Source organism: Massilia sp. UYP34 (assembly GCF_056279385.1).
In genome coordinates, this window is the sequence record NZ_JBWBRF010000008.1 from 57672 (window position 1) to 171966 (window position 114295).

Sequence of the window (114295 nt, forward strand, 5' to 3'; positions counted from 1 at the left end):
GCATCGCTCCAGGCGTTGTCGATGAACAGCCCGAAACGGCGGCCATGCTGGTCCAGCCACGCGAGCGCTTCCTTGGTACTCTCTGGTGCAGGACCGTAATCCATGGTGTTCAGAATCTCTTTGATTGTTGGCATGACGAAGTCCGGTATTAAGGTTGCGCGTGGCGATGGGCGGCCGAGTAGTTTCCGGTCACGTAGTGCTCCAGCTGGCGCTCGATGTCGGTCAGCAGGCTGGAAGCGCCGATGCGGAACAGGTGCGGCTGCAGCCAGTCGTTGCCCAGTTCTTCCTTCATCACGGTCAGGTATTGCAGCGCCGACTTCGCGGTCGACACGCCGCCGGCCGGCTTGTAGCCCACCTGGAAGCCGGTCAACTCGTGGTAGTCGCGGATCGCGCGCACCATCACCAGGGACACCGGGATGGTGGCGTTGACGCCTTCCTTGCCGGTCGAGGTCTTGATGAAGTCGGCGCCGGCCATCATGCACACCATGGATGCCTTGGCCACGTTTTCCAGGGTCACCAGGTCGCCGGTGGCGAGGATCGCCTTGACGTGCGCTTCGCCGCACGCCTGGCGATACGCCACCATCTCGTCGTACAGCGCCTGCCAGTTACCGGTCAACACGTGCTGGCGGGTGATGACGATGTCGATCTCGGTCGCGCCGGCGGCCACCGACAATTCGATCTCGCGCACCTTGGTTTCCATGCTCGACAGGCCGGCCGGGAACGCGGTCGACACGGCGGCGATCGGCAGGCGGCCCTGGATCACCTTGACGGCGGGCTGGATCATCTCGTGGTACACGCAGACGGCGCCGGTCGACAGGGTCTCCAGGCCCAGGGCCTGCATCAGGTCGGCCCGTAGCGGGCGCATCGCCTTCATGCACAGGCGCTCGACGCGGCCCGGCGTATCGTCGCCGCTCAGGGTGGTCAGGTCCATGCACTCGATGGCGCGCACCAGCCAGGCGGCCTGGTATTCCTTCTTGACCGTGCGGCGATTCGCCAGGCTGGCGGCGCGGTGGTCGGCCGCATTGCGGTTGACCTTGAGGCTGCCCACCAGGCCCAGGTCCAGCGCCATGCCGGCATTACGTTTGAAATCCAGGGGCTGGGTCATAGCAGTGCGGTTCCGTTCGAAAGTGGTTTGACGCCGAGGTGGTGCGCCAGGGTGGCGCCGATGCTCGAGAAGGTGTCGGCGGTCGGCAGCTCCCGCGCCTTCACGTTCGGGCCGAAGAAGATCATCGGGATGTGTTCGCGGGTGTGGTCCGAGCCGGGCGCGGTCGGGTCGCAGCCGTGGTCGGCGGTGATCACGACCAGGTCGCCATCCTTCAGCCTGGCCATGAATTCCGGCAGGCGCGCGTCCAGCTCGTGCAGCGCGTTCGCGTAACCGGCAACGTCGCGGCGGTGGCCGAAGTGCATGTCGAAGTCGACGAAGTTCACAAACGTGAGCGACTTGTCGCCCGCTTCATCGGCCACTTCCAGCAGGCGGTCGAACAGCGCCATATTGTCCGGGCCCTTGACCAGGCGCGTCACGCCCTGGGCCGCGAAGATGTCGCTGATCTTGCCGAGGGCGATCACTTCGCCGCCCGCATCCTTCACATGGTCGAGCAGGGTCGGCGCGACCGGCGGCACGGCATAGTCGTGGCGGTTCGCGGTGCGCTTGTAGTCGCCGTTCGCGCCCACGAAAGGACGCGCGATCACGCGGCCGATGTTGTAGGGCTTGACCAGCTCGTAGGCGGCCTCGCACACCTGATACAGGCGCTCAAGGCCAAAGTGTTCCTCGTGCGCCGCGATCTGCAGCACCGAGTCAGCCGAGGTGTACAGGATCGGCTTGCCGGTGGCGACGTGCTCGTCGCCCAGCTCGTTGATGACGGTGGTGCCCGAGGCGTGGCAGTTGCCCAGCCAGCCCGGCACGCCGGTCAACGCCTGCAGCTTGTCGGTCAGCTCGGCCGGGAACGACGGCACCGTCTTGGGAAAGTAACCCCAGTCGAACAGCACCGGCACGCCGGCGATTTCCCAGTGGCCGCTCTGCGTGTCCTTGCCAGTCGACTGTTCGCGGGCGACGCCCCAGGCCCCGCTGAAGCCCTCGCGCAGGTCGAAGCCGGGCGCCCATGCGCCGCTGGCCTTGTGCGCGGCCGCCGCGAGTCCCAGCTTCTCGAGGTTCGGCAGCGACATCGGCTTGCCCTCTTTCGCGGCCCATGCGGCGATATGGCCGAAGGTGTCGGCGCCCGCGTCGCCGTACTTGTCGGCGTCCGGCAAGGCGCCGAGGCCGAAGGAATCCAGCAGGAGAATGAATGCGCGTGACATGTCTTCGCTCTTTTCGGTGTGGGTTAGCCTTCTGCGCGCGGGGTCGCGCCCGGGCGCTCGCTCATTTGCTCGATGAAGGCGTGGATCAGGGTCACCATGTCCTTGGCCGCGACCGCCGCGTACTTCAGGGTCTGCTCGTGCGACAGCGCGAACGGCGACAGGCCTTCGGCCAGGTTGGTGATGGCCGAGACGGCGGCGACCTTCAGGCCGCAGTGGCGCGCGGCGATCACTTCCGGGATCAGCGACATGCCGACCACGTCGGCGCCCAGCGTCCTGAAGGAGCGGATTTCGGCGACGGTCTCGAAGTGCGGGCCGGCCGCGGCCAGATACACGCCTTCGTGCAGGGTGATGCCCTTCTCGGCGGCGACGAGCTTGATCTGCTCGCGGGTTTGCGCATCGTAGGCGTTGGACATGCTGAAGAAGCGCGGGCCGAAGCGTTCGTCGTTCGGGCCGGCCATCGGGCTGCCCGGCAAGAAATTAATGTGGTCGGTGATCGCGACCAGGCTGCCGGCATCGGCTTCCACGCGCAGCGAGCCGGCGGCGTTGGTCACGAACAGCAGTTCGCTGCCGATTTCCTTGAGCGTACGGATGGCCGAGGTCATCACGCCCGGACCGTAGCCTTCATAAAAGTGCCCGCGGCCCTTCATGCAGGCGACCGGCACGCCTGCCAGGGTACCGAGCACCAGTTCGCCGGCGTGGCCGTGGACGGTGGAGATCGGGAAGCCCGGCAGGTCGGCATAGCTGATCGACACCGCGTCGACCAGTTGTTCGGCCAGCACGCCCAGTCCGGAACCGAGGATCAGCGCCACGCGCGGGGTGAAACCCGGCTTGCGGGCGCGGATGACGTCGGCGGCTTCGAATGGGGTATTGCTGGACATGATATTCCTTGTTGAAAACTGGGTGATGTGGGGGCGCGGACGAGAAAGGCAGGCGCCCAGCGCGTGCGTGCGGCGTGGACAACCAGATATTATAACTATGCATGAATGCCGATATGTATGGCAAATACACTTTTTCTTGCCGATTTATATCTTTTAAAGATAAATCAGGCACGCCGCCAGGAAGCTGCTTACACTGGAACAAAGACTCGTTGACAAGGTTTAAACAATTGTCTAGCATCTTCAAACAATTGTCCTGGCCGCCTGATGGCGCACCCGAGCGCGATGCCGAAAAAAGAACAGTTATACGAGCTGATCCGTTCCAACCCCTTCATCTCGCAACAAGACCTGGCCAGCCATCTCGGCCTGTCGCGCTCCGCGGTCGCCAACTACATCGCCACCCTGGTGCGTGAGCGCCGCATCCTCGGTCGCGCCTACGTGTTGCCCGATCACCGGCCGGTGCTGTGCATCGGCGCGGCCAACCTGGACCGCAAGCTGCGCACCACGGCCAGGCTGGCGCTCGGCACCTCGAACCCGGCGCGCCAGACCGAATCCTTCGGCGGCGTCGCCCGCAACATCGCCGAGAACCTGGCGCGCCTGGGCGCGCCCACGGCGCTGATCACGGCGGTCGGCGGCGATTCGTCCGGCCGCGCCCTGCTTTCCTATGCCGACGAAACCGGCATCGATACCCGCGGCGCGCTGCGCGTGGACGGCGCCGCCAGCGGCACCTATACCGCGGTGCTCGACCAGGACGGCGACATGTGCGTGGCGCTGGCCGACATGGAGATCAACGCGTCGCTCACGCCTGCGTTTCTCGCGACCCGCGAACAGCAGCGCGCCGGCGCCGCCCTGATCGTCGCCGACCTGAACCTGCCGCGCGAGGCGGTCGCCACCTTGCTCGAAGGCAGCCGGCGCGACGGCGTGCCGATGGTGATCGTCGCCGTCTCGGAACCGAAGATCGACCGCCTGCCGCGCGACCTGAGCGGCCTGCGCCTCCTGATCCTGAACCTGGGCGAGCTGGCGGCGCGCGCCGGCCGGGCGCTGGCGACCGACGCCGACATCGCCGCGGCCTGCGCCGAGCTGCGGCGCGACGGCGTGGAGGACGTGATCGTCACGCGCGGCGTGCGCGGCGCCATGTTCACGACCGCGGCCGGCATCGAGCTGCTGGAAGGCGGGGCTGTCGACGCGGCCGACGTGGTCGATGTCACCGGCGCCGGCGACGCCTTCGCCGCCGCCGTCTGCTGGACCCTGTACCATGGCCAGCCGGGCCTGGACCTGGCGCTGGCCTGCCGCCGCGGCCAGATGCTGGCCGCCATGACCATCGCCTGCGCGCAGACCGTCTGCCCGCAACTGGCCCCGGGGCTGTTCGACGCCCCGGCCCAGGACCTCGTGACCGATTGAATAAAGACCCGACCATGCAATCCTTCCTCCTGTTCGCGCCCGAAGTGGCGGCCGCCCGCGCCGCCGGCAAGCCGATCGTCGCCCTCGAATCGACCATCATCTCGCACGGCATGCCCTACCCGCAGAACGTGCACACCGCGCGCGAAGTCGAGCAGGTCATCCGCGACGCCGGCGCCGTGCCGGCCACCATCGCCATCATCAACGGCAAGATCTGCGTCGGCTTGTCGGGCGACCAGCTCGAAACGCTGGGCTCGTCGCCGGACGCCATCAAGGTCAGCCGCCGCGACCTGCCCTACGTGCTGGCGCAGGGCCGGCTGGGCGCGACCACCGTCGCCGCCACCATGATCTGCGCCGAACTGGCCGGCATCGAGGTCTTCGTCACCGGCGGCATCGGCGGCGTGCACCGCGGCGCCGAGACCAGCTTCGACATCTCGGCCGACTTGCAGGAACTCGCCCGCACCAGTGTGGCCGTGGTGTGCGCCGGCGTGAAGTCGATCCTCGACATCGGCCTGACGCTCGAATACCTCGAGACCCAAGGCGTGCCGGTGCTGGCCGTCGGCCAGCCCGGCTTTCCCGCCTTCTTCACGCGCGACAGCGGCTTCCAGGCCGACTTCCAGCTCGATTCGCCCGAGAGCCAGGCCGCCTTCATCCGCACCAAGTGGCAGCTCGGCCTGAAAGGCGGCGTGGTGGTGAGCAACCCGGTGCCGCCCGAGGCGGCGATGGCGCCCGACGAGATCGACGCCATCATCCGCCAGGCCCTGCGCGAAGCGCAGCAGCAGGCCGTGACCGGCAAGCGGGTCACGCCCTTCCTGCTGGCCCGCATCAAGGAGCTGACGGGCGGGCGCAGCCTGGCCACGAATATCGCGCTGGTCAAGCACAACGCCCTGGTCGGCGCGCGCCTGGCTGTGGCGCTGCACCACAAGAGCGCCTGACGACAACCAACCACCGGCCCCCATGTCGATCGACCTGAAACAGCTCAAGTACTTCCTGGCGGTGGCCGAAGAAAAAAGCTTCAGCCGCGCCGCCGAGCGCCTGCACATCTCGCAGCCGCCGCTGTCGCAGCAGATCATGAAGCTCGAGAGCGAGCTGGGGGTCAAGCTGTTCACCCGCACCACGCGCAGCTTCGAGCTGACGGTGGCCGGCCGCGCGCTGATGGTCGAGGCGGCCGAGCTGCTCGGCAAGATGCGCATGACCATCGACACGATCCGCCAGATCGACCGCGGCGAGGTCGGGCGGCTGCGGGTCGGCATCGTCGGCTCGGCGATGTGGGGCCCGATCCCCGGCCTGCTGGAGCAGTTCCAGAGCCAGTTTCCGCGCGTGAGCTGGACCATCCACGAGCTGGGCCCGAACGACCAGTGGGAAGCGCTGCGCAGCAAGCAGATCGACGTCGGCTTCTGGCGCGAGCCGCGCATCGAGCAGGACGTGCTCAAGCAGGCCAACCTGCGCCAGGAACTTTGCTTCAGGGAGCAGTTCTGCGTGGCCGTCAATGCCCGCCATCCGCTCGCCGGGCGCGCGTCGATCGCCCTGCCCGAGATCGCCGATGAACCCATGCTGACCCTGCACCTGGACCAGTCGGCCGAGCCGCGCTACCTGCTCCAGTGCTGCGTGAACGCCGGCTTCCAGCCCACCATCTTCCAGGAGGCGGCCGAGCCCCAGACCCTGCTGGCCATGGTCGGCGCCGGCCTGGGCGTGGCCCTGATGCCGGAGACCACCAGCCGCATCGGCTGGCCGGGCGTGCGCTTCCTGCCGATCCACGCCCACGCGCCATCGGCCAACCTGTACATCAGCTACCCGGCCCAGGACGATGCGCCGGTGGTGCGCGCCTTCCTCAAGATCCTGTTCCCCGAAGAGCCGCCGGCCTGACGGCCGGATGGGTTCCCCGCCGCGGTCGGCTTACCCAAGCAGGCTGAACCGTCTTTGCACCGCCTTCCCACGAGCAACAGCGTAAATTGCACATTTTTTGCGCAAGCAAACCCCGCACGATTGAGTTCAATTAACTAATTCTCAACTTTACCTCCGGTATGATAGTTACCAAGTTCATCAATTTCTACAGGATTCCGTATGACTACAGCGACGCGGCGGTACGATGGGATCGGCGTGGAAACCGGCGACGCCGCTGCCTTCGATGACATCGCATCGCTGCGCCGGGCGGTGGACGAACGGATTGACCAGCTATTGTCCGGCAGCCCTCACGACCAGCTCACCAGGGCCATGCGCTCGTCCGCGCTCAGCGCCGGCAAGCGCATGCGTCCCCTGCTCCTGATGCTGGTCGCGCGCGACCTGGGTTGCAATTCGCCCGCCCTGATCGACGTCGCCTGCGCGGTCGAACTGGTGCACGCGGCGTCGCTGATCCTCGACGACCTGCCGTGCATGGACGACGCCAGCCTGCGGCGCGGCAAGCCTGCGATCCACATCCAGTATGGCGAAGACGTCGCCATCCTCGCCTCGGTGGCCCTGCTCAGCCGCGCCTTCGGCGTGCTGTCGCAGGCCCAGGACATCGCCCCCGCCACCCGTGCGCGCCTGGTCGCGACCCTGGCGCAGACGGTCGGCGACCAGGGCCTGGTGCGCGGCCAGTTCGAAGACCTGCACGGCGGCGCGCGTTCGCCCGAAGCGATCGCCACCACCAATGAACTCAAGACCGGCCTGCTGCTTGGCGTGGCGGTCGACATGGCCTCCATCGTCTGCCATGCCGACGACGCTGTCGCGCAGCAGCTGCGCGCCTTCGCGCTGGCGGCCGGCCAGGCCTTCCAGATCAAGGACGACTTCCTCGACGGCGCCGGCAACGACAGCGCGGTCACGGGCAAGGACACCGGCAAGGACGTCGGCAAGGCCACCCTGATCAACACGCTGGGCCGCGACGAAGCCCAGCGCCGCCTGGCGGCCTGCCTGGTCGAAGCCGACCGCTGCCTCGGCGCCGCCATCGGCGCCCACGGCCGCACGCGCGGCTTCGTGTCCAGCCTGTTCGCGAAAGAAGGCGCGGGCAAGCGCTTCGCGCCCGAGCTGACCAAGGCGCGCGAGCCGCGTCCGGGCGCGCACCTGGCCGAGCTGCGCCTCAACTGAGCGGCCGGCGGTTCGCATGGCGCATTTCGCGGTCGTGGCCCCGGCCCTCTACAGCCACTTCAATACCTTGTCGAAGCTGGCGCTCGAACTCGTCGCGCGCGGGCACCGCGTCACCTTCGTGCATCGTCCGGACGCCATCGATTACGTCAAGGATGCGCGGATCGGCTTCCACGCGATCGGCAGCGACACGCACCCGGCGGGCTCGCTGCCGGCCATGCTGGCGCGGGTCGCCAATCCCGGCTCGCCGCTGGGCCTGCGCCGCGTGATCCTCGACATGGCGGCCAGCACCACGATGCTGTGCCGTGAACTGCCGGCAGCCCTGTGCGGTCTGCAGGTCGACTTTCTTATCGCCGACCAGATGGAAGCGGCCGGCGGCCTGGTGGCCGAAAGCCTCGGCATGCCGTTCGTGTCGGTCGCCTGCGCGCTGCCGGTCAACCGCGAACCCGGCATGCCGCTGCCCGTCATGCCGTTCATGCATGAAGACAGCGAGCGCGCCTTCAAGATCGTCGAAGGCAGCACCATGGTCTACGACTGGATGATGCGGCCGCACGAGCGCGCCATCTCCGCCGCGGCCCGCCAGCTGGGAGTGCGCCCGCGCGGAAAACTGCACGAATGCCTGTCGCCGCTGGCCCAGATCGGGCAGGTCGTGCCGGGCTTCGATTTTCCACGGCGCGCGCTGCCGCCGCATTTTCATCACGTTGGCCCGCTGCACGGGGCAGCCGCGGCGCCGGCCCACACGCCGGCCGAACTGGCCGCGCTGCTGCCGAGCGCATCGAGCACGCGCCCCTTCGTCTACACCTCGCTCGGCACCCTGGTCAGCCAGCGCTTCGGCCTGTTCAAGCGCATCGCGCAAGCCTGCGCACGCCAGGACGCGCAACTGCTGGTCGCCCACTGCGGCGGCCTGGACGAATCCCAGGCGCGCGCGCTCGAACGCATCGGCGACACCCGCGTGCACGCCTTCGTGCCCCAGTTGGCCGTGCTGGCGCGCGCCGACGCCGTCATCTCGCATGCCGGCGCCAACACCGTGATGGAAGCCATCGCCACCCGCACGCCGATCCTGGCGCTGCCGATCGCCTTCGACCATCCGGGCGCCGCCGCCCGCGTGGAATATGCCGGCGTCGGCCTGCGCGCCTCGCCGCGCTTCGCGACGAGCGCCGAGCTGTCGCGCAAGCTGCGCCGCCTGCTGGACGAGCCAGGCTTCCGGCAGCGCATGGAACCGCTGGCCGAGCAGATCCGCCAGGCCGGCGGCGCGCCGCGCGCGGCCGACCTCATCGAGGCCGCGCTCGGCCTCGCACCCGCGACCCAACGCCTGGCCAGCCATGGATGAGCGCAGCGGGGTCGACTACGACCTGATCCTGGCCGGCGGCGGCCTGGCCAACAGCCTGATCGCGTGGCGCCTGCGCACCGAGCGTCCCGCGCTGCGCATCCTGGTGCTCGAACAGGGCAAGCGCCTGGGCGGCAACCATACCTGGTCGTTCCACGACAGCGATCTGGATGCCGCGCAGCTGCGCTGGATCGCGCCGCTGGTCACGCACCGCTGGCCGCGCTACGACGTGGTGTTTCCCGACCTCGCCCGCACCCTCGAAGGAGGCTACGCCAGCATCGCCTCGCACGACCTGGCCCGCGTGGTCGCACCGGCCCTGGGCGCGGCGCTGCGCACCGGCGTCTGGATCGACGAGGTGACGCCGACCAGCGTGCGCCTGGCCGATGGCGAAACGGTGCGCGCGCACGCCGTCATCGACGGCCGCGGCATGCGCGCCAGCAGCCACCTCGCGCTCGGCTACCAGACCTTCCTGGGCCAGGAATTGCGGCTCGACGCCGCCCACGGCTTGAGCGCGCCGGTGATCATGGACGCCAGCGTGGCCCAGCAGGGCGGCTACCGCTTCGTCTATCTGCTGCCCTTCGGACCCGACCGCGTGCTGGTCGAAGACACGCACTACGTCGACAGCGCGGCCTGGGATCCGGAGCGGCTGCGCGCCAACATCGCCGCCTATGTGGACGCGCGCGGCTGGCGCGTGCGCGACGTGCTGCGCGAAGAACACGGCTCGCTGCCGATCGTGCTGGCCGGCGACTTCGACCGCTTCTGGGACGCGTTGCAGGGCCAGCCCAGCGTCGGCCTGCGCGCCGGCCTGTTCCACCCGACCACTGGCTATTCGCTGCCGCACGCGGTGCGGCTGGCCGAGCGCATCGCCGGCCTGCCCGACCTGTCGCCGCCCAGCCTGTTCGCCGCCATTCGCGAACAGGCGCGGCACGCCTGGGATGACCAGCGCTTCTTCCGCATGCTCAACCGCATGCTGTTCTTGGCCGGCAGCCCCGATCACCGCTGGCGCGTGATGCAGCGTTTCTATGGCCTGCCCGCGCCCTTGATCGCGCGCTTCTACGCCGGCCGTCCGACCCTGGCCGACAAGGCGCGCCTGTTGACCGGCAAGCCGCCGGTGCCGGTGCTGGCGGCTTTTTCCGCCGTCCGCAAGACACAACCACATCAAATCGGGATCGCAGAATGAACCAGATGAATTTCAAGCCGGGACGCGAACCGAAACGCGCCGTCGTGATCGGCGCCGGATTCGGCGGCCTGGCGCTCGCCATCCGGCTGCAGGCCGCGGGCATGCAAACGACCCTGCTCGAACGGCGCGACAAGCCGGGCGGCCGCGCCTACGTCTACGAGGACCAGGGCTTCGTGTTCGACGCCGGCCCCACCGTCATCACCGATCCGTCGGCGATCGAGGAATTGTTCACCCTGTGCGGCAAGAAGATGGGCGACTACGTCGAGATGCTGCCGGTTGCGCCCTTCTACCGCCTGTGCTGGGAAGACGGCAGCCACTTCGACTACGCCAACGACCAGGAGGCGCTGGACCGCCAGATCCATGCGCGCAACCCGGCGGACGTCGCCGGCTACCGGCGCTTTCTGGCGTATTCGAAGGCGGTGTTCGACGAGGGCTACCTGAAGCTGGGCGCGGTGCCGTTCCTGTCCTTTCGCGACATGATCCAGGCCGGCCCGCAACTGGCGCGGCTCGAAGCCTGGAAGAGCGTGTACGGCATGGTGTCGCGCTTCGTGAAGGACGAGCAGCTGCGCCAGGCCTTCTCCTTCCACTCGCTGCTGGTGGGCGGCAACCCGTTCGCCACGTCGTCGATCTACACCCTCATTCACGCACTGGAACGGCGCTGGGGCGTGTGGTTCCCGCGCGGCGGCACCGGCGCGCTCGTGAAAGGCCTGGTGCGGCTGTTCGAGGACATGGGCGGCAAGCTGGAACTGAATGCATCGGTGGCGCGCATCGAGACCGCCGGCAATCTCGCCAGCGGCGTGCGGCTCGAAGACGGCCGCTGGTTCATGGCCGACGCCGTCGCATCCAACGCCGACGTCGTGCATACCTATGCCGACCTGCTGAAAACCCACGGGCGCGGCAGCAGCCAGGGCGAGGCGCTCAAGAAGAAGCGCTTCAGCAATTCGCTGTTCGTGCTGTACTTCGGCCTCGACAAGCACCACGAGCAATTGCAGCACCATACGGTGTGCTTCGGGCCGCGCTACCGTGAGCTGATCAAGGACATCTTCAACGGCAAGACGCTGGCCGACGATTTCTCGCTGTACCTGCATGCTCCTTGCGTCACCGATCCGTCGCTGGCGCCGCCCGGCTGCGGCAGCCACTACGTGCTGGCGCCGGTTCCGCACCTGGGCAACGCGCCGATCGACTGGGAGACCGAAGGCCCGCGCTACCGCGACCGCATCTTCGACTACCTCGAACGGCGCTACATGCCGGGCCTGCGCAGCCAGCTGGTGACCAGCCGCATCTTCACGCCGCACGACTTCCGCGACGAGCTCAACGCCCACCTGGGTTCGGCGTTCTCGCTGGAGCCGATCCTCACGCAAAGCGCCTGGTTCCGCCCGCACAACCGCGACGCCGAGCTGCCCAACCTGTACCTGGTCGGCGCCGGCACCCATCCCGGCGCCGGCGTGCCGGGCGTGATCGGCTCGGCCAAGGCGACCGCCGGCCTGATGCTGGAAGGCCTGCATGCCGGGGTGCACCCATGAGTGCGTACGCCGGCACCAAGCTGATGGAACACGCGACCCAGACCATCGAGGTCGGGTCCAAGAGCTTCGCGGCGGCCGCCAGGCTGTTCCCGCCCGCCACCCGGCGCAGCGTGCTGATGCTGTACGCCTGGTGCCGCCATTGCGACGACGTGGTCGACGGCCAGGAACTGGGCTTTGCCGCCGCCACGCCGAGCGCCTACGGCGCCAGTTTCGAGCTCGACCGCCTGTACGACGACACCCGGCGCGCGTATTCGGGCGAGCCGATGCGCAACCCGGCGTTCGCCGCGTTCCAGGAAGTGGCGCTGGGCCACGCGATCGCGCCGCGCTATGCCTTCGACCACCTGGCCGGCTTCGCGATGGACGTGGGCGAAACGCGCTACCGCACCATCGATGACACCATGCGCTACTGCTACCACGTGGCCGGCGTGGTCGGCCTGATGATGGCCTCGATCATGGGCGCCCGCGACGAATTGGTGCTGGACCGCGCCTGCGACCTGGGCCTGGCCTTCCAGCTGACGAACATCGCGCGCGACATCATCGACGATGCCAGGATCGGGCGCTGCTACGTGCCGTCCGAATGGCTGATGGAGGCCGGCATCCCGCCCGACCACGTGGCCCTGCCGCGCCACCGCGCGGCGCTGGCGAGCGTCGCCGCGCGCCTGGTCGACCATGCCGAGCCGTATTACGCGTCGGCCACGCTGGGCATCGCCGCCCTGCCCCTGCGCTCGGCCTGGGCGATCGCCACCGCGCGCAACGTCTACCGCCAGATCGGGATCGAGGTCAAGCGGCGTGGACCCCATGCCTGGGACGAGCGGGTGGGCACCTCGAAGGCGGCCAAGCTGCGGCTGTTGGCGCTGGGCGGGGCCCAGGCGCTGGCGTCGCGCCTCAGCCCTGCTCGTGCAGCGAAGGCGCCGCGGCAGCGCGGTCTGTGGCTGCGTCCGGGCCGCGCGGGCGGCGCACCTGGCCCTGCTGCGCCTGCAGCTGACGCTTGAGGCGGGCGACCGGCGGTGCGTACAGGAAGCCGAAGGACACGGCGCCCTCTTTGCCTTCCACCGCATGGTGCATGCGGTGGGCCTGGTACAGGCGCTTGAGGTAGCCGCTTTTCGGAACATAGCGGAACGGCCAGCGCTGGTGCACCAGGCCGTCGTGGGCGATGAAGTACAGGGCGCCGTAGGCGGTCATGCCGGCGCCGATCCACTCGAGCGGGTGATGGCCGCGGGTGCCGAACCAGATCAGGGCGATGGCGACCCCGGCGAACACCACGGCGTACAGGTCGTTCTTTTCGAACCAGCCGGTGCGCGGCTCGTGGTGCGAGCGGTGCCAGCCCCACCCAAAGCCGTGCATCACGTACTTGTGCGCGACGATGGAAAACACTTCCATGAACGCGATGGTGGCAAGGACGATGAGCGCGTTGGAAAGCATAATGATGGCGGCCAGGGCATGATGACGGGATATCAACAGCCTACCATGGCGGCGCATGCGCACGGTTGCGCGGCGCTGCCGCCCGGCGGTCAAACACGATTCACACTTAACCTGATGGAGTCTTCATGCAATCGATCTTTCGTACCCTGGGTCTATCCCTCCTGCTGGCCTCGAGCATGGGCGCCGCCGGTCTTGCTTCGGCCGCGGCGATCGAGGTCAGGGTCCAGGGCATCACCAGCAACAAGGGCACGGTGCGGGTCGCGATCTGCGACAAGGCGACCTTCCTGAAGGACTGCCCATATGCCGCATCGGCCGCGGCGCGCATGGGCGAAACCGTGGTCACCGTCGACGACGTGCCGCCCGGCGCCTGGGCCGTGCTGTCGTTCCAGGACGAGAACGACAACGGAAAGCTCGATCGCAATGCGCTGGGCATCCCGAAGGAACGGTATGCCTTCAGCCGCGACGCGCGCGGCCGTTTCGGGCCGCCGAGTTTCGAGGATGCGGCGTTCGTGCTGCGTGACGAGAAGGCGGTCAGCCATATCAAATTGCGCTGATGCAATTTGCGGCAGCGGCCGCCGGATCGCTCGACAGGCGTCCCGGCGTCTGCCGTTGATACAATCCGCCTTCTTCCCCTGACGCCGCAACTGGATCGGCACGTTCGAGCGCAACGCCGCGATCCCGACGGCCACCTTTGCCTGCCTGAGCGCGCACCTGCCGGATCCGGCCGGCCACCGCTATACCTGGACCGCGGCACCGACGCGCTCGACGCGCTGTATGGCCCCAGCTTCGACTTCGGCGCTGACGTCATCCGCGAACGCGGTTAGACCGATGCGAATTACATGCAGCGGGTGTTCCCGGGCACCGATCACAGCGAGCGGGCGTGGTCGGCCAGGCTCGACATCCCGCTGCGCATCCCGCTGCGGTTCCTGCTGGCCCAGCCGCGTCCCTGAGGTTGTCCCTGACGGCGGGCGGGCGGCCGCATCAGCCCGGCGGCTCGCGCCGGATTCGCCGGCAGGTCACCTCCAGTTCGGCGCTGCCCGCGCCGGGAGGATGACCGGCGCAGGTCTGGCTGCGCACGTGCTTGCGCCGGCCGCTGGCGGCGCTGCTTCGCCCACAGTAACAGCCTTCCCTTCGCCTTCTTGACGGATTTACTTTCTGAAACGACATCATCTTTCGCTTGAGCTTCGGTGAACTTATTCTATTCACCGACTGCTCGACAATAGTGCCAGCGGGAAGGCCGTTCGCTTGTCGGATTTCTCGTACTCACGGTTGCGGCCAGCAGGCCGGCACGACGCTCAATGCGTGGCGCCGCCCACTTCACGGACATCGGCGTCGACGCTCACCGTCACCTCCACCGCCAGCTTGACGCCGGCGATGATGTCGTCCAGCGCCATCGACGGCGGCGCATCGGGCCGCGCCGCGGCCTGTTCCGGCAGGAAAGGCACGTGGATGAAGCCCGCCTTGATCGGCTGCGGCTGCGGCTGTCCAGCCACGTGGTGCATCAACCCATAGAACACGTGATTGCACACGAAGGTGCCGGCGGTCTGCGACACGCCGGCCACGAGCCCCTTCTCGCGCAGCGCGCGCACGATGGCCTTGATCGGCAAGGTCGAGAAATAGGCGGCGGGACCCTCGGCCGCAATCGGCGCATCCACCGGCTGCTGGCCGCCGTTGTCGAGGATCGCGGCATCGTCGACGTTGATCGCCACGCGCTCGACCGAGATGTCGGGCCGGCCGCCGGCCTGGCCGACCGCGATCGCCACATCGGGATGCAGCTCGTCGACCGCCGCCACCAGGTCTTCGATCGCCTGCCCGAACACACAGGGCAGCTGGCGCACCTCGACCCGGAAACGATGCTCGCCCACCACGCCCTCCCAGCCTTCGAGCGCGCGCACCGCTTCCCATGCCGGGTTGATGCTGGCGCCATTGAACGGCTCGAAACCGGTAAGCAGTACGGTCTTGATCATCGCGGCCTCACAAGTTCATCAAAAAATACAGCAGGAAGATATTCGCTATCAGGATCGGCAGCGCGCTCGGTATCTGGGCGCGGATCACCGCGTTCTTGTCGGGCAGCTCGAGCAGCGCCGCCGGCACGATATTGAAGTTCGCCGCCATCGGCGTCATCAGGGTGCCGCAATAGGCGCTGAACATGCCGATCGCCGCCATCACGGCCGGATTGGCGCCATACACGCCGATCAGCACCGGGATGCCGATGCCGCCCGCCATCACCGGGAAGGCGGCGAAGCCGTTGCCCATCACGATGGTAAACAGCGCCATGCCGATACAGTACACCGCCACCGCGACGAATGCCGAGTCCATGCCGATATAGGTGGTCGCCAGGTGCGCCACCGCCTTGCCGACGCCGGCTTCCGAGAACAGCAATCCGAGCACCGCCAGGATGTGCGGCAGCACCACCGCCCAGCTCATGGCGTCGACCAGGCGCCGCCCCTCGCGCACGCCCTGCAGCGGCGTGGCGCGCGTCAGCCAGCAGGCGGCGATCAGGGCCACGACCGCGCCGCAGCCCATGCTCACCAGGGTCAGGTGGGCCGGGTCGAGCATGGGCAAGCCGCCGATCTGGACGTCCTTGAGCACGGTGGCGCCGATCACGGTCACCAGTGGCAGCAGCAGCGCCGGGATGAAGATGCGGTTGCCGAGCCGCGCGGCGCTGGCGCGGCGCTCCTGCGGTCCCAGCGCCTTCGGCGCGCCGGCCTTGACGCCGCCAAAGCCGGCCAGCAAGGCCATGACGATCATCAGCGCGCCGACCGCCGCCGGCGGCATGCGCTCACCGGCCAGATACAGCATGGCGTACAGCCCCCAGAACAGCGCGGTGGTGACACGGCGCGGATTGCTGCGGTCCACCAGGTTCATGATGGCCACGCTCGAGAGCAGCAGACCCACCAGGATGTAGAAGTGGTCGATGGTGAGGGTCATGCGGCCTCCTGCGGCGCCGCACGCGCGCGCTCACGCTCGATCTCGCGCCCGATCTCGGCGTCGAGCCGGCGCAGGTTCCAGGCATGGATCACGAAGGCCGTGATCGCGGTCGGGATGCCCCACAGCGCGATGTGCAGCGGATCGACCTCGATGCCCTCGGCCTGCAGGATGGTGTGCATCAGGACGATGGCGCCGAAGGCGACGAAGATGTCTTCGCCGAAGAACAGGCCGATATTGTCGGTGGCAGCCGACATGGCGCGGATGCGGTGGCGCACGCGCTCGGGCAGCTTGCCGTGCTGCGTTTCCGCGGCCGCCTCGGCCATCGGCGCGACCAGCGGTCGTACCATCGTCGGATGGCCGCCCAGGCTGGTCAGGCCCATCGCGGCGGTGCTCTCGCGCGCAAACAGGTACACGATCAACAGGCGGCCGGCGGTGGCCGAGCGCACTTTCGCGATCACCGTTTGCGCCCGTTCGCGCAGGCCGAAGCGCTCCAAGAGCCCGATCGCGGCCAGCGGCAGCAGCAGGATCAGGGGCAGGTTGCGCGTCTTGACGAAGGCGGCGCCGAGCGACTCGAGCAGGGCCATGACGGGCATGGCGGCCGCGACGCCGGTCACGCCGCAGGCAGCGACGGCGACCAGCACCGGATTGGCGCGCAGCAGGAAGCCGGCGACGACGACGACCACGCCGAGCAGTGGCCACAGATTGACAGCAGATTGCATGGATTCCCCGGCAATGTTCTACAAGCCGGGAATCTTACTCCATGTCGTGTGTTGATCCGGCAAGAACTCAGGCAGGCTTGAGGGGATTGCCCGCCAGGTCGCCGACGACCGTATTCCACTGGCGCACGTGGAAGGCGCGCACCAGACCGTGCGTGACGTAGGGGTCTCGCGCCGCGAACAGCTGGACCGGTTCGGCGCTCGCGCAATCGAACACCAGCACCGCATGATCGGCCGGTTCGGCCAGCGCGCCGGCCAGGACCAGCTCGCCGCGCTCCTGCGCTTCCCAGGCCAGCTTCAGGTGTCGATCGCGGAATTCGCCGCGCCGTTCGAGGTAGTCGGGGGCGAGGTCATAGGTGAGCAGATAGTGCACGGCGTCTCCAGGGGGCATGGGATGAATGTGAATGCCCATCGTAACCGCAATTGCCGCAATCGCCTGATCGGCACGCCAGCGCGCCAGCGGAACCCCCGCACGACGGCAGCGCCCGATGTTGGCTTAAAACAACTTTCTGACCCATTTCGCATGGCCCGACCAACAGTGAGAGGTGTCAGACGAAACAAAACTCAGCGGCTGGCGTAGACTGTCAGTCATGGATATGTCGAAGAAAATGGCGGCAGGGATCACGGGCGTTGCCAGCATGCTGTGGCTGGGGCTGACGGCGGCGGTCGCCGCCAACCAGCGCCGTCTGGTCTTCAATCCCACGCTCGAGCGCGAGGTGAAAAGCCCGCGCAGCAGCGGCCACCGCACCCGTCCCGTGGTCTTGCGCGCCAACGACGGCACCCGCCTCTCGGGCTGGCTGATGACCCCGACCATTCCCGGTCCGCGCCCGGCGGTGCTGTATTTCGGCGGCCGTTCCGAAGAAGTGTCCTGGGTCGTGCGCGATGCCGGCAAGCTGTTCCCCAACATGACCGTACTGGCGTTGAACTACCGCGGCTATGGCGAGTCGCAGGGCGTGCCGGCCGAGATCCACATGATCGAAGACGGCTGCCTGCTGTACGACTGGCTCGCCACGCGCGGCCAGGTCGATCCGCACCGCATCGCCGTGGTCGGCCGCAGCCTGGGTTCGGGCGTCGCGGTGCAGGTCGCCAAGGAGCGCCCCGCCCATTCGGTGGTCCTGATCACGCCCTACGATTCGATCCTGGCGATCGCCAAGCGGCGCTTCCGCGTGATGCCGATCGAATACATGCTGCAGCACCGCTTCGAGTCGATCAAGTACGCGCCTTCGCTCAAGGCGCCCACCTATGTGCTGCGCGCGGCCAGCGACGACGTGGTGCCGCACACGCATACCGACCTGCTGGTGGCCAAGCTCGGCCAGCTGGTGGCCGACGACGTCGTGCCCGGCTCCGACCACATGAACATCCCTTACCTGGAAGCGACGCAGGACATGATCGCCGGCTTCCTCACGCGCCAGTTCAGCCTGCCGGTAACGCCGGCCGCCGCGGCGGCCGTCGCCGACGCAGTCGCCACCGCCGAACCACCCGCCGAGGCGGTCCCGACGCCCGCCGATTTCGCCCTTGCCACAAAATAATTGCTAAAGTTGGCAGCAGTTATATTTCCAACGAATAAATTGGCAAGTAAAATCGTATTTGTCATCAACTTGCAGGTTGATGCATATTTGACAGCTTGCGCTGGGATGGCGTGAGTTTGCGCATGTTTTTGCTCACATCAGCCAGATCGACTCTCCAGCCTGTTGTGGCCGTGCTACACGGTTGCCCTTCTGCTGAGAAAATGATCGCCAGATACAAACCGTAACCTCCTGCGGATCGCCGGACTGACACAATCGCACAGCGCGATGTGTCGCCCCCGCCATGCCGCTCGAGGTCGCAATTGCGCAGCCCTACCATCGGCCACAATGCCGCATGTACAATATCGCTATTCCAGGAGCCCATTGATGAAATTTAAGCAATTCAGCATGACCATCGCGGCGCTGTGCGTCGCAGGCAGTGCGGTCGCAGCGCCGGCAGCAGGCCCGATCGCGCAGCCCAAGCTCGGCATGGTCTACGATGCGGGCGGCAAATTCGACAAATCGTTCAACCAGTCGGCGTTCGAGGGCCTGCAGCGCTTCTCGAAAGAGACCGGCGTCAAGGTGTTCGAAGTCCAGGCCAATAGCGATACCCAGGCCGAGCAGGTCATGCGCGGCCTGGCTCGCAAGAAGGTCGACATGATCGCCGCCATCGGTTTCTCGCAAACCCAGGCCGTGCAAAAAGTCGCCCGTGAGTTCCCGAACGTGCGCTTCGTGCTGATCGACAGCGTGGCGCAAGGCCCGAACATCGAATCGGTGATGTTCAAGGAACAGGAAGGCTCCTACCTGGTCGGCGTCGCCGCCGCCATGGCCTCCAAGTCCAAGAAGCTCGGCTTCGTGGGCGGCATGGACATCCCGCTGATCCGCGCCTTCGCCTGCGGCTACGGCCAGGGCGCCAAGGCCCAGGCGCCGAAGGTCGAGGTCGTCCAGAACATGGTCGGCACCACCGCCGCCGCCTGGAACGACCCGGCCAAGGGCGGCGAGCTGGCGCGCGCGCAGTTCGCGCGCGGCGTCGACGTCGTGTTCGCGGTGGCCGGCGGCAGCGGCATGGGCACGCTGCAGGCGGCCAAGGAGCGCGGCAAGCTGGCGATCGGCGTCGATTCGAACCAGAACTACATGCATCCGGGCACCATGCTGACCTCGATGGTCAAGCGCGTCGACGTGGCGGTGTACGACTCCTTCATGGCCGTCAAGAACGGCACCTGGAAGTCCGGCGTGCACCACAAGGGCCTGAAGGAAGGCGGCGTGGACTGGGTGCTGGACAAGGACAACCGCAAGGTCGTCACGCCCGAGATCGAAAAGCGCGTCAACGCCGTGCGCAGCGACATCATCAACGGCAAGATCAAGGTCATCGATTACCGCGCAGGCAGCAGCTGCCCGGTCTGATCCTTTCATTTCCATTCAAAGCGCGCCGCGCCGGCTCCAACCGGCCCGGCGCGCTTTTGAATGATAAAGACACTTCATATTTACGACAGACCGCAATGCAGCCAGCCGTAGAATTTCGCAACATCAGCAAGGCCTTCGGGCCCGTGCAGGCGAACGCCGACGTCAGCTTCTCGATCGCCAAGGGCTCGATCCATGGCGTGATCGGCGAAAATGGCGCCGGCAAATCCACCCTGATGAGCATCCTGTACGGCTACTACCACGCCGACAGCGGGCAGCTCGTCATCGATGGCGTCGAACGGAAGATCCGCTCCAGCCAGGAAGCGATCGACCTGGGCATCGGCATGGTCCACCAGCACTTCATGCTGGTCGAGAACATGACCGTGCTCGATAACGTGATGCTCGGCGCCGAGGGCGGCTTCAAATTGTCGAAGAAGCGCCTTGAAATCGAGGCCAAGCTGCGCGAGATCTGCACCCGCTACCGCCTCGACGTCGATCCGCTGGCGGTCATCTCGACCCTGTCGGTCGGCGCCCAGCAGCGCGTCGAGATCCTCAAGCAGATCTACCGCAGCGCCGAGATCCTGATCCTGGACGAGCCGACCGCGGTGCTCACCGCGCAAGAGATCGCCTCGCTGTTCGACATCCTGCGGCTGTTCAAGGAACAGGGCAAGACCATCATCCTGATCACCCACAAGCTGGGCGAGATCATGGAGATCACCGACCAGGTGACCGTGATGCGCGCAGGCCGCGTGGCCGGCGCCGTCGCCACCCGCGACACCTCGAAAGAGCAGCTTGCGAACATGATGGTGGGCCGCCCGATCGAGGGCAACCTGCCGCGCAAACCGCACGCGCCCGGCGCGCCGGTGCTGCAGGTCGAGGGCCTGGAATTGAAGGACGCCAATGGCGTCCAGCTGCTGGCCGACGTCTTTCTCGACGTGCGCGCCGGCGAGATCGTCGCCATCGCCGGCGTCTCGGGCAACGGCCAGAGCGAGCTGATGGAAATCCTGGCGGGCATGCGCCTGCCGACCTCCGGCACCGTGACGATGGAAGGCGCGCCGCTGCCCTTCGCCGGCCGCGCGAACGCCGACGGCCTGCCCGCGACCTTCCGCGACCTCGGCATCGGCCACGTGCCGGAAGACCGCCTGCGCGACGGCGTGATCAAGGATTTCTCGGTCATGCAGAACACCTATTTCGGCTACCAGGACCGGGTCACCAAAGGCCTGGGCCTGTTCGACTTCGACGCCATCGCCAGGCGCTGCGCCCACTTGCTCGAGGCCTTCGACGTGCGTCCGAAAGATCCCGATGTGCGCATCGGCCTGCTCTCGGGCGGCAACCAGCAGAAGGTCGTGATCGCGCGCGAAGTCTCCGCCGCGCCCAAGCTGATGCTGGTCGGCCAGCCGACCCGCGGCGTCGACATCGGCACCATCGAGAGCATCCACACCCAGCTGCTGCGCCTGCGCGACGAAGGCGTGGCCATCCTCCTGGTGTCGACCGAGCTGGAAGAAGTGCGCGCGCTGGCCGACCGCATCGTCGTGATGTCGGGCGGCCGCGTCACCGGCGAACTCCATATTGACGAATTCGACACCACCCGCATCGGCCTCCTGATGGGCGGGATGCACAAATCATGAAAACGACTGAACTTCCCCGCTGGGCTTCGGGCTTCGTCCTGCCGGTCCTGAACCTGTTGTCCGCGCTGCTGGTCGCCGCGCTGGTCATCCACCTGCTGGGCGAGAGCCCGGTCGAATCGCTGCAGATCCTCGTGGGCAGCGCCATCATCAATCCGGAAGGCCTCTCCTACACGCTGTTCTATGCCTCGACCTTCGTCTTCACCGGCCTGGCCGTGTCGATCGCGATGAAGGCGGGCCTGTTCAACATCGGCGCCGAAGGCCAGATGTACCTGGGCGGGCTGGGCCTGACCCTGGCCATGCTGGCGTTCGATTCCACCCTCTCCGGCTGGCTCCTGATCCCGCTGGCGATCGTCGCCAGCGCCCTGTTCGGCGCGGCCTGGGCCTTCCTGCCGGGCTATCTGCAGGCCAAGCGCGGCAGCCACGTGGTGGTCACGACCATCATGTTCAACTTCATCGCCGCCGGCCTGATGAACTTTATCATCGTCAAGTACCTGATCCCCGAGGGCGACCAGAACCCGGCCAGCCGCGTGTTCTCGGACGCCGCGGCGATCCCGCAGCTGTCGACCTGGCTGCCGTTCTTCGGTGAGAACACCCCGCTCAACCTGGCCTTCATCCTCGCCCTGGTCGCGCTGGCGATCTACTGGGTGGCGGTGTCGCGTTCGAGCTGGGGCTACAAGCTGCAGGCGACCGGCCTGAACGCCCACGCCGCCCACTATGCCGGCGTGCGCATCAGCCGCACCATCATCGTCGCGATGCTGATCTCGGGCGCCCTGGCCGGCCTGGCGGCGGTGAACTCGATCCTCGGTTCGACCCACTACCTGAGCCTGAACTTCCCGGCCGGCGCCGGCTTCATCGGCATCGCGATCGCGCTGATGGGCCGCCAGCATCCGGTCGGCATCCTGCTGTCGTCGGTATTGTTCGGCGCGCTGATCCAGGGCGGCTTCGACCTGTCGCTGGAAAAGCCGAACATCCCGCAAGAGACCTTCATCTTCATCCAGGGCCTGATCATCCTGTTCTGCGGCGCCATGGAAAACATGTACGCGCCGGCGCTGCTGAAACTGATCAACGCAACGCGCGGCAACAGCGCACGCAAGGGATAAGCCATGGAAGACTTCCAGTTCGCCAGCATCGTCGTCTCCACCATCCGCAATGCGCCGGTGCTGATCTTCGCGGCCATGGCCGGCCTGTTCGCCGAACGCAGCGGCGTGGTCGACATCGGCCTCGAAGGCAAGATCCTGGCCTCGGCCTTCGTCTCGGCCGGCGTCGCCTATACCTACCAGGACCCGTGGATCGGCATCGCCGCCGGCATCCTCGCCTCAGTCGCGCTGGCCCTGGTCCAGGCCTTCGTCGCGATCACCCAGAAGGGCAACCAGCTGGTGGCGGGCATCGCCATCAATATCGCGATGAGCGGCCTGACCTTCGTCGTGGCCCAGTACTTCTTCCAGCAGGGCGGCCGCACGCCGGACCTGGGCGAGGCGCGCCTGTCGACCGTGGTGCTGCCGGGGTCGGAACTGGTGGCCGACATTCCCGGCCTGGGCTGGGTCTGGACGCGCCTGATCGGCGGCCACTCGCCGCTGGTGTACTTCGCCTTCGCCCTGCTGCCGATCGTGCACTGGGTGCTGTTCCACAGCCGCTTTGGCCTGCGCCTGCGCGCCTGCGGAGAGAACCCGCACGCGGCCGACGCCGCCGGCGTCCCGGTCCAGCGCACCCGCTACACGGCGATGATCATCGCCGGCGTGCTGTGCGCGTTCTCGGGCGCCTACCTGTCGATCGTCCAGAGCGGCTTCTTCTTGCGCGACATGTCGGCCGGCGCCGGCTACCTGGCGCTGACCGCCCTGGTGTTCGGCAACTGGCGTCCGCTGCACACGGTGCTGGGCTGCATGATGTTCGGCTTCTTCGCCGCGGTCCAGATCCAGATCGAAGGCGTCGACCTGCCGGTCGTGGGCCGCATCCCGGGTTCGCTGATCCAGATGATCCCGTACATCGTCACCGTGGTCGTGCTGGCCGGCCTGATGGCCAAGTCGGTGGCGCCCAAGGCGCTGGGCAAGCCCTTCGTCAAGTCGCGCTGAGCGACCGCCTCGCCTGCCCGCGCTCGCGGGCAGGCGGCCTTCTCCTCCTCCTCCTCCTCGATTCCCCTTCCCGCGCCGGCGCACCGCCTGCATCCAGCCGCCATGGACTGGGGTGACATCTGATCGTCACCTTGCCGCCACACTTCGTCGATATTTTGCATACAAAATGCAATGCTTCTCGGCATTTGTCCTAGAGTCTGAGAAAATACCTACTTTCCCCACGACAACTAAATGTTTGTCGTCGTTGCGGTTAGAATTTTTGCTATAGGAAAGTTATGACAATCGAGAATATCAAGTTGCGCAGCCTCCTGTTGGGCGGCTTCGCCACCCTGCTCGCGGCAATGGTGCTGCTGGTCGGCATCGGCCTGATCCAGACCAAGAAGGCGGAAAACCTGACCGACAAGCTCACCAACGAGAGCATGGAGCGTCTCGCCATGCTGCAGGAATGGCAGGCCATCATCGAAACCAACGCGGCGCGCACCATCGCCGCGATCAAGATGGTCGATCCCGGCGACGAGAAATTCTTCCTCGACGATATCGCCACCTCGTCCAAGCGCTCAGACGTGCTGCACAAGGGACTGGTCGAGAACCTGAAGGGCGACGCCGAAGCAATGGCCCTGTTCGCCAAGGTCGACGAACAGCGCGAAGGCTACCGCGCCGCGCGCAAGAGCGTGCTCGAAAAGAAGGCCGCCGGCGACGACGAAGCGGTGCGTCAGTTCCTCGCCACCGACATGCTGCCACGCGTGAAATCGTATATCGACAGCCTGCGCGCGATCGTCGCGTACCAGAAGAAAGTGGTTGAAGTGGACGCCGGCCTGATCCACGATGGCTTCGCGACCAGCCTGAACCTGCAGATGTCCCTGGCCGCGATCGCCCTGGTGGCCGGCGCCGCCTTCGCCTGGTGGATCGGCCGGCGCATCACCGCGCCGCTGGAAGAAGCCGTGGCCGTCGCCCAGACCGTCGCCCTTGGCGACCTGAGCAGCCGGATCGTCGCCCGGGGGCGGAACGAGACCGGCGCGCTGATGGGCGCCCTGAAGGACATGAACGACAACCTGGTGGGCATCGTCGGCCAGGTGCGCAGCGGCACCGAGACCATCGTCGAAGCCGCCGACCAGATCTCGGCCGGCAACCTCGAACTGTCGTCGCGCACCGAGCAGCAGGCCGGCGCGCTGGAAGAGACCGCGTCGTCGATGGAAGAACTGACCTCGACCGTGAAGCAGAACGCCGACAATGCGCGCGAAGCCAATACGCTGGCGCAGACCGCCTCGCAGGTGGCGGGCCGCGGCGGCGAGACCGTCGGCCGCGTGGTGCAGACCATGGACGCGATCAACGATTCGTCGAAGAAGATCGTCGACATCATCTCGGTCATCGACGGCATCGCGTTCCAGACCAATATCCTGGCCCTGAATGCCGCCGTGGAAGCGGCGCGCGCCGGCGAACAGGGCCGCGGCTTCGCGGTCGTGGCGAGCGAAGTGCGCAACCTGGCCCAGCGCTCGGCGGCGGCGGCCAAGGAAATCAAGACCCTGATCGGCGACTCGAGCGCCAAGGTCGAGGAAGGCAGCCGCCTGGTGTCGGACGCAGGCCACACCATGCAGGAAATCGTCGACAGCATCGGCCGCGTCACCGCGATCATGTCGGACATCGCCATGGCCAGCCAGGAGCAGTCGGCCGGCATCGAACAGGTGAACCAGGCGATCGCCCAGATGGACCAGGTGACGCAGCAGAACGCGGCGCTGGTGGAAGAAGCGGCGGCGGCCTCGACCTCGATGCGCGAACAGGCGCAATTGCTGGCGCAGCTGGTGTCGACCTTCCGCTTCGAGCCGCAAGCGGGCGGCCGTCCTGCACTCAAGCATGCCGGCCGTCCGGCGCTGGCGATGCGCCAGGCCGCCTGACGCCGACGATTCGTGTCTCCGTTTGACGCCGGGCTGGTCCCGGCGTTTTTTATGGCGTGACCGGATCGACCGGCTCGTAGCCCGCCGCGCGGCGGCTCGAGCGCGCCAGGGTCCAGGCAAAGCCGATGCCGGCCGAGGTGCCGGTGTTCTTCAGGTGCAGCGGACTGTCGCGGTTGGCGCTGCCGGCATACGATTCAAAACGCACGAAGCCGAACAGGCGCAGGTCGGGATTCAACTGGCGCGTGGCAAACAGCCCGACGCGGGTGAGCATCAGGCCGGCGTCGGCGTCATAAGCGGCGCGTGCGGCGTTGGCGTACTGCGGCTGCACCTCGTAGAAATAGCGGTTGATGCGCTTGTCGCCGAACACGACCGAGACATTGCCCTCGACGCTCCACAAGCGGCGCTCGCCGCGCGTCTCATACGCCAGCTTGGGCTCGAAGGTCCAGCCCTGGCGCCGCAGCCCTCCCCTTGCCTCGATCACGGCGCGCAGCGGCAGTTCCGCGCGCAGGCGGCTACGCATCTGGCTGCCCCCGTCGAAATCGGCCACCCGGATCTTCAGGCGCGGCCCGAACTCGAACAGGGCGCCCAGGTCGGGCATGCCGGCGCGGATGTCGACGTCGTCGGAGTCGGACGGCAAGGCGCCGGCCAGGCCCACGTCGAACTCGAGCCGGTCGGAACGGAACAGGCGCGCCCCGATGCCCGACTGGTCGGCGCGCAGGATTTCACCGCGGTACAGCAGGTAGGGCACGGGCAACACGCGGTTGTTGCGATCTTCGGCGCCGGGATAGGCAGGCGCGGTGAGGCCGAAGGCGCCGAGACCGAATTCCCACAGCGGCAAGTCGGCCGGCTCGGACGACTGCGCACCGGCGTGGAGGGAGGGAAGCAGGCATACAGCCGCAATGGCGGCCTTGAAGGTGGGATGCATGGGGCCTCGGGGTCTGGTCGGGTTCACCAGATTCTAGCCGAGGCCACCGCGCAGGCGCGCAATCATGCCGCGATGCGGTTGGCGGCCAGGTCCCAGCCACCGACCGTGCTGCCGCCACCGCCGCCGGCGATTTTCTGCTGTGTATAGCGCCATTTGATCTTGGAATATTTCAGGCTGACGTGCTCATCCAGGATGGCGCCCGGTTCGATGCTGGGCTCGACGGCGCCGATCAGCACGTTCTCGAGTTCGATTTCGAAGTAGCGGATCGGATTGCCGCTGCCATCGGCCCGCATGAATTCCAGCTTTGCTCTGGGAATTGTTTTCCCCATCGCGCAATATTGCATGAGGATGGGACTCGACAGATCGGCCAGCTTACTGAGCGCGATCTCGCGCAGTTCGGCGCGTTCGGCCGTGTGCCCGCCGCTGGTCGACGCGGTGGCGCTGCGGGGCTGGCGGATCCCCCAGTTCACCGAAACGCACTCGATCCAGTCCTTGTGCTTGTCGTCTTGCGACTCGCCTTTGATGCCGTCGATTTGCAGATACACGTCGATTGCCATGTCAACCTTCTGATGAGAGCGCTCATTATTCAGCGGCCCCGGCGCCGATCGGTTGAGTGCACTCAACCGACCTCGGACGGCCAGCCGGTAAATTGAAGATCCGCGGATTGGCGGAGAGCGATCATGGGGAACGGAAACACACGACAAGGCACGGCAGGCGTCAACGACCATCTCGGCATGAGCACTGAAGCGCGTGCCCGCATGCGCAAGCGAGAAGTGGACGTCTATCACTACTATGACGACGGCGGGCGACCGGGGGTAGGCCATTGCACCTGGGGTCCGGGCATTCTTGCACACCGGGGGCCATGCACCAAAGAAGAACTGGGACGCCCCGTCAGCCAGGCCGAGATGGATGCCGAATTCGCGCGCCGGGTCGCGCGGGCCGAACGCGAAGTGCGCAACGGCGTACGCAGGCAGCCGCTCACCCAGGCGCAGTTCGATGCCCTGGTCAGCCTGGCCTACAACGCCGGCGCGCGCGGCAGCAGGGGCACGTGGAAGCTCGTCGAAAAGGGCGATATGGCGGGGGCCGCCATCAATATCAAGAAACTGACCAAGACCACGATCGATGGCAGGCTGGTGGTCGCACGCGGCCTGGTCTCGCGCCGTGCCGAAGAAGCGGCGCCGTTCCTGGCGCCATCCCGATCGAACCAGGATCCCGCATGAGCTTACGCACCCTCGCCTGCCTGCGGCCTGCCGCAATCCTCGCACTTGCTGCAAGCGTGCTCCTGCCTGCACTCGCCGCCGGGCCGATCAGGCCGAACGATGACATCCTGGGACAATGGCGCATCACCCGGATGCTGGATGCTTCGAACGTCACGGCGCTCGACGACCGGCAGGCCGCGCGCCTGGTCGGCAAGCTCTTCGTGGTCGAACCGGGCATGGTGTCGATGGATGGCGAAGTGTGCGACGAGCCCGAGTTCACGCGCCACTATGAAGACGCGGTGCGCTACCTGCGCGAAGACGCGCATGCCTCATCGTGGAAACTGGGCCTGCCCCTGACCGTGACGGTCATCGACCTGTCCTGCACGGAAGCGCTGGTCAAGGGTCACGACCACATCGTGGTCCTCTGGAAGGGCGTGTTCTTCGACGCGGTGAAGCGATCGCCTGGCCTGCCCGGCCAGGCGAAGTAGGCGTTTCATCGCCCATGCGCGCATGTAGCTGTTACGGCCAGATCGCCTGCAGCATCGCCGCCAGGTTGTAGCCGCCCTTGATCAGCTGGGTCTTGGCGATCTCGGAGCTCGGCACCGGATAGTGCTGCGGCACCTCCAGCGCGAAGGTGTAGTAGGTCTCGCCCTTCTTGCCGGTCTGCGGGGTCAGGCTGCCCGGCACCACGTCCTTGTAGGCCAGCTTGGCCGACACCAGGCCGTCCTCGACCCACTGCACCGGCCAGGTCGAGACGTCGCCCTGCGCCCGCTTGAGCTGGGGCTGGCTGGCGACCGCCACGTCGGCGAACTGCTCCGGCGTGCGCGTCTTGATGCGGCGGAACGCATAGTCGACCGTGGTGCTGTCCCAGTAGGAGTGGAACGGCTTGGTCAGCGCCGCCGGCACGCCTTCCTTGACGACCACCGGCTCCCCTGGAGGAATCACGCCGTCCGACAGGGCGGACAGGCGTGCGTTATCCAGCAGCAGGTTGTTGCCGCCGCGCGAGTCGAAGACCAGGGTCTCGTCGATCTCGGCGCGGTTTTTCGGCACCACGAACTTGCCGTCCCTGGAAACAAACGCCGACCCCACGTGCAGCGGCTGGTGGATGTCGCCGGCGAAGTGGGCCAGCAGGATCAGGGCCTGGCGCTTGGTGAACTTGTGCGGATTCAGGGCGGGGTCAACCTTGCCCTGCAGGACGGCGATGCACTGCTCCAGCGTCTGCACGATGTCGACCTCGCTCGTGCCCACGCCATGCTCATGGTAGTGGTCCAGCTGGAACGGGACATTGGTGTAGTGGTATTCGCCGTGGCGCGGATTGCCGGCCACATACTCGACCATCTCGGGCGTCTGCGGGCCGCAGAACGTGCCCTTGACGCAGTCGGCCCAGTTGGCGACCGAGGCCAGCGATTCGCCCGGCTGCAACAGCTGCGCGATTTCCTTGTGCGCGTTGCTGCCCTTGAGCAGGCGGTCGGCGATGGCGCCGATGGCGCGGTGGCCGTCGCGGCCCCAGGCGGCGGCGTCGGGCGCGGCCACCGATGCGAAGACGCCGGTCAGCGCCAGCGCGCATGCGAGTTTTTTCATGGTGATTCCTTGTCGTTTCAGTTGACCTTGCGGATGCGTGGCGCCGGGTTGGCAACCCCGGGGGCGATGGCGGCGCCCTGCCCCTCGATCTTCTTCAGCCAGGCGATGAAGCCGTCCAGGTCGCGCATGCCGGTGTCGACGCGCGCCGTCCCGTGGCGGAACTCCGGATAACCGTCGCTGCCTTCGGCCAGGAAGTTGTTGGTGGCGATGCGATAGGTGGCGCCGTCCTGGATCTCCTTGCCGTTCAACCTGAGGCTGCCCGGCACCAGGCGGCTGCCTGCCGGACGCTTCGGGTCCCAGGCATAGGTGAAGCCCTCGGAAATCTGCAGCACCGACGAATTCGAATCGACGCCGTCGGCCCACTGGCGTTCGAGCAGGGAGCGGATCTGTGCGCCGCTCAGGTCCATCACGACCGTCGTGTTGCCGAACGGGAGCACCACCTGGGCCTGGCCGAAGGCCACCATGCCGTCGGGCCCGGCCTCGAGGTCGCGGCGGATGCCGCCATTGTTCATGAAGGCCAGTTGCGCGCCCAGGTGACGGGCCGAATCGAGCGCCGCATCGGCGATCATATTGCCCAGCACCGACTCGCCGGCATCATTGGTCTTGCGCAGCACGGGGGCGCCGGCCACCCGGGCGATCGGGCGATTCAGGGCTTCCTTGCTGCGCTCCTTCACCTGCGCCACGAAGGCCGTCATCTTCGGGTCGGCCGGGTACGCGCCCGGTTTCATCACCACGTTCTTCACCTCGAGGTTGCTGATCGCCCCCGTCGCCGGCTCGACCTGCATCGACACGCGGGTGAGCAGGTGGCCGGCGGTGTCGGCCTGGGTCACGGTGCGGCCGTCGACCTCGCACAGGTAGCCCTGGTGCGAGTGGCCGGTCAGCACCAGCCTGACCGACGGGTCGATTTTTTTCACCACGTCGACGATGTCGCCCTTGAGCTGCGCGCAGCCGGCCTGCAGCGGCGACTCCACCGTGCGGCCGCCCTGGTGCACGAGCGCCACGATGACCTGCGCGCCGGCGGCGCGCATGGCCGGCAGCGTGCGGTTGATCGCCTCGGCCTCGTCATCGAAGCGCAGGCCGGCCACGCCGGAAGCCACCACCATGTTCGGCGTGTCCTTCAGCACCACGCCGACCAGGCCGACCTTGATGCCCTTCACTTCCTCGATTTTGAAGCCCGGGATCACGGGCTTGCCGGTGGCCGCGTCGATCACGTTGGCGCCCAGGTAGGTGAATCTGGCGCCGCCAAAGTCCGGGGTGAACTTGCAGGCGCGGGTCGGATGCGGCGAATCGCAGCCGCCCTTCTGCTGGCGCAGCAGTTCCTTGCGGCCGCCGTCGAATTCATGGTTGCCAAGCGCGCTGGCGCGCAGGCCCAGCATGTTCATCACTTCGATGGTCGGCTCGTCGGCCCACAGCGACGACAGCGCCGGGCTGGCGCCGACGATGTCGCCGGTGGACACCAGCAGCAGGTCCTTGTCTTCCTTGCGCCAGGCCTGCAGGGCCGCGGCCACCGCTTCGGCGCCGCCGGCGCGCATGACTTCTTCCCTGCCGTCCGCATGCTTCAGGACGTAGCGGCTCGGTTCGAGGTTGCCGTGGAAGTCGTTCAGCGACACGAGATTGAGGGTCACCGGCCCCTGGGGCGCGCTGACGCAGCCGGCCAGCAGCAGCGCCATGGTGAGGGTGGAAAGACTGGCGCATGCGCGGCGCGAAACGATCATCGGAACACCTTTAGTGGATGCGGACCGGCGCGAACGGCGGATCCGGAAAAACGGAGCTCGAGCGAACTCGACAGCCAACATTATCCCACGCGGCTCGTGCGCGGAAAATCCTTACGCTGGCTGGGCTCCTACCTTTTTAAAAGAAAAAACGGCCGGTGTTGCCACCGGCCGTTTCGACATGCTCATGCTACGAATTCGACGTGCTTAGAATTCGTACTTGAGGGTTGCCTGGATCGCCCACTGCGACTCGCCCTTCGACTGCTTCAGGTCTTGACGCTCGACGTCGTTACGCACGACGTAGACGTAACGACCTTGTGCATCGGTACCTGCGAAGTCGACGAAGCTACGCGCCTGGCCACCGGCCGACTGGAACGCGACTTCTTCGGTACGGCCCCACTTCTTGTTCAGCAGATTGCCGAAGTTCATGAAGTCGAGCGTGAAGGTTGCCTTGTTGCGCTTGAACAGGCCTGGAATTTCCTGGCTGATGCGCACGTCGAAGGTGTTGACCCATTGCGAGGTGCTGTTGTTACGCTTTACGACACCACCGGCGGCGCCATGCAGGCCCTTGTTGGCATTGACGACGTCCCAGAAACGCTGCTCGTTCGAACGGTTGGCCGCGGTGTCGCCGAAGAACACGACTTCGCCGGAACCGAACGCGGTCGGGATGTACATCAGGTCGTTGCCGGACAGGTTGTCGCCGTTCATGTCGTTGTTGAACGTCCAGCTGTACGGACGGCCTTCACGACCTTCGTAGAACACGCCGAAACGGGTGTTGTAGTTGTCGAAGAACTTCTTCTGGAAGTTCAGCAACGCGTTCACGCGGTTCTTGATGGCGTAGCTCGAGGTCGCGGCGACTTCTTCGTTCGGGTTGAACACCGAACGGCCGTTGAAGTTCGAGTTCGACACCGACGAGGTCAGCGGCGAGACTTCGGTCGCATCGGTGTAGGTGTACGACACCGACCAGCCGAGGCCCTTCGTCATCGGCTGCGACAGCGACATGGTGACCACTTTCGCGTCGCCCTTGTCGGTATCGCGCGCCACCAGCACGTTGTTGAAGCTGCGGTTGCTCAGCGCGCGGTTGGTTGCGCCGCTGTTGCTGATCAGGGTCGCGGCATTGTTCGACACGCCATAGCTGGCCTGATTCAGGCCCGCTGCATTCCAGAACAGCTGACGGCCATCGGCAGAGCCGATCGCGGTCGGGGCGCCCAGGTTCAGGTGCTCGTAATAGATGGCGTGCTTGTTCTTGGTGTACAGCAGCTCACCACCGAACACCAGGCCGCCCCATGGCAGTTCGGTATCGAAGGCCAGGTTGGTCTTCCAGATCGCCGGCTGGCGGAAGCTCGGATCCAGGAAGTCGACGTTGGCGGCAGGCACGGCGCCCGACACGTTCGGCTGGTTGTCCGGATTCGTGCTGAACAGGCCACCGGTGGTCGGGCAACGGGTTGCGCCGACGCCCGAGCAGCTGATGGTCGCGGTGGCGACGCCCGAGGTGGAGAACGGGTTCGACATCCACACGGCGGCGGCGGCGCCCTGGAACAGGCCGAAACCACCGCGCAGCTGGGTTGGGCGCGGCGAATTGTCGAAGCGGTAGTTGAAGCCGACGCGTGGCTGGACCAGGTCGGTGCCGTCGATGGTCCGGGTATTGTCCAGACCGAAGCCGCCCGACTGGCGCACGCCGGTGGCCGGGTTGGCTGCGACCAGCGGCTGGGCCGCGGCGGCGTTGTACAGCGGACGGTTGTTGATGTCGTTACGGTCGTAACGCACGCCGTAGGTCAGGGTCAGCTGGTCGTTGACGGCCCAGGTATCCTGCAGGAACAGACCGGTGTTCTTGGTGTCGAAGCGCGCGATCGCGTCCTCGATCGATGCGCCCGGCAGACCGCGCTGCACGCTGTAGCTCAGCGGACGGCCGCGGCGGAAGTTCTCGAGCACGGCGGCTTCGACTTGCGCATTGGTCGCGCGCGCGCAGCTCGGCAGCGCGCCGAAGCTGTAGAAGTTCGCATCGGCCGAATCCAGGCAGGCGAAGGTGTATTCGCCGAACACGCCCTGCAGGAAGGCGTTGTAGATCTCGGTCTTGGTGTGGTCGGCGCCGAACTTGAGTTCGTGGTCGCCCACGATCCAGTTCGCGCCGGCGTACAGGTCGGTGGTCTTGTTGCCCAGCACGTTGTTGTGACGGCTACGCTCGGTACCGAAGTTCAGGAAGCGGTTGCCGCTGGCCAGGCCGGCCGGCGCGCCTGGCGGCAGCGCGCCCGAGAACTGCAGGGCCATCGATGGCGTACGGGTCGCGTTGACCGGGGCCGAATCGTAGTCGCGGGTCGAGTACTTGAACTCGGTCGAGAAGTTCGCGGTCCAGTCCGAGAACACCTGGGCGACGACGGTCTCGATTTCCTTGCCCTGGTTGTAGAAGCTCGACGACAGGCCGACGCCGGTGTTCGAGAAGCCCGGGAAGAACGGCTCGCCCTGCGTGGTCTTGGCGTAGCGCAGGTTGGCGCGGTGGTCGTCGGTGATGTTCCAGTCGAACTTCACCATGCGCTCTTTCGAGGTCAGCATGGCGCCGGTCGGGACGGCCGGGGTGCCGATGTCGAGGCCATAGCCCTGGGCGATCTGCTGCGCGCCGGCGATGGCCGACTGGGTGATGCCGACGGTGGTGCCGGCGCCGGAACCGATCGGTCCGAAGTCCGGGCTCGAACGCGAGCTCTCGAAGTTTTCGGCCAGGGCGAAGATGAACAGCTTGTCCTGGATCAGCGGACCCGATGCCCACACACCCTTGGTGGTTTCCTTCGACTTCGGCGGTTCGCTGTAGGTGTCGGTGACCACGTCGTAGCGATCGCCCGCCATGGTGTCGTTGCGGAACACGTAGTACACGCCGCCACGATAGGTGTTGGTGCCCGACTTGGTCACGGCGTTGATGTTGGCGCCGGTGTAGCCCTTCTGGGTCACGTCGTAGTTGGCGACGTTGACCTGCACCGACTGGATCGCTTCGATCGAGATCGGCTGGCGCGCGGTCGGGCTGCCGTTCGATTCCAGGCCGAAGGTGTCGTTGATGGCGACGCCGTCGATGGTCATCGAGTTGTAGCGCGAGTTCTGGCCGGCGACCGAGATTTCGCCGCGGTCCTTGTCGGTCTGCGACACGCGCGGGTCGGCACGGGCATAGTCCTGCAGGTTGCGGTTGATCGACGCCTGGGTCTGCAGCTGGGTATTGCTGATAGAGGTGCCCGCGCCCATGTTATTGCTCGAGAAGATTTCCGAGCGAACAGCCGAGCCGGCCACGGTCACGGTCTGGATGCCGACGGTCGCGTCGACGGTCGCGGTCTGGGCCAGTTCGACGTAGACGTCGTTACGGGTCTCGGTGACGCCATCCTTGGTGATGGTAATCGTGTAGGGACCACCCACGCGCAGGCCGCGCGCGGTGTAGCGCCCTTCGGCGTCGGTGACGACATTGCTGACAGAACCCGACTCGACGTGCACGATCTGCACTTGTGCGCCGGCCGCCGGTGCGCCCGCAGCGTTCGAAATGCGGCCGCCGATGGCGGACGTGGTGTTCTGTGCAAACGACGGCGACGCCGCCAATGCAACCGACAAAGCCAGCGCCAATTTGGTGAGCCGGATCTGCTGTTGAGTGATCATTGATTACCCCAAAAAGAACTTCAATTTATTGTTGGACGCCCGGGCGGACGCCCTCCCCTACGATGTACTGCTTGTATTTTTTGCTTGATGCGGCCAGCGCTTCAGCCGGCAAGCGGCTGCGATTTTATCGTTACAATGTTTCAACAAAGTTACACGACAGAGTAGTGAGATACAGCGCAATCCCGCCCAATATGCATGAGCTTTGAACAACCCGACAAATTCGTTTTGGCTTGGCTATTCAGAGCTTTTACGTATAAATCGCTGTGTAAGTGTTGTCTGTACGCGACATAATCAGAGTGCTGTCGGCCCAAATATGACAAGGCGGGATTATATGTGCGGCAATCTTGCGCGGAATTTTTTTGATAAAAATTCCGTCGAAGCGCCGTGGGAACGAAGATTTTTGTAGCGTGAAGACGACATAAGTTAATTTTTAATTAACTTAGTGCCGGGGAGTCGCGGGGGATGATGACAAGATGGCGACCCGGCGGGCGCCGGGCCGCGCAAGTCACACTTTATTTGGCGCGGACCGCCAGGGCGCTCAGCCCCGCGATCTTTGCTTCGAATTCGGTGTAACGTTGGTCCAGCTGGCGGGTCAGCCGTTGCTTTTCCGCCACGGGCAGGAAGGCGTAGCGGATGCTGTTGTACGAGGCCTTCTTCACTTCCGCGTAGCTCGGCTTGAACTGGCTGGCGAACTGCACGTACTCATGCGACAGCGTGTGGCGGGTCACGCCGGCGTCGTCGGTCGAGATCACGTAGGGCACGCCGTATTTGCGGTACAGGTTGAGCGGGTGGTTCGCGCTCGACACGCCGCTGATGAAGGCATTCGAGGTCAGGTTGATCTCGACCGGGATGTCCTTCTCGCGCATGGTCTTCATGATGCCGAGGGCATTCGCCTCGTGCGCCAGGTCCAGGCCGTGGCCGATGCGGTTGGCGCCCGCCACCGCCAGCGCCTGGTCGATGTGGAATTTCAGGCCTTCCGGCGGCACGTCGCCCAGCGCCAGTTCGCCCGCATGCATCGCCACCTTCACGTCCGGGTAGACCGACTTCAGGAAGCGGAACATCTTCATGTGGAGAACGTAGTCGCGCATCGCCACGTGGGTGCTTTCCTGGCCCACGATGTTCAGGCCAACGATGCGCCCGCCCTTGCTCGCCGCCTTGAAGCTCGACACCATGGCCGAGAACACCTGTGACGGGTTCAACAGGCGCAGCGTGTAGTTCTGGTAGCGCATGGTGAAGCGCTCGTCGTCGATGCCTTCCGAGGCCGCATGGATCTGCGCGACGAAGTCGTCGATCGACTTGTTGAAGGCGGCGTCCTGGTCCAACGCCTTGAGCTTGGCGCGCAGCGCATCGTCGAGCGCCTTGTCGTCGTTCACATGGGTCCAGGTCTGGCTGTCGAAATCCGGGTTGGCGATGAAGGGCGACAGCAGGAACATCGTTTCGATGTAGCCGACATTTTCCGCGATCGCGCGCCCCTTGATCTCAAGCAGACCTTCACGCAGGTTGTCGTTGGCCACCGGGCCGAAGTAGCCGAAGGTCTGGAAGAAGCGCTGGTCGGGCGCCGGCTGCAGATGCGTGTGGTTGTAGAAATCCCTGTTCGACCAGCGCTTGGCCACTTCGCGCCAGGCATCTTCGTCGGCGCGCACCTCGGCGCCCGAGCGGCAGACCCGCTGCGCCGCCGGTTTCGCGCGCTCGGCGGCGACGGTGGCCTTGTCGGTCTCGATGCGCCAGGTCTGGGTGTCGATGCAGAAGCCCTGCTTGTCGACGAATTCGGTATAGGTCTCGGCGTACACCGAACCCGAATAATGGTGGTGCAGGTCGCCGCCCTTCGGCATCTGGGTGAAGAACAGCGTCAGCTCGGACAGCTTCGGCTGCTCGCCCGCGATCAGGCCCGCGTAGTGGCGGGCGGTGGCCGCTTCATTGGCGCTGGCGGCGGGCTCCTTGGCCCAGGCCGGGGCGCCGGCCACGGCCAGCGCCAGCAGCGCGCCGCCGGGGAATAGCTTGTGCATGGTGTGCTTTCTGGATGAGATCGAATCGCGCCACTCTAACTGCTTCGTTCACCATTGGCAATATTGTGAAACCCGTCCGTTTCACGCGCGTGCATGCACCCGGCGTCCACCCGAATAGGTGGCGGCAACCGTGCGGTCGTCGCCCAGCAGCGCCAGCGCGAACAGCAGTTCTTCCAGCGAATTGCAATGGCGCGTCCTGCGCGCCAGCAGCGGCGTGGCCTCGCGGTCGAGCACCACGAAGTCGGCTTCCAGGCCAGGCTGGAAGCTGCCGATCGTGTCGTCCAGGCGCATGCTGCGCGCCGCGCCCAGGGTGGCGAGATAGAACATGCGCAGCGCCGGCAGGTAGCTGCCCTTCAGGCGCGCCACCTTGTAGGCTTCGTTCATGGTCTGCAGCATCGAGAACGAGGTGCCGGCGCCGACGTCGGTGCCCAGCGACAGCAGCACCCGCGCGCTGTCGGCGCGTTCGAAATCGAACAGGCCGCTGCCCAGGAACAGGTTCGAGGTCGGGCACACGGCGGCGGCCGACCCGGTGGCCGCCATGCGCGCGAAGTCTTCGTCGTCGAGCCAGATGCAGTGGCCGAACAGCGCGCGCGGACGCATCAGGCCGAAACGTTCGTACACATCCAGGTAGCTGCGCGCCTGCGGGAACAGTTCGCTCACCCAGGTGCACTCGTCCTTGTTTTCCGAGACGTGGGTCTGGATGAAAGTGTCCGGGTGGCGCGCCGCCAGTTCGCCGGTCAGGCGCAGCTGGACGTCGGTCGAGGTCGGGGCGAAGCGCGGCGTGATCGCGTACAGCGACCGTCCGCGCTTGTGCCATTTATTGATCAGGTCTTCGCTTTGCCCCAGGTCGCCCTCAAGGTCGCGCAGGAAATCCGGGCAGTTGCGGTCCATCAGCACCTTGCCGGCCACCATGCGCAAGTCGCGCGCTTCGCTCGCTTCAAAAAAGGCGTCGACCGACTGCGGATGCACGGTGCAGTACACCACGGCGGTGGTGGTGCCGCAGCGCAGCAGCTCGTCCAGGAAGAACTCGGCGGTCGGGCGCGCATGCGCCGGGTCCTCGAAGCGGCGCTCGGTCGGGAAGGTGTAGGTCTCCAGCCATGGCAACAGGCCCGGCGCCGGCGAGGCGATCATGTCGGTCTGCGGGTAATGCAGGTGGGTGTCGATGAAGCCGGGCGCGATCAGCTTGCCGCGGTAGTCGACCGGCTCCAGGCCGGGCGGCAGGGTCGGCGCCAGCGCGGCGTAGTCGCCGGCGGCCCTGACCCTGCCATTTTCAATGATCAGCAGGCCGTCTTCATGCCACAGCGCGGCCCCGTCGTCGAAGGCCGGGTCGGCGCGAAAGTGCAGCAAGCCGGCACGGTAGGCTTGCACATTGGATGATACGGTGGACATTACGAGAGTTCCGGTTGTTCTTCAGGATGGTGGGCAGCTTCCCACACGGACAGCAGCTGGGCCGCGACGGAGGCGGCAATCACGGCCGGGGCCTTGCCCTTGACGCCGGGCAGGCCGATCGGGCACACCATATCGCCGATGCGCGCGGCATCGACGCCGCGTTCGCGCAGGCGCGCCTCGAACTGGCTGCGTTTGGTACCCGATCCTATCAGGCCGAACCAATCCTTGCAGGAATCGCCGTGCGCTCGAGACAGGATCGCGTGGCACAGGCGCAGGTCGAGCGCGTGGCTATGGGTCATGACCAGGAAGCTGGTGCCGGGGGCGGCGCGCTCGACCAGCGCTTCCGGGGTGTCGGTCGCTTCCACCGTCACATTGGCGGGATGGTGGTCCGGGAACAGGTCGTCGCGCTCGTCGACCCAGGTGACGCGGCAGGGCAAGTGCGCCAGCGCGCGCACGATGGCGGCGCCGACGTGGCCGGCGCCGAACAGCATCAGGTGCGCGCGCGGGGCGAGGACGGCGTCCAGCAGCCAGCGGCGAGCGCCCTCGCCTTGCACCACCCGGGTCTGCAACGCCGGGGAAGAGGATGGCATGCCGGCATGGGCGGCGCCGGCCAGGTGGCGGCCCGCCTCGTCGCGCAGGGCCCATTCGCCGGCGCCGTCGAGGGCGACCAGGCGCCACGTGTCCTGGCCGCGGCGCGCGCGCAGGAAGGCCATCTGCTCGACTTCCAGGCGCTCGAAGGCGAGCCAGGCGACGCCGCCGCAGCACTGGCCCAGGCTTGGCCCCAGCGCGAAGCGCTCGAAGCGGCGCGCCTCGCCCAGTTGCAGCATGAGGCGGGCGATGTCCAGGGCGCGATGCTCGAGGTGGCCGCCGCCGATGGTGCCGTCGAAATCCCCGGCGCGCACCAGCATCTTCGCGCCCGGCTCGCGCGGCGCCGAGCCTTTCACGGCCGCCACCGTGACCAGCACGGCGGCGCTGCCCTGCTGCGCATCGAGCCAGTCGTGCGTCATGCGCGCGCCGCCTCGACGAATGCGACCGCTTTCAGTATTTCTTCGGACGTCGCCGGGGCGTTCAAAGGCGGATTGACCCGGTGCCCGCCGACGCTCGAGATGGCGTCGCGGATGGCGAAGAAGACCGAGAACGGCAGCAGCAGCGGCGGCTCGCCGACCGCCTTCGAGCGGTGGATGCTGTCCTCGACGTTGGCGTTGTCGAACAGGCGCACGCGGAAGTCCTCGGGGCAATCCGAGACCGCCGGAATCTTGTAGGTCGACGGCGCATGCGTCATGAGTTTGCCGGCCGGGTTCCACCACAGTTCTTCCGTCGTCAGCCAGCCCATGCCCTGGATGAAGGCGCCTTCGACCTGGCCGATGTCGATCGCCGGATTGAGCGAGCGGCCGGCGTCGTACAGCGCATCCACGCGCAGCAGCTTCCATTCGCCGGTGAGCGTGTCGACCACGACCTCCGACACCGCCGCGCCATAGGCGAAGTAGGAGAACGGCCGGCCGGTCATCGTCTTCGGATCCCAGTGCAGGCCGGGCGTCGCATAAAAACCGTCGGACCACAGCTGCACCCGCGCCAGGTAGGCTTTCGCCACCAGTTCCTCGAACGGCAGCGCCATGCCGGCGACGAACACGGTCCCGGCCGCGAAGCGCACCTCGCTCGCCTGCCCGCCGTGCAGGCCGGCGGCGAAATCGGCCAGGCGCGCGCGGATGGTGCGCGCCGCGTCCTGGGCCGCCTTGCCGTTCAGGTCGGCGCCGGTGGAGGCCGCCGTGGCCGAGGTGTTGGCGACCTTGGACGTGTTGGTGGCGGTGACGCGCACCCGCGCCAGGTCCACGCCCAGCTCGTGCGCCACCACCTGCATCACCTTGGTGTTGATGCCCTGCCCCATCTCGGTGCCGCCATGGTTGACCAGGACCGAGCCATCCACGTAGACGTGCACCAGCGCCCCGGCCTGGTTCAGGTGGCTGACGTTGAAGGCGATGCCGAACTTGAGCGGCGTGAGCGCCAGGCCCTTCTTGAGCACCGGGCTGGCGCGGTTGTATTCGAGGACGGCGGCGCGCCGGGCGCGGTAGTCGCTGTCGGCTTCGAGCTCGGCCACCAGCTCGGGGAGCACGTTGTCGACGATCTCCTGGCCGAAGGGGGTGACGTTGCGCTCCGTCTTGCCATAGAAGTTCAGGCGCCGCACGTCGAGCGCATCGCGCTGGAGGTTGCGCGCGATCTCGTCGAGCACGTACTCGATGGCGATCGCGCCCTGCGGCCCGCCGAAGCCGCGAAATGCCGTGTTCGACTGGGTGTTGGTCTTGCCGCAGGCGGCGCGGATCTCGACGTCGGACAGGTAATAGGCGTTGTCGAAGTGGCAGACCGCGCGCGTCGCGACCGGGCCCGACAGGTCGGCCGAGTAGCCGGCGCGGGTGACCATGTCGACCTTGGCCGCCAGGATGCGGCCGTCGTCGTCGTAGCCGACCTGATACTCGTAGTGGAAGCAGTGGCGCTTGCCCGTGACCAGCATGTCGTCGTCGCGGTCGGCGCGCAGCTTGACCGGGCGGCCCGACCGCACGGCCGCGATGGCCGCCGCCGCCGCCCACAGCGCCGACTGCGATTCCTTGCCGCCGAAGCCGCCGCCCATGCGGCGGCACTCGACCGTCACGTGATGCGAGTGCAGGCCCAGCGCATGCGCGACCACGTGCTGCATCTCGCTCGGGTGCTGGGTCGAGCAGTAAACGTGCATGCCGCGGTCTTCGCCGGGGATCGCATAGGCGATCTGCCCTTCGAGGTAGAACTGTTCCTGGCCGCCCACGTGCAGCTCGCCCTTGACCGTGTGCGGCGCGCGCGCGAACGCCTGCGCCGCGTCGCCCCGGGCCAGGCGCATCGGCGGCAGCACGTACGAGGCGGCGGCGCGCGCCGCCTGCGGCGTGAGAATGGCCGGCAGGTCGTCGTAGTCGACCTCGGCCAGGCGCGCCGCGCGGCGCGCATTGTCGTGGCTGTCGGCGACGACGATGAAGATCGGCTGGCCCACGTACTGGACCAGGCCGTCGGCCAGGATCGGATCGTCGTGGACGATCGGCCCGCAATCGTTCAGGCCCGGAATGTCGCGCGCCGTCAGCACGGCGACCACGCCGCGGCTGGCCGCCACCTGCGCCAGATCGATCGACTTGATGCGCGCATGCGCGCGCGCCGACAGGCCGAGGGCCGCGTGCAGCGTGCCGGCCAGCTCGGCGATGTCGTCGGTATAGGTGGCCTGGCCGCGCACGTGCAGCTCGCTTGACTCGTGCTGGCGTGCGCGGCCGACTTCGGCCCAGGCGTCCATGCGTTTCAAGCCGGCGTCGTTCATGGTCGTTTCCTCACAGGCTGGCAAAGGCGTTGACGGCGCTGGCCGGCAGCGGATTATCCGGGCGCGTTTCCAGCCAGAACCGGTGCAACAGGTTTTGCGCGGCGCGCATGCGGTAGCTGCCGGAGGCGCGCGCGTCGCTCAGCGGCGCATAGTCGCGCGTGAGCGCGGCCATTGCCGCGCGCAGCGTGGCTTCGCTCCAGGCCTGGCCGCGCAGGACGGCTTCGGCCTCGGGCGCGCGCTTCGGGGTGGCCGCCATGCCGCCGAAGGCGATGCGCGCATCGAGGATGGTGTCGCCATCGAGCGTCACGGCGAAGGCGGCGCACACGGCCGAGATGTCCTGGTCGAAGCGCTTGGCCAGTTTATAGGTACGAAAGCGCAGCCCATCGGTTGGCAGCGGCACGCGCACGGCTTGCACGAACTCGCTTGCGCGCAGATCTTTCTGCTGGTAGCCCAGATAGAAATCTTCCAGCGCCAGCACGCGCATGCCCTCGGCGCCATTGAGCACCACCTGGCTGCCCAGCGCGATCAGCCACGGCATCGAATCGCCGATCGGCGAACCGTTGGCGACGTTGCCGCCGAGGGTGCCGGCATTGCGGATCGGGAGCGAGGCAAAGCGCTGCCAGAGTTCGGACAGCTCGGCCGGATAGCGCTCGCACAGCGCCGCGTAGGCATCCTGCAGCGAGACGCCGGCGCCGATCTCGAGCATGCCGGCATCGATACGCACGCGCTTGAGCGCCTCGACCTGGCCCAGGTAGATCACGTCGCCCAGCGTGCGCAGCTGCTTGGTGACCCACAGGCCGACGTCGGTCGAACCGGCCAGCAGCAAGGCGGCAGGGTGCGCGGCGCGCAAGGCCACCAGTTCGTCCAGCGTGCGCGGCGCGTGGAAGCGCTGGCCGTCGGCCGCGTAGCTCAAGCCAGTGCTGCGCTGCAGGCCGCGCAGGCGCCCGGCCAGCGCCGCCTTGTCGAAAGCGACCGGCGGGAGTTCGACCATGCGGCGCGCGGCGTCGATGATGGGACGGTAGCCAGTGCAGCGGCACAGGTTGCCGGACAGTGCATCGTCGATGGCGGCGCGCGCCGGCGCGCGGCCCTCCTGCTTGAGGTACATGCCCCACAGCGACATGGCAAAGCCCGGCGTGCAGAAGCCGCACTGGGAACCGTGGCACTCGACCAGGGCCTGCTGCACCGGATGCAGCGCGCCGTCGGCCTGGGCCAGGTCTTCGACCGTGAACAGCGCCTTGCCGTCCAGCGTCGGGGTGAACTGGATGCAGGCGTTGACGGCCTTGAGCGCCACCTCGCCGTTTTCCAACGAACCGACCACCACCGTGCAGGCGCCGCAGTCGCCTTCGGCGCAGCCTTCCTTGGTGCCCGTGCAGCGCAAGTCCTCCCGCAGGTGTTGCAGGACGGTGCGCGTCGGCGGCGCGTCGCGCAGTTCGCGCACCTCGCCACGAAAGAGGAATCGGATCGGTTCTGACATGCCTGTCTCGAAGTGGACTTTACTGTTCGCCAAGGGCGGAAGGCTACCATCCGCCAGCCATACTCATATCATCATATTCCGATATTGATTATCATCAGATCTAAATATCCTGTGCGCGCGCCCGGCACGTCATTCCACACAAGGATGCACCGTTTTCCAGTGATTGGCGATATCGATGCGGCGCGTCACCCACACACGGTCATGCCGCATCACATAATCGAGGAAGCGCGCCAGCGCCGCCGTCCGCCCGGGCCGCCCCGCCAGGCGGCAGTGCAGGCCGACCGACAGCATCTTCGGCCGGTTGAGGCCCACGGGGTCGCCTTCGGCGTAGAGCACGTCGAACGCGTCCTTCAGGTAATCGAAGAACTGGGTGCCTGAATTGAAGCCCTGGGCCGTGGCGAAGCGCATATCGTTGGTGTCGAGCGTGTACGGCACCACCAGGTGCGGCACGGCGCGCACGACGCCGTTGGCGTCAAGCGCATCGACCCGCTGCCAGAACGGCAGGTCGTCGCCATAGTGGTCGGCGTCGTAGACGAAGCCGCCGTGCTCGACCACCAGCCGGCGCGTATTGGGCGAGTCGCGTCCCGTGTACCAGCCCTGCGGCGCGGCGCCGGTCAGGGAGCGCATGATCTCGACGGCCTCTTTCATGTGCGCGCGCTCGGTCGCCTCGTCGACGTTCTGGTACGAGATCCAGCGCAGGCCGTGGCAGGCGATCTCGTGCCCCAGCTCGCGAAACGCGGCGACGGCGTCGGAGTGGCGCGCCAGCGCCTGCGCCACGCCGAACACGGTCAGGGGCAGCCGGCGCTCCTCGAACAGCCGCAGCAGGCGCCACAGGCCGGCGCGCGCGCCGTATTCATACAGCGACTCCATGCTCATGTGGCGTGCCGGAAAGGCGCTGGCGCCGACGATCTCGGACAGGAAGGTCTCGGAGGCCGGGTCGCCGTGCAGCACGCAGTTCTCGGCGCCCTCTTCGTAGTTCAGCACGAACTGCAGGGCGATGCGCGCGCCGCCGGGCCAGCGCGCATGCGGCGGATTGCGGCCGTAGCCGGCCAGGTCGCGCGGATAGGAAACTGCCATGGCGTCCCTCGACAAGGAAGAATACGCTCGATCATATATTGCAACGACCACGACGGTATATGAGCAGACGCATATGCCGGCTCTCGGCGCCGATATACGCTTCAGGCGCGCAATAAAAATGCGGCGACGCCTGTCCGTCGACGGCGGCGTTATGATGCGCTTTCCTCCACGCTCTTCCGACAAGGACCAGGATGGGAAAACTGACCACCCACGTACTCGACACCGCCCACGGCTGCCCCGGCGCCGGCATCCGGGTCGAGCTGTACGCCCTCGGCGCCGACGGCCGCACGCTCCTGACCAGCACGCTGACGAACGACGACGGCCGCTGCGGCGCACCCCTGCTGGAAGCGGCCTCGCTGCGGGCCGGCCAGTACGAACTGGTGTTCCATGCCGGCGACTACTACGCGGCGCGCGGCGTCGACCTTCCCGCCCCCCGTTTCCTGGACCGCATCACGCTCTGCTTCGGCATCGCCGACCCCGACCAGCACTACCACGTGCCGCTGGTGATGACGCCGTGGTCGTATTCGACCTACCGCGGCAGCTAGCGGACTTCTGCTGTCCGGGCCGCGCAGGAAGACGCACCGCGCTGAAAAAAAAATTGCTATGCTTGGCTGCGAGATACTACCGCTGGAGCAGAGGCGCGCATGGCATTGCACATCGTTCATTTCATCGGCCCAATCAACCACCAATCCGCCTGCACGGTGCGCAACTGTTGCCTGGAGGCGCTGCAAAAAGGCGCGACCGAGATCGCGCTGCACATGTCGACCGAGGGCGGCAACATGACGGCCGGCTTCGCGCTCTACTTCTTCCTGAAGTCGCTGCCTATCCCGCTCACCACCCACAATATCGGCAGCGTCGAATCGGTCGGCGTGGTGATCTTCCTGGCCGGCCAGAAGCGCTATGCCTGTCCCGGCACGCGCTTCCTGATCCACCCGCTGCACTGGGGCTTCGGCAACCTGGTGGCGGCCGACCATGCGCGCGTGTCGGAGTGGCGCGAGTGCCTGGATTTCGACGCCGACCGCTACGCCAGCATCTTCCGCGAGACCACCCGCGAAGCGGGCCATGAAACCGACATCCGGCCGCACCTGACCGGCCAGGCTCGCATCTATAGCGCCGAAGAGGCGGTCGGCGCGGGGATCGTCCATGAAGCGGTGCAGGCCAGGTTGCCGACGGCGGGCCCGACCTGCCATTGGTGGAACTGACCGGCGTGTGTCACTTCAGCCACATCTGTTGGCAATTTGACGATAAATCTTATCAATTGTTATAAAACTGTTGCTGAGCAAATTAGCTGCTGGATAGAATCACCTCCGTCAACCACGGGCGCCCCTGCCTGCTGCCCTCGCCAGCGCCCTCTTTTCTTGCAGCCACGTAACAATCGCAGTACCTCAGATGAAAAAGAACATCCGCGCCGCCCTGCTGGCGCTCTCCCTGCTCGCGCCTGCCGTTCACGCCCAGGACCGCGCCGGGGTCGACGCCAGGCCCGATCCGCGCACCGGCGACAGCGTCAATCACCGGCAAGCGCTGGCCGTCCGCGATGCGGCGCGTCAAGACGCCAAAGAACCACGCGCCGCCGGGCAAGACCAGCCGTGCGCGCAGTTTCGCATTTCAGACGACATGAACGCACGCGCCGGCCGCATCGGCCTGCCGGCATTCATGGCGACGAACCACCGCAATCCCGGCGACGCCAACATGCTCCAGCGTCCGATGGCCATCATCCGCGCGACCGACGGGGCCTACGCCGAGGCGCCTTGACGCCTGTCCCGGCATTGGCGGAGGGACTGATCGAAGCAACCACGACCATGAAACCTTTGCCAAGACTGTTTCATCCGGGTTAACGCAGTCCGCTCCATCCAGCGCAAACCACGCCCATCCATTCCGGGCGATCCTGCCCGCCATGCCAATTCGTCCACGTGGTACGAACGCATCTGACCAGCACCAAATACTTTACAAATTTAGTGCCTGTAGGCATGATCCCTTGGTCCGCCGGCCCGCCCGGCGCCCTTGTCGCTTCCCTTGAGGTTCCCACACACGGCGCATATGGCAGCAGTCCTCCCCAACACGACCACCGGCGCTCCGCTGTCGGGACTGGCGCGCGCGCTGGTGCAGGCCAATCGCCTGAGCGCCGCGCAGGCGGACATGCTGCACAAAAAGGCCATCCAGGAAAAGACGGCCTTCATCGACGCCGTGCTCGCCAGCGGCGCGATCGAGCCGCGCGCGCTGGCCGCCTTCTGCGCCGAGACCTTCGGCTATCCGCTGTTCGACCTGACGGCCTTCGCGCCGGAGGTCCTGCCCACCAGCGCCATCGACGCCAGGCTGATGCAGGCCCAGCGCGTGATCGCGCTGGCCAAGCGCGGCAACAAGCTGTCGGTCGCGCTGTCCGACCCGACCAATAACCAGGCCCTGGACCAGATCAAGTTCCAGAGCGAGGCGACGGTCGAGCCGGTGATCGTGCCGCACGACGCGCTGCTGGCGCTGCTGGCCGTGATCGCCAAGGGCGCCGAGCAGGATTTGAGCGAGCTGGCGGGCGACGACGCCGAGATCGAATTCGCCGAGGAAGACCAGCAGTCGGCAACGCCGGCCGAGGCCACCAGTGACGTCGAGGACGCGCCGATCGTGCGCTTCCTGAACAAGATCCTGATGGACGCGGTACAGATGGGCGCGTCGGACATCCACTTCGAGCCCTACGAAAAGTATTACCGGATCCGTTTGCGGGTCGACGGTGTGCTGCGCGACCACGCATCGCCACCGTTGTCGATCCGCGAAAAGCTGGTGTCGCGCATCAAGGTGCTGGCGCGGCTGGACATCGCCGAAAAACGGGTGCCGCAGGACGGCCGCATGCGGCTCATCCTGTCGGCCACGCGTGCCATCGATTTCCGTGTCAGCACCTTGCCCACGCTGTTCGGCGAAAAGACCGTGATGCGTATCCTGGACGCGACCCAGGCGCAAATGGGCATCGACGCGCTCGGCTACGACCCGGACCAGAAGGCGCTGCTGCTGGACGCGATCGCCCGCCCCTACGGCATGGTGCTGGTGACGGGGCCGACCGGTTCGGGCAAGACCGTGTCGCTGTACAGCTGCCTGAATCTGCTGAACAAGCCAGGCATCAATATTTCGACCGCGGAAGACCCGGCCGAGATCAACCTGCCGGGCGTGAACCAGGTCAACGTCAACGACAAGGCCGGCCTGACCTTCCCGGTGGCGCTCAAATCCTTCCTGCGCCAGGATCCCGACATCATCATGGTCGGCGAGATCCGCGACCTGGAAACGGCCGACATCGCGATCAAGGCCGCCCAGACCGGCCACATGGTGTTCTCGACCCTGCACACCAACGATGCGCCGTCGACCCTGACGCGCCTGATGAACATGGGCGTGGCGCCGTTCAACATCGCCTCGTCGGTGATCCTGATCACGGCCCAGCGCCTGGCGCGGCGCCTGTGCGGCTGCAAGCAGCCGCTCGAGATCGGCCGCGAGGCCCTGGTGGCCGCCGGCTACCGCGACAGCGACCTGGACGGCGACTGGCGGCCCTATGGCCCGGTCGGCTGCGACCGCTGCCTGGGTTCGGGCTACAAGGGCCGGGTCGGCATCTACCAGATCATGCCGATCTCTCCCAGTATCGAGGCGCTGATCCTGGCCAACGGCAATTCGATGGAGATCGCGGCCCAGGCCGAGAAGGAAGGCGTGAACTCGCTGCGCCGCTCGGGCTTGCTGAAGGTGAAACAGGGGCTGACCAGCCTTGAAGAAGTGCTTGGCTGCACCAACGAATAAGACCCGGACAGGAACCCGAACAATGGCAACATCCCACCAACCCAAGAGCCGTGGCGCCCAGGTCAAGGAGAACGTCTACGCCTGGGAAGGCAAGGACAAGACCGGCCGCGTCGTGCGCGGCGAAGTGCGCGCGGGCGGCGAAGCGATCGTCAACGTGACCCTGCGCCGCCAGGGCATCATGGTCACCAAGGTCAAGAAGAAGGTCTACCGCAGCGGCCGCAAGATCACGGACAAGGACCTGACCATGTTCACGCGTCAGCTCGCGACCATGATGAAGGCCGGCGTGCCGCTGCTGCAGTCGTTCGACATCGTCGGCAAGGGCCACAGCAATCCGTCGATGGCCAAGCTGATCCAGGACCTGCGCAACGACGTCGAGACCGGCACCAGCCTGAACCGCGCCTTCCGCAAGTTCCCGCTGTACTTCGATCCGCTGTTCTGCAACCTGGTCGGCGCCGGCGAACAGGCCGGCATCCTGGAAGACCTGCTCACGCGCCTGGCGATCTACAAGGAAAAGACGCTGGCGCTCAAGGGCAAGATCAAGTCGGCCCTGACCTATCCGATCGCGATCCTGGCGGTGGCCCTGGTCGTCACGGCCGTGATCATGATCTGGGTGGTGCCGGCCTTCAAGCAGGTGTTCTCGAGCTTCGGCGCCGACTTGCCGACCCCGACCGTGGTGGTGATGGCGATCTCGGACTTCGTGGTGCAATGGTGGTACGTGATCTTCGGCTCGCTGTTCGGCGGGTTGTACCTGTTCTTCCAGGCCTGGCGCCGCTCGCTCAGGATGCAGCAGGTGATGGACCGCGTGCTGCTGCGCCTGCCGATCTTCGGCAGCGTGATCCGCAAGGCCACCATCGCGCGCTGGACGCGCACCCTGTCGACCATGTTCGCGGCCGGCGTGCCGCTGGTGGAAGCGCTCGACTCGGTCGGCGGGGCCTCCGGCAATGCGGTCTACCTGGAAGCCACGCGCAAGATCCAGAACGAGGTCAGCACCGGCACCAGCCTGACCACGTCGATGCAGAATGCGGACGTGTTCCCGAACCTGGTGATCCAGATGGTGCAGATCGGCGAAGAGTCAGGCTCGCTCGACGCCATGCTGGGCAAGGTGGCGGACTTCTTCGAGGATGAAGTCGACGAAGCGGTGGCGGCGCTGTCGTCGCTGATGGAGCCGCTCATCATGGTCATTCTCGGGGTGCTGATCGGCGGGCTGGTGGTCGCGATGTATTTGCCGATCTTCAAGCTGGGGTCGGTGGTGTGAAGACGGAGCTGTAGGTTCTCAGAATACTTCGCAGTGTCTCAGAAAACTTTGCTGTGAAGTCGCAGTGTTCCCATGCGATTCGCAGCAATTCCGCTTGGTTCTGGCAACGACTGCCGGTGCATGTCGCCGCTTTTATCCATACCAATGGCCTGACCGGCCTCGACGTGGCCGGCAGTTCGACCGGTAGGCTGGCGCCGCGCGGCTCGCCAGCCGATCCAGGCTTGGCGCGCCGCGCCGCTGGCTGAATCTTCTGGCTATCCTCTCCGATTCGCCTACACTGCAAGGTAATGCTTGTTCCCGGTGTTGGTTGCTCGAAACGGAGCCGCACGAATGTTGTCCAAGCCTGCATCCCTGCCTCCCCGCCCCCTCCGCCCTGGATTGCCAAGTGCGTCGCCGCAGGTGGCGCCCGCGTTCGCCCGAGGCTCCCCGACTGCAAACACCACCGTGTTTTTTCTTGCCCAGAACCAGACAAGGAGACTGATTGTGGAAAATAACCTCACCCGCTCCGGCCCAAGGAGCAACGTTGCTTTTTCCGGCGGGCCGCCGGGCAAGGCGGATTTGATGGAAGAACTGGCGCAAGCGCCGCGCCTGTTCGTCGATGTCGAGGAGAGCGACGACGGCTATATACTGATGGCCGATGTGCCTGGCGCGGACCGCGAGCACATCACGGTGATCGTGGACGGCAATACCGTCTCGATCCGGGCCGAGGCAGACAAGGAACGGGCGGTGGCGTACCGCCGCATGCTCGCCCTCGAGCGCATCCATGGCGAGCAATGGCGTACCCTGACCCTGCCGCAGGAAATCGACGAAGCGCGGGCCGAAGCCAGCGTGGCGAACGGCGTGCTGGTATTGCGGCTGCCGCGAAAAACAACCGGAACCCGGCTCGACGTCCGCCATGGCGACGAAGGCAAGCTGGCGCGCGCTCCGGCCGGGGCGCTGGCGGGAGCGGCGACGGGCACCACCGCCTCGACGATCAACCTGAAAATCAACGGGTCCGACTATCCGTTGCAGCTCGAATCGCGGGTCACCCTGCTCGATGCGCTGCGCGAATACGCGCACCTGTACGGCACCAAGAAAGGCTGCGACCAGGGCCAGTGCGGCGCCTGCACCGTGCATGTGAATGGCCGCCGTGTGCTGTCCTGCCTGACCCTCGCGGCCCAGGTCGAGGGCCAGGAGGTGGTCACGATCGAAGGCCTGGCCGTGGACGGCAAGCTGCATGCGATGCAGGAGGCGTTCATCCGGCATGACGCGCTCCAGTGCGGTTACTGTACCCCGGGCCAGATCATGTCGGCCGTCGCCTGCATTGCCGAAGGCCACGCCGATTCCGACGCCAGCATCCGCGAATACATGTCCGGCAATCTTTGCCGCTGCGGGACGTACACCAACATCGTCGCGGCGATCCGCGACATGGCCGGCGCGGCGGCCACGAAACAGGAGGCCACGCCATGAGAAACTTCGCTTATCTGCGGGCCGAATCGGTGCCCGACGCCATGAAGGCGACTGCCTCCCACACCGGCGCACGCTTTCTCGCCGGCGGCACGACCATGCTCGACCTGATGAAGTGCGGCGTCGAAGACCCGACCGCGCTGGTCGACATCACCCGCCTGCCAGGCCTGGACCGGATCGACATCGGCGCCGACACCATCCGCATCGGCGCCCTCGTGCACATGAGCGACGTGGCCAACCATCCCGACATCCGGCGCGACTTTCCGGCCCTGTCCGAGTCGATGTGGCGCGGCGCTTCCGAGCAATTACGCAACATGGCGACCATCGGCGGCAACCTGATGCAGCGCACGCGCTGCAATTATTTCCGCGATCTCTCGTATGCCGCTTGCAACAAGCGTCGTCCCGGCTCGGGCTGCGCGGCGCGCGAAGGCATCAACCGCGGCCACGCGGTGCTGGGCACCAGCGAGCATTGCATCGCCACCTATCCGGGCGATTTCGCGGTCGCGCTGGTGGCCTTCGACGCCATCGTGCATGTGAGCAGCGCGCAGCCGCACAGCATTCCGGCCAATGACTTTTTCCTGTTGCCGGAGGACCGCCCGCAGTTCGAGCACCCGATCGCCCCAGGCGAGCTGATCGTCGGAATCGACATTCCGGTGTCCGCGGCCTTGCGCCGCTCGCATTACCTGAAGGTACGGGACCGCGAATCGTATGAGTTCGCCGTTGCCAGCGCCGCCGTCGGGCTCGAACTCGACGCGGACGGACGCACCGTGCGCGACGTGCGGGTAGCGATGGGCGGCGTCGCCACCAAGCCGTGGCGGGCACGGCAGGTAGAGGCGGCGCTCAACGGACGACCGCTGGATGAGCAGATCGTGCGTTCGGCCAGCAAGCTCGCCACCGACGGCGCCGTCTCGCATGGCATGAATGGATTCAAGATCGAGTTGGCGCAGCGCGTGGTCGCGCGGGCGCTCCTGACCGTGGGAGGGATCGAGTGATGGCTGACCAGACAACGGCGGCGCCGGCCGGCAACGGCGCCGGCCTCGGGCATCCGCTGCCCCGCGTCGACGGCGTGGCCAAAGTGACGGGCCAGGCCGCTTACGCAATCGAGAACGACCCGCCCGGCGTGGCGCATGCCGCCGTCCTCGCCAGCACCATTGCGGCCGGGCGCATCCGCCAGATCGACGCCAGCGACGCGCAAGCAATGCCAGGCGTGTTGCGCATCCTGACCCACGCCGACCGCTTGCAGCTGCACAGCTGCACCATGGTCCCGGAAGGCAGCGTCATGGAAAGCTTCCTGCCGCTGCAGGACGAGCGCATCCATTATTTCGGCCAGCCGATCGGGGTGGTGATTGCCCAGACCATCGAGCAGGCGGCCGAGGCGGTGCGCAAGATTCGCGTCGACTATGAGCCGCAGCAGGCGATCGCCGACATCGATGACGCCGCGGGCGCGCACATGCATGGTGCCCCTGCCGGCAAAACCCAGGGCGGACCGGACGATACGGCGGACGCGCATTCGGGCAACTGCGTGGAAAGCGCAAGCAGCCTGGGCGCGGACAACGTCAGGGGCGACCCGAAAGCCGCGCTCGCCTCGTCGGCGGTGCGCGTGGAGGCGGTTTATAACACCGCGCGCGCGAGCGCCAGTCCGCTGGAGCCGCTGGGGACGGTCGCCGCCTGGAGCGGCGACGGCAAGCTGACCGTCTGGCAGCCCAGCCAATGGGTGGCCGGGTCGCAGCGCACGTTTTCGGAATGGTTTGGGCTGCCAATCGACGACATCCGGGTGATTGCGCCGTTTGTCGGCGGCGGATTCGGGGCCAAGGTGACGGCCCACGCCGATGCCGCGCTGGCGGCGCTGGCGGCGCGCGAGGTGCGGCGTCCGGTCAAGCTGGCGCTCACCCGGCCCCAGACCTTCGGCGGCTACGGGCCGCGGCCGGCGATCCGGCAAACCCTTGCACTCGGGGCCAGCGCCGACGGCAAGCTGCAGGCGCTAATCCACGACAACCTCAACGAGACCTCGATCGAGGACGTGTATACCGAAAGCGGTTCCGGCACCGCCAAGGTCATGTACGCGGTGCCCAACCTGAGCACGGCGGATCACCTGGTGCGCGTCCATTCGTTTACGCCAAGCTGGAAGCGGGCCCCGGGCGAGGCGATCGGGGCTTTCGCGCTCGAAAGCGCAATGGATGAACTGGCCTACGCGCTGAAGCTCGATCCGATCGAGCTCCGGCTGCGCAACTATGCCAGCGAGGATCCGCAATCGCACAAGCCGTGGTCGACCCGGCGCCTGCGCGAAGCGTATGCGGCCGGCGCCGAGAAGTTCGGCTGGTCCCGGCGCACCCCCGAGCCACGCTCGATGCGTGATGGACGCACGCTGATCGGCTGGGGCATGGCTGGCGGCGCGTTCCCGGTGGTGCACACACCGGGCTCGGCGCGCGTCACGCTGTTTGCCGATGGCTCGGTGCTGGTCGCCAGCAGCGGCCCGGACATCGGGACCGGCACTTATACGATCCTGAGCCAGACCGTTGCCGACGTCCTTGGCGTGTCCCTGGACCAGGTGCATGTCAGCCTCGGCGACAGCAGCCTGCCGCTGGCCCCGGTCGCCGGGGTGTCGCAGATCTCGAATATCCTCACGCGCGCGGTGCACAAGACGGCGCTGGCGGCGCGCGAGGAACTGATGACCCTGGCCACCAGCCACAGCGCGTCGCCGCTCAAGGGCATGCAGGCGGGCCAGCTCACGGTCAGGAACGGGATGATCATGCCGGCGGCCGGCTCGGGCCAGCCACTCGGCATGGCGGACCTGATGCGGCTGGCCGGACGCGAGCGGCTCGACGTGGTGCGCGATACGCTGCCCGATGGCGCGAGCAGCGAAGACCGGCGCGCAGCCTTTGCCAGCTTCAAGCTGATGCAGCCGCCCTCCAGCGACCGCTCGATCTACGACTGGTGTGCGCAGTTCGTGGAGGTACGCGTGGACGAAGACTACGGCACGGTGCGGGTCAGCCGCATGGTCGGCGCGTTCGATTCGGGACGACTGTACAACCCGAGGCTGGCCGAGAGCCAGTGGAAGGGTGGCATGATCATGGGGGTGGGAGAAGCGCTGCACGAAGCCATGCATGTCGATCGGCGATTCGCACGGGTGACGAACGACAACTTTGCGGAGTATATGGTGCCGGTGAACGCGGATATTCCAGACATCCAAGTCATTTCCGTGGGCGAACCGGATCTGTATGCGAGCCCGCTCGGCGGGAAGTCGGTGGGCGAGATTGGGGTGGTGGGGGTTGCGCCGGCCATCGCCAACGCCGTGTTTCATGCGACGGGCAAGCGGATCCGGGACTTGCCGATCAGGATGGAAAACCTGATGTGACGATGACGGCGCGCGGGCGACCGGCGCCGTCATGCAGCGCCGCTCATCACCAGCTGCTCATCACCGGCCGCTCATCACCAGCTGATCATCACCAGCCGCTCATCACCAGCCGCTCATCACCAGCCGATCATGTTCACCGTTCGGAGGAAGCGACTGTCAGATGGCGTGAGAGATGCAGCATGTTCCTGCAGGGGCCATGGCCAAGTCCATGGCCCATCGACGAGCGTCCCGGCGCCTTGCACGGCCTATCTCAAGGCGGTCCGAATGTTCCGCATCGTCCATGCCAACGTCGCGCGCAGCAGTACCCTCCCCGTCGCCCAGGGCCGCTGCCGGTCCAGCCCGCGCCGGCCCATCCGCTGCGGCAGAAAGAAGCGCCCGAACGCCGACAGCCCGCTGCCGCGCATGACCCAGAAACACCCTCCCGCATAGGTCGTATCGAATCCGTCCTCCGCGCGCAGCAGGTAGAGCGCCGTCCCCGAACACATCGCCACGTCGGCCTGCGCATCGCGCGCCAGCAGGCGCAGGCCGCGCAGGTAGGACAACTCGACCGTCTGGCGCAGGTCGGGCAGCGCGAGCACGAGCGGGCGCAGCAGGCGCAAGCGCTCCAGCAGGCGCGGCAGGCCATGCAGCCGCTCTACCGCCCGCTCACGATAACCGAGGAAAGCCTCTTTCAGTTCCGCCACCGCGGCCGGGCGTGGACGCGGCAGCGGCTCGGGCCGTTCGCGCCAGCAGCGCATCCAGTGCGCCAGTGCCTGCTCGTGCTTGGCCGCCAGGCTGGCCGGGCTGTCGAATTCGAGGTCGAAGCGCGCGCCTGGCTGCAAGAAGCGGATCAGGCCGCGCTGCGCTTCCAGCCGCGGCGATTCCAGCACGCCCAGCGGCGTGCGGCGGCCGTGATTGAGCCAGGCATTGTCGACGCGGCTGAAGCGGGCGAAGGACGCGACCGGCACGATCAGCCGCGGCCTGAAGGTCTCGGCCTGCACGGCCAGGCGCTCGAGGCCCTGTTCGGCCGCCGCTTCGCGCCGGGCGAAATCGTCGGGATTGCCGCACCAGGCCATGTCGGCGAAGCCCGTCAGCAGCACATCGACGCGCACGTTGGCCCTGCGCAGGCGCTCGGCGACGGCGCGGCAGGCGGCGCGGGTGGCGAGCGCGCGCTCGCCCAGGTGCAGCAGCGTGCGCCGGCCGCAGCGAACCAGGCACCAGGCGTCGCCTTCGCCGTTGCCGAACGCCGTCAGGCGCAGGTCGCGCGCCAGCGTGCGCGCCTGTCCATCGGGGCACTCGGCCATGGCGAAGCGGTTGCGCCGCAACTCGCCCTGCAGGCGCCAGTCGCGGCCCTGGCGATACAGGAAGGTGGCGATGCCGCGGAACTCGGCGCGAAAGCGGCGCAGGAAAGGCGCCGACAGGCGGTCGGGCTGGGCGCGCGAACACCAGATAAACACCGGCAAGCCGCTCGCATTGAGCTCGGCGATCAGCCTGGCGGTACTGGTGGAACGGTCGAGCAGGCTCCAGGCGTCGTTGAGCACCGTGCCGTCCAGCCAGGGGTCGGCCAGCAGCAGCGCATTGTCGGTGCGCAGCAGGAAGCCGGCGTGGTTGAGGAAGGTGAAGGTCGGGCTCGGCATGGCGGCATGGCGGCGGCAGGGCAAAGGATCGGCTTCAGCCTAGCCGCCCGCCACGCGCCACACATGAGGCACCGCAATCGTGTGGCGATGCCGTCGGTGCGGCTTCGGTCTTCGAACGCCTTCGCCAAACGCGGGGAAAACCCCTACAATGAGGTTGTTGTAAGGAATTACTCTGCGGTAGGCCGCCGGTAGTCGGATGGCGCCGCCCATTCGTCTCGGACCGGATCGACATGCCCCTGGAATCGTTGTTGTTTGCGCCCCCTGCCCTGCTGGGTCCCACCCTCGTGGCCGCCCTGCTGGGCCTGTTGGTCGGCAGCTTCCTGAACGTGGTCATCTACCGCGTCCCGAAGATGATGCAACGCGAATCCGACAACTACGTGGCGCAGGAAAGCGGCAAGGAGCCGCCGCATACCGACCGCTTCAACCTGATGGTGCCGCGCTCGCGCTGCCCCTGCTGCGGCCACCAGATCACGGCCGTCGAGAACATCCCGGTGATCAGCTGGCTTGCCCTGGGCGCCAAGTGCCGCAAGTGCAAGACGCCGATTCCGGCGCGCTATCCGGCGATCGAACTGTTCACCGCCATCGTCTCGGGCCTGATGGTATGGACCTTCGGCAGCGGCGCGGCGGGCATGGCCAGCCTGCTGTTCGCCTGGCTGCTCATCGCCATGACCTTCATCGACTTCGACACCCAGCTGCTGCCGGACGACCTGACCTATCCGCTGCTGTGGGCGGGCCTGATCATGAACATCAACGGCACGTTCGCGCCGCTGCAGGACGCCGTGATCGGCGCCGTTTGCGGCTACCTGGTGCTGTGGTCCGTGTACTGGGTGTTCAAGCTCGCCACCGGCAAGGAGGGCATGGGGTATGGCGACTTCAAGCTGCTGGCGGCGCTCGGCGCCTGGCTGGGATGGACCGCCCTGCCCACCATCATCCTGCTGTCGTCGGTGGTCGGGGCAGTGGTGGGCATCAGCCTGATCGTGTTTGCCCGGCGCGGCCGCGACAAGCCGATTCCCTTCGGGCCCTACCTGGCGGCGGCCGGCCTGATCGCCATGCTGTATGGCGATCAGCTGGGCCGGTTCAGCGCCGGCATGCTGGGCGGCGCATGAACACGGCGCGCGGCACGGCGTTCTCGGTCGGCCTCACCGGCGGCATCGGTTGCGGCAAGAGCACCGTGGCCGAGCTGTTCGCCGGCCTGGGCGCCACGATCGTCGACACCGACGCCATCGCCCATTCCCTGACCGCCCCGCACGGCGCGGCGATGCCGGCCATCGTGGCCGAGTTCGGACCCGACTTCGCCACGCCCGATGGGGCCCTGGACCGCGCGCGCATGCGCAACCTCGTGTTCGCCGATGCCGCGGCGCGCGGCCGGCTGGAAGCGATCCTGCATCCGCGCATCCGCGACGCCACGGCGGCGGCGGCGGCCATCGCCACCGGACCCTATGTGATCTATGCGGTGCCGCTCCTGATCGAGTCGGGAACATGGCGCGAGCGGGTGTCGCGCGTGCTGGCCGTGGACTGCTCGGAAGACACCCAGGTCGCGCGCGTCATGCAGCGCAGCAGCCTGTCTGCCGAGCAGGTGCGCGCCATCATGGCGACCCAGGTCACGCGGGCCCAGCGCCTGGCGGCGGCCGACGACGTGATCGACAACGACGACGGCCTGGAAGCTCTTTCCCCCCAGGTAACACGCTTGCATGCGCGGTATCTGGCGTTAAGCATGTCACAAGGTTGATGCAGTGTTTGTAATTTTGCCTCGTATGCTTCAGAATCACCAAGTTGCTTTCCAGCCTACATTCAGAGGAATGTCATTTTGATCGTCTACGAATACCCTTTCAACGAGCGGATTCGCACGTTGTTGCGGCTGGAGGACCTGTACGAGAAATTCAAGTTCTTCGTGCAGCAGGAACATCCGATGCAGCACCATGTCGCCCTCGCGACGATCTTCGACATGCTGGAAGTGGCCGGCCGCGCGGATCTGAAATCGGATCTGCTGCAGGAACTCGAACGGCAGAAGCAGTCGCTGCTGGCCTACCGCAGCAATCCCGCGGTCGCGGCCGACACGCTCGACGCCGTCCTGGCCGAACTGGATGCGGCCAGCGGCGCGCTGGTGACCAGCCAGGGCAAGACCGGCCAGAACGTGCGCGACAACGAATGGCTGATGAGCATCCGCGGGCGCACCATCATCCCGGGCGGCGCCTGCGAATTCGACCTGCCCTCCTACTACGCCTGGCAAAAGCGCCCGGCCGGGCAGCGCCATGCCGACATCATGGGCTGGTTCGGGCCGCTCGCCCCGCTGCTCGATGCGCTGTCCCTGGTGCTGCGCCTGCTGCGCAATTCGGGCGCGCCGGTCAAGATGATCGCCGTGGCGGGCAGCTATCAGCAGATGTTACAGGGTAAAATCTACCAGATGCTGCGCCTGACCCTGGACGAGTCGACGGGTGCGATCCCCGAAATCTCGGCCAACAAGTACATGCTGTGGGTACGCTTCACCACCCAGGACGGCGATTGCAAGCCCAAGCCGCTGGAAGAAGACGTGCCGTTCGACCTGACCCTCTGCAATTTCTGATTCTTGATTGGTAGTACCGATGACCGTCGTAGCCTGCCCCACCTGCGGCAAACAAGTCGAATGGACCGATGCGAACAAGTTTCGTCCGTTCTGTTCCGAGCGTTGCAAGAAGATCGACCTGGGCGCCTGGGCCGAAGAAAAATTCGTGATTCCCGGCGCCGCGCCGGCGGATCCGTTGGACGAAACGCCGCAAGAACGCTGAACCACCACCTGCGTCGTTCCCGCGAAGGCGGGAACCCAAGCTTGCCAGCATCCTGGTACTGGTTGGGGAGTCGCTGCGCAAATGACTTGGGTTCCCGCCTCCGCGGGAACGACGTGTTCAGCGTATGGACCGGCTTCGAGCTTAACGACTTATTCCCGCCGGCACCACCACCGGCTTGTTGCGCCGCCCATAGCGGTCCATGAACAGCCCTTCCAGCCCGATCTCGGGCTGCCGTCCCGACAGGATGTCCGCCAGCACCCGGCCCGAGCCGCACGACATGGTCCAGCCCAGCGTGCCAGGCCCCGTGTTCAGGAACAGGTTGCGGTACGGCGTCGGCCCGATCACCGGCGTGCCGTCCGGCGTCATCGGCCGCAGGCCGCACCAGAACGAGGCCTGGCGCACGTCGCCGCCGTCCGGGAACAGATTCGTCACCGAATGCTCGAGCGTGTCGCGCCGCGCCTGGTGCAGGCGCAGGTCGTAGCCGCACAGCTCCGCCGTGCCGCCGACGCGGATGCGGTCGCCCAGGCGCGTGATCGCCACCTTGTAGGTCTCGTCCATCACGGTCGATTCGGGCGCGCCCGAGGCGTCCGTGATCGGCACCGTGATCGAATAGCCCTTCACCGGGTAGACCGGGATGTCGATGCCGATCTGCCTGAGCAGCAGCGGCGAATAGCTGCCCAGCGCCAGCACGAAGGCGTCGGACTTCAGTTCGCCCTTGTTCGTGACGACGCCGGTCACGCGGTCGCCCTCGACGCTCAGGCGCTCGATCTTGATCTCGTGCCGGAACTTGACGCCCAGGCCCTTGGCCAGCCCGGCCAGCGCCTGCGTGAACTTGAAGCAGTCGCCGGTCTCGTCGTTCGGCAGCAGCAGGCCGCCCAGGTAGTTGCCGGGCACGCGCGCCAGCGCCGGCTCGTACTGCGTGCAGCCTTGCCGGTCGAGCAGCTTGTACGGCACCCCGGAACGCTCCAGCACCTCGGTATCGGTGTGCGCGCCATCGAGCTGCTTCTGGGTGCGAAACAGCTGCAGGGTGCCCTTGCTGCGTTCGTCGTAGGCGATGCCGGTGTCGCGCCGCAGTTGCACCAGCACGTCGCGGCTGTACTCGGCCAGGCGCACCATGCGGCCCTTGTTGACCTGGTAGCTGCGGGTATTGCAGTTGGCCAGCATCTGCAGCATCCAGCGCCACTGCTGCGGGTCGAGCCTGGGCCGGATCACCAGCGGGCTGTGGCGCATCGCCAGCCATCTGAGGGCCTTCATCGGCACGCCGGGGCCGGCCCAGGGCGTGGCATAGCCGGGCGAGATCTCGCCGGCATTGCCGAAACTGGTCTCCATCCCGGCGCCGGGCTGGCGCTCGATCACGGTGACGTCATGCCCGGCCTTGGCCAGAAAATATGCCGATGCGGTGCCGATGACGCCACTGCCGAGGATGATGACTTTCACACGTTCTCCTTAAGATTGGCTGTCCGCTATGAACGTTCCGGATAACGGACCCGGTCGAGCCATTCGAGCAGCGGGATGGTGGCCGGCAGCAGCGGGCTCACGCCGAAGGCGCCCTGCCAGGCGAAGGCCTGGCCTTCCAGGCTTTGCGGCTCACCCAGCCACTCACGGCAGATGTAGAAATACAGGCGCACATGGGCGTGCTCGTACACGTGCTCGACGCAGCACCAGGCGTCGCCGCTGACGACGCGCACGCCGAGTTCTTCCATGAACTCGCGCTGCAGGGCGGCGAACACGTCTTCGCCCGCCTCGACTTTCCCGCCCGGGAATTCCCAGTAGCCGGCATACGGCTTGCCGTCGGGACGCTGGCCGAGCAGCACGTCGCCATCGGGCCGCATCAGGATGCCGACGGCGACGTCGACCGGCGCTTGATTGGTCGTGTCAGTCATTCGATGATGCATCCGGCAGCTTGCCGGCATAGTCCTTCGCGAATTGCCAGGCCACGCGGCCCGAGCGCGAGCCGCGCTGCAGGGCCCACTGCAGGGCCTCCGGCCGCGCCGCCTCGATCTGCCGGGGCGTGCAGCCGAAATCCGCCAGCCAGTGGCCGACGATGTCCAGGTAGTCGTCCTGGCGGAATGGGTAGAACGACAGCCACAATCCGAACCGTTCGGACAGCGAGATCTTTTCCTCGACCGTCTCGCCCGGATGCAGGTCGCCATCCTCGCCGTGGCGGTAGCTGGCGTTGTCCGACATCTTCTCGGGCATCAGGTGACGCCGGTTCGAGGTGGCGTAGATCAGCACATTGTCCGACTGCGCCGTGATGCTGCCGTCGAGCGCCACCTTCAGCGCCTTGTAGCCCGCTTCGCCTTCTTCGAACGACAGGTCGTCGCAAAACACCACGAAGCGCTCCGGCCGGCCGGCGACCAGGTCGATGATGTCGGGCAGGTCGGCCAGGTCGGCCTTGTCGACCTCGATCAGGCGCAGGCCCTGGTCCGCGAAGGCGTTCAGGCAGGCCTTGATCAGGGACGACTTGCCGGTGCCGCGCGCGCCGGTGAGCAGCACGTTGTTGGCCGGGCGGCGCGCCACGAACTGGCGCGTGTTCTGCTCGATCTGGCGCTTCTGGGCCGCGACGTGGTGCAGGTCCTCGAGCTTGATGGTCGATGCGTGCAGCACCGGCTGCAGATAGTTACCCCCGCCGGCAGGGCGGCGGCGCCAGCGGAAGGCGAAGCTGCGCTTCCAATCCGGCTCGCGCGCGGTGGCCGGCGGCAGCATTGCCTCCAGGCGTTCGAGCAGGCCTTCGGCCCGGCGCAGGAATCGGTCCAACGGATCGAGCGGCGTCATCAGGAACGGTAGTCGGCGTTGATCGACACGTAGTCGTGCGACAGGTCGCAGGTCCAGACGGTGGCCGTGGCGTCGCCGCGCGCCAGCTTGACGCGCACCGTGATCTCGGATTGCTTCATCACGCGCTGGCCGTCTTCTTCCTTGTAATCCGGATTGCGGCCGCCCGCCTTCGCCACCCAGACGTCGTCCAGGTACAGGTCGAGTTTGGTGACATCGAGGTCGTCGACGCCGGCATAGCCGACCGCGGCCAGGATGCGGCCCAGGTTCGGGTCGGACGCGAAGAAGGCGGTCTTGACCAGCGGCGAGTGGGCGATCGCATAGGCGATCTTGCGGCACTCGGGCACGTCGCGGCCTTCGTCGACCGTGATCGTGATGAACTTGGTCGCGCCTTCGCCGTCGCGGATGATCTGCTGCGCCAGGTTGCGCGAGATGTCGGTCACGGCCTCCCTGAGCGCCTCGTAATCGGCGCCGCTGGCGGTATTGATCTCGAGTTTTCCTGTGCCGGTCGCGATCACGATGAAGGAATCGTTGGTCGAGGTGTCGCCATCGATGGTGATGGCGTTGAACGAGTGGTCGGCCGCGTGTTTCACCAGCGCGTCCAGCACCGGCTGGGCGACGCTGGCGTCGATCGCCAGGTAGCCGAGCATGGTCGCCATGTTCGGCTTGATCATGCCGGCGCCCTTGCTGATGCCGGTCATCGTCACAACGTGGCCGCCGATGGTGACCGTGGCCGATGCCGCCTTCGGCTGGGTGTCGGTGGTCATGATCGCCTCGGCGGCGTTGAACCAGTTGTCCGCCTTCAGGCTCCCCGCCGCGGCGGGCAGGCCGGCCAGCAGCTTGGGCATCGGCAGCTGTTCCAGGATCACGCCGGTGGAGAACGGCAGCACCTGGCCGGCCTCGATGCCCAGCAGTTTCGCCACCTCGGCGCAGGTGGCCCGGGCATTGGCCAGGCCCTGCTCGCCGGTGCCGGCATTGGCGTTGCCGGTGTTGACCACCAGCGCGCGGATCGGCGCGCCGCCGTTCTTCACCGCCTCCAGGTTGGCCTTGCTGACCTGCACCGGCGCGGCGCAGAAGCGGTTCAGGGTGAACACGCCGGAGACGGTCGCGCCTTCGGCCAGCTTCATGATCAGCACGTCCTTGCGGTTCGGCTTCTTGATGCCGGCTTCGGCAAAGCCGATCTCGACACCGTTGACGGGCTTCAGGTCGGCGGCGACTGGCAGGGGGGAATTGACGGCCATGGTGATCTCGTTGGAAAAATTGTCGAATCCGTTATTGTAACGCCAGCGACCTGGCCATGCTGCGAGGTTTCTGCTGCACATCAACATGCGCAGATGCCATTAAGAAAAACATGCAGGAGCAGAGCCGACGGGAGCCGCCATGCCAGCATCGAACCAGGTCGAGTTGAGCGCCGACGCCCGGCGCTGCCGGCAGTGCATCCACGCCGCCGCGCACGAGTTCGACGTGCCGCCGGCGCTGCTCGAAGCGATCGCCTGGGCCGAGTCGCGCTGGCATCCGCCATCGCCGCAGGCCGCCACGCACCATGGCCTGCCGCGCTCCTACGGCATCATGGGTTTGCGCGACGATCCGCATTTCGGCCGTTCGCTGCGCCTGGCCGCGGCCCTGCTCGACGCCCCGACGCAACGGCTGGCGCTGGACACGCCCAACAATATCCGCGGCGCGGCCGCCCTGCTCGCGCTGTACGGCCGGGGAAGGACGCGCGACACGCCGCTGGAAGCGTGGGAAGACGCCGCGGCGCGCCTGTGCGGCATTCTTCAGCGCGACGTCGCGCAGATCCACACCTACGACATCTATATGGCGATCCGCGAAGGCCGCCAGGGCCAGGACTTCGCGGTGACGCGGCATCCGGTCGACCTGGCGCGCATCTATGGCGCGGCGCGGCTCGGCGTCCTGTCGGCGCGCGCACTGGTGCTGACGGCGCTGGCCGACCATCCGGACGTGGTATGGCTGCCGGCGGCCAGCTGCAATTATTCAGGCCGCACGCTGGCGGTCAGCCACGTGACCGTGCACACGACCCAGGGCTCGTATGCGGGGGCGATCTCGTGGTTCCGCAATTGCAGCGCCGGCGTCAGCGCCCACTACCTGGTGCGTTCGTCGGACGGCCAGGTCACGCAGATGGTGCGGGAAAGCGACAAGGCCTGGCATGTGGGCAGCGCCAACGGCCACACGGTCGGCATCGAGCACGAAGGCTTCGTCGAGCAGCCGGGCGCCTGGTATTCGGAGCTGCTGGCCTCGAGCAGCCTGGCGCGCGCCATCCTCGCGGCGCGCGGCATCGCGCCGCGGGTGTATGACGGCAGCCGGGGCTGGAACGCGGTGCTGCCGGATGCCGACTACAACGTGAAGGGGCATGTGAACCATGCCGGGCAGACGCATACCGATCCGGGCGCGGGGTGGGATTGGGGACGGTATAAACGGATGGTGGAATCGTAGGGTCGGCGGCTATGCCGCCGACGCGTTGATCGTTATCGGCGTCGATATCGTGCCGGATGATCTTGCAGATATCTATCACCGCGTCGGCGGCGAAGCCGCCAACCCTACGCCGGCATCACGCCAGCTTGCCGTGGCACTGCTTGAACTTCTTGCCGCTGCCGCAAGGGCATGGATCGTTGCGGCCGACCTTCACGCCCATATAGCTGCTGTGGTCTTCGGCCGACACGGCCTCGCCCGCGCCGCTGCGGTTCGGGTTCGGGTTGAGCAGCTCTTCCGGCGCGGCCGACGGGTTGAAGTCGGCGTGCTGGTAATTGAGGTTTTCCAGCTGCGCGGCCTGGGCCGCCATCGCCGCCTCGGCCGCCTCGACTTCTTCGCGCGACTGGATGCGCACGGTCATCACGGTGCGGATCACTTCGTTCTTGATCAGGTCCAGCATGCTGCTGAACAGCTGGAACGCTTCGCGCTTGTATTCCTGCTTCGGATTCTTTTGCGCATAGCCGCGCAGGTGGATGCCCTGGCGCAGGTGGTCCAGCGCCGCGAGGTGCTCGCGCCAGTGGGTGTCCACGCTCTGCAGCATGACGTTGCGCTCGAAGCCGCCGAACGAATCCTTGCCCACCACGCCGACCTTGGCGTTGTAGGACGCGTCGGCCGCTCCCAGCACGCGCTCGAGGATGTCGTCGTCGTTCAGGTTCGGCTCGTCCTGCAGCATCTGCTGCAGCGGCACTTCCAGGCTCCATTCGGACGCGAGCGCGCTTTCCAGGCCCTTGACGTCCCATTGTTCCTCGACCGATTCGGCCGGCACGTAGTCGCGCACCAGGTCGGTGAACACGCCCACGCGCAGCGAGTTGATCATCTCGCTGATGTCGGTCGACTCCAGCAGTTCGTTACGCTGGGTATAGATCACCTTGCGCTGGTCGTTGGCGACGTCGTCGTATTCGAGCAGCTGCTTGCGGATGTCGAAGTTGCGGGCTTCGACCTTGCGCTGGGCCGACTCGATCGAGCGCGACACGATGCCCGCCTCGATCGGTTCGCCTTCCGGCATCTTGAGGCGGTCCATGATGGCGCGCACGCGGTCGCCCGCGAAGATGCGCAGCAGCGCGTCATCCAGGCACAGGTAGAAGCGCGAGGAACCCGGGTCGCCCTGGCGGCCCGAACGGCCGCGCAGCTGGTTGTCGACCCGGCGCGATTCGTGGCGCTCGGTGCCGATGATGTGCAGGCCGCCGGCGTTCACCACGTGGTCGTGCAGCGACTGCCATTCGTCGCGCAGCTGCTGCGACTGGGTGGCTTTCTGCTCCGGCGACAGGCTGCTGTCGGCTTCGATGATCTGGATCTGCTTGCCGACGTTGCCGCCCAGGACGATGTCGGTACCGCGGCCAGCCATATTGGTGGCGATGGTGATCATCTTCGGACGGCCGGCCTGGGCGATGATCTCGGCTTCGCGGGCGTGCTGTTTCGCGTTCAGGACGTTGTGCGGCAGCTTGGCCTTGGTCAGGATGCCGGACAGCAGCTCGGAGTTCTCGATCGAGGTGGTGCCGACCAGCACCGGCTGGCCGCGCTCGTAGCAGTCGCGGATGTCGTTCAACATCGCGTTGTACTTTTCGTCGGACGTCTTGTAGACCTGGTCCTGGCGGTCCTTGCGCTGCGACGGGCGGTTCGGCGGCACGACCACGGTTTCCAGGCTGTAGATTTCCTGGAATTCGAAGGCTTCGGTGTCGGCGGTGCCGGTCATGCCCGCCAGCTTGGCGTACATGCGGAAGTAGTTCTGGAAGGTGATCGAGGCCAGGGTCTGGTTCTCGTTCTGGATCCGCACGCCCTCTTTCGCCTCGACCGCCTGGTGCAGGCCGTCCGACCAGCGGCGGCCCGTCATCAGGCGGCCGGTGAATTCGTCGACGATCACGACTTCGTTGTTCTGCACCACATAGTGCTGGTCCTTGTGGTACAGGACGTGGGCGCGCAGCGCCGCATACAGGTGGTGGATCAGCGAGATGTTGGCGGCGTCGTACAGCGACGCGCCCTCGGGCAGCAGGCCCATCTCGGTCAGGATCGCTTCGGCGCGCTCGTGGCCCTGCTCGGTGAGCAGCACGGTATGCGCTTTCTCGTCCTTCAGGTAGTCGCCCGGGACCTCGATCTTGCCCTTGCCGTCCGAGGTCTCTTCACCGATCTGCTGGGTCAGCTGCGGCGGCACTGCGTTCAGGCGCTGGTACAGGTCGGTGTGGTTCTCGGCCTGGCCGGAGATGATCAGCGGGGTGCGCGCCTCGTCGATCAGGATCGAGTCGACCTCGTCGACCACGGAGAAATTCAGGGTGCGCTGCACGCGTTCGCGCGCCTCGAAGACCATATTGTCGCGCAGGTAGTCGAAGCCGAACTCGTTGTTGGTGCCGTAGGTGATGTCGGAACCGTAGGCCTTCTGCTTGCTGTCGTGGTCGAGCTGCGACAGGTTGACGCCGGTGGACAGGCCCAGCCAGCCATACAGCTGGCCCATCTGTTCCGCGTCGCGCTGGGCCAGGTAATCGTTGACGGTAATGACGTGCACGCCCTTGCCCGACAGGCCGTTCAGGTAGACCGGCAGCGTTGCCATCAGGGTCTTGCCTTCACCCGTGCCCATTTCGGCGATCTTGCCCTGATGCAGGACCATGCCGCCGATCAGTTGCACGTCGAAGTGACGCATCTTGAGGACGCGCTTGGCCGCTTCGCGGCAGACGGCAAAAGCCTCTGGCAGGATGTCATCCAGGGTCTGACCCTTGGCCAGGCGATCCTTGAATTCGGGCGTCTTGGCTTGCAGCTCGGCATCCGAAAGCTGCTCCATTTGTGGCTCGAGCGCGTTGATCTGACGCACGGTCTTTTGGTACTGCTTGAGCAGACGCGAGTTACGGCTGCCGAAAATCTGGGTCAGGAATGACATGCTGTGTTCTAGAAAAATACGCCGCAAAAAGAAGCCAAGATGATATCAAAGCGATAAGCATCGAAGACCGAGCAGGAAAGCATTGATCTATTCTGGCGGATCGCCGTCATGAATAGATCAGTGCTTCCCTAAGCAAATAACTACTGATTTTATCATGCGATCCGGCCACACTTGGGGATCGTAGGCAGGATAACAAGTCCGGCCGAGCCAGAAACGTTGTCAGACTGGCTTCGACGGCGCGTACGCGGCGGCGGATCCGCCACCCGGTCTGCCCAAAGCACGGACGCTGTGGTATGTTCCAAGCATGCAGCAATCTCCTCCCAAGCGTCCCTTCCATATTTTCGGGACCAGCACCCGGCAGACGTCGCACGCCGCCACCGACTTCTTGCGCGCCAACGACCGCATGGCCAGCCTGATGCCGGCCGTCGGCCGCATGGCGCGCCTGCAGGGCGACTGCGCGGCGGCGCTGCCGGCGATCTTTCACAATTGCGACGTGCTGTCGTTCCAGGAAGGCGTGCTGACCCTGGCCGTGCCCAGCTCGGCGCTGGCGGCCCGCCTCAAGCAGCTGCTGCCGAAACTGCAAGTCACCCTGGTGCAGAAGGGCTGGCAGGTGGAGTCGACCCGGATCAAGCTGCAGGTGACGCGCGCCCTGCCCGACCGGCCCGAGATGCGCACGCTCGAGCTGCCGCCGCGCGCGGTGCAGGCCTTCGAGGAGCTGGCGCAATCGCTGCCGGAGACGCAGCAGAACCGCGACCTGGTGGCGGCGCTCAGGGCGCTGGCGGCGAAGCGGAGGTAAAGGTGTCGGTGGGTGAACCTGGGTTCCCGCCTACGCGGGAACGACGGTTTTACCGCCAGTAGCAAGCTGATACATTGAAGGCCGGCCCCTTGCCTTGGCACGTCATTCCCGCGCGAGGCGGGAATCCAGGGCCCAGGAACAGCCAATCAAGTCAGCTCTGCGCCCACTCCCGCGTCATCTGCCGTACATAGGACGGCGGCGCCGTGCCCAGGTCGTCGAAGGTGACGATCTCATAGGCGTCGGGCCGGGACAGCAGCGTGCGCAGCAACTCGTTGTTGAGCGCATGGCCCGATTTATGCGCGGTATAGCTGGCCAGCAGCGGATGGCCGATCAGGTACAGGTCGCCGATCGCGTCCAGGATCTTGTGACGCACGAATTCGTCGTCGTAGCGCAGGCCGTCGGTGTTCAGGATGCGGTACTCGTCCATCACGATCGCGTTCTCGAACGAGCCGCCGCGCGCCAGGCCCATGCCGCGCAGGCTTTCCACGTCCTGCATGAAGCCGAAGGTGCGCGCGCGCGCCACGTCGCGCACATAGGTGATGTCGCCGAAATCGACGGTGGCGCGCTGCATGGTGCCGTCCACCGCCGGATGGTTGAATTCGATGAAGAAGTCGAGCTTGTAGCCGTCGTGCGGCGACAGGCGCGCCCATTTCTCGTTGGCGCCGCTACCCTGGCGCACCTCGACGTCCTCGAGCACGCGGATGAACTTGCGCAGCGGCGCCTGCTCTTCGACGCCGGCCTGCTGCATCAGGAACACGAAGGACGATGCCGAGCCGTCCATGATCGGGATTTCCTCGGCCGTCACGTCGATGATCAGGTTGTCCAGCCCCAGGCCGGCGCAGGCCGACATCACGTGCTCGACGGTCGAGACGCGGGCCTCGTCCTTGACCAGCACCGAGGCCATGCGGGTGTCGCCGACCATGTAGGCGGAAATCGGGATGGACACGATCGGGTCCATGTCGACGCGGCGGAACACGATGCCCGTGTCGGGCGCGGCCGGACGCAGGGTCAGCTCGACCTTGCGGCCCGAGTGCAGGCCGACACCCGTGGTGCGGACCAGTTCCTTGATGGTTCGTTGTTTCAGCATGGACCGATTATAGCCCAGCGCTTACAGCGGCGCTGCCGCCCCCGCGATTGGCGGGGCCCAGGGTGGCGCGGTCGCGACAGCGGCCCCGCGACCAAGAGCCTATCCCGGTAGGTGGGAGTCGCTCCTGGCGCGCCTGACGGGCGTGCGCGGCGTTGATCGTCGCGCAGTGGCAAACCCGTGGCTCGCCATGCGGCCTCCTCGCGCCTTGCTCACGCCCGCCATGCATCGCCTACGCGCATGTCACCATGAGCTTCCCCCCACCTACCGGGATAGGCTCTAAGGGTGTTCCGCCTCGACGTGGTCTTTTTCGTGGCGGATCAGATACAGGCCGCTGCCGATGATGATGGCCGCGCCCACGATGGTCCAGCCGTCGGGCAGCGCCCGCCACAGCAGCCAGTCCAGGCCCACGCCCCAGGCCAGGGCCGAATACTCGAACGGCGCCACGCTCGAGGCCTCGCCGCGCGAAAACGCCTCGGTGATCGCCAGCTGGCCGATGAAGCCCGACACCGCCAGGCCGCACAGCAGCGGAATCTCGCTGGCGGGCAGCGGCACCCAGCCCGGCGCCGCCAGCAGGCCGGCGCCCGCCGCGATCATGACGATCAGCCAGAACACCGTGTGCTCGCTGCGGTCGGTGCGCGCCAGGACCCGCACCGTGATCGCCGACACCGCATAGCAGGCGGCGGACCCCAGCACCGCCAGGCCGCCGATGGTGAGAAAGCCCGCGCCGCTGGGACGCAGCACCACCAGTACGCCGCACAATCCCACGCCGATGGCGAGCCAGCGCGCCAGGTCGACGCGTTCTTTCAACAACAGCACCGACAGCGCGGTGATCAGGGCCGGCGCGATGAAGAAGATCGCATAGGCTTCGGCCAGCGACAGCTTCTTGAGGCCGAAGGCGAACAAGGCCAGCATCAGGATGCCCAGCAGGGCGCGCAGCAGATGCATCGACCAGCGCACCTGGAACACGCCCGTGAAGGCGCCGCGCCAGGCCACGTAGGCGGCGACCAGCGGCAACGAACACATGGCGCGCAGCGCCGCCACCTGCAGCGCCGGATAGCGCGCCGCGAGCAGCTTCATCGCCGTGTCCATCAGGGCGAACATGAAGACGGCGAGCAGCATCGCCTGGATACTGTACAGGTTGCGGCCGCGCGCCGTTGCCAACCCGGTCACAGACGCTTCTCCATGAACAGGCTCAAGGGGTCGGGCCGGTAGCCGCCAAACGGCGCGCAGCGGCTGAAGCCGAAACCTTCGTACAGCGCGATCGCCGCCGGCTGGTGAATGCCGGTTTCGAGCTTCAGCACGGCCAGGCCCGACATGCGCGCGAACATCGCCAGGTGTTCCAGCAGCTGCTTCCCCGTGCCCTGCCCGCGGCGCGCCTCGTCCACGACCATGCGCTTGACTTCACCATAGGCGCCGCGGTTGACCAGGGCCACGCAGCCGACCGCCGCGCCGTCGATGTCGCGCGCCACCAGGAACAGCACGTCGCCGGCCAGCAGCGCATCCATGTCCAGCAGGTGGTTGCTCTCGGCCGGGTACAGCGCCGCGCAATAGGCGTCGAGCTGTTCCAGCAGCGCCCGCACCTCGGGCTGGTCGGGGGTTTCGGTATTGATGATCATAAGGAGATCACAAGAAGAAAGCGGCGCCGCGGCGCCGTTTTATCGGGGGTGAATCCGCTCGCGAATCAGCCGAGTTTCTGCAGCATCGATTCGGCGCTCGAGGCGTCGATGCCCTTGGCGTCGATGTCCAGGGTCTTGACCACGCCATCCTCGACCAGCATCGAATAGCGCTTCGAGCGCGTGCCCATGCCGTGCGCCGAATAATCGTTGTCCAGGCCCAGCGCCTTGGTGAAGGTGGCGTTGCCGTCGGCCATCATGCGCACGATGCCGGTGGCCTTCTGGTCGCGGCCCCAGGCGCCCATCACGAAAGCGTCATTGACCGAGATGCACCAGATTTCGTCGACGCCCTTGGCGCGGATCTCGTCGGCATGCTTGACGAAGCCCGGCACGTGCTGCACCGAGCAGCCCGGGGTGAACGCGCCCGGCAGGCCGAAGATCACGATCTTCTTGCCCTTGACCAGGTCCGCCACCTGGAAGGTGTTCGGGCCCAGGCTGCAGCCCGCGGTCTCGTTCTCGATGAATTCCGCGAGGGTGCCTTCCGGCAGGCGGTCGCCGATCTGGATGGTCATGTCTGTTCTCCTGTTGATGTTTTGTGAATCCTGCCATTATCGCCGATCTGCAGTGGGTGCGCTGGCGAAGACGACAACTTGCGACCTGCGGCTTCTGCACGTCGTACCCGCGAAGGCGGGTACCCAAGTGTTCAGCGCCGCCACGACAATCGAACGCCGGCACGACCCATCGGCCTTGGGTACCCGCCTTCGCGGGTACGACGGATTGAGGGCGGGGCCATGGTTGACTTTGGCGCTGCGCCAAACAAAAAGGCCAGCTTGCGCTGGCCTCTTCATCGCGAACTGCAGACCGGATCAGTCGGCCTGCTTGCGCAGGAACGCCGGAATATCGTAGGTCTCGACGCCGTTGCGCTGCATCGCCTGCACCTGCTCGGATGCCTGCTCGCGGCGCCACACGGCCGGCTGCTTCATGCCGCCCAGGGCGTCGGCACTGGCCTTGCCCGCGGTCAGGCCGCCGGCGACGGCCGCGGCGCCCTGCATCACCGGCGCATCGTAGGTGCCGGTGCGCAGCTGCTGCTGCGGCTGGACCAGCTGGATCGACTTCTTGTTCTTGCCCAGGCCCGTCGCGACCACGGTCACGCGGATCTCGTCGCCCATCGCGTCGTCGTAGGCGATGCCCTGGGCGATCGAGGCGTCCGGCGCCGCGAAGGCGCGCACGGCGGCCATGACTTCCTTGATCTCCTTGCCCTTCAGGCCACGGCTGGCGGTCACGTTGACCAGCACGCCCTTGGCGCCCGACAGGTCGATGCCGTCCAGCAGCGGCGAAGCGACGGCCTGTTCGGCCGCGATGCGCGCGCGGTCGACGCCGGCGGCGGTCGCGGTGCCCATCATGGCCTTGCCCTGCTCGCCCATGATGGTCTTGACGTCGTTGAAGTCGACGTTGATATGGCCCGGCACGTTGATGATCTCGGCGATGCCGGCCACCGCGTTGTTGAGCACGTCGTCGGCGTGCTTCATCCAGTCGAGCATCGATTCGTCTTCGTAGATGTCTTCCAGTTTTTCGTTGAGGATGACGATCAGGGAGTCGACGTGCTTGGTCAGTTCTTCGAGGCCTTCCTCGGCCACGTCCATGCACTTCTGGCCTTCGTACGAGAACGGCTTGGAGACCACGGCCACGGTCAGGGCGCCCATCGTCTTGGCCACTTCGGCCACGATCGGCGCGGCGCCGGTGCCGGTGCCGCCGCCCATGCCGGCGGCGATGAAGACCATGTGGGCGCCGCGCAGGGCGTCCTCGATGCGCGAGCGCGACTGCTCGGCCAGCTGGCGGCCGACTTCGGGACGCATCCCCGCGCCCAGGCCGGAGTCGCCGATCTGGATGATGTTGTTGGCGCCCGAAACCGCCAGGGCCTGCGCGTCCGTGTTTGCGGCAATGAACTCGACACCGGACACACCTTTGTTGATCATGTGCTGAACCGCGTTGCCGCCGGCGCCGCCGACGCCAACGACCTTGATCACGGTTCCCAGTGCTGCGTTATCGACCATATCGAACTCCATGATGACTCCCTAATTTTCAGAATGCGGTTCCAGGGAAGAGGCCTTGGCGTGATTGGATCGCTGCCTCAAACCGGTAACTGCGATTGTATGTAAAAACCTGTAACCCGTGATGAATTTTCGCTACCTAAATTGTTACCAAGTGCTTTATTTGCGCGTGAATCAGAAGTTCCCGGCTATCCATTCCTTCATTCGCTGCCAGACTGCCTTCACCGACCCGTCCTGGCGCGTGACGATATGTCCGCGCAGGTACTGTTTCTTCGCTTCGAGCAACAGGCCGAGCACCGTCGCATAGCGCGGGCTGCGTACCACGTCGGCCAGCTGGCCCCGATAGTCCGGCGTGCCGAGGCGCGTGGGCTTGAGGAAGATGTCTTCCGCCATCTCGATCATGCCCGGCATGATCGAGCTGCCGCCCGTCAGGACGATGCCCGAGGACAGCACGCCTTCGTAGCCGGATTCGCGCACGGCCTGGTGGACCATGGCGAACAGTTCTTCCACCCGAGGCTCGATCACGGCTGCGAGGGCCTGGCGCGACAATGCGCGGGGGCCGCGGTCGCCGAGACCTGGCACTTCGAGCGTCTCGCCCGGATCGGCCAGTACCTGCTTGGCCACGCCGTAGCGGATCTTGATGTCCTCCGCCTCGCCGGTCGGCGTGCGCAAGGCCATTGCGATATCACTGGTGATCTGGTCGCCGGCGATCGGGATGACCGCCGTATGGCGAATCGCGCCGTCCGAAAACACCGCGATGTCGGTGGTGCCGCCGCCGATGTCGATCAGGACCACGCCCAATTCTTTTTCGTCGACGGTCAGCACCGCGTCGGCGGACGCCATCGGTTGCAGGATCAGGTCCGAGACCTCGAGCCCGCAACGGCGCACGCACTTTACAATATTTTGAACCGCCGACACCGCACCGGTGACGATGTGCACCCGCACTTCCAGGCGGATGCCGCTCATGCCGATCGGCTCGCGCACGTCTTCCTGGTTGTCGACGATAAATTCCTGTGGCACGGTGTGCAACAGTTGCTGGTCGGTCGGGATGTTGACCGCCTTGGCGGTCTCGATCACGCGCGCCACGTCGGTGGCAGTCACTTCCTTGTCCTTGATCGCCACCATCCCGCTCGAATTGAACGAGCGGATATGGCTGCCGGCGATGCCAGCGTAGACGTTGCGGATCTTGCAGTCCGCCATCAGCTCGGCTTCCTCGAGCGCGCGCTGGATCGATTCGACCGTGGCCTCGATATTGACGACCACGCCCTTCTTCAATCCTCTCGACTCGTGCTGACCGAGCCCGATCACTTCGTGGCGTCCGTCGGACATCACTTCGGCGACCACCGCCACCACCTTGGAGGTGCCGATGTCGAGGCCGACGATCAGGTTTTTCGCGTCTTTTGTCATTGCTGTTCGCCTGCTCAGATTTGCTTGGTTGTTTTATTGGGTGTTGCTTGCTTGCTTGCTGGTGCTTCCTTGGGCTTCTTGGCCGCCTTGACCGGCTTCGTCGCATCCGCCGGCACCGTGAGCGCCGCCGACGACAGGGCCAGTCCGTTCGGATAGCGCATGTCGATCGTGTCGATACGGCCTTCCTGCAGCCGGGCCACCAGCTGCGGGTAGACGCCGACCAGGCGCTGCACGCGCCTCTTCAGCGTGTTGCGGTCCTGCTCGCGTCCCAGTGCGACGCTCATGCCGTTGTCCAGCCTTACGGTCCAGGCATACCGGTTGGACAGCGACAGCTCCTGCGGCACCAGCTCGACCTGCGCGAACGCGGTGCGCAGTTCGTTGAAGCGGGCCAGCACTTCCTTCTCGCTGCCGACCGGGCCGTCGAAGGCCGGCAGTCCCTGTTCATCCTCGGTCTCGGCCACGTTGGCGGTGAACACGTCGCCCTTCACCGACAACAGGCGGCCGTCCTCGCCCCAGGTGCCGAGCGCTTCGTGTTCCTCGACCTCGACCACCAGCGCATTGGGCCACTCGCGGCGCACGGTGGCGCGGCGCACCCAGGGCACGGTCTCGAAGGTGGCGCGCACCTGTTCCAGGTCGGCGGTGAAGAAGTTGCCGCGGATCTTGCCGAGCACGCCGTTGCGCACGGTCAGTTCGTTGACATGCTTCAAGTCGATCCCGTACATGCTCTCCACCGTCACCGAACCGAGCGCGAACATCGGCCGTTGCGACAGCCACCATACGCCCGATACCAGGGCGGCGAGCACCGTCACCGCCGTCAGGAAACTGGCGGTTGCGTTGAGGGCCCGGACGTCATGCCACATCGCGCGTTATCCCTTTGCCTTCTGGCCCATCTTGAGCCGCGCCGAGCGCAGGATCTCGACGCACAGGTCTTCGTAGCCGATGCCCACCGCGCGCGCCGCCATCGGCACCAGCGAGTGGGTCGTCATGCCGGGCGAGGTGTTCACCTCCAGCAGGAAGGGACGCATATCGCTGTCGCGCACCAGCACGTCGATCCGGCCCCAGCCCTCGCAGCCCAGCGCGCGGTAGGCGTTCACCGCGTGGCGCTGGATTTCCTGGGTCAGCTCCTCCGGGAGCGGCGCCGGGCAGTGATACACAGTGTCGTCGGTGAAGTACTTGTTCTGGTAGTCGTACTTGCCTTCCGGGGCCACGATCTCGACGATCGGCAGCGCGCGCGCCGAGGCGCCATGACCCAGCACGGCCACGGTGAACTCGCGCCCGGTGACGAATTCCTCGGCCAGCACCGATTCGTCCATGCCGGTCACCAGCGCGACCGCGTCCTTCAGCTGGTCGGCTTGCGTCACCTTGGTGATGCCGATGCTCGAGCCTTCGAGCGGCGGCTTGACGATCAGCGGCAGGCCCAGCTCGGCCACCACCGCATCGAGGTCGGTGTCGGCGTCGATGGTCACGTAGCGCGGGGTCGGCACCTTCTCTTGCAGCCAGATCTTCTTGGTGGTGATCTTGTCCATGCCGACGCTGGAGGCCATCACGCCGCTGCCGGTATACGGAATGCCGAGCAGCTCGAGAGCGCCCTGCAGGCTGCCGTCCTCGCCGTAGCGGCCGTGCAGCGCGATGAACACGCGATCGAATCCTTGCGCGGCCAGTTCGGCCAGGCTTTGCGTGCCCGGGTCGAAGGCATGGGCGTCGATGCCGCGGCTTTTCAGGGCCTGCAGCACGCCGGCGCCGGAAATGAGCGAGATCTCGCGCTCGGCGGAACGTCCGCCGAACAGCACGCCGACCTTGCCGAAAGCCGCTGCGTCAAGAGTTGGGGTGGTGGTCACGATTCAGCCTTTCGCATTGGTCAGTTGGTTGGGAACGCCGCTGATCGAGCCGGCGCCCATGGTCAGCACGACGTCGCCGTCACGCACCACGTTGAGGATGGCGGCCGGCATGTCGGCGATCGCCTCCACGAAAATCGGCTCGAGCTTGCCCGAGGTGCGCAGCGCGCGCGCCAGCGCGCGGCCGTCGGCGGCCACGATCGGCGCCTCGCCGGCCGGATACACCTCGGCCAGCAGCAGCACGTCGGGAGTGACCAGCACTTTCACGAAATCCTCGAACAGGTCGCGCGTGCGGCTGTAGCGGTGCGGCTGGAAGGCCAGCACCAGGCGCCGGCCCGGGTAGGCCGCGCGCGCGGCGCTGAGCGTCACCTCGGTCTCGACCGGGTGGTGGCCGAAGTCGTCGACCAGGGTGAAACTGCCGCCGGCCGGCAGCGCGACCTCGCCATAGCGCGTGAAGCGGCGGCCGACGCCGCGAAACTCCAGCAGGCCCTGGGCGGTGGCGGTGTCCTCGATGCCGATCTCGCGCGCGATCGCGATCGCCGAGCAGGCGTTCAGGACGTTGTGCATGCCGGGCTGGTTCAGCACGAACTTGGTGTCCGGGTAGCCGTCCTGGCGCACCGTGAAGTGCATCTGCGTGCCTTCGGCATAGGCGTCCAGCGCGCGCACCTCGGCTTCCTCGCAGAAGCCATAGGTGGTCACCGGCTTGGTCACCTGCGGCAGGATGGCGCGCACGTGCTGGTCGTCGATGCACAGCATCACGCGGCCGTAGAACGGCAGGCGATGGGTGAAGTTCACGAACGCGGCCTTGAGCTTCTCGAAGTCGTGCTCGTAGGTGTCCATGTGGTCGGCGTCGATATTGGTGATCACCTCGATCATCGGCGACAGGTTCAGGAACGAGGCGTCCGATTCGTCGGCCTCGGCCACGATGTATTCGCCGGTGCCCAGGCCGGCATTGGCGCCGGCGGCCGTCAGGCGCCCGCCGATGACGAAGGTCGGGTCCATCCCGCCGGCGGCCAGCACCGAGGCCACCAGGCTGGTGGTGGTGGTCTTGCCGTGGGTGCCGGCGATCGCGATGCCGCGCTTCAGGCGCATCAGCTCACCGAGCATGATGGCGCGCGGCACCACCGGGATCTTGTGCGTGCGGGCGAACACCACTTCAGGATTGGCTTCGTTGACGGCGGTCGAGGTGACGACGACGTCGGCCCCGCTCACGTTCCCGGCCTGGTGGCCCAGGTGCACGATCGCGCCCAGGCCCGCCAGGCGCTGGGTAGCGGCATTGCTGCCCAGGTCCGAGCCCGACACCTGGTAGCCGAGGTTGAGCAGCACCTCGGCGATGCCGCTCATGCCGCTGCCGCCGATGCCGACGAAGTGTATGTTCTTGATCTTGTGTTTCATGTTCGTTCTATGCCCTGCCCGCTTCTACCAGTTGTTCGAGTTCGCGCGCGATCGCCTCGTTGGCGTCGCGCTTGCCCACGCCGTGCGCCGCCTGGGCCATCGCCAGGCAACGCTCGCGCGTCGTGTCTTGCAGCAGGCTCGCCAGCCGCTGCGGATTCAGTTCGCCCTGCGCCAGGTGCAGCGCCGCGCCTTGCCTGTCCATCCACACCGCGTTGTCGCGCTGGTGGCTGGTGGTGCTGGCGACGAACGGCACCAGCACGCTGGCTACCCCGGCCGCGGTCAGCTCGGACACCGTGATCGCGCCGGCGCGGCAGATCACGAGGTCGGCGTTCGCGTAGGCAGCGGCCATGTCATCAATGAAGTCGACCACGTTTGCGTTGACACCGGCCTGCAAATAAGCCGCGCGCAGCGCATCGATATTCTTCTTGCCCGACTGGTGGGTCACGATCGGACGGGTGGCCGGGTCGATCAGGGCCAGCGCCGCCGGCACGCTGTCGTTCAGGACTTTCGCCCCCAGGCTGCCGCCCACCACCAGCACCCGCAAGGGGCCGCTGCGGCCGGCGAAGCGTGCGCCAGGCAGGGGCAGGTCGAGGATCTGCCGGCGCACCGGATTGCCGGTGACCACCGCCTTGCCGGCCGCCTTGCCGAAGTCCGCCGGGAACCCGAACAGCACGCGCTGCGCGACCGGCGCCAGCGTCTTGTTCGACAACAGCAGCGCGGCGTCGGCGTTCACCAGCGCCAACGGGATGCCGCGCACGCGCGCGGTCAATCCGCCCGGCACGGTGACGTAGCCGCCCATGCCCAGCACCACGTCGGGCCGGCGGTTTGCCAGATAGCGGCGGCAGGTGAGGAAGCTGGCCGCCATCCTGAAGGCGCCCTTGACGGCGTGGCCCAGGCCCTTGCCGCGCAGGCCGGCGAAGTCGATGGTGTCCATCGGGATGCCGGCCTTCGGCACCAGCTCGGTTTCCATGCCGTGGGCCGTGCCCAGCCAGCTCACTTCCCAGCCGCGCGCGCGCATGGTCTGCGCGATCGCGATGCCGGGGAAGATGTGGCCGCCGGTGCCGGCCGCCATGATCATCAGGCGCCTGGTCGTTTGACGCGTCATGTGCGGCCTCCGCGCATGCGCACCCGGTTCTCGTAGTCGATCCGCAGCAGGATCGCCAGGCCAATGCAGTTGAACATGACGCCCGAGCCGCCAAAGCTCATCAGGGGCAAGGTCAGCCCCTTGGTCGGCAACAGGCCCAGGTTCACGCCCATATTGATGAAGGTCTGCACGCCGATCCAGATGCCGATGCCCTTCGCGGCCAGGCCGGCGAAGGTCTGGTCCAGGGCGATCGCCTGGCGGCCGATGTCGAAGGCGCGCTTGACCAGCCAGTAGAACATGGCCACCACCACCAGCACGCCGACCAGGCCCAGCTCTTCGCCGATCACGGCCATGATGAAGTCGGTGTGCGCTTCCGGCAGGTAGTGCAGCTTCTCGACCGAGGCGCCCAGCCCCACGCCGAAGAATTCGCCGCGCCCGAAGGCGATCAGCGAGTGCGTCAACTGATAGGCCTTGTCCAGCGCGTTGCCCTCTTCCCACGGGTCGAGGTAGGCGAACATGCGCGCGCGGCGGAACGGCGACAGCGCGATGATCGCGCTGAAGATCACCACCAGCAGCGCGCCGATGCCGCCGAACCAGACGATATTGATCCCGCCCAGGAACAGGATGCCCATGGCGATGCAGACGATCACGCCGAAGGCGCCCAGGTCGGGCTCGAGCAGCAGCAAGGCGCCGACCAGGCCGATCGCGACCATCATCGGCAAGAAGCCCTTGGTGAGCTTGTGCATGTACTCTTGCTTCCTCACCGTGAAGTCGGCCGCGTACAGCACCACCGCGATCTTCATGATCTCGGACGGCTGCAGGTTCATGACCCCTAGCGACAGCCAGCGCCGCGCGCCGTTGACAGACACGCCCAGGCCGGGAATCAAGACCAGCACCAGCAAGACCAGGGTGCCGATGAACAGCATCGGCGCGTACTTCTGCCACATCGCGATCGGCACCCGGAACACGACCGCGGCCGCGGCCATCGAGACGATGATGTACATCGCCTGGCGGTACAGGAAGTATTCGTTGCGGTCGCCAAGATAGCGGAACTTGGGTGAATCGGGCAGCGCGATCGACGCCGAATACACCATCACCATCCCGAGCAGCATCAACAGGAGCGTGACCCAGACCAGCGGCTGGTCGTAGTCCATCATCTTCGACGGCTTGCTGCGGCCGTCTATCGTGGCGTCGGAGGCGGTTCCGGAGAACTTGAACGGAATCTGGAAGGCCATCAGATCTCCTGCCCCTTGTCCAATGCGATCTCGCGCACGGTGTCGACGAACACCTGGGCGCGGTGCGCATAATTGGTGAACATGTCGAGGCTGGCGCAGGCCGGCGACAGCAGCACGGCGTCACCAGCGCGCGCCAGGCCGGCGGCGCGGCGCACCGCCTGCGGCAGGTCGTCCAGGTCGAAGGCCGGCACGCCGGTCGGCTCGATCGCCGCGCGTACCGCGGGCGCATCGCGGCCGATCAGCAGCACGGCGCGCACGTGGCTTGCTACCGGCTGCGCCAGCGGCGAAAAGTCCTGGCCCTTGCCGTCGCCGCCGGCGATCAGGAGGATCTGCTGGTCCGCGCCGGTGAATGCCTTGCCCAGGCCGCTCAGGGCGGCCACCGTGGCGCCGACGTTGGTGCCCTTGCTGTCGTCGTAGTAGTCGACGCCGTCGATGGTGGCGACCAGTTCGACGCGGTGCGGCTCGCCCGCGTACTCGCGCAGGCCGTGCAGCAGCGGCGCCAGCGGCAGGCCGCAGGCGCGGCACAGGGCCAGCGCGGCCAGCGCGTTGGCGGCATTGTGCAGGCCGCGGATCTTCAATGCGTCGGCCGGCATCAGGCGGTTGACGATGACCTCGACCGGCTCCGGCGGCTCGTTTTTCCTGCGTTTCTTCCCGGCGTCCTCGCCCGGCACGGCGTTGGCCAGCCACAGCACGCCGCGCTCTTCGAGCAGGCCGAAGCTGTCGGCTTCCACCGGCTCGCCGGTGCCGAAGGTGAAGGACGGGGTATCGACGGCGGTCATGCGCATTACGCGCGCGTCGTCGCGATTCAGCACGCGGATGGTGTCGGGGCCGAAGATGCGCGCCTTGTCCGCCGCATAGGCGTCCATGCTGCCGTGCCAGTCCAGGTGGTCCTGGCTCAGGTTCAGCACCGTGGCGGCGTCGGCCTGCAGGCTGAACGTGGTGTGCAGCTGGAAGCTGGACAGTTCCAGCACCCAGGCCTGCGGCAACGCGCCGGCGTCGATGCTTTCCCTCAGCACGTCCAGCGCGGCCGGGCTGATGTTGCCGGCCACGCGGGTGGTGAGGCCCGCGCGGCGGCACAGCAGGCCGGTCAGGCTGGTCACCGTGGTCTTGCCGTTGGTGCCGGTGATCGCGATGACCTTGGGCGCATAGCCGCTGGTTTCCCGCAGGTGCGCCAGCGCCTGGGCGAACAGCTCGATCTCGCCCCACACCGGAATGCGGCGTTCCTGGGCGGCGGGAATGATCTCGACCAGTTCGCGGCCGGGCGCCAGGCCCGGGCTGACGGCGACGAAGTCGACGCCATCGAGCAGCGCGGCGGTGAATATGCCTTGAACTGCGTCTCCCGCGACGAATTCGGCGTCAGGCACCGCGGCGCGCAGCGCCGGCAGGCGCGCCGGCTCGGCGCGCGTATCGGCCACGCGCACGCGTGCGCCGGCCCGCGCCAGCCATTGCGCCATCGCCAGCCCGGATTCGCCCAGGCCCAGTACCAATGCGTGTTTGCCGTTGTAGTTCATCTCAGCGGTTTCAACGAAGTTTCAGGGTGGACAGGCCAACCAGGATCAGCACCATGGTCACGATCCAGAAGCGGACCACGACCTTGGTCTCCTTCCAGCCCTTCTGTTCGAAATGGTGGTGCAGCGGCGCCATCAGGAACACGCGGCGTCCGGTGCCGTAGCGCTTCTTCGTGTACTTGAACCAGCTGACCTGGATGATCACCGACAGGGTCTCGGCCACGAAGATGCCGCCCATGATGAACAGCACGATTTCCTGGCGCACGATGACGGCGATGGTGCCGAGCGCGCCGCCCAGCGCCAGCGCGCCGACGTCGCCCATGAACATCTGGGCCGGGTGCGCGTTAAACCACAGGAACGCCAGGCCCGCGCCGGCCATCGCGCCGCAGAAGATCAGGAGCTCGCCCGCGCCCGGGATGTACGGGATCAGGAGGTACTTCGAATAGGTCACGCTGCCGGTGAGGTAGGCGAACAGGCCCAGGGCGCCGCCCACCATCACGGTCGGCATGATGGCCAGGCCATCGAGGCCGTCGGTGAAGTTCACCGCGTTCGAGGCGCCCACGATCACGCAATAGGTCAGCGCGATGAAGCCCCACACGCCAAGCGGATAGCTGATGGTCTTGAAGAACGGGACGATCAGGTCGGCCTTCGGCGGCAGGTCCATCGAGAAGCCGGACTGCACCCAGGCATAGAACAGCTGCGCCACTTCCCACGGGTTGGCGGCCGAGACCGAGAACGCGAGGTACAGGGCCGAGGCGATGCCGATCAGCGACATCCAGAAGTATTTCTCGCCCGAGCGCATGCCTTCCGGGTCTTTATAGACGACCTTGCGGTAGTCGTCGACCCAGCCGACGGCGCCGAAGCCGAAGGTCACCACCAGCACCGGCCAGATCAGGCGGTTCGACAGGTCGCACCACAGCAGGGTCGAGACGCCGATCGCGATCAGCACCAGCACGCCGCCCATGGTCGGGGTGCCGTGCTTGGTCAGGTGGCTTTGCGGACCATAGGTGCGCACCGCCTGGCCGACCTTCAGTTCGGTCAGCTTGCGGATGACGATGGGGCCTGCGACCAGGCCGATCGTGATCGCGGTGATGGTGGCGAACACCGCGCGGAACGTGATGTAGTTGAACACGCGCAGCGGACCGATATAGTCCTGGAAGTATTGTGCGAGCCAGAGAAGCATATTAGTGGGCGCCCTTGCCAATGGTGGTTGATCCGGTCAGGTGCTGGACTACGCGCTCCATCTTCATGAAGCGCGAGCCCTTTACCAGCACAGTCGAATTGGTATTGCCGCCCAGTTTTTGATCCAGTGCTGCCAATAATTCGTCGAACTGCTCGTAATGTCGTGCTCCCGACGCGACCAGGTGGCGCGCCAGCTCGCCCGTCGCGAGCACGGTCTCGATGCCACGCGAAGCTGCGTAGGCGCCGATTTCTTCGTGAAACTCTTTTCCTTGCGCGCCGACTTCGCCCATGTCGCCGACCACTAGGATGCGTGGCGCAGGAAACGCCGCCAGCACGTCGATCGCGGCGCGCATCGAGTCGGGATTGGCGTTGTAGGTGTCGTCGATGACGGTTGCGCCATTTTCCGCCTGCTTGCGCTGCAGGCGGCCGCTGACCGGAGCAAAGGCCGCCAGGCCCATCTGGATCGCCTCCGTCGCGATCCCGGCGCCAAGCGCACAGGCGATTGCGGCAAGCGCATTACGGACGTTATGCTCGCCTGCCGCGGCCAGCGACACGCTGAACCAGTTGCCGCGTGCATCGACCGTGAATTCACTGCCGAAGCCACTACCCGTGTATTGCGTATAGACGTCGCAGCTGTCATCCAGGCCGAAGGTGATGACCTCGCCCTTGGCCAGGGCGCGCCACAAGCTGGTGTAGGCATCGTCTCCCGGGAACACGGCCACGCCGTCGCCCGGCAGCGATTGCAGCACCGAGCCGTTCTCGCGCGCCACCGCTTCCACGGTGTGCATGAATTCCTGGTGCTCGCGCTGGGCGTTGTTGACCAGGCCCACGGTCGGCGCCGCGATCGCGCTCAGGCGGCCGATCTCGCCCGGATGGTTCATGCCCAGTTCCACCACCGCCGCGCGATGCGAGGCATCCAGGCGGAACAGGGTCAGCGGCACGCCGATCTCGTTGTTCAGGTTGCCCTGGGTCGCCAGGCGCGCGTCCTCGCCGACGGCCGCGGCCAGGATCGATGCGATCATTTCCTTGACGGTCGTCTTGCCGTTGCTGCCGGTGACGCCGATCAGGGGAATCCGGAACTGCTCGCGCCACGCATGGGCGATGCGGCCCAGCGCGACCAGCGTGTCCGGCACCACGATCGCCGGCAGGGTCCAACCTTGCGGCAGGCGCGAGACCACGACCGCGGCAACCTTGCGCGCGACGACCTGGTCGAGGAAGTCATGGGCGTCGAAGGTCTCGCCCACCAGCGCGACGAACAGCGCGCCGGCTTGCACCTTGCGGCTGTCCGTCGACACGCCGTCGAACGAGGCGTCAAGCCCGACCAGGCGCGCGCCCGGGATCGAATCGACCAGTTGTTGCAGCGATCCGCGCATCAATGCGTCCTCAACATGGTGAGCCGCGCCGTCAATGCCAGCGAGGCGTGGTCCGCATCCGAGAACGGCATCTTGCGACCCTTGATTTCCTGATAGGGCTCATGGCCCTTGCCTGCCAGCAGGATCACGTCCTGCCTGGCGGCCTGCTTCACCGCCAGCAGGATGGCGGCGGCGCGGTCCTCGACCGTCTGCACGCGCGCAGCCTGCGCGGTGTCCATCCCGGCCACGATCTGGGCGATGATGCTGCCCGGTTCTTCGCTGCGCGGGTTGTCGCTGGTGACCAGCACCTGGTCGGCGCCTTGCGCGATGCGGCCCATCTGCGGCCGCTTGCCCGGATCGCGGTCGCCGCCGCAGCCGAACACGCACCACAACTGGCCGCCACGGTCCGTCGCCACCTGGCGCAGGGCGTCGAGGGTCTTTTCCAGCGCGTCCGGCGTGTGCGCATAGTCGATCACGACCATCGGCGCGTCCGAGCCGCCCATCTGCTGCATGCGGCCCGGCGCCGGGACCAGGGTCTCGATCGCATCGACCGCCGCCTTCAGGGCCACGCCCCTGGCCAGCAGCGCGCCCAGCACCGCCAGCGTATTGCTGACGTTGTAGTTGCCCACCAGCCGGGTGCGCACGGTCGCGTTGCCTTGCGCCGTCTCGACCTGGAACTCGGTGCCGGCGTTCTTGCTGCGCATGCCGCCGGCGCGCAGCACGGCCACGCCTTGCGGCGCCTGCGCGGCGGCGATCGTGTAGCCGGTGACGGCCAGGCCAGGGGCATTGGCGCGCAGGCGCGCCACCAGGCGCTGCCCGGCCGGATCGTCGAGGTTGACCACCGCATGCTTCAGGCCATCCCACTCGAACAATTTGACCTTGGCCGCCTCGTAGCTTTCCATGTCGCCATGGAAGTCGAGATGGTCGCGCGTGAGGTTGGTGAAGATCGCGACGTCGACGTGCATGCCGGCCGTGCGCTCCTGCACCAGGCCGATCGACGAGGCTTCGATGGCGAGCGCGCTGGCGCCCGCTTTCTTCAGGTCGGCCAGCGTCGAGGCCAGCAGCACCGCGTCCGGCGTGGTGTAGCCGGTGACGTCGAACCGTGTATCGGCCTGGCTCGCAGCCTTGCCCTTGATCAGGCCCACGCCCAGCGTGCCGATCACGGCGGCGGCGTCGCCCAGGCGCGCCAGGGCTTGCGCGGTCCACAGCGCGCACGAGGTCTTGCCGTTGGTGCCGGTGACGGCCACGGTGAACATGGCGCGGTCAGGATGGTCCAGCACCGCGTGCGCGATCGGGCCGGCGTTCTTTTTCAGGTCGGTCACGGCCAGGTGCGGCACGCTGAATGCGGCGTCCCAGGTGAAACCGGCGGCTTCGAAGAGCACGGCGGCGGCGCCTGCTGCGATGGCGGCTTCGATGTAGCGACGACCGTCGGCGGCCTCGCCCGGATAGGCGAAGAACACGTCGCCGGGCTTGACGCGGCGCGAGTCGGAAACGAGACGGCCGTCCGGGGCGGCGGCGCGAATCCATTCGATGGTGTCGTGCAGGCTCGGGGCCATCACATGCTCTCCTCTAGGGGAACTTCAGGAATGATGATGTCCGTGATCGATGAATCGGGCGGCACGTTGGCGGCCCGCAGCGCATTGGAGAACAGGTCGGCCGCGGTCGGCGCGGCGACGTAGCCGCCGGTGCGCAAGGGGCCGCTCGGATCGTCGACCATCACCGCGATGACGAAGCGCGGCTTGGACATCGGCCCGATGCCGGCGAAGTAACCGATATTGTTGGTGCGCGAATAGCGGCCGTTGACGATCTTCTCGGCGGTGCCGGTCTTGCCGCCGATGCGGTAGCCGGCGACCTGGGCGCGCGAGGCGGTGCCGCCCGGGCCCACCACCGATTCGAGCATGGTGCGCACCTGGGCCGCGGTCTTGGCCGAGATCACCTGCTGGCCCACCGGCTGTTCGTCCACCTTCACGAACGACAGCGGGATGATGTCGCCGTTGCGGGCGAAGATCATGTAGGAGCGCGCCATCTGCAGCAGCGACACCGACAGGCCGTGGCCGAAGGCCATGTTGGCGTATTCCACCGGCTTCCAGGTCTTGTAGGGACGCACGCGGCCGGCGGCGGCGCCGGGGAAGCCGAAGCGCGGCGGCTGGCCGTAGCCGACCTTGGTGTACAGCTCCCACATTTCCTGCTGCGGGATCATCTGGGCGATCTTGACCACGCCGAGGTTCGACGATTTCTGGATGATGCCGCTGACGGTCTGCACGCCGTAATTGTGGAAGTCGCGGATGCGGCGACCGGTCACCATCATGTAGCCCGGATTGTTGTCGAACACGGTGTCGGGCGTGATGCGGCCGGTCTCCAGGCCGAGCGCCACGGTGAGCGGCTTGATCGTCGAACCCGGCTCGAAGGTGTCGGTGATGACGCGGTTGCGCAGCTGCTCGCCGGTCAGCTTGGAGCGGTCGTTCGGGTTGTAGGTCGGGTAGTTGGCCAGGGCCAGCACCTCGCCCGTCTGGACGTCGAGCACCACTGCGGCGCCGGCCTTGGCGTTGAACTTCTCGACCGCGTTCTTGATGCTGGTGAAGGCGATGTATTGCAGCTTGCTGTCGACCGACAGGGTCAGGTCGCGGCCCTGGTGCGGCTCGCGGAACATGCCCAGGTCTTCGGCGATGTGGCCCAGGCGGTCCTTGATCACGCGGCGGCTGCCCGCCACGCCCATCAGGGTCTTCTGGTGCTGCAGCTCCATCCCGTCCTGGCCCTTGTCCTCGACGTTGGTGAAGCCCACCAGGTGGGTCGTCACTTCGCCCTGCGGGTAGAAGCGCTTGTATTCCTTGCGCGTGTCGATGCCGTCGATCTTGAGCGCCAGGATCTGGTCGACGATCGGCATCTCGACCTGGCGCTTGAGATAGACGAAGCTGCGGTCGGAGTCGAGCTTCTTGCGCAGTTCGGTTTCCGGCATTTCGAGCAGGTTCGCCAGCGCGCGCAGCTTTTCCGGCGGCGCCTTCAGCACGTCGTCGGGAATGCCCCAGATCGCGCGCACCGGCAGCGAGGTCGCCAGCACGGCGCCGTTGCGGTCGAGGATGCGGCCGCGCGTGGCCGGCAGCTCGAGCGTGCGCTCGTAGCGGCTCTTGCCCTGCTTTTGCAGGAACTGGTTCGATACGCCCTGCAGCCAGACCGCGCGTACGGCCAGCGCGGCGAAGGCCGCGAACAGGACGAACAGGACCAGGCGCGAACGCCAGTCGGGCAGGCGCACCGCCAGGACCGGGCTCTTCGAGAAAGCCATGCCCTTCGACGCGGCCACCCGCGCGTTGCTCTGCTTCGCGGCGCCGCGCATCACGGGGCGCCCTCGGTCAGGTACTGGGTGCGGGCCGGGCTCAATGGGGCCATCTCGAGCTGGGAACGGGCGATCTGCTCGATGCGCTCGTTCTTGGCCAGGCGCGACTGGTCGAGCTGGAGCTGGTCCCAGTCGATGTCGAGCTGGCGCGCGTGCTGCTGCAGGCGTTCGAGCTCGATGAGCAGGTGGCGCGCCTGGTAGCGGGCGTTGACGACCGATAGCGCGCAGCCCACCAGCAAGGCGGTGAGCAAGACGTTCAGCTTGACGCTCATGCAGGCGTCTCCAGGCGTTCGGCCACGCGCAGCACCGCCGAGCGCGAGCGCGGGTTCTCCTGCACCTCGGTGTCGCTCGGCTTGATCTTGTCGATCAGCCGCATCTCGGGCTGCGGCAGGTCGACGGCGCGGATCGGCAGGCGGCGATCGGGTTGTTCGACCTTGGCCTTGGAGGCGAGGAACTGCTTGACCATGCGGTCTTCGAGCGAATGGAAGGCGATCACGGACATGCGCGCGCCCGGCGCCAGCATGCCGTAGGCGGCGCTCAGCCCTGCCTCGAGGTCCTCAAGCTCCTGATTGATGAAAATCCGGATAGCCTGAAAAGTCCTGGTTGCCGGATCCTTGCCTTTTTCGCGGCCCTTGACCGCGCTTGCCACGATTGCGGCAAGCTGTCGTGTGCCTGAAATCGGTTCGACTGCGCGGCGAGCAACAATCGCCTTTGCAATCTGAAAAGCATACCGCTCTTCTCCATAATCGCGTATCACCTTTTCCAATTGAAGTTGCTCCGCGGTCGCAATCCACTCAGCGGCCGACATGCCGCGCGTGGTGTCCATGCGCATGTCGAGCGGGCCGTCCTGGCGGAAGCTGAAGCCGCGGCTGGCGTCGTCCACCTGGGGCGACGAGATACCCAGGTCGAGCAGGATGCCGTCGACCCGGAAGATGCCGCGCGCGGCCAGCGCGTCGTGCATCGTTGCAAAGCTGTCATGGACGATCGTGAAGCGCGGATCGTCGATTTGTGATGCAGTAGCAATGGCTTGCGGATCTTTGTCGAACGCGATCAGGCGGCCTTGCGGGCCCAGGCGCGACAACAAGAGGCGGCTGTGGCCGCCCCGCCCGAAAGTGCCATCTATATAGATACCGGAAGCGCGTGCGCCCGCGAGGTTGAGCGCATCGACCGCTTCGTCAAGCAGCACCGTTCGATGCTGGTACATAGGCACCGTCAAGGAATCCGTCATCGGCGCCTCAGAAAGAGAAATTGGAAAGAACATCGGGCATGCCACCGGCGACGGCCTCGGCCTCGTCCTCGGCCAGCTTGGCGGCATTCCAGATTTCGAAGTGGGTGCCCATGCCGAGCATCATCACTTCCTTCTCGAGCCCGACCGCGGCACGCAGTTCGGGCGAGATCAGCACGCGGCCGGCGCTGTCGAACTCGACATCGACGGCGTTGCCGAGGAAAATGCGCTGCCACGCGCGCGCCGACATCGGCCAGGCGGCGATCTGTTGACGGTGCTCTTCCCATACCGGGCGCGGGAAGAACAGCAGGCAGCCATGGGGGTGCTTGGTCAAGGTCATGCGGCCCTCGCACTGAAGCGTAAGGGCGTCACGGTGCTTGGCCGGAATCGACATTCGGCCCTTTGCATCGAGATTGATTGCGGACGCGCCCTGGAACACGTATTTACCTAGCTTTGGAGAGTTATCTGCCGTTGTTTGTCGGGCGCCGGGAGCCGAAGGAATTACCCCACAACCCTCCCACAAATCGACACTTTTTCACACCGTTTCCCACTTTAGTGGAAGCAATGTTGACGGTCAAGCGAATTCACGATTGACGAAATCGACTTTTTCCAATGAAACCAAGGACTTAGGCGTCGACGCGGTAGATGTGGGCCAATAAAATGTCCCGTAAAATTAGGGACTTAGCCGTTGGAGTGAAAGAAAGCCCTGAGTTGTACAGACGAGGTTTACGTTTGAGCAATGTCAATCGAATTCAAAATATTGACGCAAAGAAACAACTATAGCGTTGGCAGACCACTGTATGACCATCCAGTCTATCGGTAAAACACAACGACTGGCGACACGCCACGACAGGTCGATGCCTCCCCTTTTCCACGGCCCTGGACGTGCAAGCGCCGACCACTGTGGCGCACTACGCACTTTCCACAGTTAACTATTTTGACTTTGGGAAACTAAAAACGTAATATCGGAAAATATGAACATCCCAACCAATCTGCAACCTGCGACGACCTACAATGCCGCAGACTATTGCTCGACCAAGGAGGCCGCGGCCACCCTGGGCGTGTCGCACCGCACGGTGCAGCTATGGGTGGAGAACGGCACGCTGCAAGCCTGGCGCACTGCCGGCGGCCATCGCCGCATCACGGTGGCCTCGGTGAACCGCCTGGTCGAGGGCCGGCGCATCGCCATCGGCGCGCCGCCGGCGCCGGCCAGCGCACCGGCGCCGGGCAAGCCGCGGGTGCTGGTGGTCGACGACGATCCCCTGATGCTGCGACTGTACGAACTCGAGATCGCCGGCTGGGGCCTGGACCTCGAGGTGGTCAAGGCGAACAACGGCTTCGAAGCCCTGATCCGCATCGGCGAGCAGCGCCCCGACCTGCTGGTGAGCGACCTGAACATGCCGGGCATGGATGGTTTCCGCATGATCCGCACCCTGCGCGAAGACAGCGGCACGGCCGGCATGAACATGATCGTGGTCAGCGGCCTGGACCGCGCGACGATCGACGCCATGGGCCTGCCCGCCGACATCCCGGTGTTTCCCAAGCCGGTGCAGTTCGGCGAACTGCGCGGCGCGGTCGAGAACGGCCTGACGCGCGCCTGAACTGTCATGCCGGCGCACCGGCAGCGCGCGTCCGGCCTGCCAGGGACTGTCATGTCCGCATTGCCGTCACCGCCAGCAATGATCCGGGCGCACGTTTCCTGCAATTCCGCAAATCCGAACAATTGCATAGCATTATTGCAAGCAATATTCGTCGCCCTTGCCGACCCTGGCGCACGCCGCTTGACCGTCTGCTTCTAGACGTTTTCCTTATTTGCATATCAGCATTTCTTCGTAGGCGCCCGGACAGGCGCAGCCGATAATGGCTGAGTGAATCATTCCGCCCAACCTCCCGGCGCCGACGCAGCCGCAGACAATGCCGACCGCCTGGTGCACTGGCTGATCGACAGCGTGCAGCTCGAAGCGACGGTCTTCCACGTCGGCCAGTACTGCGGCCGCTGGCAGGCGTCCACCGCGGGCCGCGGCCTGGGCAGCTTTCACCTGGTGCTGCATGGCGAGTGCTACCTGCACGTCACCAGCCGCGCGCCGGTCCGCCTGGGTCCGCGCGACGGCGTGTTCTTGCTGCGCGACACGCCGCACTTTCTCAGTCCCGATCCCGACCCGGCCAGCGCCCGTCCCGGCATGCCGATGCAGCAGCTCGGCCAGGCGGCGCCGGACGCCACCGCCCTGGCCTGCGGCTTCTTCCACTTTCGCAGTGCGCTCAGCACGCTGATCGCCGATTCCTTCCCGGACAGCCTGGTGCTGCGCGCCGACGACCCGTCGCTGCAGGCCTTGAACGCGCTGTTCGAACTGATCCTGCTGGAGCCGCCGCGCGACCCCGACGCGCCGTCGCCGCTGGTGGCGCGCCTGGCCGAACTGATGTTCTTCTATGTCGTCCGCCACGTGGCACGCCAGCAAGACATCGCCACCGGCCTGCTGGCCGTGGCCAGCCGGCCCGAGTTCTCGGCCCTGCTCGACCGCATGATGCAGGAGCCCGGCCACGACTGGTCGACCGAGAACATGGCGCGTGCGGCCCATATGTCGCGCTCGAGCTTCTATAAACACTTCAGCGAGGCCAGCGGCCAGGCGCCGGCCCAGTTCCTGTTGCTGCTGCGCATGAAGATCGCGGCCCAGCGCCTGCACGGCGGCGAGACGGTCGAGCGCACCGCCGGCCACGTCGGCTACAGCTCGTATGCCGCCTTTTCGCGCGCCTTCCACAAGGTGATGGGCGAGCATCCGGGCACCTTCCGGCGCGCCCGCCATCTCCACGCCAGGACAACGCACGCCGGGCCGATTCGGACGATCGAGCAGAAAACAAGGACGACCGTGTCCAAACGTGTTTTTCAATCGCCGCTAGAATAGCGGACCCAACGCTTTGATAGAGAGATCCGCCATGTCCCGCCTGACCCTGCATACCCAAGAAACCGCGCCTGAAGGCAGCCGTCCGTTCGTGGACAAGGCCGTCGCCAACAACGGCTTCCTGCCGAACCTGATCGGCGTGCTGGCCAATTCGCCGCAGGCGCTGCAGACCTATATGACGGTGTCGGGCATCAATGCCGAGACCAGCCTCACCCTGCCGGAACGCGAAGTCGTGCAGATCACCGCCGCCCGCATCCACGGCTGCGACTTCTGCATCGCCGGCCATACCGCCATCGCCCTCAAGAAAGCCCAGCTGCCGGTCGAGACCGTCCGCGCCATGCAGCAAGGCCAGGACACCGGGGACGCCAAACTCGACGCCGTGCGCCGGTTCTCGGAAGCCGTCATCGCCACCCGCGGCGGCGTCAGCGACGACGCCCTGGCCGCCTTCAAGGCCGCCGGCTACAACGACCAGCAGGCGCTGGAAGTCGTGCTTGGCATCAGCCTGGCCACCCTGTGCAACTTCGCCAACACCCTGGCCGGCAGCGCGATCAACCCGCAGCTGCAACCTTTCGCCAGCGGAGCCATCTGATGTCGATCGGCGAACAAGCGACGCGCGCTTCCCTGACGCTGCCTGCCGGCCTGCATGAGTGGCTGCAGGCCAACGCCGACGCGCTGGACAGCTCGCCCGAGCTGGCGAGCGAAGTCGTGCCGCGCCTGGCCGGCGCCGGCCTGTTCGCCGTCGGCGTCCCCGAGCACCTCGGCGGCAGCGGCGGCGCCACGATCGATGCGATCGACGCCATCGCCGCGGTGGCCGAACATTCCGTCACCGCCGCCTTCGTGTTCTGGGGCCAGCGCACCTTCATCGAATACCTGCTGCAAAGCCCGAACGAGGCCATGCGCGCGCGCTGGATCGGCCCGCTGATGCGCGGCGAATTCGGCGGCGCCACTGGCCTGTCGAACGCGATGAAATTCCTGTCCGGGATCGAGTCGCTGCAGATCACGGCCACCCCCGACGACCAAGGCTGGCGGCTCGACGGCTCGCTGGCCTGGATCACCAACCTGCGCAAGGAAGGCTTCATCGCCGCCGCCGCCGTGAATTCCGCCGGCGACCTGCCGCCCGCGGTGGTCGCCTTCGTCAGCGACAGCGCCGGCGTCACGCGCAGCCCCGACCTCGAACTGATGGCCCTGCGCGGCAGCAATACCGCCGCCGTCAAGATCGAGGGCGTGCGGATCGGCGAAGGCGAAGTGCTGCATCCGAACGCGCGCGCCTGGCTGCCGGGCGTGCGCCCCGCCTTCCTGGGGCTGCAGTGCGGCCTGTCGATCGGCCTGGCGCGCGCCAGCCTGCGCGCCGCGCATGCGCTGTCGACCGCCATGCGCGGCCCGCTGCTCGAGCGGATCGCGGCCCAGCAGGTGGCATTGGAAGACCTGGTGACGCAGCTGAAGGACGGCGTCGCCGACGGACGCTTCAAGACCGCCGCGGCGCCGATGTTCCGGCTGCGCATCGCGCTGGCCGAAGCCGTCCAGCAGGCCGTCATGCTCGAGCTGCAAGCCAGTGGCGGGCGCGCCTACCTGGTCGACCGCGACCGCAGCTTCGCGCGCCGCTGGCGCGAATCGGCGTTCATCCCGATCGTCACCCCGAGCCTGACCCAGCTGCAGGTCGAACTCGCGAAGCACGCCGCGGCATGACGGCGTCCGTGCTCGAACGAAGCGCGGCCGCGCTGTCGGCCTCCAGCCTGCGCATCGGCTACGGCGGCAAGACCGTGGTCGACGACATTTCGCTCACCATCGACAAGCGCGAGATCGTCTGCCTGCTGGGCGGCAGCGGCTGCGGCAAGTCGACCCTGCTGCGCGGCCTGGCCGGCCTCAGCCCGGCCCAGGCCGGCCAGGTCAGCTTTCTGGGCGAACCGCTCCTGGCCCCGCATCCGCGCGCGGCGCTGGTGTTCCAGCAACCGAGCCTGCTGCCCTGGCTGAACGTCGAAGGCAACGTCGGCTTCGGCCTGGACTTCGCGCGCCAGCCGGTGATCGACCGCGACGCGCGCAGGCAGCGAGTGCGCGACGCCATCGAGGCGGTCGGCCTGGAGTCGCGCGCGCATGCCTATCCGGCCCAGCTCTCCGGCGGCCAGGCCCAGCGCGTGGCGCTGGCGCGGGCCCTGGCGCGCCAGCCCGAGCTGCTGTTCGCCGATGAGCCGTTCTCGGCGCTGGACGCGATCACGCGCGCCGAGATGCAGACCCTGCTGGTCGACCTTGTGCACCGCTGGCATACCGCCGCGCTGCTGGTGACCCACGACATCGACGAGGCGATCCTGGTCGCCGACCGCATCCTGCTGATGGCGGGCCAGCCCGGCCAGCCGGGCAAACTCGTGCGCGAGTGGAAGGTCGACCTGCCGCGACCGCGCCACGAACACGCCGACGGCGTGGTCGCGCTGCGGCTGGACATCATCAAGGCGCTGCGCGAGGGCGCCTGAGCCCCGTCGCGGACCACGAACACGAACACATATAACAAGGAAAACCCATGAGCAACCCGATCCACATCTGCGCTTCTTCCGACTGCGATTGCGGCATGAGCCGGCGCGACTTCCTGCGCATGTCGGCCCTGACCGGCGCCGCGGCGGCGTCGCCGCTGCTGTTCGCGGGCGACGCGATGGCGCAGAACTTCAAGGGCGACGACCAGCCGGTGAAGATCGGTTACCTTCCGATCACCGACGCCGCCCCGTTGCTGGTGGCGCACGGCCGCAAGCTGTTCGAGCAGCAGGGCCTGAAGGTCGAGACGCCGCGCCTGTTCCGCAGCTGGGCCCAGATCGTCGAGGCGTTCGTGGCCGGCCAGGTCAACGTGATCCACCTGCTGTCGCCGGCGACCCTGTGGGTGCGCTACGGTTCGAAATTCCCGGCCAAGGTGGTGGCCTGGAACCACATCAACGGCTCCGCTCTGACGGTGCAGAACGAGATCAACTCGGTGCCCGAGCTCGGCGGCAAGACGATCGCGATCCCGTTCTGGTACTCGATCCACAACATCCTGCTGCAGAAGATCCTCACCGCGAACAAACTGAGCGTGGTCACCCGCGCGCGCGGCGCCGCGCTCAAGCCGAACGAAGTCAACCTGATCGTGCTGGCGCCGTCCGAGATGGTGTCGGCGCTGGCGACCAAGTCGATCGCCGGCTACATCGTGGCCGAGCCGTTCAACGCGGTGGCCGAAAATGCGAAGATCGGCAAGGTGCTGCGCTTCTCGGGCGACGTCTGGAAGAACCACGCCTGCTGCGTGACCTTCCTGGCCGAGCGCGACCTGAACGACAAGCCGGAATGGTCGCAGCGCGTGACCAACGCCATCGTCAATGCCCAGCTGTGGTCGCGCTCGAACCAGGTGGAAACCGCCAAGCTGCTGGCCGCCACTGGCCCGAACAAGTACACCCCGCACAATCTGCAGGCGCTGACCAAGGTGCTGGCCACCACCGATTATTCGGACTACGAAAAGCGCCGCATCGTGGCCCACCCGGCCTGGAACCAGCGCCGCATCGACTTCCAGCCGTTCCCGTTCGCGTCGTATACGGAGGAACTGGTGCGCGCCATCGGCCAGACCAAGGTCGAGGGCGACATCAGCTTCCTGGCCAGGCTCGATCCGAAGTTCGTGGCGAAAGACCTGGTCGACGACCGCTTCGTGCGCAAGTCGATCGCCGCCGTGGGCGGCCCCGCCAAGTTCGGCCTGCCGGCGAACCTGCTGCGTACCGAAACGATCGCGGCTTGAGCATGCTGGGACGTTTCTTGTGGCCGGTCGCCGGCTTCGCGATCGCGCTGCTGCTGTGGTCCTGGGGCGCCAAGGGCCTGGAACAAAGCACGCCGATCGCCACCATGTTCGCCCCGATGGAAACCTTCGAGGCTTTCCGCGTCATGGTGCTGGGGCCGGACATCTGGGTGCACGTGGCCACCAGCCTGAAGCGCGTGGCCGTGGGCCTGGGCTTCGCCATCCTGTTCGGCGTGCCGCTCGGGATCCTGATCGGCATGTCGAAGGCCTTCAGCCAGGCCAGCACGCCGCTGTTCCAGCTGCTGCGCATGGTCTCGCCGCTGTCGTGGATGCCGCTGGCGGTGATGGTACTGGGCGTCGGCGACGCGCCGGTCTACTTCCTGCTGGGATTCGCCGCGGTGTGGCCGCTGATGCTCAGCACCGCCGCCGGCGTGGCCCAGCTCGACCCCAACTGGATGCTGCTGGCGCGCTCGCTGTCGGCCACCAAATGGGAAGTCGTCTGGCGCCTGGTGCTGCCCGGGATCACGGCGCAGATCCTGACCGGCGTGCGCCTGGCGATCGGCATCATCTGGATCGTGCTGGTGCCGGCCGAGATGCTGGGCGTGTCCGCCGGCCTCGGTTACTTCATCCTCGATACGCGCGACCGCCTGGCGTATTCGGAACTGACCGCCGCCATCATCCTGATCGGCCTGCTGGGTTACGCGCTCGACTACGCGGCGCGCTTCGTGCACGCGCGCTGGCTGCATGCAAGGCCGTCCGATCCGCTGCGCTGATGCTTCTCCTCCCCGCCTCGCGCGGGGAGTCTTCCCTTGCCTCACAACGTCGGCTGCACCGTGATCATAGCGCGGTAGTTGCCTGGCGTCGGTGCTCCCGGAAGTGGGACGAAACCGCTACGACTACCCGTCTACCCGTGCGGCGCGGCCCAGGAACGCGCATGCCCGACCGCCCGCGCCCAGCGCGCCATCAGCTCGGCGCGCCGGCCGGCGTCCATCGCCGGCTCGTAACGGCGCTCGACCTGCCATTGCGCCTCGATCGCCTCCAGCGATTCCCAATAGCCGCAGGCCTGGCCGGCCAGGTAGGCCGCGCCCAGCGCCGTGGTTTCGGTGACGCGCGGGCGCACCACCTCGACGCCGAGCAGATCGGCCTGGAACTGCATCAGCAAGTCGTTGCGCGCGGCGCCGCCGTCGGCGCGCAGCTCGGTGACCGCGCAGGCGGCGTCCTTCTGCATGGCCGCCAGCAGCTCGGCGCTCTGGTAGGCGATGGCCTCGACCGCGGCGCGCGCGATATGGGCGGCGCTGGTTCCGCGCGTCATGCCGAGGACGGCGCCGCGCGCATACGGATCCCAGTGCGGCGCGCCGAGGCCGGTGAAGGCCGGCACCAGCATCACGCCGCCGCTGTCGGGCACGCTGGCGGCGAGGGCCTCCACCTCGTGCGACTGGCGGATGACGCCCAGGCCGTCGCGCAGCCATTGCACGGTGGCGCCGCCCATGAACACGCTGCCCTCGAGCAGGTAGTCGGTGCGGTCCCCGACCGTCCAGCCGACCGTCGCCAGCAGGCGATTGCGCGAGACTGGTGGACGGTCGCCGGCATGCATCAGCATGAAGCAGCCGGTGCCGTAGGTATTCTTGACCAGTCCCTTGCGGTGGCAGGCTTGCCCGAAGGTGGCGGCCTGCTGGTCGCCGGCGATGCCGGCGATCGGGATCGCATGGCCGAACCACTCCTCGGCGGTCAGCCCGACGGCGCCGGCGCTGGGAACGACCTCGGGCAGCAGCGCGCGCGGGATGTCGAACAGCGCCAGCAGGTCGTCGTCCCAGGCCAGCGCATGGATGTTGAACAGCATCGTGCGCGCGGCATTGCTGGTGTCGGTGACGTGGCGCCCGCACAGGCGCCAGACCAGCCAGCTGTCGACGGTGCCGAAGGCCAGTTCGCCCTTCTCGGCCCGGCTGCGCGCGCCGGGAACGTGGTCGAGCAGCCATTGCAATTTGGTGGCGGCGAAATAGGCGTCGAGTTCGAGGCCAGAACGCTCCTGGATGAACGCGGCCTTGCCCGCTTCGCGCAGGCGGTCGCACGCGCCGGCGGTACGCCGGTCCTGCCACACGATGGCGTTGGCCACCGGTTCACCGGTGGCGCGGTCCCACAGGAGCGTGGTCTCGCGCTGGTTGGCGATGCCGATCGCGGCGACCTGCGCGGCCTGGACGCCGCCTTGCGCCAGCGCCTCGCGCGCGCAGGCGAGCTGGCTGCGCCAGATGTCGAGCGGGTCGTGCTCGACCCAGCCGGGCTGGGGAAAATGCTGGGGGAATTCGCGCTGGCAACTGGCCACAGGCAGGCCGGCGCGATCGAACAGGATGGCGCGCGAGCTGGTCGTGCCCTGGTCGAGGGCGAGGATGTACTGAGTCAATCGTGTCTCCGGACAGCGTGGCCGGCGCGGAACGCGAGGCGATCGGCCCGGACGACCGTCAACGACGCACGTCGGTCACGTGCGCCAGGAATTATAAGTAAAGCAGGCCGATAGGCCGGATTCTGTGTAACGCCACCTTGCGGTGGCGCATGGACAGCCATTCCTCTAGGCGCTGGATTACTCCAGCGCTCAAGCTTCCTACCCGCACGCTCCGCGAGCAACATCAACGCGTGCCTATTTGGAATTGCTCCAGGTGGAGGTTACCGCGTTTCACCGTAACTGAATACGCTCGTCTCTGTGGCCCTATTCCTCGCCTTATACCGCTGGCTTGCGCCAGACGGCTTTCAGCGGACGGCCGTTAACCGTCACCCCGCTCTGTGGAGTCCGGACCTTCCTCCCGTCCACGACCTTGCGGCGTGGACCAGCGACTGCCTGGCCTGCTTCACGGGCGCATTGTACCCGATGCGGGGTCGCACCGGGCGGTCGCGACGCAATCGGCGTCGCCGGGCCCGCCACCAGCCGGGGCGCGCCGGTTGAGTCAGCGCAAGCACCAACGTCGACAGCACGGATGGCCCGGCGATCCAGGCCCCGCCATCGCCTTGCCGTTTCTGTAATTTGATGTCGCCATTTCAAAAGCCGTTCCCGGGCCGCTCGCCTAGAATGCCGGGAGGGCCTCTTTGACAAGGATGACACTCCCATGACGCACCCTTCCCGCACCGGCGGCCAGCTCCTGGTCGATGCGCTCCACGTCCACGGCGTCGACACCGCCTTCGGTGTCCCCGGCGAAAGCTACCTGGACGTGCTCGATGCGCTGCACGACTCGAACATCCGCTTCGTGATCAACCGCCAGGAAGGGGGTGCGGCCTTCATGGCCGAGGCCTACGGCAAGATGACGGGTAAACCCGGCGTCTGCTTCGTCACCCGTGGTCCCGGCGCCACCAATGCCTCGATCGGCGTGCACACCGCCTATCAAGACTCCACGCCGCTGATCCTGTTCATCGGCCAGGTCGGCAACGACTTCGTCGACCGCGAAGCGTTCCAGGAAATCGACTACCGGCGCATGTATGGCCAGATGGCGAAATGGGTGGCCCAGATCGACCGCGCCGAGCGCATCCCGGAATACCTGGCGCGCGCCTTCCAGGTGGCCACCAGCGGCCGTCCCGGCCCGGTGGTATTGGCGCTGCCCGAAGACATGCTGGTCTCGACGGCGGCCGTGCCGGACACCCGCCCCTACCAGCCGTCGCACGGCGCCCCAATGGGCGAGCAGATCGCCCGCCTGCGCGCCATGCTGCAGCAAGCGAAGCGTCCGGTCGTGCTGCTCGGCGGCGGCACCTGGAACGCGCAGGCCTGCGCCGACCTGGCCCGCTTCGCCGAGGCCAACTACTTGCCGGTGGGCTGCACCTTCCGCTTCCAGGACCTGCTCGACAACGCGCACCCGAACTACGTCGGCGACGTCGGCATCGGCATCAACCCCAGGCTGGCCGCGCGCGTGAAAGAGGCCGACCTCGTGGTCGCCATCGGCCCGCGCCTGGGCGAGATGACGACCGGCGGCTACACGCTGCTCGATTCGCCGGTGCCACGCCAGCGCCTGGTCCACATCCATCCGGACCCCGAGGAGCTCGGCAGCGTCTACCAGGCCGAACTCATGATCGCCAGCGGCATGCCGCAAGCCTGCGCGATGCTGGCCGCGATGGCGCCGGTCGACGCCACGGCCTGGCAAGACAGCGTGGCCGAGGCCAGAATGGACCTGGCCGCCTGGCAGGCCCAGCCCGCGCTGCTGCAGCAAGGCGTGCCGCTCGACCTGTGGCAGGTGGTGCAGGACTTGATGGCCCAGTTGCCGCACGACGCCGTCGTCACCAACGGCGCCGGCAACTACGCCTCGTGGGCCCACCGCTTTTATCGCTACGGCGGCATGCGCACCCAACTGGCGCCCACCAATGGCGCGATGGGTTACGCCGTGCCGGCCGGCGTGGCCGCCAAGATCGTGTGGCCGGAGCGCACCGTGGTGACCTTCGCCGGCGACGGCGAGTTCATGATGACGGGGCAAGAGCTGGCGACCGCCGTCCAGTACGGCGCCGGCGTGGTGATCCTGGTGTTCAACAACAATATGTTCGGCACCATCCGCATGCACCAGGAACGCAGCTATCCGGGCCGCGTGTCGGGCACCGGCCTGCACAATCCGGACTTCGCCGCCCTGGCGCGCGCCTACGGCGGCCATGGGGAAGTCGTCGACAAGACCGGGGATTTCGCGCCGGCGCTGCGCCGCGCGCTCGCGCATGCCGAACAGCACAAGTTGCCGGCCGTGATCGAACTGCGCTACGACGGCAACCTGATCACGCCGAACGCCACGCTGGAGACGATCCGCCAGCAGGCGCAAAGCACCAGGGCCGGCCATTGAACGCTCGTGCGCAATCGGGGTCCGTATTGCTGCTCTGGTAAAATATTGGCTAGTTTTTCATCGCCGGCCACGCCGGCGTCCGCACGCAGTCCCGCCACCAGACACTATGTTTAGCTTCTTCAAGAGAAAAAAAGCGCCTGAAACACCGGCGCCGGAACCGGTCGTGCCGGCCGCGCCGCCTGCGTCCGCACCCGCTTCTCCCCCTGCCTCTGCCCCTGCGCCTGCCCCTGCGCCCATCGCCGCGCCCCCGGTCGTCGCCCAAGCCAGCGTCCTGCACGAGGGCGCCGACCTGTTCCCGGAAACCGCCGAACGCCCGACCACCGAGGCCGAAAAGAAGACCTCGTGGATGGCGCGCCTGAAGGCCGGCCTGTCCAAGACCTCGAGCAACCTGTCCCTGCTGTTCGTCGGCGCCCGCATCGACGAAGACCTGTACGAGGAACTCGAGGCGGCGCTCCTGATGTCCGACGCCGGCATGGACGCCACCGAGCACCTGCTGGGCGAATTGCGGCGCAAGGTCAAGGAAGACAAGTTGCTGGACGCCGCCGCCGTCAAGGCCGCGCTCAAGGAGCTGATGATCGACCTGCTCCTGCCGTTGCAAAAGCCGCTGGAACTGGGCCGCCACGCACCGCTGGTGATGATGATCTCGGGCGTCAACGGCGCCGGCAAGACCACCACCATCGGCAAGCTGGCCAAGCACATGCAAGGCTTCGACCAGTCGGTGCTGCTGGCCGCCGGCGACACCTTCCGCGCCGCCGCGCGCGAGCAATTGATGGTCTGGGGCCAGCGCAACAACGTCACCGTGATCTCGCAGCAGTCGGGCGATCCGGCCGCCGTCGCCTTCGACGCGGTACAGTCGGGCAAGGCGCGCGGCACCGACGTCGTGATGGTCGACACCGCCGGCCGCCTGCCGACCCAGCTGCACCTGATGGAAGAGCTCAAGAAGATCAAGCGCGTGATCGGCAAGGGCATGGACGGCGCGCCGCACGAAACCCTGCTCGTCATCGACGGCAATACCGGCCAGAACGCGTTGGCCCAGGTAAAGGCCTTCGACGACGCCCTGCAACTGACCGGCCTGGTCGTGACCAAGCTGGACGGCACCGCCAAGGGCGGCGTGCTGGCGGCGATCGCCCGCACCCGTCCGATCCCCGTGTACTTCATCGGCGTCGGCGAGAAGCTGGAAGACTTGCAGCCGTTCAACGCCGAAGAATTCGTCGAAGCGCTGCTCGGCTGACAGGCAAGGACCCATGATCGCATTCCAGTCGGTATCCAAACAGTACACCCACGGCGATGCGCGCGGCGCGTATGCGCTGCACGACGTCTCGCTCGACATCGCCAAGGGCGAGCTGGTCTACCTGGCCGGCCCCTCGGGCGCCGGCAAGTCGACCCTCATGAAGATGGTGGCGGCGGTGGAGCGTCCCAGCAGCGGCAAGGTGATCGTCAACGGCCAGGACATCGGCCGCATCAAGCCGGCCGGGATTCCGTTCCTGCGCCGGAACATCGGCATCATTTTCCAGCAGCAGCGCCTGCTCAACGACCGCACCATCCTGGCCAACACCATGCTGCCCCTCCTGGTGACGGGCGCCCGCACCGCGGACGCCGCACAGCGCGCACGCGCCGCGCTCGACCGGGTCGGCCTGCTCGACCGCGCCAAAGCGATGCCGCTCGAACTGTCGGGCGGCGAACAGCAGCGGGTCGCGGTCGCGCGCGCGATCGTCAACCGGCCGCAAATCATCCTGGCCGACGAACCGACCGCCAATCTCGACCGCGTGGCGGCCGACAAGGTGCTCGATGCGCTGCGCGCCTTCCACGCCGCCGGCGTCACCTGCGTCATTTCGACCCATGACGAACAAGTGCTTGACGGCGCCGCCCGCGTCATCCGCCTCGATCAGGGCCAGCTGGTCGGAGGTGCGGCATGAGCCCGTGGCTGCGCCAGCACCGCTTCGCCCTCGGGGCCGCGCTGTCGACGGTGCGCAAGTCGCCCGGCAGCTTCCTGTTCAACGTGCTGGTGGTCGCACTGGCGCTGACCCTGCCGTTCGCGGGCCTCACGCTGCTCGACAATGTGCGTCCCTTGTCCGAGCAATTGTCGGTCGATCCCGAGATCAGCCTGTTCATGCGCGACGACGCCAGCCGCGCCGATGCCGAAGCGCTGGCGCCGCGGATCCGCCAGATCGTCGCGCCGCAGGGTGGGAAAGAGGCGGACATCGCCTTCGTGCCGCGCGAGCAGGCGCTCGCTTCGCTCAAGGAGCGTAGCGGCCTGGGCGACGTGCTCGAAACCCTGGGCGACAATCCCTTGCCTGACAGCTATGTCATGACACTGGCCGGCTTCGCCGGCGTCGGCGCCGCCGACCAGGTGGACCTGATCGCCGAACGCCTGGGCGAACTGCCGGGCGTGGAGACGGTGCAGGTCGATTCGGCCTGGGTCAAGCGCCTGGCCGCGATGCTGGCCATCCTGCGCCTGGCGCTGCTGTTGCTGGCGGCCACCCTGGGCATCGTGGTGATCGCGGTCGTGTTCAATACGATCCGCCTGCAGGTGCTGACCCAGAAAGAAGAAATCTCGGTCTCGACGTTGCTGGGCGCGACGGGCGATTTCATCCACCGTCCGTTCTTCTACACCGGCGCCCTGCTCGGCCTGTGCGCCGGCGTGGTGGCGCTGGGCGTGGTGACCCTGGCCCTGCGCCCGCTCAATGGCGCGATTGGGGAGTTCGCGCGTCTGTACGGCTCGAATTTCCAGTTGATGCCGCTGGGTGGACTGGAAGTGGCCGGCCTGCTGGCAACCAGTGCCGGACTGGGCCTGATCGGCGCCCTGCTGTCGGTGCGGCGCCACCTGGCGCGCCAGCGCTGACCGCGGTCCTACAGAGTTGCAGCGAAAAAACAGCCGGGATGGTATTGAAAAAGCGATAAGCGTCACCATGTTGGTAGTATGGCGAGGCGGCCCTCCTGTGCGGCCGCCTGCCCCGTTACCGGACGAGACCACGCCGCGTGACATCGCAATACGTCCTACGGCCTAGCTGCCATCCCCTACGCCTCTACGCGCCTCAGTCCTACAGACCGCGCTGGGGCTAGGTGCGCCATTCAACAGAATACGTGCAACTACGGCCGTAACCTGTGTCTAACGTTATTCCAGTCATTCTTGGCTCACTTCTGAGCTAAATCAACTGGGCATGCAAAACCTGCTCTACAGTGGAACCGTCGGCAATTTGATTCCACAGAGCAATACTTTGAACACTCTTAAGCGCCGGGACCACTTCTGGCACTCACCCCGGGGGAGTGCTAATATATAGTCCAAGGCAATCGGAAATTCAAGTCAAGCATCCGGGTAACAAGCCGTAACAGTGGTGCCATAAGGCAATGAGCTGTGGCACATTGTGGATGCAGCAAGATTACTAAGAGGGAAATGAATATGTCCGCACAATCCGCATTGGTTCCGACCAGCAATCGTGCTCTGGGACTCGGTTTCACCGGCAATCTGGGCAACATCGACGCGTATATCTCGGCCGTCAACCGCCTGCCGATGCTCACGCACGAAGAAGAGGTATCGCTGGCCAAGCGGCTGCGCGACGACCACGATCTCGACGCCGCGCAAAAACTGGTGCTGTCGCACCTGCGCCTGGTGGTGTCGATCGCGCGCGGCTACCTGGGCTACGGCCTGCCACACGCCGACCTGATCCAGGAAGGCAATATCGGCCTGATGAAGGCAGTCAAGCGCTTCGACCCGAACCAGGGCGTGCGCCTGGTGTCGTACGCCATGCACTGGATCAAGGCCGAGATGCATGAATACATCCTCAAGAACTGGCGCCTGGTGAAGGTCGCCACGACCAAGGCCCAGCGCAAGCTGTTCTTCAACCTGCGCAGCAACAAGACCGGCCTGGATGCGATGTCCCCTGGCCAGGTCGACGACCTCGCCAAGCTGCTGGGCGTCAAGCGCGAAGAAGTGATCGAGATGGAAACCCGTCTGTCGGGCCGCGACATCGCGCTGGAATCGCCGACCGACGACGAAGACGACAAATTCTCGCCGATCGCCTACCTGTCGTCGGACCAGCAGGAACCGACCAAGGTCCTTGAGGCCGAGCAGGTCACCCGCCTGCAGTCCGAAGGCCTGGAAACGGCGCTGGGCAAGCTCGACCCGCGTTCGCGCCGCATCATCGAGGCGCGCTGGCTGGCCAACGACGACGGCTCGGGCGCCACGCTGCATACGCTGGCCGAAGAGTTCAGCGTGTCGGCAGAGCGCATCCGCCAGATCGAATCGGCCGCGCTCAAGAAGATGAAAGGTGCGCTGGCGGCTTACGTGTAAGCCGGCCTGCCTTCCTCCCCCCAAAAACCCGCTTCGGCGGGTTTTTGCTTTGGCGCCGGTCGCGCGCCGTATTTTCCCCTGCGCCAAGGCGGCAAGCGCCGCGCATCCTGCAACCAGCGGGCGCGCCTTCGCCTTCCCGTTTTCGGCCGCCGCCAACGGATTGTCGCTGCTTTGGCTAGAATGAATTCTTTGTCACGGCAAGTTCAAGGAGAGCACATGGCTGACCAAGCATCGTACGTCCCACCGACAGTCTGGACCCCGCCCGCCTCGTCGGGCGGCGCCTTCGCCAGCATCAACCGCCCGGTCGCGGGCCCGACCCACGACAAGGACCTCCCGGTCGGCAAGCATCCGCTGCAGCTGTACTCGCTGGCCACGCCGAACGGCGTGAAGGTGACGATCCTGCTGGAAGAATTGCTGGCGGCCGGCCACGCCGGCGCCGAGTACGATGCCTGGCTCATCCGCATCAACGAAGGCATGCAGTTCTCGAGCGGTTTCGTCGAGGCCAATCCGAATTCGAAGATCCCGGCCCTGGTCGACCGCAGCGCGGACCTGGCAGCGCCGGTGCGCGTGTTCGAATCCGGCTCGATCCTGGTCTACCTGGCCGAGAAATTCGGCGCCTTCCTGCCCAGGGATGGCGTGGCGCGCGCCGAGACCATGAACTGGCTGTTCTGGCAGATGGGTTCGGCGCCCTTCGTCGGCGGCGGCTTCGGTCACTTCTATGCCTATGCGCCGGAAAAGCTGCAGTACCCGATCGACCGCTATGCGATGGAAACCAAGCGCCAGCTCGACGTGCTCGACCGCCACCTGGCCGGCAAGCGCTTCGTCGCGGGCGACGAATACACGATCGCCGACATGGCGATCTGGCCCTGGTATGGCGGCCTGGTGCTGGGCCAGCTGTACGAGGCCGCCCAGTTCCTGTCGGTGCACGAGTACGCGCACGTCAAACGCTGGGCCGACGAGATCGCCGCACGGCCGGCCGTCATCCGCGGACGCAAGGTCAACCGCGCGTTCGGACCGGACGCCGACCAGGTCCACGAGCGGCACGACGCGGCCGACCTCGACTGAGCGCTACCTGAACCGCACCCGCGCGAGCACCGGATGGTGGTCGGACGGATAGCGGCCGTGGAGCGAGTCGCTCAGGGCCGCATACTTGAGCACCTCGAAGTGGCGGTCGACGTAGACGTAGTCGATGCGGTCCTGCATCGGCGCGTCGAAGCGAAAGCCGTGATAGGTGCCGACCGGCCCGTAGGGCGGCGTCCGGCTCACCTGGTAGGCGTCGCGCAGGGTCGTCGCCATCGCCCGCATCTGCGCCGTATCGGGCGTCGAATTGAAGTCGCCGACGCAGATCGCCGGTTCGCCGCGGCTGATCTCGGCGATCTTGCGCAGCAACAGGTCGCTGGACGCACGGCGGGCGACGACGCCCTCGTGGTCGAAGTGCGCCGAGAACACGAACAGCACCCGGCCGCTGGCGCGCTCGCGCAGCCTGGCCCAGGACACGATGCGATGGCAGCAGGTCGCGTCCCACCCCAGCGAAGGCCGGTCGGGCGTCTCGCTGAGCCAGAAGTCGCCCTTGTCCAGCAGCGCGAAGCGGCTCTTGCGAAAGAAGATGGCCGAATGCTCGCCGGCCTGCCTGCCATCGTCGCGGCCGACGCCGACGTGGTCGAACTCCTCCATCGCCGCCAGGTCGGCGACCTGGCCGGCCAGGCCCTCCTGCGTGCCGACGATGTCGAATTCGTGATGGCGGATCAGCGCCTTGACCATCTCTTTGCGCGCCGGCCAGGCGTTGGGGCCATCCTGGGGATTGTCGTAGCGCAGGTTGAAGCTGGCGACGTTGATGGGCGCGCTCGCTTCGAATGCGGCGGCGGGCGCACAGGCCACACCGATCAGCACGGCAAATGCAGCGAACAGGGAAAAAACGGTCTTCATGGTGGCGGGCGTGGAGAAATTGTACCGGGGTCGAGTTAAGCATATCCGGCCGGCCATGCGGCCGAACGGGGGCCCGAAGCGCCGCGGTTTACGGTCTTTACTAAACAGTGCGGACGTTTTGCGCGCCCATGAGGCTTGCGCCATCGGCGCGTCCACGCGCAGTTTCCGAACTGCGAGGGCGCGGCGCCGACCCGCAGGGCGGTCGAGTTGTTGTCGCGGTGGTGGCTGAACCAGGCGCTGGATGCCAGGTCGGCGCCGGTTCCCACCGCCCGTTGCGCAACAGTGATCAAGTGCCCTCTGCCGCGCCGGCCTTGGGCGGCTGCGTGGGCCGTACGCGGATGCTGGAAATGATCTCGTCCCATAGCGCGAGGGCCGCTGGCTGCGACAGCGAGGATGGCACCGGCCCGTCGTCGCCACTGCCGGTCTTCATCATCAGGTGCACTTCGGGGACGAATACATTGTCTTGACTGCCGTCCACCTCCCATCGGAACCCGTAGATGATGGAAAAGTTCTCTTCGAGCACCTGTTCAACGAGTTCGTCACCGGTCAGGCCACCGATCGTACGCGGCGCGGCGCGCAGCTTCGTGAAACGGGCGCTGACGAACATGGGCGCCCGCGCGTGGGAGGCGGCAGCCCTCTCGAGCAGTCCCCTGCCTGGCTTGGTGCCCGCGGTCGTGTCGAACTTGATGTCGATGTCCGGGCGGCTCGGCAGGCCGGCCACCATCACGATCCGCTCGCCCTGGACGGCCTTGAGCGGTTCTCGCACATAGGCTTGGTCGAGGCAGAAACCAGGCTCGGAGGGCATGCGGTTGCCGGGGTTGGCCACAAGCTGGTGAACAAGCCTGACGAGGTTTTCCAAGGCCGCCTGCTGGAATTCCTTGCCCGCTACCTCGATGGTGATGCCATTGCCATGCATGTGCGCTTCGAGCGTGAAGTCCTCATAGCGATAGTGCCTCTCAGCGCTCGATGTATAAGCGCTGCCCTCGGTAACAACTCGCTCATGCATGAATATTGTTCCTGCAAGACCACTGTCGGTCTTCACATCCCTGACAATTTCCAGATTGTCGTTCCCACCAAGCCAGTCCGGTTTGGCCCTTATCTCCGCTTCCCGTTCTGCCAGCCGCGCGCTGAACGCCTCCGCGCTTTCTGCGGATGCACCGATGCTGAAGCCACTGATGTTTCCTGTGACGAAGCTGTATTGCGCTTCAGCCGGCAGGTCGATCAGCATCCTGCCGACACATACGGTTTGCATCTTTTCCGTCATCTTCGCCACCTCATATCTGTCCAGCACGGCGCCTACCGCCCACGTGCCCGTCAATGCCGCGAACACCACGGCCCATACCCGGGCCCACCTCTTCTGCAAATATCTCATTCGGGTAGCCCTTGTACGATCCTGACAATCAGGCGCAGCGTGAGCATCAGCATGTCCTCGCTCTTGTAGGCGTCCTGATGGTCATGGCCGCGTGTCTCGAACAACTGCCGGATATTGCCGGCCGGCCCAGCGCCGGACTGGTGTGGCACGGTGCCGTCGCCCCGGGTGTCGGGGGGTTCCGGCCTGAAGAGCATCTCGCAGCCGGGTTCGACGCCAACGAGCCGGCCTTCAGGGTAATGGTGGATGAACCTGCCTTCGTTGACGTTGGATGGGGTGAGGACGGTACGCGACGCGGGCGGTCTGCGCCCGGCCCAGCGCACCTGACCGAAGGCGCGTCGGTCGGGATCGGCCCCGTAGAAGGCATAGGTGTTGGGATGGTAGTAATTTCCCAAGTGCTGCTTATGGAAGCGCTCCGCTGTGTCGATGGCTTTCTCGATGGCGGCTTCCACAGTCCCATTCTTGTTCTCGGGCTTGTACTTCCCCGCCGGGTCGGCCAATGCAGGATCGACCAACCGATACCAGGACGTCAGGTCGCGATAAATTTTGTAGGGGTCGGGCTTGGCTTCGTTGGGCAGATGCAAACAATCGAGAACGGCATCCGGCACGGCCTGACTACCAGACGGCTGCCTGACGCTCACATGTAGCCACGGTCCCGGGTACAAGTGATTCGGAAGCAATTCGAGCGGACCGGGCGACGTTGCCAGTACGGGCGTGGTGTCGTGGGTCGTCGCGCCCAGAATCATCGCGGCGAAGCGGCCCACGAAGTCGTTGACCTCGGTGCCACAAGCCATCCGGCGGTAAGCGACGGGAGCACCCAGGGCCGGCATCACGCCATGGATCACGCCGGCGATCTTGTCAGGAATGCGTCTGGCGCAGGCGCGCGCGACCAGGCCGCCCATCGAGTGCGTCACTAGAATGACTTGCTCGCACTTGCGCTTGTGCGCCTTCCAATAGCCGATGATGTCGTCGATGCGCTGTTCAAGGCGCTGCGACGCCTCCTGCGCGCTGCGCAACCAGTGATATCCGGCGCCGTAGACCGGATAATGGTGGAGCGCATGCCGTTCCAGCTCGGCCTCGGTCAGCGGCTCCATGCGTGCGAAGCCCCACTTCGCAGGATCGCAGTCCATGACTTCCTGCCAGTGTGGCCGAACCCGCCGCATATCCTCCGCGTAGCGGCGGTAGAAGGTCTGGTTCAGGCGCGTTTCCAGCACACATAGCAGGTCGATGTAGGAACCGGCATGCAGCTCGCCCCACCAGCGCTCGCGCGCCAGTTGGGGGTGGACGTGCGGCCCCCACTGCTCGTGTCGGATGTGCGGTTCGCCGCCGTCGTCCACCTCCAGCGTCTCGGGATCGAGCAGCCGCTGGCGCTGGCCGGGATCGTATTGATCCCAGACCAGCGCATCCCACAATCCGCCAGGCCTCGTGTTGGGCGGCCGCCAGGCTGGCTTGCCAGGCTTGACCTCGTCGTTCACTTCTTCCCGCGAGCGTGGCTTGCTCTTTGCCCTGAGGTTGGTCCCCATGATGCCGGGAACGACGATCACGGGCACGGTGCTCCTCGGGGGCATCAATGCCAGGCCTCGGATCTTGAAGTCGATCGGGGTGGCGACGGACATCGCCTGCCAGCCCCCGTCGGGCAAGGGCAGCAGAGGCCGCAAGGGGCGTGTCGGTTCGGACATGGACGCGGAAGGCTGCTCGTATCGTCAAGATCGCGATACTGACATGCGAACGCCAGCGCTTTCTTGCGAAGACACAACAGACTAGCCGCCCTCACTCGGCGAAAAAAGATTCCCGAGGATGGCGTCAGGCCACCGTTCAGGCCGGCGACAGCATGTAGCCGGCGCCGCGCACCGTCTTGATCAGCGACTTGGCCCGCCCCAGCGCCTTGCGCAGGCGCAGCACGTGCACGTCCACCGTGCGCTGGTCGAGCGACGCGTGGGCTTCCCACAGCTGTTCGAGCAGCTGGGCGCGCGTAAACACCTGGCCCGGATGGCACAGCAAGAAACGCAGCAGCCGGTATTCGGCGTGCCTGACCTCGACCTTGTGGTTGCCGACCCGCACGCTGCAGCTGAGCGGATCGAGCACCAGACGGCCCGAGCGCAACAGGCGCGAGCCGGGCGACAGCTCGCGCGCGGGTTCGAGCGGGGCCTGGGGAATGAATTCGGGATGGGGGACGGGCGCCGGCAGGCTGGCGGGACGTTCGCCCTCCGCGCATTGCGCCGCCAGCAGGATCACCGGCTGCGCGCGCAGGCGGCGGTCGCCGCGCAGGCGCGCCAGCAGGCGCATGCCGCCTTCATTGCGCAGCATCGATTCCTGCAGCAACAGTTCCGGGCGTTCGCGCCCGATGAAGTCCCAGGCATGCGCCAGGCTCGGCACGTCATGCCAGACCCACTCGTCCTCGTGCAGCGAGAACTTGAGCAGCTCGGCAATGGCCGGCTTGTCGTCGATCACCAGGACGATCGTGTTCGCCGTTGTCATGGGATGCCCAAAAAGAGAGGTTTTGCGTTGTTGCGACGCACGGTGCGCGCCCCAACGACGATCCGGCAGCCAGGCTGCCGGATCGATTGCCGTGAAGGCGAGTTACAGGATGGCCTTGCCCGAGGCATCCTTCAGGTTGGCTTTCCAGGCGTCCTGCACTTGCTTGACGACGCTGGCCGGCATCGGCACGTAGTCCAGCTCGGCAGCTGCCGGGGCGCCGTTCTTGAACGACCAGTCGAAGAACTTCACGACTTCCCGGCCTTTGCTGGCGTCGGCCTGGGTCTTGTGCATCAGGATGTACGACACGCCGGTGATCGGCCAGCTCTGCTTGCCGGCGCCGTCGGTCAGCACCACGCCGAAGCCGGGAGCCTTGGTCCACTCGGCGTTGGCGGCGGCGGCCTTGAACACGTCGTCCGACGGTTGCAGGTCGACGCCTTCCCTGTTGCGCAACTGGGTGTGCGACAGCTTGTTCTTCTTGGCATAGGCCCACTCGACGTAGCCGATCGCGCCCTTGATACGCTGCACGTTGGCGGCGACGCCTTCGTTGCCCTTGCCGCCCACGCCCACGGCCCACTTCACGGTGGTGCCCGAACCGATATTTTCTTTCCATGCCGGGCTGGTCTTGGCCAGGAAGTCGGTGAACAGGAACGAGGTGCCCGAGCTGTCGGCGCGGCGCACGACGGTGACATCCAGCGCCGGCAGTTTCACGCCCGGGTTCAGGGCGGCGATCTCGGGCGCGTTCCACTTGGTGATCTTGCCCATGTAGATGTCGGCCAGCAGCGGACCGGTCATCTTCAGCTGGCCCGGGGTCACGCCGTCGATGTTGACCACGGTGACCACGCCGCCCATGATGGCCGGGAACTGCATCAGGCCTTCCTTGTCCAGCTCTTCCGCTTTCAGCGGCATGTCCGATGCGCCGAAGTCCACGGTCTTCGCCTTGATCTGCTTGATGCCGGCGCCCGAGCCGACCGACTGGTAGTTCAGGCCGGTGCCGGTGGCGGCCTTGTAGCTCTCGGCCCACTTGGCATAGACCGGATACGGGAAGGTCGCGCCCGCGCCGGTGATGTCGGCGGCGAACGAGGTCGTCATCACGAGCGTGGCGGCAGCGCCGGCGAGGATCTTCTTGAGCATTGTTTTTCCTAACTGGGTTAAGGGATGTGTTGGACTACAGGAAAAAGAATAGCGTCCGAATATGACCTGTTTATGACTTGACCATGGCTTGTCCGTTCGCTGTGTCGCGACCGTTTGCTTGCGGTTTTGCTATCATGGGTTTCCCGTCAAACCCTGGATGACACCGATGCGCACCCTGCCCTGCGTCCTCGCCGTTGCCGCCGCCGGCCTGCTGTCCGCCTGCGCCACGCCCGACCACCTGCCCGACGCCCAGTACACGCTGAGCGAGCGCCAGACCCTGAGCCTGCCGCAGCTGCCGGTGGATTCGCGCCTGACCCTTACCTACGAGGGCGCCGACGACAGCCGCTGCCCGGACAATGCGCGCTGCATGTGGGCCGGCCAGCTGGCCTACCGCTTCACCCTGCGCATCAACAACGTGGCGCAGGGCTTCTGGCTGGTGCAGGGCAAGCCTGGCTTCACCTCGCCCGGCCTGCGCGGCGCCCGCGTCGAGCTCGATCCCTCGTTCGTGCCGCAGCCGCGCGGCATGGCGCAGGCGAAACCGGCCTCGTATCCGGTGGTCTTCAATATGTACGGCCGCTGATGGCGGCGGGCCGCCTGCCGCGGGCTGCACTGGCGTGCGGCCTGGTCCTCGCTGTTTCCTTCCAGAGCGTTGCGGCCGCGCCGGTCATGACCGGCACCGGGGGCGCCGTCGCCACGATCAGCGTTCAGGCCTCGCAGGCGGCGCTCGCCATCCTGAACGAAGGCGGCAATGCGGTGGACGCCGCGGTGGCCGCGGCCGCCACGCTGGGCGTCACCGACCCGTTCAGCTGCGGCATCGGCGGCGGTGGCTTCATGCTGATCTACCTGGCCAGGGACAAGCGCGTGATCGCCATCGACCACCGCGAGACGGCCCCCGGCGCGGTGGGGCCGCGATGGTTCCAGCACGATGGCAAGCCGCTCGACTTCGAGACGGCGGTCGCGAGCGGGGCCGCGGTCGGCGTGCCGGGCACCGTGCGCGGCTGGCACGAGGCGCTCGAGCGCTACGGCAGCATGCGCTTTTCGCAAGTGCTGGCGCCGGCGATCACGGTGGCCGATGGCGGCTTTCGCATCAACGCGAATTTCAGCAAGCTGGTGGGACAGAACGAAAAGAAATTCCGGCAGTTCGCGCCGACGAGCGAGCTGTACCTGCACAAGGGCAAGGCGCTGCCCGCCGGTACGCTGCTGCGCAATCCCGGCATGGCGCGCGCCTACCGCGAGATCGCGCAAGGCGGCGTGAAAGCGTTCTATGAAGGGCCGATCGCGCGCGCCATCGTCGACAGCGTCAACCGGCCGCCGGTCGCGCAAGGCTACGCCGTGCGTCCCGGCGCCATGACGATGGCCGATCTCGCCAACTACGAGGCGCGCATCCGCCCCGCCCTGCGCAGCAGCTATCGCGGCTACGAACTGTACGGCATGTCGCTGCCCAGCAGCGGCGGCCCGACGGTGGCGCATGCGCTCAACATCCTCGAGGGTTACGATCTCGGGTCGCTGCCGCGCGCCCGCGCCGAACACCTGTACCTGGAGGCCAGCCGCCTGGCCTTTGCCGACCGCGACGCCTATCTGGCCGACCCGGAATACGTCGATGCGCCGCTCGCCGGCCTGCTCTCGAAGCAGTATGCCGCCGAGCGCCGGGCGCTGATCGATCCGCGCAAGGCCGCGCCGGGCGCGGTGGCGGCGGGCGACCCCTACCGCTATCAGAACGACTTGAGCGTCCCCCTGCGCATGCAACCGGCCGCCGCCATCAAGCTCGCGCCCGAGAGCGCGCACACCACCCACCTGACGGTGTCGGACAAGGACGGCAACGTGGTGGCGTACACCTTCACCATCGAATCCTGGGGCGGCAGCGGCATCGTGGTGCCGGGCTACGGCTTCCTGCTCAATAACGAGCTCACCGACTTCGACTTCGACGCCACCGGAGCGCACCCGAACGTGCCGGAAGCCGGCAAGCGGCCGCGCTCGAGCATGGCGCCCACCATCGCGCTCAAGGACGGCAAGCCGGCCTTCAGCATCGGCAGCCCCGGCGGCTCGACCATCATCACCACGGTGCTGCAGACCATCGTCAACCACGTCGACTTCGGCATGCCGATGGACCAGGCGCTCGACGCGCCGCGCATCAGCCAGCGCAATGCGCCCGCGACCTCGGTCGAGCCGCGCTTCACGGACACGGCGCAGGCACGCGCCCTGTCGGGCTTCGGCCAGCGCTGGGAAAGCCCGGCCGAGGAAATCGGCGCGGCCAATGCGCTGGTGTTCAATCCGGACGGCACCGTCACCGCCGTCAGCGAAGGCAAGCGCCATGGCGTGGGCACGGCGCTGGTGCAGCGTCGTGGGCACTAGGCCCGACGATCCTCGGTTGCCTGTTGAAGTCGGCGCGCGCAACCTGATAGCGACAGGGTCAAGCGACAGGGTCAGATCACGGCATGCAACATGACTTTCGCCCGTCAATCCATCCTTCCCGCTGGAAAAGCGAATGGACCCCGGATCATGGAACGGTAGCGGCGCACCGTCAGGACGGCGGTCAGCACGACCGACAATCCGGCAGCAGTCGGAAATACCGGCAAGTCCAGGATCCTGCCCACGAATAGGCCCGCCAACAGGCAAGCTCCTGCGATCGCCAGCACGAGCAGCCATTGCACGACAGAATTCCAGCGCGGCCGTCGCGCATGCTCGCGCAGCGGCAGGATGAGGACCGGCAGAGCCAGGCTGCCCAGGCAGGCCACCAGCAGGAGCTCACCCGCGCCGCCGCCGGACAGGGACGTGCACAGGATGGAGGTGGCCGCCGCCATCGCCCAGGCCGCCAGGCTGCTGCGCAGCATCGTCGATGCCAGCAGTCGGTTGAAGCGCGGCGCGGTGGCGGGCATGGCCGGCGCCAGCCTGAGTAGTGGCTGGCCGGCGGGCGAATCCGTCATGCTCGTCAGCAGCATCGTATGCAACTGGAACAGCAATAGCGGCAGCAGGCTCCAGACCCAGCCGGTCTCGACGACCAGTTCGGCCGCCTTCCGATGTCCGCTCAGATGGATGAGTGCCATCATCCCCAGCGCGAACACACCCACGAGGCCGATGACCAGCGCGCTGCCGCCCAGTTGCAGGCCGGATCCACTACCGTGCAGGAGCATCGCGCCCAGGTCGCGACGGCCGCTCGCCCGACGCAGCGAGCGGGCCTGCCACCAGCGCATGAAGCGGCCATCCTCGCGCTTGCGCATCGCATCCTTGTCACGCCAGACATTGCGCTTTTCCAGCCGGCGCCAATGGCGATCGCCCGCGCGCGGAAAGATCGTCCGGATGGTCGCCAGGCCCGGCGCCGCCAGCATGGCCGCCAGCAGCGGCAGGAAGGCCGGATGGGCCATCATGGCGTATGCCCAGTCCGGTATCAGGGTTGGCAATCCCATCAAGGGCCAGATCGCGAGGATCACGACCGAGCCGGCGCCGCTGCCGGTTGCCGCCAGCGCCAGGCCGAGCGACGCCACCATCGCCCAGGCCACGCGCAGGACGATGTCCGACGCGCTGCCTGTATTGGCAAGCGCCAGGCCGGCGATGCAGAGCACCCACACCGTCATGGCCAGCGTCAGCAGGCGTGCACGCATTCCCGGTACCAGCTGGGCATTCGCGGGAGAATTGAGCTTGAAGGCGCCGGGCAGAAAGCCCCAAGCCCATGTGAGGAGGACCATGCTGCACAGTGCGTTTGCGCCCCAGCTTGCCGCAGTGTCCAGGTCGTATATTTTCCAGGCGAACGCCGCTACCGCCAGCGACAGGACCGGCGTCAGCCAAAGGACGAGCCGATGGGCATACGGGTGCACCTGCGCCAGCGCCGAGCGCCACAGCAGTCCATATTGCGCCAGGCGCGGGCTCACCGGGTCACCTCGATGAACAGGTCTTCGAGGTTCGACGGCGCCCGCGCGCCGGGCGCCACGTGGCCGGCGGCGCCGTCGAGCAGGTCGTCGAGGTCGCCTTCGAGCACGATGCGGCCGCCCTTGAGGAAAGCGACGTCCAGCGCCACGCGCTCCAGGTCGGTGAGGATGTGGGTCGAGAACACCACCGTGGTGCCGCGCTCGATGACGCCGTCGATCAGTTCGGTCAGGAAGTCGCGCCGGCCGGCCGGGTCCAGCGCCGACACCGGTTCGTCCAGCACCAGCAGCTCGGGATCGTGGGCCAGCGCGCGGATGATCGACAGGCGCTGCTGCTCGCCGCCGGACAGGCGCCGGATCGGTTTATTGCGCATGGCGAGGTCGATGCCCCAGCGGCCCAGCAAGCCCTCGACCTTGGCATCGTTCCAGCGCGGATACAGCGCCTTGAAGTAGTCCAGCATTTGCAGCGGCGTCATCCAGTCAAACAGGTCGGACTTCTGCGGAACGTAGCCGATGCGGGCGCGGGTCGCCTCCGACAGCGCGTCGGGAGACTCGCCGAACAGCGCGATGCTGCCGCCGTCGATCTCGCGCAGGCCCAGCAGGCATTCCATCAGGGTCGACTTGCCGGCGCCGTTACGCCCCAGCAGGCCGACCACCTGGCCCGGTCCGACTTCCCAGTCGAGGCCGTCGAGTACGGTCTTGCTGCCGAAGCGCCTGGCGACGCCGCGCATCTGGATCGGGAGTACGGTCAAGGTGATTCCTTCAAGATGGTTGTGAAGAGGGACAGAACGGTGTCGGGATCGAGTTCGAGCTCGCGCGCCTCACGCGCGGCGCGTTCCAGCG

The 114295-nt window shown here is 66.6% G+C and carries 100 protein-coding genes and 1 other RNA gene (2 of these 101 only partly in view); 46 read left to right on the plus strand and 55 right to left on the minus strand.

The window, feature by feature from the left end:
• The 4 genes in view from ACZ9AQ_RS14255 to xapA are tightly spaced (at most 23 nt apart) and all read right to left on the minus strand, a layout consistent with a single transcriptional unit that may run on beyond the window.
• Positions 1-134: the 5' portion of an aldehyde dehydrogenase family protein gene (locus tag ACZ9AQ_RS14255; protein ID WP_429204187.1), read on the minus strand. Its footprint begins 2245 nt before the window's first position; 134 of the gene's 2379 nt are visible here — the first part of the coding sequence; the start codon lies at positions 132-134; its stop codon lies beyond the left edge, outside the window.
• A gap of 14 nt (positions 135-148) precedes the next feature.
• Complete coding sequence (gene deoC / locus ACZ9AQ_RS14260; protein ID WP_429204186.1) at positions 149-1105, minus strand: deoxyribose-phosphate aldolase; 957 nt, start codon at positions 1103-1105, stop codon at positions 149-151.
• Positions 1102-2295: a phosphopentomutase gene (locus ACZ9AQ_RS14265; RefSeq protein ID WP_429204185.1), complete on the minus strand. Its 1194-nt coding sequence runs from the start codon at positions 2293-2295 to the stop codon at positions 1102-1104. Before ACZ9AQ_RS14265 ends, deoC begins: the two co-directional genes overlap by 4 nt.
• A 23-nt stretch (positions 2296-2318) precedes the next feature.
• The gene (gene xapA / locus ACZ9AQ_RS14270; protein ID WP_429204184.1) at positions 2319-3173 is read right to left on the minus strand and encodes a xanthosine phosphorylase; all 855 of its coding nucleotides are present in this window, start codon (positions 3171-3173) and stop codon (positions 2319-2321) included.
• A gap of 282 nt (positions 3174-3455) precedes the next feature.
• Between xapA and ACZ9AQ_RS14275 the strand changes: the two genes are divergently transcribed.
• The 8 genes from ACZ9AQ_RS14275 to crtB all read left to right on the plus strand — a co-directional run bounded on the left by ACZ9AQ_RS14275 (position 3456) and on the right by crtB (position 12650).
• Positions 3456-4571: a carbohydrate kinase gene (locus ACZ9AQ_RS14275; protein ID WP_429204182.1), complete on the plus strand. Its 1116-nt coding sequence runs from the start codon at positions 3456-3458 to the stop codon at positions 4569-4571.
• A 14-nt stretch (positions 4572-4585) separates the two neighbouring features.
• Positions 4586-5503: a pseudouridine-5'-phosphate glycosidase gene (locus ACZ9AQ_RS14280; protein WP_429204180.1), complete on the plus strand. Its 918-nt coding sequence runs from the start codon at positions 4586-4588 to the stop codon at positions 5501-5503.
• 22 nt (positions 5504-5525) lie between these two features.
• Positions 5526-6434, plus strand: a complete 909-nt coding sequence (locus tag ACZ9AQ_RS14285) for a LysR family transcriptional regulator (protein ID WP_429204179.1) — start codon at positions 5526-5528, stop codon at positions 6432-6434.
• 198 nt (positions 6435-6632) lie between these two features.
• Positions 6633-7631, plus strand: coding sequence for a polyprenyl synthetase family protein (locus ACZ9AQ_RS14290; RefSeq protein WP_429204178.1), 999 nt, complete (start codon positions 6633-6635; stop codon positions 7629-7631).
• A gap of 16 nt (positions 7632-7647) precedes the next feature.
• Entirely contained in the window at positions 7648-8958 is a 1311-nt protein-coding gene (locus tag ACZ9AQ_RS14295; protein WP_429204176.1) for a glycosyltransferase, read from the plus strand.
• Entirely contained in the window at positions 8951-10135 is a 1185-nt protein-coding gene (gene crtY / locus ACZ9AQ_RS14300; RefSeq protein WP_429204174.1) for a lycopene beta-cyclase CrtY, read from the plus strand. The genes ACZ9AQ_RS14295 and crtY overlap by 8 nt, the downstream gene beginning before the upstream one ends.
• Complete coding sequence (locus ACZ9AQ_RS14305) at positions 10132-11658, plus strand: phytoene desaturase (RefSeq protein WP_429204173.1); 1527 nt, start codon at positions 10132-10134, stop codon at positions 11656-11658. The genes crtY and ACZ9AQ_RS14305 overlap by 4 nt, the downstream gene beginning before the upstream one ends.
• Positions 11655-12650: a 15-cis-phytoene synthase CrtB gene (crtB, locus tag ACZ9AQ_RS14310; RefSeq protein WP_429204172.1), complete on the plus strand. Its 996-nt coding sequence runs from the start codon at positions 11655-11657 to the stop codon at positions 12648-12650. The genes ACZ9AQ_RS14305 and crtB overlap by 4 nt, the downstream gene beginning before the upstream one ends.
• Here the strand turns inward: crtB and ACZ9AQ_RS14315 are convergent.
• Entirely contained in the window at positions 12544-13080 is a 537-nt protein-coding gene (locus tag ACZ9AQ_RS14315; protein ID WP_429204171.1) for a sterol desaturase family protein, read from the minus strand. The genes crtB and ACZ9AQ_RS14315 overlap by 107 nt on opposite strands.
• Positions 13081-13205: 125 nt before the next feature.
• Between ACZ9AQ_RS14315 and ACZ9AQ_RS14320 the strand changes: the two genes are divergently transcribed.
• The gene (locus ACZ9AQ_RS14320) at positions 13206-13634 is read left to right on the plus strand and encodes a DUF2141 domain-containing protein (protein WP_429204170.1); all 429 of its coding nucleotides are present in this window, start codon (positions 13206-13208) and stop codon (positions 13632-13634) included.
• A 741-nt stretch (positions 13635-14375) separates the two neighbouring features.
• Here the strand turns inward: ACZ9AQ_RS14320 and pcp are convergent.
• From pcp to ACZ9AQ_RS14340, 4 genes are all read right to left on the minus strand, one after another.
• Positions 14376-15047 carry a pyroglutamyl-peptidase I gene (gene pcp, locus ACZ9AQ_RS14325; protein ID WP_429204168.1) on the minus strand — a complete coding sequence of 224 codons (672 nt, stop codon included), beginning with the start codon at positions 15045-15047 and terminating at the stop codon, positions 14376-14378.
• Between the two features lie 7 nt (positions 15048-15054).
• Complete coding sequence (locus ACZ9AQ_RS14330; protein WP_429204166.1) at positions 15055-16011, minus strand: DUF979 domain-containing protein; 957 nt, start codon at positions 16009-16011, stop codon at positions 15055-15057.
• Entirely contained in the window at positions 16008-16730 is a 723-nt protein-coding gene (locus ACZ9AQ_RS14335; protein WP_429204164.1) for a DUF969 domain-containing protein, read from the minus strand. The genes ACZ9AQ_RS14330 and ACZ9AQ_RS14335 overlap by 4 nt, the downstream gene beginning before the upstream one ends.
• Positions 16731-16797: 67 nt before the next feature.
• On the minus strand, positions 16798-17100 hold the full coding sequence (locus ACZ9AQ_RS14340; protein ID WP_429204162.1) for a YciI-like protein: 303 nt from the start codon (positions 17098-17100) through the stop codon (positions 16798-16800).
• A gap of 217 nt (positions 17101-17317) precedes the next feature.
• Between ACZ9AQ_RS14340 and ACZ9AQ_RS14345 the strand changes: the two genes are divergently transcribed.
• From ACZ9AQ_RS14345 to ACZ9AQ_RS14370, 6 genes are all read left to right on the plus strand, one after another.
• A complete protein-coding gene (locus tag ACZ9AQ_RS14345; protein ID WP_429204161.1) occupies positions 17318-18256 on the plus strand; it encodes an alpha/beta hydrolase in 939 nt (312 codons plus the stop codon).
• A gap of 363 nt (positions 18257-18619) precedes the next feature.
• Positions 18620-19636, plus strand: coding sequence for a BMP family lipoprotein (locus ACZ9AQ_RS14350; protein WP_429204159.1), 1017 nt, complete (start codon positions 18620-18622; stop codon positions 19634-19636).
• Between the two features lie 95 nt (positions 19637-19731).
• Positions 19732-21261 (plus strand): ABC transporter ATP-binding protein, encoded by a 1530-nt coding sequence (locus tag ACZ9AQ_RS14355; RefSeq protein WP_429204157.1) that lies wholly within the window; start codon positions 19732-19734, stop codon positions 21259-21261.
• A complete protein-coding gene (locus ACZ9AQ_RS14360; RefSeq protein WP_429204155.1) occupies positions 21258-22361 on the plus strand; it encodes an ABC transporter permease in 1104 nt (367 codons plus the stop codon). Before ACZ9AQ_RS14355 ends, ACZ9AQ_RS14360 begins: the two co-directional genes overlap by 4 nt.
• A gap of 3 nt (positions 22362-22364) precedes the next feature.
• Entirely contained in the window at positions 22365-23330 is a 966-nt protein-coding gene (locus ACZ9AQ_RS14365) for an ABC transporter permease (RefSeq protein WP_429204153.1), read from the plus strand.
• A gap of 275 nt (positions 23331-23605) precedes the next feature.
• The gene (locus tag ACZ9AQ_RS14370; RefSeq protein ID WP_429204151.1) at positions 23606-25222 is read left to right on the plus strand and encodes a methyl-accepting chemotaxis protein; all 1617 of its coding nucleotides are present in this window, start codon (positions 23606-23608) and stop codon (positions 25220-25222) included.
• A gap of 49 nt (positions 25223-25271) precedes the next feature.
• Here ACZ9AQ_RS14370 and ACZ9AQ_RS14375 read toward each other — a convergent pair whose 3' ends face one another.
• Complete coding sequence (locus ACZ9AQ_RS14375; protein WP_429204149.1) at positions 25272-26147, minus strand: MipA/OmpV family protein; 876 nt, start codon at positions 26145-26147, stop codon at positions 25272-25274.
• Between the two features lie 62 nt (positions 26148-26209).
• Positions 26210-26704 carry an Hcp family type VI secretion system effector gene (locus ACZ9AQ_RS14380; protein ID WP_429204147.1) on the minus strand — a complete coding sequence of 165 codons (495 nt, stop codon included), beginning with the start codon at positions 26702-26704 and terminating at the stop codon, positions 26210-26212.
• A gap of 123 nt (positions 26705-26827) precedes the next feature.
• Here ACZ9AQ_RS14380 and ACZ9AQ_RS14385 point away from each other — a divergent pair, with 123 nt between their 5' ends.
• Complete coding sequence (locus tag ACZ9AQ_RS14385; RefSeq protein WP_429204145.1) at positions 26828-27367, plus strand: lysozyme; 540 nt, start codon at positions 26828-26830, stop codon at positions 27365-27367.
• Positions 27364-27834: a hypothetical protein gene (locus ACZ9AQ_RS14390; protein WP_429204143.1), complete on the plus strand. Its 471-nt coding sequence runs from the start codon at positions 27364-27366 to the stop codon at positions 27832-27834. Before ACZ9AQ_RS14385 ends, ACZ9AQ_RS14390 begins: the two co-directional genes overlap by 4 nt.
• Positions 27835-27865: 31 nt before the next feature.
• On the opposite strand, the gene ACZ9AQ_RS14395 is transcribed toward ACZ9AQ_RS14390, so the two are convergent.
• The 9 genes from ACZ9AQ_RS14395 to puuE form a co-directional block, all read right to left on the minus strand.
• On the minus strand, positions 27866-28927 hold the full coding sequence (locus ACZ9AQ_RS14395; RefSeq protein ID WP_429204142.1) for a S1/P1 nuclease: 1062 nt from the start codon (positions 28925-28927) through the stop codon (positions 27866-27868).
• Positions 28928-28944: 17 nt separating this feature from the next.
• On the minus strand, positions 28945-30642 hold the full coding sequence (locus tag ACZ9AQ_RS14400) for a bifunctional metallophosphatase/5'-nucleotidase (protein ID WP_429204141.1): 1698 nt from the start codon (positions 30640-30642) through the stop codon (positions 28945-28947).
• 204 nt (positions 30643-30846) lie between these two features.
• On the minus strand, positions 30847-34266 hold the full coding sequence (locus ACZ9AQ_RS14405; RefSeq protein WP_429204140.1) for a TonB-dependent receptor: 3420 nt from the start codon (positions 34264-34266) through the stop codon (positions 30847-30849).
• Positions 34267-34778: 512 nt separating this feature from the next.
• Complete coding sequence (locus ACZ9AQ_RS14410) at positions 34779-36272, minus strand: adenosine deaminase (protein WP_429204138.1); 1494 nt, start codon at positions 36270-36272, stop codon at positions 34779-34781.
• An 81-nt stretch (positions 36273-36353) separates the two neighbouring features.
• The gene (gene guaD, locus ACZ9AQ_RS14415; RefSeq protein WP_429204137.1) at positions 36354-37661 is read right to left on the minus strand and encodes a guanine deaminase; all 1308 of its coding nucleotides are present in this window, start codon (positions 37659-37661) and stop codon (positions 36354-36356) included.
• Positions 37661-38668 carry a xanthine dehydrogenase accessory protein XdhC gene (xdhC, locus tag ACZ9AQ_RS14420; RefSeq protein ID WP_429204135.1) on the minus strand — a complete coding sequence of 336 codons (1008 nt, stop codon included), beginning with the start codon at positions 38666-38668 and terminating at the stop codon, positions 37661-37663. The genes guaD and xdhC overlap by 1 nt, the downstream gene beginning before the upstream one ends.
• A complete protein-coding gene (xdhB, locus tag ACZ9AQ_RS14425) occupies positions 38665-40989 on the minus strand; it encodes a xanthine dehydrogenase molybdopterin binding subunit (RefSeq protein ID WP_429204133.1) in 2325 nt (774 codons plus the stop codon). The genes xdhC and xdhB overlap by 4 nt, the downstream gene beginning before the upstream one ends.
• A gap of 10 nt (positions 40990-40999) precedes the next feature.
• Positions 41000-42463, minus strand: a complete 1464-nt coding sequence (gene xdhA, locus ACZ9AQ_RS14430) for a xanthine dehydrogenase small subunit (RefSeq protein WP_429204131.1) — start codon at positions 42461-42463, stop codon at positions 41000-41002.
• A gap of 129 nt (positions 42464-42592) precedes the next feature.
• The gene (gene puuE, locus ACZ9AQ_RS14435; protein ID WP_429204129.1) at positions 42593-43540 is read right to left on the minus strand and encodes an allantoinase PuuE; all 948 of its coding nucleotides are present in this window, start codon (positions 43538-43540) and stop codon (positions 42593-42595) included.
• 191 nt (positions 43541-43731) lie between these two features.
• Between puuE and uraH the strand changes: the two genes are divergently transcribed.
• The 8 genes from uraH (at position 43732) to ACZ9AQ_RS14475 (ending at position 53361) form a co-directional block, all read left to right on the plus strand.
• Entirely contained in the window at positions 43732-44085 is a 354-nt protein-coding gene (gene uraH, locus ACZ9AQ_RS14440; RefSeq protein ID WP_429204128.1) for a hydroxyisourate hydrolase, read from the plus strand.
• A 99-nt stretch (positions 44086-44184) separates the two neighbouring features.
• Entirely contained in the window at positions 44185-44742 is a 558-nt protein-coding gene (locus ACZ9AQ_RS14445) for a ClpP family protease (RefSeq protein ID WP_429204127.1), read from the plus strand.
• 187 nt (positions 44743-44929) lie between these two features.
• Entirely contained in the window at positions 44930-45292 is a 363-nt protein-coding gene (locus tag ACZ9AQ_RS14450) for a hypothetical protein (protein ID WP_429204126.1), read from the plus strand.
• A gap of 285 nt (positions 45293-45577) precedes the next feature.
• Positions 45578-47305 (plus strand): type IV-A pilus assembly ATPase PilB, encoded by a 1728-nt coding sequence (gene pilB, locus ACZ9AQ_RS14455; RefSeq protein ID WP_429204124.1) that lies wholly within the window; start codon positions 45578-45580, stop codon positions 47303-47305.
• Between the two features lie 22 nt (positions 47306-47327).
• Entirely contained in the window at positions 47328-48560 is a 1233-nt protein-coding gene (locus ACZ9AQ_RS14460) for a type II secretion system F family protein (protein ID WP_429204123.1), read from the plus strand.
• Positions 48561-49043: 483 nt separating this feature from the next.
• Complete coding sequence (locus tag ACZ9AQ_RS14465; RefSeq protein WP_429204121.1) at positions 49044-50009, plus strand: 2Fe-2S iron-sulfur cluster-binding protein; 966 nt, start codon at positions 49044-49046, stop codon at positions 50007-50009.
• Positions 50006-50998, plus strand: a complete 993-nt coding sequence (locus tag ACZ9AQ_RS14470; RefSeq protein WP_429204119.1) for an FAD binding domain-containing protein — start codon at positions 50006-50008, stop codon at positions 50996-50998. The genes ACZ9AQ_RS14465 and ACZ9AQ_RS14470 overlap by 4 nt, the downstream gene beginning before the upstream one ends.
• Positions 50998-53361, plus strand: a complete 2364-nt coding sequence (locus tag ACZ9AQ_RS14475) for a xanthine dehydrogenase family protein molybdopterin-binding subunit (protein ID WP_429204117.1) — start codon at positions 50998-51000, stop codon at positions 53359-53361. Before ACZ9AQ_RS14470 ends, ACZ9AQ_RS14475 begins: the two co-directional genes overlap by 1 nt.
• Before the next feature lie 245 nt (positions 53362-53606).
• Here the strand turns inward: ACZ9AQ_RS14475 and ACZ9AQ_RS14480 are convergent, their stop codons facing one another.
• The gene (locus ACZ9AQ_RS14480; RefSeq protein ID WP_429204115.1) at positions 53607-54977 is read right to left on the minus strand and encodes an MBL fold metallo-hydrolase; all 1371 of its coding nucleotides are present in this window, start codon (positions 54975-54977) and stop codon (positions 53607-53609) included.
• A gap of 230 nt (positions 54978-55207) precedes the next feature.
• Here ACZ9AQ_RS14480 and ACZ9AQ_RS14485 point away from each other — a divergent pair, with 230 nt between their 5' ends.
• The 4 genes from ACZ9AQ_RS14485 (at position 55208) to ACZ9AQ_RS14500 (ending at position 57742) form a co-directional block, all read left to right on the plus strand.
• Positions 55208-56083: a prepilin peptidase gene (locus ACZ9AQ_RS14485; RefSeq protein WP_429204113.1), complete on the plus strand. Its 876-nt coding sequence runs from the start codon at positions 55208-55210 to the stop codon at positions 56081-56083.
• Positions 56080-56706 (plus strand): dephospho-CoA kinase, encoded by a 627-nt coding sequence (gene coaE / locus ACZ9AQ_RS14490; protein ID WP_429204111.1) that lies wholly within the window; start codon positions 56080-56082, stop codon positions 56704-56706. Before ACZ9AQ_RS14485 ends, coaE begins: the two co-directional genes overlap by 4 nt.
• 78 nt (positions 56707-56784) lie before the next feature.
• A complete protein-coding gene (gene zapD, locus ACZ9AQ_RS14495; RefSeq protein WP_429204109.1) occupies positions 56785-57540 on the plus strand; it encodes a cell division protein ZapD in 756 nt (251 codons plus the stop codon).
• Between the two features lie 19 nt (positions 57541-57559).
• The gene (locus ACZ9AQ_RS14500; protein ID WP_429204108.1) at positions 57560-57742 is read left to right on the plus strand and encodes a DNA gyrase inhibitor YacG; all 183 of its coding nucleotides are present in this window, start codon (positions 57560-57562) and stop codon (positions 57740-57742) included.
• A 141-nt stretch (positions 57743-57883) separates the two neighbouring features.
• On the opposite strand, the gene ACZ9AQ_RS14505 is transcribed toward ACZ9AQ_RS14500, so the two are convergent.
• The 4 genes from ACZ9AQ_RS14505 to argJ are packed head-to-tail and all read right to left on the minus strand — an operon-like array spanning position 57884 to position 61755.
• Positions 57884-59179, minus strand: coding sequence for a D-amino acid dehydrogenase (locus ACZ9AQ_RS14505; protein WP_429204106.1), 1296 nt, complete (start codon positions 59177-59179; stop codon positions 57884-57886).
• A 26-nt stretch (positions 59180-59205) separates the two neighbouring features.
• Positions 59206-59625, minus strand: a complete 420-nt coding sequence (locus tag ACZ9AQ_RS14510; RefSeq protein WP_429204104.1) for an NUDIX domain-containing protein — start codon at positions 59623-59625, stop codon at positions 59206-59208.
• On the minus strand, positions 59618-60517 hold the full coding sequence (locus ACZ9AQ_RS14515; RefSeq protein WP_429204102.1) for an ATP-binding protein: 900 nt from the start codon (positions 60515-60517) through the stop codon (positions 59618-59620). Before ACZ9AQ_RS14515 ends, ACZ9AQ_RS14510 begins: the two co-directional genes overlap by 8 nt.
• A complete protein-coding gene (gene argJ, locus ACZ9AQ_RS14520; protein WP_429204100.1) occupies positions 60517-61755 on the minus strand; it encodes a bifunctional glutamate N-acetyltransferase/amino-acid acetyltransferase ArgJ in 1239 nt (412 codons plus the stop codon). The genes ACZ9AQ_RS14515 and argJ overlap by 1 nt, the downstream gene beginning before the upstream one ends.
• A gap of 139 nt (positions 61756-61894) precedes the next feature.
• Here argJ and ACZ9AQ_RS14525 point away from each other — a divergent pair, with 139 nt between their 5' ends.
• Positions 61895-62965 (plus strand): N-acetylmuramoyl-L-alanine amidase, encoded by a 1071-nt coding sequence (locus ACZ9AQ_RS14525; protein ID WP_429204098.1) that lies wholly within the window; start codon positions 61895-61897, stop codon positions 62963-62965.
• A 115-nt stretch (positions 62966-63080) separates the two neighbouring features.
• Here the strand turns inward: ACZ9AQ_RS14525 and secA are convergent, their stop codons facing one another.
• The gene (gene secA / locus ACZ9AQ_RS14530; protein ID WP_429204096.1) at positions 63081-65867 is read right to left on the minus strand and encodes a preprotein translocase subunit SecA; all 2787 of its coding nucleotides are present in this window, start codon (positions 65865-65867) and stop codon (positions 63081-63083) included.
• Between the two features lie 304 nt (positions 65868-66171).
• On the opposite strand from secA, the gene ACZ9AQ_RS14535 reads away from it, so the two are divergent.
• On the plus strand, positions 66172-66663 hold the full coding sequence (locus ACZ9AQ_RS14535) for a DciA family protein (protein WP_429204094.1): 492 nt from the start codon (positions 66172-66174) through the stop codon (positions 66661-66663).
• Between the two features lie 151 nt (positions 66664-66814).
• Here the strand turns inward: ACZ9AQ_RS14535 and lpxC are convergent, their stop codons facing one another.
• From lpxC to mraZ, 19 genes are all read right to left on the minus strand, one after another.
• Positions 66815-67750 (minus strand): UDP-3-O-acyl-N-acetylglucosamine deacetylase, encoded by a 936-nt coding sequence (gene lpxC / locus ACZ9AQ_RS14540; protein WP_429204092.1) that lies wholly within the window; start codon positions 67748-67750, stop codon positions 66815-66817.
• A 276-nt stretch (positions 67751-68026) separates the two neighbouring features.
• Positions 68027-68869 (minus strand): DMT family transporter, encoded by an 843-nt coding sequence (locus ACZ9AQ_RS14545; protein ID WP_429204230.1) that lies wholly within the window; start codon positions 68867-68869, stop codon positions 68027-68029.
• A gap of 47 nt (positions 68870-68916) precedes the next feature.
• Positions 68917-69366, minus strand: coding sequence for a GNAT family N-acetyltransferase (locus ACZ9AQ_RS14550; protein WP_429204090.1), 450 nt, complete (start codon positions 69364-69366; stop codon positions 68917-68919).
• A 65-nt stretch (positions 69367-69431) separates the two neighbouring features.
• Positions 69432-69935 carry a peroxiredoxin gene (locus ACZ9AQ_RS14555; RefSeq protein ID WP_429204088.1) on the minus strand — a complete coding sequence of 168 codons (504 nt, stop codon included), beginning with the start codon at positions 69933-69935 and terminating at the stop codon, positions 69432-69434.
• Between the two features lie 294 nt (positions 69936-70229).
• Complete coding sequence (gene ftsZ, locus ACZ9AQ_RS14560; RefSeq protein WP_429204086.1) at positions 70230-71429, minus strand: cell division protein FtsZ; 1200 nt, start codon at positions 71427-71429, stop codon at positions 70230-70232.
• 159 nt (positions 71430-71588) lie between these two features.
• The gene (gene ftsA, locus ACZ9AQ_RS14565; protein ID WP_429204084.1) at positions 71589-72821 is read right to left on the minus strand and encodes a cell division protein FtsA; all 1233 of its coding nucleotides are present in this window, start codon (positions 72819-72821) and stop codon (positions 71589-71591) included.
• Between the two features lie 14 nt (positions 72822-72835).
• Positions 72836-73681 (minus strand): cell division protein FtsQ/DivIB, encoded by an 846-nt coding sequence (locus ACZ9AQ_RS14570; RefSeq protein ID WP_429204082.1) that lies wholly within the window; start codon positions 73679-73681, stop codon positions 72836-72838.
• Between the two features lie 6 nt (positions 73682-73687).
• Positions 73688-74659 carry a D-alanine--D-alanine ligase gene (locus ACZ9AQ_RS14575; protein WP_429204080.1) on the minus strand — a complete coding sequence of 324 codons (972 nt, stop codon included), beginning with the start codon at positions 74657-74659 and terminating at the stop codon, positions 73688-73690.
• Positions 74660-74662: 3 nt separating this feature from the next.
• A complete protein-coding gene (murC, locus tag ACZ9AQ_RS14580) occupies positions 74663-76051 on the minus strand; it encodes a UDP-N-acetylmuramate--L-alanine ligase (RefSeq protein ID WP_429204078.1) in 1389 nt (462 codons plus the stop codon).
• 7 nt (positions 76052-76058) lie between these two features.
• Positions 76059-77156: an undecaprenyldiphospho-muramoylpentapeptide beta-N-acetylglucosaminyltransferase gene (murG, locus tag ACZ9AQ_RS14585; RefSeq protein ID WP_429204076.1), complete on the minus strand. Its 1098-nt coding sequence runs from the start codon at positions 77154-77156 to the stop codon at positions 76059-76061.
• Entirely contained in the window at positions 77153-78370 is a 1218-nt protein-coding gene (ftsW, locus tag ACZ9AQ_RS14590; protein ID WP_429204074.1) for a putative lipid II flippase FtsW, read from the minus strand. Before ftsW ends, murG begins: the two co-directional genes overlap by 4 nt.
• A complete protein-coding gene (gene murD / locus ACZ9AQ_RS14595) occupies positions 78370-79881 on the minus strand; it encodes a UDP-N-acetylmuramoyl-L-alanine--D-glutamate ligase (protein WP_429204072.1) in 1512 nt (503 codons plus the stop codon). The genes ftsW and murD overlap by 1 nt, the downstream gene beginning before the upstream one ends.
• Positions 79882-79891: 10 nt before the next feature.
• Positions 79892-81061 (minus strand): phospho-N-acetylmuramoyl-pentapeptide-transferase, encoded by a 1170-nt coding sequence (mraY, locus tag ACZ9AQ_RS14600; protein WP_005668232.1) that lies wholly within the window; start codon positions 81059-81061, stop codon positions 79892-79894.
• A 1-nt stretch (position 81062) separates the two neighbouring features.
• On the minus strand, positions 81063-82433 hold the full coding sequence (locus tag ACZ9AQ_RS14605) for a UDP-N-acetylmuramoyl-tripeptide--D-alanyl-D-alanine ligase (RefSeq protein ID WP_429204070.1): 1371 nt from the start codon (positions 82431-82433) through the stop codon (positions 81063-81065).
• Positions 82433-83968, minus strand: coding sequence for a UDP-N-acetylmuramoyl-L-alanyl-D-glutamate--2,6-diaminopimelate ligase (locus ACZ9AQ_RS14610; RefSeq protein WP_429204068.1), 1536 nt, complete (start codon positions 83966-83968; stop codon positions 82433-82435). The genes ACZ9AQ_RS14605 and ACZ9AQ_RS14610 overlap by 1 nt, the downstream gene beginning before the upstream one ends.
• Positions 83968-85743: a peptidoglycan D,D-transpeptidase FtsI family protein gene (locus ACZ9AQ_RS14615; RefSeq protein WP_429204229.1), complete on the minus strand. Its 1776-nt coding sequence runs from the start codon at positions 85741-85743 to the stop codon at positions 83968-83970. Before ACZ9AQ_RS14615 ends, ACZ9AQ_RS14610 begins: the two co-directional genes overlap by 1 nt.
• Entirely contained in the window at positions 85743-86015 is a 273-nt protein-coding gene (gene ftsL, locus ACZ9AQ_RS14620; protein WP_005668224.1) for a cell division protein FtsL, read from the minus strand. Before ftsL ends, ACZ9AQ_RS14615 begins: the two co-directional genes overlap by 1 nt.
• Positions 86012-86992, minus strand: a complete 981-nt coding sequence (gene rsmH, locus ACZ9AQ_RS14625; RefSeq protein ID WP_429204228.1) for a 16S rRNA (cytosine(1402)-N(4))-methyltransferase RsmH — start codon at positions 86990-86992, stop codon at positions 86012-86014. Before rsmH ends, ftsL begins: the two co-directional genes overlap by 4 nt.
• The gene (gene mraZ, locus ACZ9AQ_RS14630; RefSeq protein WP_429204066.1) at positions 86979-87407 is read right to left on the minus strand and encodes a division/cell wall cluster transcriptional repressor MraZ; all 429 of its coding nucleotides are present in this window, start codon (positions 87405-87407) and stop codon (positions 86979-86981) included. The genes rsmH and mraZ overlap by 14 nt, the downstream gene beginning before the upstream one ends.
• Positions 87408-87942: 535 nt before the next feature.
• Here mraZ and ACZ9AQ_RS14635 point away from each other — a divergent pair.
• The 7 genes from ACZ9AQ_RS14635 (at position 87943) to ACZ9AQ_RS14665 (ending at position 94374) form a co-directional block, all read left to right on the plus strand.
• Entirely contained in the window at positions 87943-88569 is a 627-nt protein-coding gene (locus tag ACZ9AQ_RS14635) for a response regulator (protein WP_429204064.1), read from the plus strand.
• Positions 88570-88836: 267 nt separating this feature from the next.
• Positions 88837-89868 (plus strand): AraC family transcriptional regulator, encoded by a 1032-nt coding sequence (locus ACZ9AQ_RS14640; RefSeq protein ID WP_429204062.1) that lies wholly within the window; start codon positions 88837-88839, stop codon positions 89866-89868.
• Between the two features lie 31 nt (positions 89869-89899).
• Entirely contained in the window at positions 89900-90454 is a 555-nt protein-coding gene (locus ACZ9AQ_RS14645) for a carboxymuconolactone decarboxylase family protein (protein WP_071360305.1), read from the plus strand.
• Positions 90454-91551, plus strand: coding sequence for an acyl-CoA dehydrogenase family protein (locus ACZ9AQ_RS14650; protein ID WP_429204059.1), 1098 nt, complete (start codon positions 90454-90456; stop codon positions 91549-91551). The genes ACZ9AQ_RS14645 and ACZ9AQ_RS14650 overlap by 1 nt, the downstream gene beginning before the upstream one ends.
• On the plus strand, positions 91548-92330 hold the full coding sequence (locus tag ACZ9AQ_RS14655) for an ABC transporter ATP-binding protein (protein ID WP_429204057.1): 783 nt from the start codon (positions 91548-91550) through the stop codon (positions 92328-92330). Before ACZ9AQ_RS14650 ends, ACZ9AQ_RS14655 begins: the two co-directional genes overlap by 4 nt.
• Positions 92331-92377: 47 nt before the next feature.
• A complete protein-coding gene (locus ACZ9AQ_RS14660) occupies positions 92378-93604 on the plus strand; it encodes an ABC transporter substrate-binding protein (RefSeq protein ID WP_429204055.1) in 1227 nt (408 codons plus the stop codon).
• 2 nt (positions 93605-93606) lie between these two features.
• The gene (locus ACZ9AQ_RS14665) at positions 93607-94374 is read left to right on the plus strand and encodes an ABC transporter permease (protein WP_429204053.1); all 768 of its coding nucleotides are present in this window, start codon (positions 93607-93609) and stop codon (positions 94372-94374) included.
• Positions 94375-94505: 131 nt separating this feature from the next.
• On the opposite strand, the gene glpK is transcribed toward ACZ9AQ_RS14665, so the two are convergent.
• Positions 94506-95999 carry a glycerol kinase GlpK gene (glpK, locus tag ACZ9AQ_RS14670; RefSeq protein WP_429204051.1) on the minus strand — a complete coding sequence of 498 codons (1494 nt, stop codon included), beginning with the start codon at positions 95997-95999 and terminating at the stop codon, positions 94506-94508.
• 95 nt (positions 96000-96094) lie between these two features.
• Positions 96095-96443, minus strand: an RNA gene (rnpB, locus tag ACZ9AQ_RS14675) — RNase P RNA component class A.
• Between the two features lie 253 nt (positions 96444-96696).
• On the opposite strand from rnpB, the gene ACZ9AQ_RS14680 reads away from it, so the two are divergent.
• The 6 genes from ACZ9AQ_RS14680 (at position 96697) to yghU (ending at position 103753) form a co-directional block, all read left to right on the plus strand.
• Positions 96697-98397, plus strand: a complete 1701-nt coding sequence (locus ACZ9AQ_RS14680) for a thiamine pyrophosphate-binding protein (protein WP_429204049.1) — start codon at positions 96697-96699, stop codon at positions 98395-98397.
• A gap of 106 nt (positions 98398-98503) precedes the next feature.
• A complete protein-coding gene (gene ftsY / locus ACZ9AQ_RS14685; RefSeq protein WP_429204047.1) occupies positions 98504-99628 on the plus strand; it encodes a signal recognition particle-docking protein FtsY in 1125 nt (374 codons plus the stop codon).
• Between the two features lie 13 nt (positions 99629-99641).
• Positions 99642-100313 (plus strand): cell division ATP-binding protein FtsE, encoded by a 672-nt coding sequence (locus ACZ9AQ_RS14690; protein WP_429204045.1) that lies wholly within the window; start codon positions 99642-99644, stop codon positions 100311-100313.
• Complete coding sequence (gene ftsX / locus ACZ9AQ_RS14695; RefSeq protein ID WP_429204043.1) at positions 100310-101239, plus strand: permease-like cell division protein FtsX; 930 nt, start codon at positions 100310-100312, stop codon at positions 101237-101239. Before ACZ9AQ_RS14690 ends, ftsX begins: the two co-directional genes overlap by 4 nt.
• Positions 101240-101797: 558 nt before the next feature.
• Positions 101798-102688: an RNA polymerase sigma factor RpoH gene (gene rpoH / locus ACZ9AQ_RS14700; RefSeq protein WP_429204042.1), complete on the plus strand. Its 891-nt coding sequence runs from the start codon at positions 101798-101800 to the stop codon at positions 102686-102688.
• Positions 102689-102904: 216 nt separating this feature from the next.
• Entirely contained in the window at positions 102905-103753 is an 849-nt protein-coding gene (gene yghU / locus ACZ9AQ_RS14705) for a glutathione-dependent disulfide-bond oxidoreductase (RefSeq protein ID WP_429204040.1), read from the plus strand.
• 3 nt (positions 103754-103756) lie between these two features.
• Here yghU and ACZ9AQ_RS14710 read toward each other — a convergent pair whose 3' ends face one another.
• The 5 genes from ACZ9AQ_RS14710 to pstS all read right to left on the minus strand — a co-directional run bounded on the left by ACZ9AQ_RS14710 (position 103757) and on the right by pstS (position 109592).
• The gene (locus ACZ9AQ_RS14710) at positions 103757-104614 is read right to left on the minus strand and encodes an endonuclease/exonuclease/phosphatase family protein (protein WP_429204038.1); all 858 of its coding nucleotides are present in this window, start codon (positions 104612-104614) and stop codon (positions 103757-103759) included.
• Between the two features lie 286 nt (positions 104615-104900).
• Positions 104901-105878 (minus strand): T6SS immunity protein Tli4 family protein, encoded by a 978-nt coding sequence (locus tag ACZ9AQ_RS14715; RefSeq protein ID WP_429204037.1) that lies wholly within the window; start codon positions 105876-105878, stop codon positions 104901-104903.
• Positions 105879-105982: 104 nt separating this feature from the next.
• A complete protein-coding gene (locus ACZ9AQ_RS14720; RefSeq protein WP_429204035.1) occupies positions 105983-107662 on the minus strand; it encodes an esterase/lipase family protein in 1680 nt (559 codons plus the stop codon).
• 136 nt (positions 107663-107798) lie between these two features.
• Positions 107799-108461 (minus strand): winged helix-turn-helix transcriptional regulator, encoded by a 663-nt coding sequence (locus ACZ9AQ_RS14725; RefSeq protein ID WP_429204033.1) that lies wholly within the window; start codon positions 108459-108461, stop codon positions 107799-107801.
• Between the two features lie 102 nt (positions 108462-108563).
• Entirely contained in the window at positions 108564-109592 is a 1029-nt protein-coding gene (gene pstS / locus ACZ9AQ_RS14730) for a phosphate ABC transporter substrate-binding protein PstS (protein WP_429204031.1), read from the minus strand.
• A gap of 166 nt (positions 109593-109758) precedes the next feature.
• On the opposite strand from pstS, the gene ACZ9AQ_RS14735 reads away from it, so the two are divergent.
• Positions 109759-110172 carry a hypothetical protein gene (locus ACZ9AQ_RS14735; RefSeq protein WP_429204029.1) on the plus strand — a complete coding sequence of 138 codons (414 nt, stop codon included), beginning with the start codon at positions 109759-109761 and terminating at the stop codon, positions 110170-110172.
• Between the two features lie 86 nt (positions 110173-110258).
• Positions 110259-111944 (plus strand): gamma-glutamyltransferase, encoded by a 1686-nt coding sequence (gene ggt, locus ACZ9AQ_RS14740; protein WP_429204027.1) that lies wholly within the window; start codon positions 110259-110261, stop codon positions 111942-111944.
• Positions 111945-112048: 104 nt separating this feature from the next.
• Here the strand turns inward: ggt and ACZ9AQ_RS14745 are convergent, their stop codons facing one another.
• The 3 genes in view from ACZ9AQ_RS14745 to ACZ9AQ_RS14755 are tightly spaced (each overlapping or abutting the next) and all read right to left on the minus strand, a layout consistent with a single transcriptional unit that may run on beyond the window.
• Entirely contained in the window at positions 112049-113458 is a 1410-nt protein-coding gene (locus tag ACZ9AQ_RS14745) for a hypothetical protein (RefSeq protein ID WP_429204026.1), read from the minus strand.
• Positions 113455-114204, minus strand: coding sequence for an ABC transporter ATP-binding protein (locus tag ACZ9AQ_RS14750; RefSeq protein WP_429204024.1), 750 nt, complete (start codon positions 114202-114204; stop codon positions 113455-113457). The genes ACZ9AQ_RS14745 and ACZ9AQ_RS14750 overlap by 4 nt, the downstream gene beginning before the upstream one ends.
• Positions 114201-114295: the end of a GntR family transcriptional regulator gene (locus ACZ9AQ_RS14755; protein ID WP_429204023.1), read on the minus strand. 313 nt of this gene lie beyond the right edge of the window; the window shows 95 of its 408 coding nt (coding positions 314-408); the start codon falls outside the window, past its right edge; it ends in the stop codon at positions 114201-114203. The genes ACZ9AQ_RS14750 and ACZ9AQ_RS14755 overlap by 4 nt, the downstream gene beginning before the upstream one ends.

What these genes read in the sequence shown, in the direction of transcription:
- deoC (WP_429204186.1), bottom strand. Translation starts at nt 1,105, where the DNA reads ATGACCCAGCCCCTGGATTTCAAACGTAATGCCGGCATGGCGCTGGAC.
- ACZ9AQ_RS14265 (WP_429204185.1), bottom strand. Translation starts at nt 2,295, where the DNA reads ATGTCACGCGCATTCATTCTCCTGCTGGATTCCTTCGGCCTCGGCGCC.
- xapA (WP_429204184.1), bottom strand. Translation starts at nt 3,173, where the DNA reads ATGTCCAGCAATACCCCATTCGAAGCCGCCGACGTCATCCGCGCCCGC.
- ACZ9AQ_RS14275 (WP_429204182.1), top strand. Translation starts at nt 3,456, where the DNA reads ATGCCGAAAAAAGAACAGTTATACGAGCTGATCCGTTCCAACCCCTTC.
- ACZ9AQ_RS14280 (WP_429204180.1), top strand. Translation starts at nt 4,586, where the DNA reads ATGCAATCCTTCCTCCTGTTCGCGCCCGAAGTGGCGGCCGCCCGCGCC.
- ACZ9AQ_RS14285 (WP_429204179.1), top strand. Translation starts at nt 5,526, where the DNA reads ATGTCGATCGACCTGAAACAGCTCAAGTACTTCCTGGCGGTGGCCGAA.
- ACZ9AQ_RS14290 (WP_429204178.1), top strand. Translation starts at nt 6,633, where the DNA reads ATGACTACAGCGACGCGGCGGTACGATGGGATCGGCGTGGAAACCGGC.
- ACZ9AQ_RS14295 (WP_429204176.1), top strand. Translation starts at nt 7,648, where the DNA reads ATGGCGCATTTCGCGGTCGTGGCCCCGGCCCTCTACAGCCACTTCAAT.
- crtY (WP_429204174.1), top strand. Translation starts at nt 8,951, where the DNA reads ATGGATGAGCGCAGCGGGGTCGACTACGACCTGATCCTGGCCGGCGGC.
- ACZ9AQ_RS14305 (WP_429204173.1), top strand. Translation starts at nt 10,132, where the DNA reads ATGAACCAGATGAATTTCAAGCCGGGACGCGAACCGAAACGCGCCGTC.
- crtB (WP_429204172.1), top strand. Translation starts at nt 11,655, where the DNA reads ATGAGTGCGTACGCCGGCACCAAGCTGATGGAACACGCGACCCAGACC.
- ACZ9AQ_RS14315 (WP_429204171.1), bottom strand. Translation starts at nt 13,080, where the DNA reads ATGCTTTCCAACGCGCTCATCGTCCTTGCCACCATCGCGTTCATGGAA.
- ACZ9AQ_RS14320 (WP_429204170.1), top strand. Translation starts at nt 13,206, where the DNA reads ATGCAATCGATCTTTCGTACCCTGGGTCTATCCCTCCTGCTGGCCTCG.
- pcp (WP_429204168.1), bottom strand. Translation starts at nt 15,047, where the DNA reads ATGATCAAGACCGTACTGCTTACCGGTTTCGAGCCGTTCAATGGCGCC.
- ACZ9AQ_RS14330 (WP_429204166.1), bottom strand. Translation starts at nt 16,011, where the DNA reads ATGACCCTCACCATCGACCACTTCTACATCCTGGTGGGTCTGCTGCTC.
- ACZ9AQ_RS14335 (WP_429204164.1), bottom strand. Translation starts at nt 16,730, where the DNA reads ATGCAATCTGCTGTCAATCTGTGGCCACTGCTCGGCGTGGTCGTCGTC.
- ACZ9AQ_RS14345 (WP_429204161.1), top strand. Translation starts at nt 17,318, where the DNA reads ATGGATATGTCGAAGAAAATGGCGGCAGGGATCACGGGCGTTGCCAGC.
- ACZ9AQ_RS14350 (WP_429204159.1), top strand. Translation starts at nt 18,620, where the DNA reads ATGAAATTTAAGCAATTCAGCATGACCATCGCGGCGCTGTGCGTCGCA.
- ACZ9AQ_RS14355 (WP_429204157.1), top strand. Translation starts at nt 19,732, where the DNA reads ATGCAGCCAGCCGTAGAATTTCGCAACATCAGCAAGGCCTTCGGGCCC.
- ACZ9AQ_RS14360 (WP_429204155.1), top strand. Translation starts at nt 21,258, where the DNA reads ATGAAAACGACTGAACTTCCCCGCTGGGCTTCGGGCTTCGTCCTGCCG.
- ACZ9AQ_RS14365 (WP_429204153.1), top strand. Translation starts at nt 22,365, where the DNA reads ATGGAAGACTTCCAGTTCGCCAGCATCGTCGTCTCCACCATCCGCAAT.
- ACZ9AQ_RS14370 (WP_429204151.1), top strand. Translation starts at nt 23,606, where the DNA reads ATGACAATCGAGAATATCAAGTTGCGCAGCCTCCTGTTGGGCGGCTTC.
- ACZ9AQ_RS14375 (WP_429204149.1), bottom strand. Translation starts at nt 26,147, where the DNA reads ATGCATCCCACCTTCAAGGCCGCCATTGCGGCTGTATGCCTGCTTCCC.
- ACZ9AQ_RS14380 (WP_429204147.1), bottom strand. Translation starts at nt 26,704, where the DNA reads ATGGCAATCGACGTGTATCTGCAAATCGACGGCATCAAAGGCGAGTCG.
- ACZ9AQ_RS14385 (WP_429204145.1), top strand. Translation starts at nt 26,828, where the DNA reads ATGGGGAACGGAAACACACGACAAGGCACGGCAGGCGTCAACGACCAT.
- ACZ9AQ_RS14390 (WP_429204143.1), top strand. Translation starts at nt 27,364, where the DNA reads ATGAGCTTACGCACCCTCGCCTGCCTGCGGCCTGCCGCAATCCTCGCA.
- ACZ9AQ_RS14395 (WP_429204142.1), bottom strand. Translation starts at nt 28,927, where the DNA reads ATGAAAAAACTCGCATGCGCGCTGGCGCTGACCGGCGTCTTCGCATCG.
- ACZ9AQ_RS14400 (WP_429204141.1), bottom strand. Translation starts at nt 30,642, where the DNA reads ATGATCGTTTCGCGCCGCGCATGCGCCAGTCTTTCCACCCTCACCATG.
- ACZ9AQ_RS14405 (WP_429204140.1), bottom strand. Translation starts at nt 34,266, where the DNA reads ATGATCACTCAACAGCAGATCCGGCTCACCAAATTGGCGCTGGCTTTG.
- ACZ9AQ_RS14410 (WP_429204138.1), bottom strand. Translation starts at nt 36,272, where the DNA reads ATGCACAAGCTATTCCCCGGCGGCGCGCTGCTGGCGCTGGCCGTGGCC.
- guaD (WP_429204137.1), bottom strand. Translation starts at nt 37,661, where the DNA reads ATGTCCACCGTATCATCCAATGTGCAAGCCTACCGTGCCGGCTTGCTG.
- xdhC (WP_429204135.1), bottom strand. Translation starts at nt 38,668, where the DNA reads ATGACGCACGACTGGCTCGATGCGCAGCAGGGCAGCGCCGCCGTGCTG.
- xdhB (WP_429204133.1), bottom strand. Translation starts at nt 40,989, where the DNA reads ATGAACGACGCCGGCTTGAAACGCATGGACGCCTGGGCCGAAGTCGGC.
- xdhA (WP_429204131.1), bottom strand. Translation starts at nt 42,463, where the DNA reads ATGTCAGAACCGATCCGATTCCTCTTTCGTGGCGAGGTGCGCGAACTG.
- puuE (WP_429204129.1), bottom strand. Translation starts at nt 43,540, where the DNA reads ATGGCAGTTTCCTATCCGCGCGACCTGGCCGGCTACGGCCGCAATCCG.
- uraH (WP_429204128.1), top strand. Translation starts at nt 43,732, where the DNA reads ATGGGAAAACTGACCACCCACGTACTCGACACCGCCCACGGCTGCCCC.
- ACZ9AQ_RS14445 (WP_429204127.1), top strand. Translation starts at nt 44,185, where the DNA reads ATGGCATTGCACATCGTTCATTTCATCGGCCCAATCAACCACCAATCC.
- ACZ9AQ_RS14450 (WP_429204126.1), top strand. Translation starts at nt 44,930, where the DNA reads ATGAAAAAGAACATCCGCGCCGCCCTGCTGGCGCTCTCCCTGCTCGCG.
- pilB (WP_429204124.1), top strand. Translation starts at nt 45,578, where the DNA reads ATGGCAGCAGTCCTCCCCAACACGACCACCGGCGCTCCGCTGTCGGGA.
- ACZ9AQ_RS14460 (WP_429204123.1), top strand. Translation starts at nt 47,328, where the DNA reads ATGGCAACATCCCACCAACCCAAGAGCCGTGGCGCCCAGGTCAAGGAG.
- ACZ9AQ_RS14470 (WP_429204119.1), top strand. Translation starts at nt 50,006, where the DNA reads ATGAGAAACTTCGCTTATCTGCGGGCCGAATCGGTGCCCGACGCCATG.
- ACZ9AQ_RS14475 (WP_429204117.1), top strand. Translation starts at nt 50,998, where the DNA reads ATGGCTGACCAGACAACGGCGGCGCCGGCCGGCAACGGCGCCGGCCTC.
- ACZ9AQ_RS14480 (WP_429204115.1), bottom strand. Translation starts at nt 54,977, where the DNA reads ATGCCGAGCCCGACCTTCACCTTCCTCAACCACGCCGGCTTCCTGCTG.
- ACZ9AQ_RS14485 (WP_429204113.1), top strand. Translation starts at nt 55,208, where the DNA reads ATGCCCCTGGAATCGTTGTTGTTTGCGCCCCCTGCCCTGCTGGGTCCC.
- coaE (WP_429204111.1), top strand. Translation starts at nt 56,080, where the DNA reads ATGAACACGGCGCGCGGCACGGCGTTCTCGGTCGGCCTCACCGGCGGC.
- ACZ9AQ_RS14500 (WP_429204108.1), top strand. Translation starts at nt 57,560, where the DNA reads ATGACCGTCGTAGCCTGCCCCACCTGCGGCAAACAAGTCGAATGGACC.
- ACZ9AQ_RS14510 (WP_429204104.1), bottom strand. Translation starts at nt 59,625, where the DNA reads ATGACTGACACGACCAATCAAGCGCCGGTCGACGTCGCCGTCGGCATC.
- ACZ9AQ_RS14515 (WP_429204102.1), bottom strand. Translation starts at nt 60,517, where the DNA reads ATGACGCCGCTCGATCCGTTGGACCGATTCCTGCGCCGGGCCGAAGGC.
- argJ (WP_429204100.1), bottom strand. Translation starts at nt 61,755, where the DNA reads ATGGCCGTCAATTCCCCCCTGCCAGTCGCCGCCGACCTGAAGCCCGTC.
- ACZ9AQ_RS14525 (WP_429204098.1), top strand. Translation starts at nt 61,895, where the DNA reads ATGCCAGCATCGAACCAGGTCGAGTTGAGCGCCGACGCCCGGCGCTGC.
- secA (WP_429204096.1), bottom strand. Translation starts at nt 65,867, where the DNA reads ATGTCATTCCTGACCCAGATTTTCGGCAGCCGTAACTCGCGTCTGCTC.
- ACZ9AQ_RS14535 (WP_429204094.1), top strand. Translation starts at nt 66,172, where the DNA reads ATGCAGCAATCTCCTCCCAAGCGTCCCTTCCATATTTTCGGGACCAGC.
- lpxC (WP_429204092.1), bottom strand. Translation starts at nt 67,750, where the DNA reads ATGCTGAAACAACGAACCATCAAGGAACTGGTCCGCACCACGGGTGTC.
- ACZ9AQ_RS14545 (WP_429204230.1), bottom strand. Translation starts at nt 68,869, where the DNA reads ATGCTGCTCGCCGTCTTCATGTTCGCCCTGATGGACACGGCGATGAAG.
- ACZ9AQ_RS14550 (WP_429204090.1), bottom strand. Translation starts at nt 69,366, where the DNA reads ATGATCATCAATACCGAAACCCCCGACCAGCCCGAGGTGCGGGCGCTG.
- ACZ9AQ_RS14555 (WP_429204088.1), bottom strand. Translation starts at nt 69,935, where the DNA reads ATGACCATCCAGATCGGCGACCGCCTGCCGGAAGGCACCCTCGCGGAA.
- ftsZ (WP_429204086.1), bottom strand. Translation starts at nt 71,429, where the DNA reads ATGGAGTTCGATATGGTCGATAACGCAGCACTGGGAACCGTGATCAAG.
- ftsA (WP_429204084.1), bottom strand. Translation starts at nt 72,821, where the DNA reads ATGACAAAAGACGCGAAAAACCTGATCGTCGGCCTCGACATCGGCACC.
- ACZ9AQ_RS14570 (WP_429204082.1), bottom strand. Translation starts at nt 73,681, where the DNA reads ATGTGGCATGACGTCCGGGCCCTCAACGCAACCGCCAGTTTCCTGACG.
- murC (WP_429204078.1), bottom strand. Translation starts at nt 76,051, where the DNA reads ATGAAACACAAGATCAAGAACATACACTTCGTCGGCATCGGCGGCAGC.
- murG (WP_429204076.1), bottom strand. Translation starts at nt 77,156, where the DNA reads ATGACGCGTCAAACGACCAGGCGCCTGATGATCATGGCGGCCGGCACC.
- ftsW (WP_429204074.1), bottom strand. Translation starts at nt 78,370, where the DNA reads ATGGCCTTCCAGATTCCGTTCAAGTTCTCCGGAACCGCCTCCGACGCC.
- murD (WP_429204072.1), bottom strand. Translation starts at nt 79,881, where the DNA reads ATGAACTACAACGGCAAACACGCATTGGTACTGGGCCTGGGCGAATCC.
- mraY (WP_005668232.1), bottom strand. Translation starts at nt 81,061, where the DNA reads ATGCTTCTCTGGCTCGCACAATACTTCCAGGACTATATCGGTCCGCTG.
- ACZ9AQ_RS14605 (WP_429204070.1), bottom strand. Translation starts at nt 82,433, where the DNA reads ATGCGCGGATCGCTGCAACAACTGGTCGATTCGATCCCGGGCGCGCGC.
- ACZ9AQ_RS14610 (WP_429204068.1), bottom strand. Translation starts at nt 83,968, where the DNA reads ATGGCCCCGAGCCTGCACGACACCATCGAATGGATTCGCGCCGCCGCC.
- ACZ9AQ_RS14615 (WP_429204229.1), bottom strand. Translation starts at nt 85,743, where the DNA reads ATGCGCGGCGCCGCGAAGCAGAGCAACGCGCGGGTGGCCGCGTCGAAG.
- ftsL (WP_005668224.1), bottom strand. Translation starts at nt 86,015, where the DNA reads ATGAGCGTCAAGCTGAACGTCTTGCTCACCGCCTTGCTGGTGGGCTGC.
- ACZ9AQ_RS14635 (WP_429204064.1), top strand. Translation starts at nt 87,943, where the DNA reads ATGAACATCCCAACCAATCTGCAACCTGCGACGACCTACAATGCCGCA.
- ACZ9AQ_RS14645 (WP_071360305.1), top strand. Translation starts at nt 89,900, where the DNA reads ATGTCCCGCCTGACCCTGCATACCCAAGAAACCGCGCCTGAAGGCAGC.
- ACZ9AQ_RS14650 (WP_429204059.1), top strand. Translation starts at nt 90,454, where the DNA reads ATGTCGATCGGCGAACAAGCGACGCGCGCTTCCCTGACGCTGCCTGCC.
- ACZ9AQ_RS14655 (WP_429204057.1), top strand. Translation starts at nt 91,548, where the DNA reads ATGACGGCGTCCGTGCTCGAACGAAGCGCGGCCGCGCTGTCGGCCTCC.
- ACZ9AQ_RS14660 (WP_429204055.1), top strand. Translation starts at nt 92,378, where the DNA reads ATGAGCAACCCGATCCACATCTGCGCTTCTTCCGACTGCGATTGCGGC.
- ACZ9AQ_RS14665 (WP_429204053.1), top strand. Translation starts at nt 93,607, where the DNA reads ATGCTGGGACGTTTCTTGTGGCCGGTCGCCGGCTTCGCGATCGCGCTG.
- ACZ9AQ_RS14680 (WP_429204049.1), top strand. Translation starts at nt 96,697, where the DNA reads ATGACGCACCCTTCCCGCACCGGCGGCCAGCTCCTGGTCGATGCGCTC.
- ftsY (WP_429204047.1), top strand. Translation starts at nt 98,504, where the DNA reads ATGTTTAGCTTCTTCAAGAGAAAAAAAGCGCCTGAAACACCGGCGCCG.
- ACZ9AQ_RS14690 (WP_429204045.1), top strand. Translation starts at nt 99,642, where the DNA reads ATGATCGCATTCCAGTCGGTATCCAAACAGTACACCCACGGCGATGCG.
- ftsX (WP_429204043.1), top strand. Translation starts at nt 100,310, where the DNA reads ATGAGCCCGTGGCTGCGCCAGCACCGCTTCGCCCTCGGGGCCGCGCTG.
- rpoH (WP_429204042.1), top strand. Translation starts at nt 101,798, where the DNA reads ATGTCCGCACAATCCGCATTGGTTCCGACCAGCAATCGTGCTCTGGGA.
- yghU (WP_429204040.1), top strand. Translation starts at nt 102,905, where the DNA reads ATGGCTGACCAAGCATCGTACGTCCCACCGACAGTCTGGACCCCGCCC.
- ACZ9AQ_RS14710 (WP_429204038.1), bottom strand. Translation starts at nt 104,614, where the DNA reads ATGAAGACCGTTTTTTCCCTGTTCGCTGCATTTGCCGTGCTGATCGGT.
- ACZ9AQ_RS14715 (WP_429204037.1), bottom strand. Translation starts at nt 105,878, where the DNA reads ATGACGGAAAAGATGCAAACCGTATGTGTCGGCAGGATGCTGATCGAC.
- ACZ9AQ_RS14720 (WP_429204035.1), bottom strand. Translation starts at nt 107,662, where the DNA reads ATGTCCGAACCGACACGCCCCTTGCGGCCTCTGCTGCCCTTGCCCGAC.
- ACZ9AQ_RS14725 (WP_429204033.1), bottom strand. Translation starts at nt 108,461, where the DNA reads ATGACAACGGCGAACACGATCGTCCTGGTGATCGACGACAAGCCGGCC.
- pstS (WP_429204031.1), bottom strand. Translation starts at nt 109,592, where the DNA reads ATGCTCAAGAAGATCCTCGCCGGCGCTGCCGCCACGCTCGTGATGACG.
- ACZ9AQ_RS14735 (WP_429204029.1), top strand. Translation starts at nt 109,759, where the DNA reads ATGCGCACCCTGCCCTGCGTCCTCGCCGTTGCCGCCGCCGGCCTGCTG.
- ggt (WP_429204027.1), top strand. Translation starts at nt 110,259, where the DNA reads ATGACCGGCACCGGGGGCGCCGTCGCCACGATCAGCGTTCAGGCCTCG.